Origin of the sequence: Pseudomonas sp. JV414, from assembly GCF_032424305.1 — a bacterium.
Classification (GTDB): domain Bacteria; phylum Pseudomonadota; class Gammaproteobacteria; order Pseudomonadales; family Pseudomonadaceae; genus Aquipseudomonas; species Aquipseudomonas lini.
This window is the reverse complement of record NZ_VYKC01000016.1, coordinates 113,426-228,768: the sequence shown is the minus strand read 5'-3', so window position 1 is coordinate 228,768 and position 115,343 is coordinate 113,426. Positions and strand designations below refer to the sequence as shown.

The window sequence follows — 115,343 nt, the reverse complement described above, 5'->3', positions numbered from 1 at the left end:
ATGGTCGAGCGGGGCTACACCGACAAACAGGTACGACTGCTGTCCGAGTGGTACCTGCGGGTCAGAAAATCCCAGTAACCCGCTGCCGGTCAGACCGGTTGTCGTTAGCCCGAGGCCTGTTTGCGTTTTTTCTGTTACACAGGCCTCTGGAGGTGTCCGAAATTCGGTAGAGAGGTTCAGGCAGCATCCAAAGCGTTTGGAGGAGCGTGCCCCCCCCAAGCTCTGGCTTTATTTGCTGCGTTAACGCTCGCCCTTTCAGGACAGCTTCTAAGGAGCAGTCATGAGCTATGTGATCGACCGACGTCTCAATGGCAAGAACAAGAGCACGGTAAACCGCCAGCGGTTTCTGCGGCGCTACCGTGATCACATCAAAAAGGCCGTCGAAGAGGCGGTCGGCCGGCGCTCCATTACCGATATGGAACACGGCGAGCAGATCAGCATTCCCGGCCGCGATATCGACGAGCCAGTGCTTCACCACGGTCGTGGCGGCAAGCAAACCATCGTGCACCCGGGCAACAAGGAATTCACCAGCGGCGAGCACATTGCCCGTCCACCCGGAGGTGGCGGCGGCAGAGGCCCCGGCAAGGCCGGTAACACGGGTGAAGGGATGGACGAATTCGTCTTCCAGATTACCCAGGAGGAATTCCTCGAATTCATGTTCGAGGACCTTGAACTGCCTAATCTGGTCAAACGCCACCTGACCGGCACCGACACCTTCAAGACCGTACGCGCAGGCATCAGCAACGAGGGCAACCCGTCACGGATCAACATTATCCGCACGCTGCGTTCGGCCCATGCCCGGCGCATTGCCTTGTCCGGCAGCAGCCGGGCGAAATTGCGCGAAGTCAAAGAAGAACTGCTGCGGCTTAAACGGGAAGAACCGGACAACTTCGGCGATATCCAGGAGCTTGAAGCAGAAATCGAGAAGCTCAGCGCGCGCATTCACCGAGTGCCGTTTCTCGACACCTTCGACCTCAAGTACAACCTGCTGATCAAGCAGCCGAACCCCAGTTCCAAAGCAGTGATGTTCTGCCTGATGGACGTATCCGGCTCCATGACCCAGGCGACCAAGGACATCGCCAAACGCTTCTTCATCCTGTTGTACCTGTTCCTCAAGCGGAACTACGACAAAATCGACGTCGTGTTCATCCGCCACCACACCAGCGCCCGTGAAGTGGATGAGGAGGAGTTTTTCTACTCCCGGGAAACCGGCGGCACCATCGTCTCCAGCGCTCTGAAACTGATGCAGGAGATCATGGCCGAGCGTTATCCGAGCAATGAATGGAACATCTATGCCGCCCAGGCGTCCGACGGCGACAACTGGAACGACGATTCGCCGATCTGCCGCGACATCCTGATCAATCAGATCATGCCGTTCGTGCAGTACTACACTTATGTTGAGATTACCCCGCGCGAACATCAGGCCTTGTGGTTCGAGTACGAACGCATCGCCGAAGCCTTCTCTGACACTTTTGCCCAGCAGCAACTGGTCTCGGCCGGGGATATCTATCCGGTCTTTCGTGAACTCTTCCAGCGCAGGTTAGTGACATGACCGCCAAAGAGCAGAAGCGCCAACCCATTTCCACCGGCTCCGAATGGACATTCGAGCTGATCCAGGCCTACGACCGCGAAATCAGTCGTCTCGCGGCCCGCTACGCGCTGGATACGTATCCCAACCAGATCGAAGTGATCACCGCCGAGCAGATGATGGACGCCTATGCCTCTGTCGGCATGCCCTTGGGTTATCACCATTGGTCCTATGGCAAACATTTCCTCAGCACCGAAAAGTCCTACAGTCGCGGCCAGATGGGACTGGCCTACGAGATTGTGATCAACTCAGACCCCTGCATTGCCTATCTGATGGAAGAAAACACCATCTGCATGCAGGCGCTGGTGGTGGCTCATGCGTGCTATGGCCATAACAGTTTCTTCAAAGGCAACTACCTGTTCCGCACCTGGACCGACGCCAGCTCGATCATCGATTACCTGGTGTTCGCCAAGCAGTACATCATGCAGTGCGAAGAACGCCACGGCATCGACGCGGTAGAAGACCTGCTCGATTCCTGCCATGCGCTGATGAATTACGGCGTCGACCGTTACAAACGCCCTTATCCGATTTCCGCCGAAGAAGAACGCCGTCGGCAGAAGGATCGGGAGGAGCATCTGCAGAAGCAGATCAACGATTTGTGGCGGACCATTCCAAAAGGCGCGGACAAGTACAGCGATAAGGACAACGCACGCTTCCCCGCCGAACCTCAGGAAAATATCCTGTACTTCATCGAAAAACACGCGCCGCTGCTGGAGCCCTGGCAGCGCGAAATCGTGCGGATCGTGCGCAAGATCGCCCAGTATTTTTATCCACAGCGCCAGACCCAGGTGATGAACGAAGGCTGGGCCACGTTCTGGCACTACACCTTGATGAACGACTTGTATGACGAAGGCCTGGTCACCGAAGGCTTCATGATGGAGTTCCTGACTTCCCATACCAGCGTGGTCTTTCAACCCGGCTTCGACAGCCCCTACTACAACGGCATCAACCCCTACACCCTGGGTTTTGCCATGTATCGCGATATCCGCCGGATATGTGAAGCGCCCACCGAAGAGGACTATCGCTGGTTTCCGGAAATCGCTGGCACCGACTGGCTGTCCAGCATCAAATTCGCCATGAGCAGCTTCAAGGACGAGAGTTTTATCCTGCAGTACCTGTCACCCAAAGTGATCCGCGATCTCAAGCTGTTCAGCATCCTCGATGACGATCAGAAGGACGATCTGCTGGTTCCGGCGATACACGACGAGGACGGCTATCGAACCATTCGTGAAACCCTGGCAGCGCAATACAACCTGGGCAATCGCGAACCCAACATACAGATCTACAGCATTGACCGGCGTGGCGACCGTTCCCTGACCTTGCGTCACCAGCAACACGACCGCAAACCGCTGGGTGATTCCACCGACGAAGTGCTCAAGCACCTGCACCGCCTCTGGGGCTTCGACATTCACCTGGAAACCCTGCAAGGGGATCAGGTGATGAAAACCCACCATGTTCCGCCCAGAAGCGAACATGGCGAAGGGGATTACGGCCGACTGGACCTGGCAGTCATTCATCTTTGATCCTGTTTTTCTGCCTCCGGAAGTTCGACGCAAAGGTTATTCTGTCGGGCTAACGGAGGTTTTTTATGCAGATTTATAAAGTCGGTGGTGCAGTACGCGATCGCCTGCTGGGCAAGCCTGTCACCGATATCGACTGGGTCGTTGTGGGCGCCACCACCGAAGAAATGCTCGCCAAGGGCTTTCGTCCGGTGGGCGCGGACTTCCCGGTGTTTCTTCACCCCAAAAGCGGTGAGGAATACGCCCTCGCCCGCACCGAACGCAAAAACGGGCGCGGCTACGGCGGCTTCATCTTCCACGCCAGCCCCGACGTCACCCTCGAAGAAGATCTGATTCGTCGCGACCTGACGATCAACGCCATGGCCGAAGACGATCAGCAGAACCTGACTGACCCTTACCATGGTCAACGGGATCTCGAGGCTCGCTTGCTGCGTCACGTTTCCCCCGCGTTCGCCGAAGATCCGCTCCGTGTTCTGCGCGTTGCCCGCTTCGCCGCGCGTTATGCGGAACTGGGTTTTACCGTCGCCCCCGAGACATTGGAGCTGATGCGCCAACTCACCGAATCGGGTGAATTGGAGGCATTGACCCCCGAACGCAGCTGGAAAGAAATCGCTCGCGCGCTGATGGAAGACCAACCTCAAGTATTCATCAAGGTGCTGCGTGAATGCGGCGCCCTCAAGGTACTGATGCCGGAAGTCGACGCGCTGTTTGGTGTACCGCAACCCGAAGCCCATCACCCGGAAATCGACACGGGCGTGCATACCCTGAGCGTGCTGGAGCAAGCGGCGCTGCACAAACAACCGCTGACCGTACGCTGGGCTTGCCTACTGCATGATTTGGGCAAAGGTTTGACGCCCGAGGAAGAATGGCCCCGCCACATCGCCCACGAGCACAAAGGCCTGAAGCTGATCAAAGCGGTCAATGAACGCTTCAAGGCACCGAAGGACTGTCAGGAACTGGCGCTGCTGGTGGGCGAATATCACACCCACGGCCATCGTGCGCTGGAACTGAAACCGTCGACCTTGCTGGAGTTGCTGCAGAGTTTCGACGTCTATCGTCGACCTCAGCGCTTTGAGGAGTTTATCGCGGCGTGCGAGATGGACGCCCGGGGGCGTAAAGGCCTGGAACAGAGAAGTTATCCACAGGCGGATTATTTGCGTGGCGCAGCAACTGCGGCGCGAAGTGTTGCCGTTCAGCCATTGCTGGAGAAGGGATTCAAGGGACCGGAGTTGGGCGAGGCGATCAAAGGCGAGCGGCTCAAGGCGCTGAAGGCTTACAAAGCGGCGGCGCCTACTTGAAAAGCATCGCGGGCAAGCCCGCTCCCACAGGTACGAGTCGTTTGTCGATTATGTAAACAACGCTAACTTGTGGGAGCGGGCTTGCCCGCGATGGCGTCATCCGCCTCACAGCAAATTCAAAGGAGTCAGCTGCTCACCGCGCCACTCAAAAGCCACCGGCGCCAACACCTGATCGATCTGCGCCTCAGCCCACAGGGTCGCAAAGCTCTTGCCTACGCCCGGATGCACACGATCCGGCGCAATCAGCGACAACGGCCACAGCACGAAAGCATTTTTCAGAATCTCTGCCCGGGGCAAAACCAAGCCATCGAAGTTGCCCACCAGATCGCCAAACAGCAGCACGTCGATATCCAGCGGCAAGCCCTTGCGGTCCGGCGCGTAACGGCCGTTATCCGCTTCGATGAATTTCAACCGTCGATCCAGCTCCATCAGTGGCAGATCGGTGAAGGCCGAGACCACAAAGTTGAAAAACGGGCCGCTCTTGATCCCCACCGGCTGGCTTTCGAATACCGCCGAGCAGCGCATATCCACCAGGAAACCCGCCAGGGCGTCCAGGCCTGCCTGCAAATGGGATTCACGCTCGATATTGCTACCGAGCCCGAGGTACACCTGAGTCAGCGACATCCGCGCTCGATCTCCACGCCCACACCACCCGTGGCAGCCGGGATGGCACCTGGCTTGGTCAGTTTGAGGCGCATCCAGGTGATCTTGAATTCGCTCATCAGCACTTCCGCCAGACGCTCGGCAAAGGTCTCGACCAGCTGGAACTGCGCCTGCTCGGCAAACGCCTGAATGCGCGACGAAACGCTCGCGTAGTCGAGCGCCAGGGCCAGGTCATCACCGGCGGCGGCCGGACGATTGTCCCAGGCGAAGCTCAGATCAAGTCGAAGACACTGTCGGATGCCTCGCTCCCAGTCGTAGGCACCGATCACGGTGTCGACTTCCAGGCCCTCGATAAACACTCTGTCCAAGCACTTCTCTCCACTGCACGACAAGGGCGCAATGCGCCGTTAGAATCAGGGCGTCCTCGCCCGGAATAGTTAGCATGTTTTGGTTACTGGCGATCCTCGCCTACCTGCTCGGCTCTCTGTCCTTCGCCATTTTGCTCAGCCGCCTGACCGGCAACCCCGATCCGCGAATGAGTGGCTCGGGCAATGCCGGTGCCACCAACATGTTGCGTCTGGCCGGCAAGAAACTCGCCATCCTGACCTTGCTCGGCGACCTGAACAAAGGCCTGCTACCCGTATTGATCGCAGGTGCAGCGGGCCTTTCACTGCAGCAACAGGCCTGGATCGGCGTCTGTGCCGTTATCGGTCACCTGTTTCCGCTGTACTTCCGCTTTCGCGGTGGCAAGGGCGTCGCCACCGCAGCCGGCATGCTGCTGGGGCTCTACCCGCCCGCCGCGCTGCTGGCGGTGTGCGCCTGGTCGCTGACGTTCTACCTGACCCGCACCAGCTCACTCGCCGCCCTGATTGCCACACCATTGACCTTGCCACTGCTTGCCTGGCAAGAACCGGCGGCATTGCTGCCCATGTGCGCGCTCACGGGTCTGATTGTCTGGCGTCATCGCGGCAATCTACGCGACCTGTTTGCCGGGCGCGAACGGCATTTTTAAATACCGCACGTGAGCGCCGCTCATCACAGCGCCGACAGTTGCTCCATCGGCCAGCGCGCCTGCACGCTGATCGCCAGGCTTTCATGCTGACCCGCCTGCAAACGCTGGCAGCCAGCAAACGCAATCATCGCGCCATTATCGGTGCAGAATTCCGGACGGGCATAAAACACATCGCCCTTCATGTCGCCGAGCATTTTCTCGAGTGAAACCCGCAGCGCTTTGTTGGCGCTGACGCCCCCTGCGATCACCAGACGCTTGAGACCCGCCTGTTTCAGGGCACGCTTGCACTTGATGGTCAAAGTCTCCACCACGGCCTGCTGGAACGCCAGCGAGATGTCGCAACGGGCTTGCTCGCTGTCGTCCCCGGCGCTGACGCTCTGCTGCCAGGTGTTCAGCGCAAAGGTTTTCAGGCCGCTGAAGCTGAAAGCCAAGCCTGGACGATCACACATCGGACGCGGAAAAGTGAAACGCCCTGCAACGCCCTGCTCTGCCAGACGAGCGATCTCCGGGCCGCCCGGATAATTCAGGCCCATCATCTTCGCGGTTTTATCGAACGCTTCGCCGGCAGCATCGTCGAGGGTCTCGCCCAAGAGCGTGTATTGGCCGATCCCGTCGACCTGAACCAACTGCGTATGACCACCCGACACCAACAAAGCGACGAACGGGAACTCCGGTGGTTGCGACTCCAACATCGGCGCCAGCAAGTGACCTTCCATGTGGTGCACCCCCAAGGCCGGAATGCCCCAGGCAAAGGCCAGCGCCTGGGCGCAGGAAGCCCCCACCAGCAAGGCTCCGACCAGGCCAGGACCCGCGGTATACGCGATGGCGTCGATCTCGGTTGGCACACAGCCGGCCTCGGCCAGGACCTGACGAATCAAGGGCAGCATGCGTTTGACGTGATCACGCGAAGCCAGCTCCGGCACCACGCCGCCATAGGCACGATGCAGATCGATCTGACTGAACAGCGCGTCGGCCAACAGCCCGCGCTCACTGTCGTAAAGTGCGACACCGGTTTCGTCGCAAGAGGTTTCTAATCCCAGTACTAGCATGGGTTTGCGCCTTGTAGAGGCTGAATTCGAAGGCGCGCATAATAGTCGTCGCGTGATGCCCCGACCAGCGGTTTTCGATCAGAGGCTTTGCATTCCGAGCGATGAGGGGTTAACATCCGCAACCCTTAAAAACCGACGTCTTCAAGTGCTCTTTTGCCGCGAGGATGTTGACCCCGGTAATGAATGAAGGTAGCTCTGGATGCCAGCCGTCAAAGTAAAAGAGAACGAACCCTTCGACGTAGCTCTGCGTCGTTTCAAGCGCTCCTGCGAAAAAGCCGGTGTACTGGCTGAAGTTCGTAGCCGCGAATTTTACGAGAAGCCAACTTCTGAGCGTAAGCGTAAAGCAGCAGCCGCTGTTAAGCGTCACGCCAAGAAAGTTCAGCGCGAACAGCGCCGCGCCGTTCGTCTGTACTAATACACAGACGATCGTAGCAAGCTTCTGCCAAGCCCGGCTCTCAGCCGGGCTAATGGCATTTGCGGACAACGCTTGATGCTTCACCGTCAAAGCCGCAGACGCGACCGAGACAAATCTGCTTCACAGCGTCAGACCTGGCTCTTTTGCCAGCGGTGCACGTCTTTTCTGACGAGCCTTCCAAGGCTACTGACGAGCACACCCACTGATTCCTCTCACGACGATCAGCCCAAGGCACCTTCTTGCGTGCCCGCTTATGAGCTATCCGAGGCCAATGACTGGCCGTCGCCGGATTCAGCGAAACACTTTCAAATAGTCGAATACTGATTGGTACTAACGTCAGTGGATTTTCGGCAGATACACTTCCCGACAGCGATTACGCAGACGACACCGGTCGAGCCGCACACCCTGCGCGCCTCAAACAACGACCCGCGTTTGGCCGCCCTTCGTTTTGGGTCCATTTCAGCGCAGATGACGAGAACGCCATGGCCGGGCTAATTCCCCAGAGCTTCATTGACGACCTTCTGAACCGCACCGACATCGTCGACGTGGTCAGCTCGCGCCTGCAAATGAAAAAAGCCGGCAAGAACTACACTGCCTGCTGCCCGTTTCACAAAGAGAAAACCCCCTCCTTCAGCGTCAGCCCCGACAAACAGTTCTATTACTGCTTCGGCTGTGGCGCTGGCGGTAACGCCCTCGGCTTCATGATGGACCATGACAACCTGGATTTCGTCCAGGCTGTCGAAGAGCTGGCCAAAGCCGCCGGCATGGAAATTCCCCGCGAAGAAAGCGGCCGGCCGCACAAACCGCGCCAGCCTACTGATTCGCCGCTGTATCCGCTGCTCACCGCTGCCGCCGACTTTTATCGTCAGGCCCTGAAAAACCATCCGTCGCGCAAAGCCGCCGTGGATTATTTGAAGGGTCGTGGACTAACGGGTGAAATCGCCCGGGATTTCGGCCTCGGCTTTGCCCCACCCGGCTGGGACAATCTGTACAAGCACTTGAGCAGCGATACCCTGCAGCAAAAGGCCATGATCGATGCCGGCCTGCTGATCGAGAACGCCGAAACCGGCAAGCGCTATGACCGCTTCCGCGATCGCGTGATGTTCCCGATTCGCGACAGTCGCGGGCGCATCATCGCCTTCGGCGGCCGAGTGCTGGGCGACGACAAGCCGAAATACCTGAACTCACCGGAAACCCCGGTATTCCATAAGGGCCAGGAACTCTACGGCCTTTATGAAGCACGCAAGAACAACCGCAACCTCGACGAAATCATCGTCGTCGAAGGCTATATGGACGTCATCGCCCTCGCCCAGCAAGGCCTGCGCAATGCCGTCGCAACCTTGGGCACCGCCACCAGCGAAGAGCACTTGAAGCGCCTGTTTCGCGTCGTGCCCAACGTACTGTTCTGCTTCGACGGCGACCAGGCGGGACGAAATGCCGCCTGGCGGGCGCTGGAGGCAACCCTGCCTTGCCTGCAGGACGGACGCCGGGCGCGCTTTCTGTTCCTGCCCGAAGGCGAGGACCCGGACACCTTGGTCCGCTCCGAGGGCACTGACGCCTTCCGCGCGCGAATCAATCAGCACGCCCAGCCGTTGGCCGATTACTTTTTTCAACAGTTGACCGAGGAATCGGACCCGCGCTCCCTCGAAGGCAAGGCCCACATGGCCACCCTCGCTGCGCCGCTGATCGACAAAGTCCCGGGCGCCAACCTGCGCATCTTGATGCGCCAGCGCCTGAGCGAAATTACCGGGCTTAGCGGTGAAGCCGTGAGCCAACTCGTGCAAAGCACGCCTCAGCCTCAGGAAGCGCCACCCGCTTACGATCCGGGCATCGATTACGACGCCATGCCGGATTACAGCGACTACCATCAGCCGCAGGCGCAAGAGATGTACGCGCCGCAGCAGGAATGGACGCCGAAAAAGCCTGGCGCAGGCGGCAAGAAGTGGGACAAGAAGCCGTGGGACAAGAACGGCAAACGTGGCGGCGATCGCGATCAACCGCGCGCGCCAAGGGTGCCGGCCGCTGTAGAGCCGCCCACCCTGGCCGCCTTGCGCACGCTACTGCATCACCCGCAACTGGCTGAGAAAGTCGAGGATGCCGGGCACTTCGCTGCCGAGGACCATACCAACACGCAACTGTTGGTCGCCCTGCTCGAAGCCGTACAGAAGAATCCCAAGCTAAACTCATTTCAACTGATTGCGCGTTGGCACGGCACCGAACAAGGCCGACTGCTCAAAGCGCTGGCAGAAAAGGAATGGCTGATTGATGGAGATAACCTTGAACAACAGTTTTTCGACACCATTACTAGCTTGTCAGCCCGCCAACGCGAGCGAAACCTGGAACAACTTCTTCGAAAAGCACGTCAAAGTGAATTGAGCACCGAAGAGAAAAATCAACTGCGCGACCTTTTAAGTCGCAATGTTTCCGCATCAAGCCCGACCTCAACTGGCGCGTGAGGTCATAGCTCAGGTATAATCCTCGGCTTGTTTTTTGCCCGCCAAGACCTTCAGTGGATAGGGTGTTATGTCCGGAAAAGCGCAACAGCAGTCTCGTATCAAAGAGTTGATCACACTTGGTCGTGAGCAGGGCTACCTGACTTACGCTGAGGTCAACGACCACCTGCCGGAGGATATTTCAGATCCGGAACAGGTGGAAGACATCATCCGCATGATTAATGACATGGGGATCAACGTATTCGAGGTTGCGCCAGATAAGGATTCCCTTATGCTGGCCGACGCCGATACCGACGAAGCCGCGGCCGAAGAGGCAGCAGCAGCGTTGGCAGCGGTCGAGACCGACATTGGTCGCACCACCGACCCAGTGCGCATGTACATGCGTGAAATGGGTACGGTAGAGCTCCTCACACGTGAAGGCGAAATCGAAATCGCCAAACGTATTGAAGAGGGCATCCGCGAAGTGATGGGCGCAATCGCGCACTTCCCTGGCACGGTTGACCATATTCTCTCCGAGTACACTCGCGTCACCACCGAAGGTGGCCGCCTGTCCGACGTCCTGAGCGGTTATATCGACCCGGACGACGGCATTGCGCCGCCTGCAGCCGAAGTGCCACCGCCTGTCGACCCGAAAGCAGCTCCAGCTGCCGACGACACCGACGACGATGACGCCGAAGCAAGCGATGACGAAGAAGAAGCCGAAAGCGGCCCGGATCCGGTCATCGCCGCACAGCGTTTTGGCGCTGTCTCCGATCAGATGGAAATCACCCGCAAGGCGCTGAAAAAGCACGGTCGTGGCAACAAGCTGGCAATCGCCGAGCTGATCGCCCTGGCTGAGCTGTTCATGCCGATCAAACTGGTGCCGAAGCAATTCGAAGGCCTGGTCGAGCGTGTTCGCAGTGCCCTGGATCGTCTGCGTCAGCAAGAGCGCGCGATCATGCAGCTGTGCGTTCGTGATGCCCGTATGCCGCGTGCCGACTTCCTGCGCCAGTTCCCGGGCAATGAAGTCGACGAAAGCTGGACCGATGCACTGGCCAAAGGCAAAAGCAAATACGCTGAAGCCATTGGTCGCCTGCAACCGGACATCATTCGTTGCCAGCAGAAGCTGACCGCGCTGGAAACCGAAACCGGTTTGACGATCGCCGAGATCAAGGACATCAACCGTCGCATGTCGATCGGTGAGGCCAAGGCCCGCCGCGCGAAGAAAGAGATGGTCGAAGCGAACTTGCGTCTGGTGATCTCCATCGCCAAGAAGTACACCAACCGTGGTCTGCAGTTCCTCGATCTGATCCAGGAAGGCAACATCGGTTTGATGAAAGCGGTAGACAAGTTCGAATACCGCCGCGGCTACAAATTCTCGACTTATGCCACCTGGTGGATCCGTCAGGCGATCACTCGCTCGATCGCCGACCAGGCCCGCACCATCCGTATTCCGGTGCACATGATCGAGACGATCAACAAGCTCAACCGTATTTCCCGGCAGATGCTGCAGGAAATGGGTCGCGAACCGACCCCGGAAGAGCTGGGCGAACGCATGGAAATGCCTGAGGACAAGATCCGCAAGGTATTGAAGATCGCTAAAGAGCCGATCTCCATGGAAACCCCGATCGGTGATGACGAAGATTCTCATCTGGGTGACTTCATCGAAGACTCGACCATGCAGTCGCCAATCGATGTCGCCACTGTTGAGAGCCTTAAAGAAGCGACTCGCGAAGTCCTGTCCGGCCTCACGGCCCGTGAAGCCAAGGTTCTGCGCATGCGCTTCGGTATCGACATGAATACCGACCACACCCTCGAGGAGGTTGGTAAGCAGTTCGACGTGACCCGTGAACGGATTCGTCAGATTGAAGCCAAGGCGCTGCGCAAGCTGCGCCACCCGACGAGAAGCGAGCATTTGCGCTCCTTCCTCGACGAGTGATCACAGAACCCCCGGCCCAGGCCGGGGGTTCTGCTTTATACAGATTAAATGCCCTGTACACCCCCCCCGCCGAATAGCCCGTCTACACTCGAAACATTCCCCCCAAGCCATAACGAGACCGTTATGCCCAGATGGCCGACCGTGCTTTTTTTGCTGTCGCTGATGACCTGGACCGCAACGGCTGGTGCGTTGACTCTTACCGACGAAGAACGTACCTGGCTGACGGCTCATCCGGAATTGCGCCTGGGCGTGGACGCGTCCTGGCCGCCGTTTGAATTTCGCGACGAACATGGGCGTTATCAGGGCCTGGCAGCGGACTACATCAACGTCATCCGTCAACGGCTGGCCATCAAACTCACGCCCATCGAGCCGGTCAGCTGGACCGAGGTCCTGAAACAGGCCAAACAAGGCAAGCTAGACATCTTGCCGGGCATCATGTCGACTCCCGAGCGTCAGACGTATCTATCGTTCACCCGCCCCTATCTCGACTTTCCGATTGTCATTCTGGCTCACGTCGGAGGTCCCCAACCGCGCAAACTCGAAGACCTGTACGGGCTGAAGATCGCCGTGGTGGAAAACTATGCCCCCCATGAACTATTGCGCACCCACCATCCCGACCTGAATCTGGTGGCGATGCCCAATGTCAGCTCGGCGCTGCAGGCGCTCGCCACCGACGCTGTGGACGCCGTAGTGGGCGATCTCGCCTCCAGTGTGTGGAGTCTGCGCCAGCTCAAGCTGGACGGGCTCTACGTCAGCGGTGAAACACCCTATCGCTACCAATTGGCGATGGCCGTGCCCCCGAACAACAAACTGCTGGTCAGCATCCTGGACAAAGTCCTGGCAGACATGACCCCGAGTGAAATCAGTTCCATCCAGGAACATTGGGTCGGCAACGTCCTGGACCATCGAACCTTCTGGCTGGACGCACTGAGTTACGGCCTGCCAGGATTACTGTTTCTGATGATCGTGCTGGCAGTGGTTATCCGGATCAACCGTCGACTCAGTTCGGAAATTGCCCGTCGGGTCGCTCTGGAACAGGAGCTGCGCAGCAGCGAATACCATTACCGCGGGCTGGTGGAGAGTCTTTCCGCCATTGCCTGGGAAGCCCGGATCAGCGACTACACCTACAGTTATGTGTCACCTCACGCTCAGGACCTCCTCGGTTATCCCCTGCCCCATTGGCTGATTCCGGGCTTCTGGCGCAACATCATCCACCCCGCGGATCTGACCCGGGCCCAGACCTTCTGCGACCGTGAAGTGGCGGCCGGGCGCGATCACAGCGTCGATTACCGGGTCATCACCGCTGACGGCCGCTGCCTGTGGGTCCGCGATATCGTCAGCCTGATCGAGCACGCCCATGAACCGGTACTGCGCGGACTGATGATCGACATCAGCGAAGCCAAGCGCACCGAAGAGGCGCTGCGCCTGTCGGAACAGAAGTTCGCGTCGGTATTCCAGCAATGCCCGGATATTCTGGTAATTGCGCGGCTTTCTGACGGCTGCCTGCTGGAAGTCAACGAAGCGTTCGAAGAACAAATCGGCCTCAAGGCCGAAGACGTCATAGGCCAGACCGCCACCGACCTGAACATCTGGGGCGTACCCGGCGTGGGGCCGGGTTTGTTGCAGCGCTTGCAGGCAGGCAGCATCCGCAATCTGGAGATGCCCTTTCGCCGCAGCAATGGCCAGGTGTTTACCGGCCTGATATCCGCCGAGCCTTTCGATCTCGATACCACCCCGGCCCTGGTGGTCGTCGTGCGGGACATCAGTCAACTCAAGGAAACCCAGCAGCAGCTGCAAACCTCCGAAGAGAAGTTCGCCAAGGCCTTTCATGCCTCCCCCGACGGCTTGCTCCTGTCCCGGCAGAGCGACGGCTTGCTGTTGGAAGTCAACGAAGGCTTCAGCCGTATTACCGGTTTCAATAGCGCGATGTCCGTGGATCGGTCGGCCCTGGACCTGGGGATCTGGGTCAATCTCAACGAGCGCAAACAGATGCTCGAGCTGTTGCACCGGGATGGTTTCGTCCGCGACTTCAGTTGCCACATCCGCCGCAAAGACGGGCAAATCCGGCTCTGTGAGGTTTCAAGCAGGCCGTTGCCCATCGGCGATGAGGACTGCATGCTGACCATCGCCCGGGATATTACCGAGCGACACTTGATGCAGGAGAAACTGCAGCAGGCCGCCACGGTGTTCGAGAGCACTGCCGAGGGTGTATTGATCACTGACACCCAGCAGCACATCAGCGCAGTCAATCGTGCATTCACCGAAATTACTGGCTACAGCGAGAGCGAAGCGCTGGGCCATACCCCTCGCTTGCTCGCCTCGGGCCTGCATGACAGCGCATTTTATGCGGCGATGTGGCATCAATTGACCGCCGACGGTCATTGGCAAGGCGAGATTTCCAACCGGCGCAAGAATGGCGAGCTCTACCCGAGCTGGCTGACCATCAGCGCAGTACGCAACCGGGATAAATTCATCACCCACTTTGTTGCGGTGTTCGCGGATATTTCCAGCCTCAAGCACGCGCAGGCCAAACTCGACTACCAGGCGCACCACGACCCGCTGACCGGCCTGCCAAACCGCACGCTGTTCGAAAGCCGACTGCTGAGCGCACTGAACAATCAGCAGGAAAACGGGGGCCAGGGCGCGGTGCTGTTCCTCGACCTGGACCGCTTCAAACACATCAACGACAGCCTCGGTCACCCGGTCGGCGACCTGCTGCTCAAAGGCATCGCCGTGCGCCTCAAAGAACAGTTGCGCGATATCGACACCGTAGCGCGGCTGGGTGGCGACGAATTCATCATCCTGCTCCCCGGCCTGCAACAGTCCAGCGATGCCGACAACATCGCCACCAAGCTCCTCAATTGCTTCTCCGCCCCTTTCCAGGCCGGCGAGCACGAGTTTTTCATCAGCGCCAGCATCGGCACCAGCCTCTACCCCAAGGACGGCTGCGACGTCGCCACACTGGTCAAGAACGCCGATGCTGCGATGTATCGCTCCAAGGCCAAGGGCCGTAACCGGGTTGAAAGCTACACCCGCGACCTCACCGCCCAAGCCAGCGAGCGCGTGGCGCTGGAACATGAACTGCGGCGCGCCATCGAGCGTAATGAGCTGTTTTTGTACTACCAACCCAAAATCAGTCTGGACGATCATCGAGTGGTGGGCGCAGAAGCGCTGATTCGCTGGCGTCACCCCAACTTCGGCGATGTACCCCCCGAGCACTTCATTCCCTTGGCCGAAGAAAACGGCATGATCCTGCAAATCGGCGATTGGGTACTTGAGACCGCCTGCCGACAGATGTACGAGTGGAATCAGGTCTATGAGTGCCTGGGCCCACTCTCAGTCAACCTTGCGGGCGCTCAACTGCGTCAGCCGAACCTGCTTGGCCGGATCGAGCAATTGCTCAAGGACAACCACCTCAAACCCGGCTTCCTGCAACTGGAAATCACTGAAAACTTCATCATGAGTCAGGCCGAAGAAGCGCTAGCGGTGCTGCATCAACTCAAACGCCTGGGTGTGCAACTGGCAATCGACGATTTCGGCACCGGTTATTCGTCCCTGAGCTACCTCAAACGCCTGCCGCTGGACATCCTCAAGATCGACCAATCGTTCGTCCGCGGCCTGCCGGACGACCCACACGACGCGGCCATTGTTCGCGCAATCATCGCCCTGGGCCGCAGCATGCAATTCACCGTCATCGCCGAGGGCGTCGAAACCCAGGCCCAGCAGCAATTCCTGGCTGCGGAGGGCTGTGAACAGATCCAGGGTTACATCGTCAGCCTGCCCTTGCCACCGGACGAATTCGCCGCGACGTTTCTTCGTACAGCCATATTGGATTTTTCGGATAGCACAGCCGAGAAACCATCGCTATAATCCGCGGCCTACTGAGGGCCTATAGCTCAGTTGGTTAGAGCAGGGGACTCATAATCCCTTGGTCGTAGGTTCGAGTCCTACTGGGCCCACCAAACAAATCAAAGGCTTACGCTTAACGGCGTAGGCCTTTTTTGTTGGGTACAGGTTTTCGTACCTATATAAAGTCTGTAAGGCGGGCCTACCACCTGTCGGGACGCAGATTCCGCCTTGCTGGGCTACGAGCCGACAAGCTAATGGCGAATAGGTGGTGTCCTGCTACCCTGAATCTTTACCGCAGTCGGGCTTGCCGTCACCCCTGTCGCGTCTCCTAAAGATGGGTTGAGAGTAACTTTTCACAAAGAGTCAAAAGCGCTTAAAAAGATCGCAGAGCAGTTAAGTGCTTACCTTAAGTAAAGCGTATCAAAATACGTTCGCCTCGCTCACTCGGGACCGCGTGCCTCGCGCCCCCTTAGCTTAATCGCCAGACTGAACGTGCGAACCACAGTCAACGGTGAGAAGGAGTCCACACATCAAAGACCGTTTGCATCTTAGTCACCGCTTGTAGAAAATCATCGTCTTTTTGCACGAATGGATACGCGCATGAAGTTCGAGAAGACCATGCAGTACAGGTCCGAGGAAGGGATCGTCTTCAATCTGTCTCAAATCACCCTCATGGAAAGCGACCGAGGTCGCCTGCGCGAGCTGCACTTTAGCGAAGCGAAACGCGCCCATTACCAAGTCAACAGCATGGTCGTCGATATGTACGACCGAATGCAGGCTCGAAACCTGCCATGCCTGCTGACAGTCTGCATTTCCAATCCCCTGACCCGGCAGCAGGCCGATGCTATCAGCACTATGCGCGGCAACGTCGCCAAGGGAATTGCTGCGGCCTCAGGTGGCGTTGCCGGGAGGGTAGGTGCGTTGGGCGGACCGCTCATTGGTTGGGCTTCAGGTGCAGTCGTGACGACAGGTGTCAACTGGTACCTCAAAGGGGCCCTGCCGAACCTGCATGCAGGTGACGTGCTGGTCAGCATCGAGGGAGAGGTCCATGGCGGGATTGGCCCACAGCGCTCTGTCGTGACGCTGGTCATCAAGGTCTGAGGAACTGCACATGCCCTACATCATGCAAACTGTCGTCCTTCTGGTGCTGGGCGCGATCCTCGTTCAGTTTCTGAAACCATACCCGCTGCGCAAGTGGCTGGGTTTGGCGCTGCTGGCAACGGGCTTGGTCAGCATCTTCAAGGTTGGTGAGCAGCAGGTGCTGGGCTTTGACCTGGAGCTGTTAGCACTGCTGGCCGTGCCGCTGGGCGTGGTGCTTTTCCTGACGCGGCGGCGGTTCACGGAGGGGGACTGAAGCCCTGGCACGATTTCTCGGTGCCGTCTCTGACCCAAAATCATATGGGACAACAGTCGATCAACAGCGCGTTGATCGATGATCTTAGCGTTGGACCTTGCCGGCGGATGGGGGTCACTTTGAACATACTGGTAACTCCTAACGTAGGTTAGATGCCGCCAAAATCACTGTTAAATGATGGGTGGCGGCTGTAACGCAGGCCAGGTGCAGTCGGAAATGTGTAATGCCACATTGACCAGCCTCGCCAACTCTGCGGGCGCGGCGTAATTCTGATCCTAGACAGCACGGATCTAACGCACATGAAAGGTCACCGCAATCGCCAACCTTTTAAGTCAGACTATACGCATGCCTTAGGCCAAGCCGCGTTTTGCTTCTCGATCTGTGAATGGAACGTGGTTTGGAGCTGCGAGAGAATTAGCCCGGGGGCACTACAGAAGATCGTGGGCGAAGACTGGTGACTCCTTCGCTGTAAAGGCTTGCGTGATCCGCCTTAGCTCGATTCGTGAACTCCCTGGTCAGCCGGTGCAAGTTCGGGGAACTCAACAAGCAGTGCCTTGTTACCCCTGGCGATGTGCTCCATCACCGCCAAGGCGATGTTTTCACGCACCATCCCGACCGAGACGTAGTACATGGCCCAGGCTTGTTCGGGCGCGCAGTGGCCAATCTGCTCCTCAATTTCCTTGTAGGCTTTGTATTCATCCGACTCCAAGTAGCACTGGCAATCACCCTGGTACATGATTTTTCTCCTTCCCTAGAACCTCTGTGACAACCCCTAAGTCAGTCGGTTGATAAGGGCTGCTCTTGCTCCCTACGTGATTACCAGTGCTCCAAATTGGCAAGCCGAAAAATCCAGAAAAGCCACGTGCAGGCCAAACCGAAATAGATCAACCTCCTTTTAAATTATAAACTCACATCATACTTACGGAGCAATTCTTCAATACGGCTCAACCGCTGATCATTAAAGACAATTGACTGGTTATCCAGCGACATAAAGCCATTTGCAATGAGCGCTTCATATCGCTCAGTCATTTTTATCAGCACTACCAACTCTTTAATTTCGCTTTTAATTTCTCTGTAAATCCCCATAGCACCCTCATATAAAATAAAGACCCCCATAGAACAACAAAGACGACAATCCAGTCAGATCACGTACCACTCTTCACTTTGGTCCAAATCCGAGTGCGGATTCGTTCCAACTTCAATGGCAGCGGCTCAAGTGGAACAAGTGTAGCAACGGTCTTTTGGTCTGGATAAATCCAAGCATTGTCACGCAGCTTCCGCTCAACAAACTCATAGGCATCTTTATTAGCGTTAGGATACAGAGTGTGGTTTGAAGTCTTGGCAATAACTTCTGGTCGCAACATATAATTAATAAACGCCATCCCCTCCTTTGGATGGGGAGCATCTTTTAACAGAACCAGATTTTCCGACCAAACCAGCGCTCCCTCGCGAGGAAGGCTGTAGGCAATCTTGCGTCCAGTGTTGGCCTTCTCGTTGATGGCCTGCGCAGCAAGGGCACCATTAGCCCATCCCACAACTGCACAAATATTGCCATCAGCCAGGTCAGAGTCGATTTTGGATGAGTCGAAATAGAGGACGTAGGGACGGATTTTTAACAGTAGGGCTTGAGCCTTCTGGTAATCATCCGGATTCTTACTGTTGCTAGGGAGCCCAAGGTAATGCAAAGCAATCGAAATGATCTCACTTGGAGAGTCGAGCATTGCCACACCACACGACTTGAGTTTACTGATGTTTTCTTCTTTGAAGATCAAATCCCAGCTATTCACCGGAGCATCATCACCCAATGCCGCTTTGACTTTAGCAACGTCATAACCAATGCCGGTGGTACCCCATAAATAGGGCACAGCGTAGCGGTTACCAGGATCATTGACTGCTAGCTGGGACAAAATATCAGGATCGATATGTGACAAATTACTCAGTTGATTACGATCCAACGGCTGAAGTACTCCCGCCTGGATCAGGCTTGGCAGCACATTGGAGGTAGCCACAACCACGTCATACCCCGTGCGCCCAGCCATCACTTTACTCTGCATGATTTCGGCACTGTCGAACGCATCCATATGAATTCGGCTGCCGGTTTCCTGCTCAAACTCCTCTGGAGTTTCCGGTGCGATAAGCCCGAACCAGTTGTACAGATACACCCCAGGCTCTACAGCCCCCACTGATGTGCTGATCCCTGCACAGAGAAGCGAGGCTGCAAAAAGGGTTCGCAAAGGTGATTTGCTCATACAACTATCCTTGTCAAGACGACATGCCCTCATGGCCATCGTGAATCCTGATCGTGAATATACCCGGCATTGACGAATAGTAAATACCTACGAATACTTACCCGCGACCTACGAATCCCTAACCCTAAAGGGGTAGAAAATGCCACTCGACCTTCATAGCCTGGCTTGGCATCGATCAATTGGAAAGCTGATCATGCAGTTGAATCGCCCAGAATTCTGGAGTTCACTTATTCGTACCTTAAATGAATATGTGCAAATCGATAACTGGGTGGTGTTAATATTCAGCAATCAACAAGTGCAAGTTGTTAGTCTTCCTGAAGTAGCAGACACAGAAGAGGTAGATGCGTTCATTCATCGCTACGTGAAGGGGCTTTATATGCTCGATCCATTTTATATAGCCAATCGAGAAAACCCACAGAGCGGTTTCTTTCATATGCTGGATATTGCACCCGAGCACTTCCTTGAAACTGAGTACTATCATCAATATTTCGCACAGTACATTTCTGTAGATGAAGCACAGTACAATGTCCAGCTCGACTCCGATAGAACGCTATGCATTTCCTTTGGCAGTAACGCCCGCTTTAACCAAGAGCAAATAACAATACTTGATATTATCAAACCATGGGTAACTGCATTAATGCATCAACGCATGTGCTTTGAGGTTGACGTAGAAAAAGATCTCCCAGAACCGACTCTATGGCCAGAAACGATTCTCCAGCTTGGCACACAAATAACAACGCGCGAAAAGGACGTTCTCCAATTATTACTCAGCGGATTCTCTAACAAAGAGATAGCAGGAAAACTTTCCTTGTCGGCAGAAACAATAAAAGTTCATCGCCGAAATATTTACGCTAAATTGAACATCAAATCACAACCCGAATTATTTGCTCGATTCTTTATGCCAAAACAGGATATCTGCCCTACAAATTGAAGTCAGCGCCAGGCACTTTTCAGGCCCAAACACTCAACGATGGAATGGCTTGCACAGGCCGCAACCGCTCAAGCATTTCCCCCGTCAACACGACGTCATAAGTATCCGCCGGCCGCCCCCACTGCTCCACAATGACCATGCCGTCTACCAGCGCCGCGCCCAAGCCGGTAATCGTGTCGGCCAATGCCTCTACGATTTGTTGGGTCCGCAACCACACACGATCAGTAATCTCTTTAAGCTCGGCAGTTATGCGCTCGGACGACGCTGGATCCGTATCGGGGTAGGAGATATTTCGCAACAAGTGCCGTAACTCCCTTACTTTTGCGTAATCCTGTTCCGCCCCAAGTTCTCCATTCAGGATGGCTGTCGCTTTCGTTTTATCGACGAGTTTCCTGGCTGAATGCTTTGCAGGTAAGGTCTGACTCATAGCGCCAGCAAAAAGGACTATCAACCGACCTTCCAAATGTTCCTTCATTTCTTCTATCGAGGAAATTGACCGCGTCAAGATAATGGAAGCCCCGGCCTGATGCCTCAAGTCCATGGTGACTTTCAGCGTCACATCACCCGTTTCAAAGCCCAAGGCTCGGGCAACCACGTAGTGCCCCATTTCGTGATTCGCAATCTGCAATGCATGATCCCGTATAGCGGGAGGCATTTTCTTCATCATTCCCATCATCTCCCGTCACAGCCCTGCGTTGCGTATTCGACTATGAGAGTAACGGCTCGTGTCCATGCTATCGATGTAGAGCCCGCTCCGCATCATTACTCCAGCCATTTCGCCAGCTTAAATCAGCCATTAACCATTTCGTTACATCAGTGTCCTGGTAACCCGACCGAGGCGTATCTGATGATCCGAAAAAGGAATTTTTATGGTTGATGTCACGCGTCGTTCAATCATGGGGTTTGCTGCCGCCCTGCCCTTTCTGGCGCACACACCGTGGGTTCGCGCGCAGAACCCGACGGTCGCCGAGCCCGTTCCGTCCGATGAAGTGCTGATCAACTTCAATGAAAGCCCGTGGGGGCCTGTGCCTGCTGCCCGGCAAGCGATGGAACGAGGGATCGCCTTATGCGGGCGCTACCCCTATAAAACCCAATATAAACTCAATGCCCTGTTCGCCCGCCAACAAGGCGTGCCGGAAGAGTACGTTCAGACTTATAGCGGCTCCAAAGCAGCCCTGCAGCACGCGGTGCACGCTTTTACACAAAACGGGAGTCTGGTGGTCGCTACGCCCTCCTACGAAGATCCCGTTGAAGCGGCGCGCGGCAGAAAAGTCTCGGTGCATGAAGTGCCGCTCAATATTCAACACGCCCACGACGTTCAAGGGATGCTGGCGGCTGACTCGAATGCCGGATTGATCTACCTGTGCAATCCGAATAATCCGACAGGCACAATCACCCCGCGCGCGGACATCGAACGGGCGCTCGCCGAGAAGCCCAAAGGCTCGATCCTGTTGGTTGATGAGGCCTACCTCGACTTTTCGGATGAGCCTACCTGCATTCCGCTGGTCAAGGATCACCCTGAGCTGCTGGTGCTGCGCACGTTCTCCAAGATCTATGGCATGGCCGGTGCCCGCCTCGGCGTGGCGGTGGGTCATCCGGCATTGCTTGAGCAACTGGAAGTGTTCGGCAATTACAACGTGCCAGCCGTCTCGACATTGCTGGGCGGGATTGCCAGCCTTGAGGACGCCGAACTGTTGCCCCAGCGAAAACAGAACAATGCCCGACTGCGTGATGAGACCAGCGCCTGGCTAAAAACACGCGGTTTTCGCTGCACGGCATCGCAGGCGAACTGCTTCATGATTGATGTCCGGCGCCCGGCAGACGAAGTTGTGAAAGCACTTGCCGATCGCGGTGTGCGGATTGGTCGGGTGTGGCAGAGCTGGCCGACCTGGGTTCGAGTCAGTGTGGGTACAGATGAGCAGATGCGGCGGTTTCGTGAGGCGTTTGCGCAGGTCACCCAAGACTAAAAGGACGAAGGTGGGACTGGTTCAGACAACCGCCACGAGCACCGCGCAGGATGTGCCTGTAACATGCCTGCCCATTGATCTGTGCCGCTGGAGATGCCCCTTTGCCTGACACCCGCCCGCCCGTTCTCGACGAAATCGACCGCCAATTGATCGCGGCCTTGCAGATCAATGCCCGCGAAAGCGTGGCCATGCTCGCCCGGCAACTGGGTATCGCCCGCACCACCGTCACTTCACGCCTGGCGCGGCTGGAAAAGGCCAAAGTGATCACCGGTTATGGTGTGCGTCTGGGGCAGCGCGTGGTGGATGGCGGATTGCAGGCGTACGTCGGGATTACGGTGCAACCGCGGTCCGGCAAGGAAGTGCTGCGGCGTCTCAGCGCCATGGCGCAGGTTCAGCAGTTGTGTGCGGTGAGTGGCGAATTTGATTATGTGGCATGGTTGCGCACCGACTCGCCGGAGCAACTGGATCAGTTGCTGGATCAGATTGGCAGTGTGGATGGCGTGGAGAAGACGACGACTTCGATCATCTTGAGTAGCAAGATTGATCGGGGGCAGCCGGTTTGAGTTTCCGCCGTTAGGTCTTGGGTATCTGGTCGGGCCTCTTCGCGGGCAAGCCTCGCTCCTACAGACTAATTTCGTCGTAACGCCGCGCTGTGTCGTCACAATGTGTAGACGCAAAGCAAAATGACGACACATTGCGTCTTATTAACGTGTTCTACGCTCTCTAGAATGGCTGCCATCTTTTCCTATACTCAGACGCGCACTCTGCGTCAGGTCGCCAGCAAGGTCAGCCATGAACAAGAACAATCGCCATCCTGCAGACGGTAAAAAACCGGTCACCGTTTTCGGCCCGGACTTTCCTTTCGCCTTCGACGACTGGATCGAGCATCCGGCCGGGCTGGGCAGCATTCCTGCGCAGAACCATGGCGCCGAAGTGGCGATAGTCGGGGCTGGCATTGCAGGCCTGGTGGCCGCCTACGAATTGATGAAGCTGGGTCTTAAACCCGTCGTCTACGAAGCCTCGAAGATGGGTGGCCGTCTGCGCTCACAGGCCTTCAACGGCGCTGAAGGCATCATCGCCGAACTCGGCGGCATGCGTTTCCCGGTGTCTTCGACCGCGTTTTATCACTACGTCGACAAGCTCGGCCTCCAGACCAAACCCTTCCCGAACCCGCTGACACCTGCGTCGGGCAGCACGGTGATCGATCTGGAAGGCAAAACTCATTACGCACAGAAATTGGCGGATCTTCCTGCACTGTTCCAGGAAGTTGCTGACGCCTGGGCGGATGCTCTGGAAGCCGGCTCGCAGTTCTCCGATATCCAGCAAGCGATCCGTGACCGCGACGTGCCGCGCCTCAAGGAACTGTGGAACACCTTGGTGCCGCTGTGGGACGACCGCACGTTCTATGATTTCGTCGCCACCTCCGAAGCCTTCGCCAAGCTCTCGTTCCATCACCGCGAAGTGTTCGGCCAGGTCGGTTTCGGTACTGGCGGCTGGGACTCGGACTTCCCCAACTCGATGCTGGAAATCTTCCGTGTGGTGATGACCAACTGCGACGATCACCAGCACTTGGTGGTCGGCGGAGTGGAACAAGTGCCGCTGGGCATCTGGCGCCATGTGCCGGAGCGTTGCGTGCATTGGCCTGAAGGCACCAGTCTCAGTTCGTTGCACAGTGGCGCGCCGCGCTCCGGCGTGAAAAAAATTGCCCATGCACCGAACGGGCGTTTTACCGTTACCGATAACTACGGCGACACCCGTGAATATGCAGCAGTACTGACCACCTGCCAGAGCTGGCTGCTGACCACCCAGATCGAATGCGACGAAAGCCTGTTCTCGCAAAAGATGTGGATGGCCCTGGACCGCACCCGCTACATGCAATCATCGAAGACTTTCGTGATGGTCGATCGCCCATTCTGGAAGGACAAAGACCCTGAAACCGGTCGCGACCTGATGAGCATGACCCTCACCGATCGCCTGACACGCGGCACTTACCTTTTCGACAACGGCGACGACAAGCCAGGGGTGATTTGCCTGTCGTACTCGTGGATGAGCGACGCGCTGAAAATGCTCCCGCACCCGGTGGAAAAACGCGTAAAACTGGCACTGGACGCATTGAAGAAGATCTACCCGAAAGTCGACATCGCCGCGCGGATCATCGGCGATCCGATCACCGTGTCGTGGGAAGCCGACCCGCATTTCCTCGGGGCCTTTAAAGGCGCCCTGCCCGGCCACTACCGCTACAACCAGCGCATGTACGCGCACTTCATGCAGGACGACATGCCGGCCGAGCAACGCGGAATTTTCATCGCCGGCGACGACGTTTCGTGGACGCCGGCCTGGGTCGAAGGCGCGGTGCAGACCTCGCTCAACGCGGTGTGGGGGATCATGAAACACTTCGGCGGTGAAACTCACGCCGAAAACCCGGGTCCAGGAGATGTGTTCAACGAAATCGGTCCGATCGCCCTGCCCGAGTAAGAGGAATCCGAAATGCGCGTAGCCCTTTACCAATGCCCACCGCTGCCCCTGGATGTCGCAGGTAATCTGCAACGCCTGCATCAACTGGCGCTGGAGGCCAAGGGCGCAGACTTGCTGGTGCTGCCGGAGATGTTCCTGACCGGCTACAACATCGGCATCGATGCCGTCAGCGTACTGGCGGAGGTGCACAACGGTGAATCGGCGCAGCAAATCGCGCGCATTGCCAAAGCGACGGGGATCGCCATTTTGTATGGCTACCCGGAGCGCACCGAAGACGGGCAGATCTACAACGCCGTGCAGTTGATCGACGCCAATGGCGAGCGGTTGTGCAACTACCGCAAGACTCACTTGTTCGGCGACCTCGATCACTCGATGTTCAGCGCCGGGCCGGATGAGTTTCCGCTGATTGAACTCAACGGCTGGAAGCTAGGCTTTTTGATCTGCTACGACCTGGAGTTCCCGGAGAACGCCCGGCGTCTGGCATTGGCCGGCGCCGAACTGATTCTGGTGCCGACGGCGAACATGATTCCCTACGATTTCATCGCCGACGTCACCGTCCGCGCACGGGCCTTCGAAAACCAGTGTTATGTGGCCTACGCCAACTACTGCGGGCACGAAGGCGAGATCCAGTATTGCGGCCAAAGCAGCATCGCCGCACCGGATGGCAGCCGCATCGCCCAGGCCGGACTTGATGAAGCGCTGATTGTCGGTGAACTGGATCGTCAGCTGATGATCGATTCCCGCGCCGCCAATCGCTACTTCCTCGACCGCCGTCCTGAGCTATACGGCGAGCTGAACAAGCCCTAATCCGCTAGCATTAGCGCTTCTCTGTTCTGGAAGTGCTCATGCCTGCGCTGAATCACCCTCGCCTCCACACTGAAACCCTCGCCAATGGCCTGCGGGTGACGCTGCGTCATGCTCCCGATTTGAAGCGCTGCGCCGCCGCGTTGCGGGTCGATGCCGGCAGTCACGACGTGCCACTGGCCTGGCCGGGGCTGGCGCACTTTCTTGAGCATTTGCTGTTCCTGGGTACAGAGCGCTTTCCCGCAGAGCAAGGGCTGATGGCCTACGTACAAAGTCATGGCGGGCAGGTGAATGCGCGAACCAGCGAACGTACGACGGACTTCTTTTTCGAGCTGCCACCTCAGGCGTTTAGGGATGGACTGGAGCGTCTGTCAGACATGCTCGCTCATCCGCGTATGAATCCGGACGATCAGCGGCGGGAACGGGAAGTGCTCCACGCCGAATTTGTCGCCTGGTCGCGGGATGCGACAGCTCAGCAGCAATTTGCTTTGTTCGACGGGCTCGCGGCGGCTCATCCGTTGCGGGCGTTTCATGCGGGAAACCGTTACAGCCTGCCGGTGCCGCAGCCCGAATTCCAGCAAGCGTTGAAGGGTTTCTATCAGCAGTTTTATCAGACCGGGCAGATGACACTGAGCCTGGCCGGGCCACAGAATCTCGATGAATTGAAGGGGATGGCTCAGGCGTTTGCCGCTGCTATTACCCCCGGCGAAAAAGTCTCTCAGGCAAAATCCACCCCGTTGATGGATTCTTCAGATAATAGTTATCAACAGGCTGGAGAACGTCGGCTTGATCTGCTGTTCGCCTTCGAAGCACTGCCCGACTCATCGCCCGAAGCGCTGGCCTTCCTGTGCCACTGGCTGAATGCCGAAAAACCCGGCGGCCTGTTGGCGCAGCTGCGAGAGCATGGGCTGGCGGACAATCTGAAAGCCGCGTCGCTCTATCACTACGCTGACCAAGCCTTGCTGCACATCGAATTCACACGGCCCGCCCATGCCACCCAACCGGCCAACGTGATCCGCGATCGGCTCCTGGATTGGCTGGGCTTTTTTGCCTCTCATCAGGATTGGGCCGAATTGCGCGAAGAATACGCAGCCCTGCTGCAGCGCCAACAGCAAGTCAGCAGCGCCTTGCAACGGGCCCAACGAGACAGCGAACAGCTTGAACCCGAGTTATTCGAACAGGGCGTTGTCGCCCTCAAGGCAATCCTCAAACAAATTGGCGCTGTGGATAACTTCACCGGCCAGTGGCAACTGCCGACCCCCAACCCGTTTTTGCGCGCCGAGACTCCACCCTCGAATGCCGGATTGATTCGCGGCCAGACCAGCGCCCATCGCGGCCTGCGGACTTTTGCCCAGGATCGCTCACGCAGTCGCCGCGAACGATCGCCGATGCAATTCAGCCAGGCGCTGCCGGATAACACGGATGAAGGTGCGGTTTATCTGCGCTGGCGTCTGGAGTTCGCACCTCACAGCCGCCTTCAGTCGAATCTGGAAAACAGCCTGCGGATGCTGCGCGAAGATGCGCGTCAGGCCAGTGTCGACTTTTCCTTCAGCGCTTCGGGCAATGAATGGCTGCTGAAGATGACGGGCCTGCAGGAACCGATGCCGACAGTCCTCGAACATGCGCTGAAAGAACTGACAAAACCTGATGCCGATTTCTCACAGGAAGAGTCGGCGGCCATTGCGTTGATGCCGATTCGACAGCTTCTCAAGGCATTGCCTGATCTATGCCTTGAGCACACCGAAGCCTCAGATGAGTTGCAGCAACTCTGGTCGGGCGCACGCTGGGATGGCCTGGCGATAGGCCTGTCTGCCCAGACTCAAGCGGCGATGGGGCTTGCCTTGAGTCGTATTCCCGGCACTGCGGACAGTCAACTGACGCCGTCTCCGTCGATTCGCTCGCAGCATCTGTGGAACTCCGTCGATACCGGCTCCAGCGAACACGCGCTGTTACTCTTTTGTCCGACGGCAACCCATGACATCGTCGATGAAGCTGCCTGGCGTTTGCTCGCACACATGTGCCAGACGCCGTTCTACCAGCGCCTCAGGGTAGAGCTGCAACTCGGATACGCCGTGTTCAGCGGACTACGCCAGATAAACGGTCACGCCGGGCTGCTGTTCGGCGTGCAATCGCCGAGCGTCGCGCCTCTGGATTTGCTGGAGCACATCAAACAGTTCCTCAGCGAATTGGAAGGGATGATCGAAAGCATCGATGACGCGACCTACATCGATCAGCGCCAAGCTCTGGCCGATCAATTCGACAACACCGCCCTGCCCAACGCCCAGGCCGCCGAACTGCTCTGGCAAGGCAAACTGGCCGGCCATTCGTCTGACTACCTGAATCGTCTGCCTCAGGCAATTCTGATGATCGACCGTGAAGCCTTGCTGGCGGCGGCACAACGACTGAATCGGGCCGACGGCGGATGGCGCTGCCTGGCCAACGGAACGTGCCCCACTGAGCTTTGGCAAGTGGCAAAATGATCATTACCGGTGCTGCAATTAGCTTTCTCAAAGATTCGTGGCCAATCGCTCTGTAATTTTGAGTAACATAGCCACCTAACTATCTGAACATCTCCGGCTGGAGGTGGACTATATGTATAGGTCTCAACTGTCCCATCCACCTGAAGGAGCGCTTCTATGTCCTGGTCCAAACCTGCTTACACCGACCTGCGTATCGGCTTCGAAGTCACCATGTACTTCGCAAGCCGCTAAGCTCTGCCGTCTGGTAGAGAATGCAGTGCTACGCCTCGGCTCGCCGGGGCGTTTTTATTTTCAGCTTTCAATGATGGAGCGGCCATGTTTGTCCAGATTCTAGGTTCAGCCGCCGGCGGCGGTTTCCCCCAGTGGAACTGCAACTGCGTGAACTGCGCAGGTTTTCGCGACGGCAGCCTGCGGGCCGAGGCACGTACCCAGTCGTCCATCGCGATTTCCGATGACGGCGTGAACTGGGTGCTGTGCAATGCTTCGCCGGACATCCGCGCCCAGCTCCAGAACTTCGCGCCGATGCAGCCAGGTCGCGCGCTGCGTGACACCGGCATCAGCGCAATCATCCTGATGGACAGCCAGATCGATCACACCACCGGCCTGCTCAGCCTTCGCGAAGGTTGCCCGCACCAAGTGTGGTGCACCGACATGGTCCACGAAGACCTGAGCACCGGTTTTCCGCTGTTCACCATGCTGACTCACTGGAATGGCGGGTTGAACTGGAACCGTATCGAACTCGACCAGAGCTTCACCGTCCCGGCCTGCCCGAACCTGCGCTTCACCCCGCTGCCCCTGCGTAGCGCCGCACCACCGTACTCGCCGCATCGGTTCGACCCGCATCCGGGCGACAACATCGGCCTGATCGTCGAAGACCTGGGCACCGGCGGCAAACTGTTCTATGCACCGGGCCTGGGCAAGGTCGACGCATCGCTGATGAAGATCATGGCCAGCAGCGATTGCCTGTTGGTGGATGGCACGATGTGGGACGACGACGAAATGCAGCGCCGTGGCGTCGGCACGCGCACTGGCCGGGAAATGGGCCACCTGGCGCAGAACGGCCCCGGCGGCATGCTCGAAGTGCTGGAGCAGCTACCCAAACAGCGCAAAGTGCTTATCCACATCAACAACACCAACCCGATTCTCGATGAAGATTCGCCGGAGCGCGCGGAGCTGGTTCGGCGCGAGGTTGAAGTGGCGTATGACGGCATGAGTATTGTGTTGTAGCGGATGACCCCATCGCGGGCAAGCCACGCCCCTACAGAGATAGCGCTATCTCTGTAGGAGCGAGGCTTGCCCGCGAAGGCGTCAGACCAGACACCAAAGAATCCACCGGTTGTACCCCGGAGAATCGCAATGACTGACACCGCAATGTCCCCCACCGAATTCGAAGCGGCCCTGCGCGCCAAGGGCGCCTACTACCATATCTATCACCCGTATCACGTGGCGATGTATGAAGGCCGGGCGACGCGCGAGCAGATCCAGGGCTGGGTCGCCAACCGTTTCTATTATCAGGTGAACATCCCGCTCAAGGACGCCGCTATCCTGGCCAACTGCCCGGACCGTGAGATTCGTCGCGAGTGGATTCAGCGCTTGCTGGACCATGACGGCGCCCCCGGCGAAGACGGCGGCATCGAAGCCTGGCTACGCCTCGGCCAAGCGGTCGGCCTCGATCCGGATCAGTTGCGCTCTCAGGAACTGGTGTTGCCCGGTGTGCGGTTCGCTGTGGATGCCTACGTCAACTTCGCCCGCAGGGCCCGTTGGCAGGAAGCCGCAAGCAGTTCGCTGACCGAGCTGTTCGCGCCGCAGATCCACCAATCGCGTCTCGACAGCTGGCCGCAGCATTACCCGTGGATCGACCCGGCCGGCTACGAATATTTCCGCACGCGTCTGGGCCAGGCGCGCCGGGATGTGGAGCATGGTCTGGCGATCACTTTGCAGCACTACACTACGCGGGAAGGCCAGGAGCGCATGCTGGAAATTCTCCAGTTCAAACTGGACATTCTTTGGAGCATGCTCGATGCCATGAGCATGGCCTACGAACTGAACCGCCCGCCCTACCACAGCGTGACCGAACAGCGGGTCTGGCATAAAGGAATCACCTTATGAGTTTCGATCGCAGCAAAACCCCGACATGGCGCACCGGCTACCGCTTCCAGTACGAACCGGCGCAAAAAGGCCATGTGCTGCTCTACCCGGAAGGCATGATCAAACTCAACGACAGCGCCGCGCTGATTGGCGGTTTGATTGATGGTCAGCGGGATGTCGCGGCGATCATCGCCGAACTGGGCGCGCGGTTCCCCGACGTGCCTGAGCTCGGTGACGACATCGAGCAATTCATGGAGGTCGCCCGTGCTCAGCACTGGATCGAACTTGCCTGACTCCGTGTCAGACAAGTTACCGCCCAAGCCCGAAATCGGCCTGCCACTGTGGTTGCTGGCCGAGCTGACGTATCGCTGTCCGCTGCAATGTCCATACTGCTCCAATCCGCTGGATTTCGCCGAGCAAGGCAAAGAGCTGACCACCGAGCAGTGGATCAAAGTCTTTCGCGAAGCCCGGGAGATGGGCGCGGCGCAGTTGGGTTTTTCCGGCGGTGAGCCGCTGGTGCGTCAAGACCTAGCCGAACTGATCGCCGAGGCGCGCAAGCTGGGTTTCTACACCAACCTGATCACTTCCGGCATCGGTCTCACCGAGCAGAAAATCAGCGACTTCAAGAAGGCCGGTCTGGACCACATCCAGATCAGTTTTCAGGCCAGCGACGAGCAAGTGAATAACCTGCTGGCCGGTTCAAAAAAGGCCTTCGCGCAAAAGCTCGAAATGGCTCGCGCGGTGAAGGCTCACGGCTACCCGATGGTGCTGAACTTCGTCACCCATCGGCACAACATCGACAAGATCGACCGGATCATTGAGCTGTGCATCGCCCTTGAAGCGGACTTCGTCGAACTCGCAACATGCCAGTTCTACGGCTGGGCCCAGCTCAATCGGGTTGGCCTGCTGCCGACCAAAGAACAATTGGTTCGCGCCGAACGCATCACCAACGAATACCGCGCAAAACTTGAAGCTGAAGGGCATCCATGCAAGCTGATTTTCGTTACACCTGACTATTACGAAGAACGCCCGAAAGCCTGCATGAACGGTTGGGGCAGCATTTTTCTGACAGTCACGCCGGACGGAACCGCCCTGCCCTGTCATGGTGCCCGACAGATGCCGGTGCAGTTTCCCAACGTGCGCGACCACAGCATGCAGCACATCTGGTACGACTCATTCGGTTTCAACCGCTTTCGCGGTTACGACTGGATGCCCGAGCCGTGCCGCTCCTGCGACGAGAAAGAAAAAGACTTCGGCGGCTGCCGCTGCCAGGCGTTCATGCTCACGGGTGACGCGAGCAACGCCGACCCGGTGTGCAGCAAGTCGGAACATCACGGCGTGATTCTCAAGGCCCGCGAAGAAGCCGAACACGCGACCCAGACCATTGAACAACTGGCCTTTCGCAATGAACGAAATTCACGCCTCATCGCCAAAAGCTGAACCCTTAAGCGCCGCCAGGGCTGTCGCGGCTGGCATCGACTTCGCCGAGTTACAAGTCGGCAAGCATGGCCTGTTCTGGAACGAATACCGGCCCGAGGATGCTGCCTGCCGGATCTGGCAGTGGCGCGACGGCCAGGCTCATTGCCTGACGCTGTCCACCTTCAGTGTGCGCAGCCGGGTGTACGAATATGGCGGCGGCGCGTTTTGTCTGACCGATGACGGGTTTGTTTTCGTCAACGAGGCCGATCAGCAGTTGTACCGGCAATCACTGACGGGTGAGGCGCCTGAGGTGCTGACTTCGAGTGAATGCCGCTACGGCGATTTGCACTTCGCCAGCGGGCAAGTGCTGGCGGTGGAAGAGAACCGTGATCGACATCGCCTGGTGGCTATCGGTCTGGCTGACGGACAACGCCATCTGCTAGCCGAAGGCGCCGACTTCTACGCGGCACCGACCGTGAGTCCTGACGGTCGACGTCTGGCCTGGGTCGAGTGGAATCGCCCGGATCAGCCCTGGACCGCTACTCGCCTGATGGTTGCCGAGCGCCAGAGCGATCACACCTTTGCGCAACCGCGCTGTGTGGCCGGCGACAGTGCTCAGGAGTCACTGCAACAACCACGATTCGATGACAGCGGCCGTCTGTTTTGTCTGACGGATCGCGGCGGGTTCTGGCAGCCGTGGGTGGAGTCAGGCAACGGTCTGAGCCCACTCCCGAGTGCTGCCGCCGACCATGGACCGGCGCCTTGGCAACTGGGTGGTTGCACTTGGTTGCCGTTGAGCGAAGACACTTATCTGGCGAGTTGGACCGAAGGTGGTTTTGGTCGACTGGGGCTTTGTCATGGCGATGGTTCCCGTGACGATTTCACTGGCGACTACAGCCGTTTCCGCCATCTCGCACAGGATGAACAGTTCATCTACTGCATCGCCGCTTCGCCGATCAGTTCGGCGGCGGTGATTGCCATTGACCGCCAGACCCGGCAGATGAAGACACTCGCTGGCGGTATCGCACCGCTGCCCGCCGAACAGATCAGCCGCCCGCAAACCCTGCGCTATCCAAGCGGTTCGGGCGAGGCCCACGGTTTCTTTTACCCGGCGATGACCGGCGACACAAAACCGCCGTTGGTGGTGTTCATTCACGGCGGCCCGACTTCGGCCTGTTACCCGATGCTCGACCCGCGGATCCAGTATTGGGCGCAGCGCGGCTTCGCCGTGGCCGATCTCAACTACCGAGGTAGCAGCGGTTATGGCCGCGCTTATCGCCAGGCGCTGCATTTGAGCTGGGGCGATGTGGATGTTGAAGATGCCTGTGCGGTGGTGGTCTACCTCGCCGATCGGGGGCTGATCGATGGCGACAAGGCGTTTATCCGTGGAGGCAGCGCCGGTGGCTACACCACGTTGTGCGCACTGGCCTTTCACAAAGTCTTCCGTGCGGGCGCCAGCCTGTATGGCGTCAGCGACCCCGTTGCGCTAGGCCGCGCTACGCACAAGTTCGAAGGTGATTATCTGGATTGGTTGATCGGCGACCCGGTGCAGGACGCCGAACGCTACGCCGCGCGCACGCCATTGCTGCACGCGAACAACATCAGCGTTCCGGTGATTTTCTTTCAGGGTGAACTGGACGCCGTGGTAGTGCCGCAACAGACCCGTGACATGGTCACTGCGCTACAGGACAACGGCATTCTGGTCGAAGCGCATTACTACGCCGACGAACGCCACGGCTTTCGCAAGGCCGGCAATCAGGCCCATGCGCTGGAGCAGGAGTGGTTGTTTTATCGAAGGGTGATGGCGCTCGCGGGCTGAAACCGCGTCGCGCCCTTCGCGGGCAAGCCTCGCTCCTACGGGTATTGTGTTATCCCTGTAGGAGCGAGGCTTGCCCGCGAATGCTACTTACCTGACGCAGCTAATGTCAGCGCTTGGCGATGATGTACACCGCATGCACGATCCCCGGAATGTAACCGCACAACGTCAGCAGAATGTTCAGCCAGAATGCTCCAGCGAAACCGACTTGCAGAAACACACCCAGTGGCGGCAACAGAATGGCGATGATGATTCGAATAAAGTCCATGGGGTAGCTCCTGATTGAAGTTGGCTCTTGTGAAACCATACAGGTAATCGACCTGTACCGTTCATCAGGGTTCAGTACGAATTCATCTCATACCCGACACGGAAAACCTGCTGCATACCTTCAGCCTCAATGAGCTGAGTGCTTTTCTGCGGACAAAAGAAAACCCCGCCGAAGCGGGGCTTTGCAGACTGTTTCCCTGACATCCATTTCACTCCGCCATCCTGGCAGAATCCTACGTGTCCGTGTTGTTGCTTTGCGCTTCCTGCGCGACGTCCATGTGAAGTAGATTAGCTCTGGATCCAATCTTCGCCTATGGGAAAACAGCAGCACGTTATGTAAGAGAAAGCTTACATAACGTTAAAGGGTCAGAATTGTCCTGCGTCCAGCAGGAACAGCGATTCGCTGCCCGCCTTAACCGACGCACTCAACGAGTGAATACGCGGCAGCAGACGGGCGAAATAGAACCGCGCCGTACCGAGTTTGCTCGCGTAGAAATCGTCCTGCGCTTCTTTACCGAAGGCTGCCTTGGCCATCAGTGCCCACATGTAGGCATAGGCCATGTAGCCGAATGCTTGCAGATACTCGACCGACGCCGCGCCGATCTCGTTCGGGTTGTTTTTTGCCCGATCCAGCAACCACGCGGTCAGTTCGTCGAGGGTGTCCACCGCATCATTCAGCGGCTGGGTGAACTCCGCCAGGTCAGCATTGGCTGTCGCGGTGAAATGACGAATCTCGTCAGCGAACAGTTTGTAGAACGCCCCGCCGCTACCAACGATTTTGCGTCCGACCAGGTCCAGCGCCTGAATACCGTTGGTGCCTTCGTAGATCTGAGTAATCCGTACATCACGAACCAGTTGCTCCTGGCCCCACTCACGGATGTAGCCGTGACCGCCAAAAACCTGCTGACCGTGAACCGTGGTTTCCAGACCCAGATCGGTCAGGAAGGCCTTGGCCACCGGGGTCAGCAAAGCCACCAAATCTTCCGCGCGTTTGCGGGTGGTGGCGTCTTCGCTGAACTTGGCGGTGTCTAGCTGCATCGCCACGTAAGTGGAGAAGGCACGGCCGCCTTCGTTCGAGGCTTTCATGGTCAGCAGCATGCGACGCACGTCCGGGTGAACGATGATCGGGTCAGCCACTTTGTCCTTGTTCTGCGCGCCGGTCGGCGATCGGCTTTGCAGACGGTCGCGAGCGTATTCGATAGCGTTCTGGTACGAGCGCTCGCCAGTGGCCAGGCCCTGGATACCGACGCCCAGACGCTCGTAGTTCATCATGGTGAACATCGCCGCCAGGCCTTTGTTCGGCTCGCCGACCAGGTAACCTACGGCTTCGTCGAAGTTCATCACGCAGGTTGCGGATGCCTGGATTCCCATCTTGTGTTCGATCGAACCACAATTTGCCGGGTTGCGCGCGCCCAGGCTGCCATCGGCATTGACCATGAACTTGGGCACCAGGAACAGCGAAATACCTTTCGGCCCCGCCGGTGCGTCCGGCAGTTTGGCCAGTACCAGGTGGATGATGTTCTCGGTCAGGTCGTGTTCACCGCCGGTGATGAAGATTTTGGTGCCGCTGACTTTGTAGGAACCGTCGGCCTGAGGCTCGGCCTTGGTGCGGATAATCCCCAGGTCAGTACCGGCGTGCGGCTCGGTCAGGCACATGGAGCCGGCCCAGACACCGGCGTACATGTTCGGCAGGTACGCGGCTTTCAGCTCTTCGCTGGCGTGGGCGTTGATCGACAGGCAAGCGCCGGCGGTCAGCATCGGGTACAGACCGAACGACAGGCTCGCGGAGTTGACCATTTCTTCGACCTGCGCCGAAACCGCTTTGGGCATGCCCATGCCGCCGTAGGTCGGATCACCACCGACACCGACCCAACCGCCTTCAGCGTAAGTCTGATAAGCCTGTGGGAAACCTGCCGGGGTGGTGACGGCACCGTCAGCCCAGTGGCAACCTTCTTCGTCGGCTGCACGGCTCAGCGGCGCAATGCTTTTGCTGGTGACCTTGCCGGCTTCTTCGAGAATGGCTTCAACCGTTTCCGCATCGACGGTCTCGGCCAGCGCAGGCAGTTCGGCCCAGAGTTTGGCGACCTCGAAAACTTCATTGAGGACGAAGCGCATATCGCGCAGGGGCGCTTTGTAGTCAGCCATGGCAAACCTCGCAAGATCTAAACAGGTGGTTCGTAGAATAGTGATTTCGTTGTGTCCGAGTGTACCTCAACAACTTTTACGACACATAGGGTCAACTCATGACTGTTCTGTTATTTTTAGTCACCAGCTTTTCAGCTGAGATGTTCTCGCCTGCCAGAACGCATTCGCGGGCAAGCCTCGCTCCTACAGGTCGTGTTGCACGCATTTCACGTGAACGACATAGAACCGTAGGAGCGAGGCTTGCCCGCGAAGCTTTTCAAATATTCGTCAGAGCGCAAACAACTCCGCCGGCAGCTTCATCAGGCAATCGCTGCCCGCCTCGATGGCCGCCCGATGAGCGGCGGTGCGCGGCAGTAAACGCTTGAAATAGAACTCACTGGTCGCCAATTTACCCTGGCAGTAATCGCCATCACCGCTGCCCGCCTCCAACTGCGCCTGAGCCACCAACGCCATGCGTAGCCACAGGTAGCCGAGGATGATGTAGCCGCTGTACATCAGGTAATCCACCGATGCGGCGCCGACTTCATCCGGATTTTTCATCGCGGCCATGCCGACCTTGGTGGTCAACTCGCCCCACTGCTGATTCAGACCATTGAGCTGCGCCACATAGCTGCCGAGTTGCGGATGCTCAGCGTTTGCCGCACAGAACTTGTGGACGATTTTGGTGAAGCCGCGCAGCAGTTTCCCCTGACTGCCAAGGACTTTGCGCCCAAGCAGATCCAGCGCCTGAATGCCGTTGGTGCCTTCGTAGATCGGCGCGATCCGGCAGTCGCGAACCAACTGCTCCATGCCCCACTCACGAATGAAACCGTGACCGCCAAACACCTGCATGCCGAGGTTGGTCACCTCCAGCCCGGTGTCGGTCATGAAGGCTTTGCAGATCGGCGTCAGGAATGCCAACAGGTCTTCGGCATCCTGACGCGCCGTTCCATCCGGGCTCAGATGAGCGACGTCCAGCAACTGCGCGGTGAAGTAAGTCAGCGCCCGGTTGCCTTCGTTGAAGGCCTTCATGGTCAGCAACATCCTGCGCACATCGGGATGAACGATGATCGGGTCAGCGACTTTTTCCGGTGCTTTCGGGCCGGTCAGCGAGCGCATTTGCAGGCGGTCGTTGGCGTATTTGATCGCGCCCTGGAAGCTCGCCTCCCCCAGACACAAACCTTGCATACCGGTGCCGAGCCGCGCGTGGTTCATCATGGTGAACATGCAGTTCAGGCCCTTGTTCGGCTCACCAATCAGGAAGCCCTTGGCATCGTCGAAATTCAGCACACAGGTGGCCGAGGCCTTGATGCCCATTTTGTGTTCGATCGAACCGCAGGAAACGCCATTGCGTTCGCCCGCCTCACCCTCGGCATTGGGTAGGAATTTGGGAACGATAAACAGCGAAATGCCCTTGGTACCGGCAGGAGCGTCCGGCAATTTAGCCAGCACCAAGTGAATGATGTTGTCACTCATGTCGTGCTCGCCGGCGGAGATAAAGATCTTGCTGCCGGAGATCGCGTAACTGCCATCGGCCTGAGGCACGGCGCGGGTCTTGATGATGCCCAGATCGGTGCCGCAATGGGCTTCGGTCAGGCACATGGTGCCGGTCCATTGGCCGGCAGTGAGCTTGCTCAGGTAGGTTTGTTTTTGCTCTTCGGTGCCATGGGCGTGGATCGCTGACATCGCACCGTGAGTCAGGCCGGGGTACATGCCCCAGGAGGTGTTGCTGGAACCGACCATTTCACTGATGACCAAACCCAAAGAACTTGGCAAACCTTGGCCACCGTAAACCGGATCCGCCGCCAGACCATGCCAGCCGCCTTCCACGTACTGCGCGAAAGCCTGCTTGAAGCCTGTAGGCGTTGTGACCACGCCATTGTCGAAATGGCAGCCTTCTTCGTCGCCGCTGCGGTTGAGCGGTGCGAGAACGTTCTCACAGAATTTCGCGCCTTCTTCAAGGATCGCATTGATCATGTCCGGGCTGGCATTGGTGGCGCCCAGCGCGGCGTAGTTGCTGTGAAAATCGAAGACGTGGTCGATCAGAAAGCGCATATCGCGCAGGGGAGCTTTGTACTCGGGCATGGTCATTTCTCCGGCAGCAGATTGCTCAAACCTACTGCCGCGCACCACGCCTCACAATCACAGTCCAGACGCTGAATGCGCCGTCATCACTCAACCCGCAGCAGCGTCCATGCGCACCGCGCCACGACGGTTCTGACCGAAAGCCATGACACAATTTCGCCCCGCGCCTTTGGCGCTGTAGAGCGCCTCGTCAGCGGATTTGAGCACTTGTTCAGGCGTGCGCTGCTCCACGCGTTCGGCCACGCCGATGCTGACCGTGACCGACACACTTGAGGCGCCTGAACCCGCGCGGCGTTGGCGTCCCTGCTGGTCATCCTGGGGACGGTTATCCTGATTGCGCAGCTGGATGTTGTAGGTCGCGATGGATTCGCGAATGACTTCCAGGTGCGGCATGCACTCTTCGAGGGTTTTGCCTGCGAACACCAGCGCAAATTCTTCACCGCCGTAGCGATAGGCCCTACCGCCCCCGCTGATTTTCGACAGCTTGCTGGCGACCAGCCGCAACACTTGGTCGCCGACATCGTGACCATGTGTGTCGTTGAATTTCTTGAAGTGATCGACGTCGCCCATGGCCAGCACGTAATTGCGCCCCAACCGTTGCATGCGTTCGTTCAGGGCGCGGCGACCCGGCAGACCGGTGAGCTCATCGCGGAAGGCCATCTGATAGGCCTCATGGGCAACCGCGGCGGCAATCATCAACATTACCTGGCTGCACATGATGTTCAGGGTGAATGGCAGGATGAAGGTTTTCGGCAACATCCAGAACAATCCCAACAGCCCCACCAATTGCGCAGCATGCAAGGGTCTCGGGTTGCGCCAATATTGCCAGGCCAGTAACAGGAACGAGGCGATGAATACCGGGTAGGACAACTGGATCAGGCTCATCCAGGCACCATGCAGGGCTGGCCAGCGGATCTCCGACAGCCACATCAACAGCGCGTGCGGATAACTTTGTTCCAGCCCCAGCGCCACGCTGCCGAACGCCAGCAACACAGCAAAGCGCGCCACCATGTCCTGGAACAGGTGAGTACGCTCTTGCCAAGCGGCGAACAAGCCAAAGAGCAACGGCAGCAACAGACAGCACAGATGGAAGACCACGGCGGCGTCTTCGCGAACTTTGCCGTTATCGCGGTAGTAATCGGTCTGGGTGTCGAGCAGGAAATAGGCGATGTACACCGTGACCATCAGAAACAGTTCACGCTGACGTCGGTAAACCGCGCAATACGCCCCGCCGAGCAACAGCACCAGAGTAGGCAGCACGTTGAACAGCGAAGTGAAGAAGACGTTGAGATCCTTGACGTAGGCAGCCGCAAGCCCCGCAAGCAACAACAGCAGCGATGGCAAAAAGTGACTGAAACGTACAGCGGAAGAACGCGGCAAGGGTAAAGCTCCGACCCGGCAAACAAAGATGGCATTGTGCCTGCATTTGGAGCAGCTAAGCACGTGCAATGTGACGTGTGTCACATCGCCATCCTCTTTAACGGCAGCAACGGCGTTCTTCTTAGCGTTTTAGTCAGGAATATTTACCGGCAAGGCGGTTTTCATCAGGCACAAAAAAGCCGCTGCTCCCGAGGAAGCAGCGGCTTTGTGAAGGACTGCGTAGGGCTTAGTAACCCAGTGCGAAGTCTTCTTCTTTCATGTCCATCAAGTTGTTGGCACCCGACAGCATGGTTACAACGTGAGTGCGGGTACGCGGCAGGATACGCTGGAAGTAGAAGCGCGCAGTCTGCAGCTTGGCGGTGTAGAACGCCTCTTCGGTGGTGCCGGCAGCCAGTTTCTCGGCAGCCAGACGCGCCATGTCAGCCCAGAAGTAGGCGAGGCAGGCATAACCGGAGTACATCAGGTAGTCCACCGACGCGGCGCCAACTTCTTCGCGGTCTTTCATGGCGGCCATACCGACCTTCATGGTCAGCTCGCCCCACTCTTTGTTCAGCGCAGCCAATGGCTCGACGAACTCTTTGACCGCGTCATTGCCTTCGTTGGTCTGGCAGAACTTGTGGACGATCTTGGTGAAGCCTTTGAGCGCTTCGCCTTGAGTCATCAGCACTTTACGGCCCAGCAGATCGAGTGCCTGGATACCGGTGGTGCCTTCGTACAGCATCGAAATGCGGCTGTCGCGAACGTTCTGCTCCATGCCCCACTCGGCGATGAAGCCGTGGCCGCCATAGATCTGCACGCCGTGGTTAGCAGATTCGAAACCGACTTCAGTCATGAAGGCTTTAGCGATCGGAGTCATGAAGGCCAGCAGTGCGTCGGCTTTCTTCTTCTCTTCTTCGTCCACGCCGTATTTAACGATGTCGACTTGCTTGGCGGTGAAGTAAACCATCGCACGGTTGCCTTCGGCGAATGCCTTCATGGTCAACAGCATGCGGCGTACATCAGGGTGAACGATGATCGGGTCAGCGGCTTTGTCCGGTGCTTTCGGGCCAGTCAGGGAGCGCATTTGCAGACGATCGCGAGCGTATTTCAGGCCGCCCTGGAAGCCGATCTCGGCGTGTGCCAGACCTTGCAGCGCGGTACCCAGACGTGCGGTGTTCATGAAGGTGAACATGCAATTCAGGCCTTTGTTCGCCGGGCCGATCAGGTAACCGGTGGCCGCGTCGAAGTTCATCACGCAGGTGGCGTTACCGTGGATGCCCATCTTGTGTTCCAGGGAACCGCAGGTCACAGCGTTGCGTTCGCCGATCGAGCCGTCTGCGTTTGGCAGGAATTTCGGAACGATGAACAGGGAGATGCCTTTGGTGCCGGCTGGTGCATCCGGCAGACGTGCCAGAACGATGTGGACGATGTTGTCGGCCATGTCGTGTTCGCCGGCCGAGATGAAGATCTTGGTGCCGGACACTTTGTAGGAACCGTCAGCCTGAGGCTCGGCTTTGGTGCGCAGCATGCCCAAGTCGGTGCCGCAGTGCGGTTCGGTCAGGCACATGGTGCCGGTCCATTCGCCGGAAACCAGTTTGGTCAGGTATGCATCTTGCTGCTCAGGCGTACCGTGTTCGGAAATGGTGTTCATCGCGCCATGGGACAGGCCTGGGTACATGCCCCACGACCAGTTGGCTTCGCCAACCATTTCGCTGACAGCCAGACCCAGAGACTCAGGCAGGCCTTGGCCGCCGTGCTCTACGTCGTGAGCCAGGCTAGGCCAGCCACCTTCGACAAATTGCTTGTAGGCTTCTTTGAAACCGGTCGGGGTTTTAACGCCGGACTCGCTCCAGGTGCAGCCTTCGGTGTCACCCACGCGGTTCAGCGGAGCCAGCACCTGCTCACAAAACTTGGCGCCTTCTTCGAGAATGGCGTCAACCATATCCGGAGTTGCGTCTGCACAAGCCGGAAGGCTCTGATAGTGCGCTTCGTAGCCGAGCAGTTCGTCACGAACGAAGCGAATATCACGCAAGGGGGCCTTGTAGTCAGGCATAGCGATAAACCTCTGCTGATGTAACCGGGAATGAACGACCGCGTTGATTTGTTGTGACGGTCAAACAGTTGTTTGAAACATACGTTTACGCCCAATTCTTGTCAAGCGCCGATCTTTTGCCGTTCGTCATCACACCATGAAAACCTCGGCCACACAGTTGCGCAACGCCGTTGACTGAGCAACACGCCATGTAGGAGAGATTAGTTGAGGCAGAAGGACTTACGCAGAAAAACGCCGCGAACAGGCGCGGCGTTGGAGTAGCGGATACAGCGAGGGATCAGGCGTAGGTATCGATCAGCGTACCGAGCATTTCATCGGATGCCTTGGCGACTTTGACGCCCAGCTCCACCTGGAACTTGCCCTGAGACATCTCGACCATATTGCTGGCCAGATCCGATTGCTGGCTGCGGTCTACCGAACGCAGACGATCAACCTGAATCTCCGAGGATTGACTGGTGACCGAACGCTCGATGGTGTTGTTGGCGATCTGACCCGAAGCCTGATCGACACGGTTCTGCCCTGTCTGAATAGTGCTCAGACCGGCATAAAAAGCGGTGTTTCCTGAGATTTCCATGGGGGAACTCGTCCGACAAAGGATCAACAGCGGCCATTGAACCAGACACGCCGACAAAAGGCCCGACAAAAACACTAATGGCACAGTGCCTTGTCATAGGTAAAACCCACGTTGAAATTTCAGTCCAGCAGATCCAGCTGCAGGTGCTCGGCTACCGCGTCGGCTGTCACCGATTTGAGTTTCGGCACCCTCCCCAGACACGGCGCGGGAATGCGCTCGGCCAGCGTCGCGAGGTTCTCTTCCAGACGCGAAGTCTTCGGATCGATGATGTTGGCCACCCACCCTGCCAACTGCAAACCATCCCGTGCGATCGCCTCGGCTGTCAGCAGTGCATGATTGATGCAACCCAGCCGCACGCCGACCACCAGGATCACCGGCAGACCCAGCGCCATGGCCAGGTCCGACAGATTGTCCTGATCCGCCAATGGCACTCGCCAGCCGCCAGCGCCTTCGATCAAGGTGAAGTCCGCCTGCATATCGAGAATCTGCCGCATCGGGGTCAACAGGGATTGCACGGTCAACGCCACGCCAGCCTCCCGGGCCGCCAGATGCGGTGCAATCGCCGGTTCGAACGCGACCGGATTGACCTGATCGTAGGTCAACGGTATCGAGCACTCGGCCAACAGCGCCAGCGCATCTGCGTTGCGCAAACCCTTGGGCGTCAGGTCGCAACCGGAGGCCACCGGCTTGCCTGCCGCCGTGCTCAAACCCGCTAATCGCGCGGCATGCAGCAAACCTGCGGCGACGGTGGTCTTGCCGACATCGGTGTCAGTACCGGTGATGAAATAGGCTGCGCTCATAAGGGTTTCTCCAACACGGCGTAAACCACTTGATAAGTCGCCGGCAGTCCCTGTGCCTGACGATACTGCTCGTAAGCCTCGATCAGGCCGAGGATCCGCGCCCTGCCGGTCAAACCGCCCGGCCGGCCGGGGTTCAGGTTGTGCGCCCCAAGTGCCTTGAGCTCATGGGTCAGGCTGCGGACATCGGGGTAATGCAACACATGCGGCTGCGTTTCGAGGCTGACGACCTTCAAGCCGCTGCCCGCGCAAAGCTGTTGGTAAACACCGAACTCGCGGAAGCGGTTGACGTGCACCATGCCATCCACCTGACGCCAGCTGTCGCGCAATTCGTACAGAGTGCCTACACACAGACTAGCAAACGCGAAAATTCCGCCCGGTTTCAGTACCCGATACGCTTCATTGAGCACCGAGGCGAAATCCGCGCACCATTGCACCGCCAGGCTGGAGAAGACCAGGTCGCAGGTAGAGTCCTGCAACGGCAAGCGCTCCGCATCGCCCGCGATGAAATGAGTCGCGCCGCCCAAGGGACGGGCGTGATTGAGCATGCCTTCTGCGATGTCCAACGCCACGCCAGCGCTCGCAGCAAATTTCTCCGCCAAGGCTCGGCTGAAATACCCGGTGCCGCAGCCCATATCCAGCCAACGAGCAGGGACAAAATCTTCCGGCAACCGACGTAACAATTCGCTGCCCACGTCGCGCTGTAATTCGGCCACGCTGTCGTAGCTCGCCGCCGCACGGGAAAAGGACGCCGCCACCTGGCGTTTGTCGGGCAAGCCGCCGGGCAGGTTGGGAAGGGATAAATCAGTCATCACCGAACTCATGCAAAAAGGCCTGAATCGCCCCCGCCACACCGTGAGGGTCTTCCAGAAGAAACGCGTGACTGGCCTGTTCAATCAGACCGATTTCGACATCCGGCAGCAGTGCCAGCAAGTCCCCCGCCGCTTCGGCCGGGACCAAGCCGTCGAGGCCGCCAAACAAATGCAATTGCGGCCCACGAAACGCTTGCAACGCTTGCCGGGTATCCAGTTGGGCAAGCAACTCCAGGCCGCTCATCAGCGCCGGCGAAGAGGTATGCGGTGCGCCAGCGAGCAACAGTCGCGACATCCCGCGCGGGTCTTCGGCACCTTGGGCGCACAGCAGCGAAAAACGTTTCAACGTCATGCGCGAGTCAGCCTTGCAGCCGGCCAGAAACGCATCGAAGGTTTCGCCGGGCATCGCGCTCGGCCACTGCTCATGGGCGACAAAAGAAGGGTTACTCGCCAGGGTCACCAGCCCGCAGCAGCGGTCACCGCGTCGCCCCGCCAACTCGGACGCCAGCATGCCGCCCAACGACCAGCCACCGAGCCAGGCATCCTGTGGCAACGTTGAGTCCAACTCATCGAGCCATTCTTCAAGGTCGCTCGATTCCAGTTCCGGCAATGGCTCGATCTCGACACGCAGACGCTCATCCAAACCCTGCAAGGCGGCTGCCAAGGGTTCCAGCGGCGAAATCCCGAGACCCCAACCCGGCAGCAGAATCAGACGATCACGCATGGCTTGGCTCCGGTCCCAGTTGTTGAAAACAATCGGCCAGTCCATTTAACAATAGCTGTACCTGCGCCTCGCTGTGAGCGGCGGTCAGGGTTACGCGCAAACGTGCGCTGCCCGCGGGCACAGTCGGTGGACGAATCGCAGTCACCATCAGTCCGCGTTCGCGCAGCATCTGCGACAGTCGAACCGCACGCCCGGCGTCGCCGATCATGATCGGCTGGATCGGCGTGAAGCTGTCCATCAACTCCAGGCCAATCTGTTCGGCACCTTGGCGGAACTGGCGAATCAGCGTCTGCAGATGCTCACGTCGCCAGTGTTCGCTACGCAACAGCTCCAGGCTTTTCAGTGTCGCGCAGGCCAGCGCTGGCGGTTGGCTGGTGGTGTAGATGTAAGGACGAGCGAACTGGATCAGACTTTCGATCAGCTCTTCACTGCCGGCGACAAACGCACCGGCCGTACCGAAAGCCTTGCCGAGGGTACCGACCAACACGGGTACGTCTTCCTGACTCAGACCGAAATGCTCGACGATCCCGCCGCCATTGGCACCCAGCGGACCAAAACCGTGAGCGTCATCGACCATCAGCCACGCGCCTTTGGCCTTGGCTTCCCGCGCCAGCGCCGGCAGGTCGGCGATGTCGCCGTCCATGCTGAACACGCCATCGGTGACCACCAGCGTATTGCCGGTGGCCTTCTCAAGACGCTTGGCCAGACTGGCCGCGTCGTTATGCAGATAACGATTGAAACGCGCACCGGACAACAACCCTGCATCCAGCAACGACGCATGATTGAGACGGTCTTCCAACACCGTATCGCCCTGCCCGACCAGCGCGGTGACTGCGCCGAGGTTGGCCATGTAACCGGTGGTGAACAGCAACGCTCGCGGACGGCCGGTGAACTCGGCGAGGGCTTCTTCCAGTGCGTGATGCGGGCCGCTGTGGCCGATCACCAGATGCGAAGCGCCACCGCCCACGCCCCAACGCGACGCGCCGGCGCGCCAGGCTTCGATCACTTGCGGGTGATTGGCCAGGCCCAGGTAATCGTTGTTACAGAACGCCAGCAACGGCTGACCATCGACCACCACTTCCGGGCCTTGCGGGCTTTCGAGCAATGGGCGCTGGCGATAAAGGTTTTCGGCACGACGGGCAGCAAGGCGCGCGCTGAGATCGAAAGACATGCATGCCTCGAAGGTCAGATGTGGGGAGCTGTCCTGACTTGTCTGGAGACCGAGTCACGGCCATCGCGGGCAAGCCACGCTCCCACAGGTTGAGCGCGGTTAATGTGGGAGCGGGCTTGCTCGCGAAAGCAGTGTGACATTCAACATTGATGTCGGCTGTACTGACGCCTTCGCGAGCAAGCCCGCTCCCACATTCGATTTGTGCTGGATCAGACGGCAGCGTTATAGAACTGCTCGCTGCTCTTCTGCTCCACCAATGCCTGTTCGATGGCGGCCTGATGCACTTCGTCGGCGTGCTCTTCGCGGGCTTCCGGCAGGATGCCCAGACGCGAGAACAGCTGCATGTCCTTGTCCGCCTGCGGGTTGGCGGTGGTCAGCAGTTTTTCGCCGTAGAAAATCGAGTTGGCGCCAGCAAAGAATGCCAGGGCCTGCATCTGCTCGTTCATCGCTTCACGGCCGGCGGACAGGCGCACGTGTGACTTCGGCATCAGGATGCGTGCGACCGCGAGCATGCGGATGAAGTCGAACGGATCGATGTCGTCAGCATTTTCCAGTGGCGTACCGGCGACTTTCACCAGCATGTTGATCGGCACCGACTCTGGATGCTCGGGAAGGTTAGCCAGCTGGATCAGCAGGTTGGCGCGGTCGTCGAGGGACTCGCCCATGCCGAGAATGCCGCCGGAGCAGATCTTCATCCCCGAATCACGCACGTAAGCCAGGGTTTGCAGGCGCTCGCTGTACGTACGGGTGGTGATGATGCTGCCGTAGAACTCAGGCGAGGTGTCGAGGTTGTGGTTGTAGTAGTCCAGGCCGGCTTCAGCCAGGGCGACGGTCTGGTCCTGATCGAGACGACCGAGGGTCATGCAGGTTTCCAGGCCCATGGCTTTCACGCCTTTGACCATTTCCAACACGTACGGCATGTCTTTGGCCGACGGGTGTTTCCACGCCGCGCCCATGCAAAAACGGGTCGAACCGATGGCCTTGGCGCGAGCGGCCTCTTCGAGGACCTTCTGCACTTCCATCAGTTTTTCTTTTTCCAGGCCGGTGTTGTAGTGACCGGACTGCGGGCAATATTTGCAATCTTCCGGGCACGCACCGGTTTTGATCGAGAGCAGCGTCGAGACCTGGACGCGGTTGGCGTCGAAATGCGCGCGGTGCACCGTCTGCGCCTGGAACAACAGGTCGTTGAATGGCTGAACGAAGAGTGCTTTGACTTCGGCCAAAGACCAGTCATGACGCAGGGTTGCAGTGGTGCTGGCGCTCATGGGCGTTTCCTTGTTTATGCTTGGCAAGCGGCTGGGGAATGGAATACCCACAGACGCGACACGGATGTTCGGCATATTTAAGGAAGAGCGATGCGCTGTCAACCACGATACGAAGGGGCGGTTTACATCTGGTTAAAAAACAAACAAAGCTGTTTGCTCTGCGCAGAAGCCGCAGACGACACCACGCCAATTTGCATGGCCTGCGAAACCGAGTTGCCCTGGCTGGGCGAGCACTGCCAAACCTGCGCCCTGCCATTGCCCGCCACGGGCCTGACGTGCGGCCAATGCTTGAAACATCCGCCAGCGTTTGAGCGAGTCGCAGCGCCTTGGACTTACAGCTTTCCGGTCGACAGTTTGATCACCCGTTTCAAGCACAGCGCAAAGTGGCCGTTTGGCCGCCTGCTCGCCGAACTTCTCGCTCAATTCCTGCAACATCGCTTCGATGAGGATCTGGATCGGCCCGATGTCCTGATACCGGTACCGCTGGCCACCAAACGTCTGCGCCAGCGAGGTTTCAACCAGGCGGCGATGCTCGCCCGCTGGCTCAGCGTCAGCCTCGACATTCCTTGTGATGAAACGCTGTTGCTGAGGATTCAGGACACCAGCGCGCAACAAGAGCTGAATGCCGACGCCCGTAAAAAGAACCTGCGCCACGCCTTTGCCCTGGCGCCCGAGGCCTCGATCAAGGGTCGCCACTTCGCGTTGGTCGACGACGTGCTGACCACCGGCGCCACCGTCCAGGCATTGGCCCGTTTGTTGATGGATGCAGGCGCCGCGCGAGTCGATGTCTACTGCCTGGCCCGTACTCCCAAACCTGGCGATGAGGGCTGACTTGACTCCCGCACCTCAAGCCGCCAACGTCCTATCCATCGTCACAGCCCAAAGCGTCTCGCCATGTCCTTGCCTACGTTGTTGTCCCAGCACATTGTCCGTCGCCCGCAGCGCATCGCGTTGCTGCAACACATCGCCGAACAAGGCTCAATCACCCGCGCCGCGAAAAGCGCGGGCCTGAGTTACAAAGCAGCGTGGGATGCAATCGACGAATTGAACAACCTCGCGCAGAAACCGCTGGTGGAGCGTAGCGTCGGCGGCAAGGGCGGTGGCGGCGCCAAACTGTCCAGCGAAGGCGAACGCGTGTTGCGCCTGTATCAAAAGCTCCAAGCCTTGCAGACTCAGGTGCTGGAAGCCGCTGAGGAGGCCAGTGACTTGGACCTGCTCGGTCGCCTGATGCTCAGAACCAGCGCACGCAACCAACTACACGGCAAGGTCGTGGCGATCGATGCACAAGGGCGCAACGACCGCATCCGTCTTGAACTGGCCGAAGGCTTGCGTATCGATGCGCAGATCACTCACGACAGTACTCTGCGCCTGGAACTGCAAACCGGCACCGAGGTTGTCGCTCTGATCAAGGCCGGCTGGCTGGAGCTGCTTGGCGTCAATCAAACCGCGGCGCCCGGCAACAATTGTCTGAAGGGCACGGTTGAAGAAATCCTCGACGCCGAAGACGGTCCCAGCGAAGTGCGCATCGGCTTGCCCAATGGCCAGACACTTTGCGCCCTGGCCGAGCCGCTGCACCTGAAAACCCTCGAACTCACCGCTGGCAAACCCGTTCTTGTGCAATTCGCACCGTCCAACATCCTGCTGGGCACACCGCTCTAGATCAAACGACAAAAATCAATACATCGGCTGCAACAAAACCTTCATCGACCACCATTAAGGTGACTGCAAAAACCCGCAGGGAGCCTGATGTGAGCCTATTAGAAGACAACCAACCCACCGACCTCGAAAAGATGGTTGGCCTCAGCCGTCGAGGCTTCATCAGCGCTGGTGCCCTCTGCGGTGCAGCGATGTTTCTCGGTGGCAATTTGCTGAGTCGCAGTGTACTGGCCGCCAGCGTCAGCGCCGGCTCCAGCAAACTGTTGGGCTTCGACAGCATCGCCGCCGCCACGACCGACGCCATCACCCTGCCGCCGGGCTACAAATCTTCGGTACTGATCAGCTGGGGTCAACCACTGCAAAAAAATGGCCCGGCGTTCGACCCGAGCGGCAACGGCACGGCCGAGGCGCAGGAAGTCCAGTTCGGCGACAACAACGACGGCATGAGCCTGTTTGAGTTCCCCGATGACAAAGACCGGGCGCTGATGGCGATCAACAACGAATACACCAACTACCGCTACCTCTACCCTCACGCCGGCACACCGCAATCGGCGGAAGACGTGCGCAAGGCCCTGGCTTGCGAAGGCGTGTCGGTGATCGAAGTGCAGCGCAAGAACGGCCAGTGGCAGTTCGTCCAGGGCTCGCGCTACAACCGCCGTATTCACGGTAACGCGCCGATCAGTTTGAGCGGCCCGGCGGCCGGTCACGAGCTGATGAAAACCAGTGCAGACAAACACGGCAAGAAAGTCCTCGGCACCTTCCAGAACTGCGCCAACGGCAAGACGCCGTGGGGTACTTATCTGACCTGCGAAGAGAATTTCACCGACTGCTTCGGCAGCAGCAATGCCGAGCAGAAGTTCGACGCCGCGCAGAAACGCTACGGTGCGGTGGTGGCCAGTAAAGACATCAACTGGCATCAACACGATCCGCGCTTCGACCTGGCGAAAAATCCCAACGAACTCAATCGTCATGGCTGGGTGGTGGAAATCGACCCGTTCGATCCGCAGTCGACGCCGGTCAAACGCACCGCGCTGGGCCGTTTCAAACATGAAAACGCCGCACTGGCCGAAACCAATGACGGTCGCGCCGTGGTGTACATGGGCGACGACGAACGTGGCGAGTTCATCTATAAGTTCGTCAGCCGCGACAAGATCAACCACAAAAACCCTAAAGCCAACCGCGACCTGCTGGACCATGGCACCTTGTACGTGGCGCGTTTCGACGCGGGCGATGGCAACGCCGATCACCCGAAAGGCCAAGGCCAGTGGATCGAACTGACCCACGGCAAGAACGGCATCGATGCCAGCAGCGGTTTTGCCGATCAGGCCGAAGTGCTGATTCATGCACGCCTCGCAGCCAGCGTCGTGAGCGCCACGCGCATGGACCGTCCGGAATGGATCGTCGTCAGTCCCAAGGATGGCCAGGTTTATTGCACCCTGACCAACAACGCCAAACGCGGCGAAGAAGGCCAACCGGTGGGCGGCCCGAACCCGCGCGAGAAGAACGTCTACGGTCAGATCCTGCGCTGGCGCACCGACCGCGACGATCACGGCTCGAAAAGCTTTGCCTGGGACCTGTTTGTGGTTGCCGGCAACCCGGGCGTCCACGCCGGTACGCCGAAGGGCGGTTCGTCGAACATCACCCCGCAGAACATGTTCAACAGTCCGGACGGGCTGGGCTTCGACAAGGCCGGGCGTTTGTGGATCCTCACGGATGGTGATTCGAGCAACGCAGGCGACTTCGCAGGCATGGGCAATAACCAGATGCTCTGTGCCGACCCGGTGACGGGCGAGATCCGCCGCTTCATGGTCGGGCCGGTGGGTTGCGAGGTGACGGGGATCAGCTTCTCGCCGGATCAGAAAACCTTGTTTGTCGGGATTCAGCATCCGGGGGAAAACGGTGGGTCGACGTTCCCTGAGCACCTGCCCAACGGCAAGCCGCGGTCTTCGGTGATGGCGATTACCCGCGAGGATGGCGGGATCGTCGGCGCCTGACAGGGCCTCTTCGCGAGCAAGCCCGCTCCCACAGGTGATCTTCTTTGTGTCACAGATAGTGTGTACACCAACGATCCCCTGTGGGAGCGGGCTTGCTCGCGAAGGCGTCATCCCAAACAACACTCATCTCAACCCACCCCCTAAAGAAGCCCCGTCTGCGCTACCATGTTTGGCCCGACGCGGCAGCCTGCTGCGCGCAGGAGTCAGCATGGCCCACCCGTTTGCAACGCTCACCCCAGACCTCGTGCTCGATGCCGTCGAAAGCATCGGCTTTCTCAGCGACGCACGCATTCTGGCGCTCAACAGCTACGAGAACCGCGTCTATCAGGTCGGCATCGAAGACTCCGAGCCGCTGATCGCCAAGTTCTACCGTCCGCAGCGCTGGACCAACGAAGCGATTCTCGAAGAACACCAATTCACCTTCGAACTCGCCGAATGCGACGTACCGGTGGTCGCGCCGATGATTCACAACGGTGCCAGCTTGCACGAACACAACGGCTTCCGTTTCACCCTGTTCCCCCGCCGTGGCGGCCGTGCGCCGGAGCCGGGCAATCTCGATCAGCTGTATCGCCTGGGCCAACTGCTCGGTCGTCTTCATGCGGTCGGCACTACAAAACCGTTCGAACACCGTGAAGCGCTGGGGGTAAAGAACTTTGGTCAGGACTCGCTGACGACATTGCTCGAAGGCAATTTCGTACCCAAAAGTTTGCTGCCGGCCTACGAGTCCGTTGCCCGCGATTTGCTGAAGCGGGTGGAAGAGGTCTACAAGACTACGCCGCATCAGAACATCCGCATGCACGGCGATTGCCACCCCGGCAACATGATGTGCCGCGACGAGATGTTCCACATCGTCGACCTCGACGACTGCCGCATGGGCCCGGCGGTGCAGGATATCTGGATGATGTTGGCGGGTGATCGTCAGGAATGTCTGGGGCAGTTGTCGGAACTGATGGACGGCTACAACGAATTCCACGACTTCGACCCGCGGGAACTGGCGCTGATCGAACCGCTGCGCGCCTTGCGCCTGATGCACTACAGCGCCTGGCTCGCCCGTCGCTGGGACGACCCGGCCTTCCCTCGCAGCTTTCCGTGGTTCGGTACCGAGCGCTATTGGGGCGATCAGGTATTGGCGCTGCGTGAGCAACTCGCCGCTCTCAATGAAGAACCACTGAAGTTGTTCTGACGAACACAATCCAATGTGGGAGCGGGCTTGCTCGCGAATACGGTTTCACATTCAACAGAGATGCTGACTGAATGACCGCTTTCGCGAGCAAGCCCGCTCCCACAAGGTCCGCGACATATCCCGACAAATCTCCTTACAATCCCCTCTTTGTTAGCTGCCTAAGCAAGGATTCTCATGCAAGCCGCCAACCCGCGTCGCGGGTACATCCTGGGCCTGAGTGCCTACATCATCTGGGGCCTGTTCCCGCTCTACTTCAAAGCCATTGCCAACGTGCCCGCCGTGGAGATCATCATCCATCGAGTGCTGTGGTCCGCGCTGTTCGGCGCTTTGCTGCTGCTCGTCTGGAAGCATCCCGGCTGGTGGCGCGAGCTGCGTGAGAACCCGCGACGGCTGGCAATCCTGGCCCTGAGCGGCACGTTGATCGCCGCCAACTGGCTGACCTACGTCTGGTCGGTGAACAACGGACGCATGCTTGAAGCCAGCCTCGGTTACTACATCAACCCGCTGGTAAACGTGCTGTTGGGAATGCTGATCCTCGGCGAACGACTGCGACGCATGCAATGGCTGGCGGTTGGCTTGGCGGCGGTCGGTGTTGCGCAGCAAGTATGGCAAGTCGGCAGCCTGCCGTGGGTGTCGCTGGTACTGGCATTGACCTTCGGCTTCTACGGACTGATCCGCAAGCAGGCCCCGGTCAAGGCGCTGCCGGGGCTGGTGGTGGAAACCTGGATGCTGGTGCCGATTGCTGTCGCATGGCTGCTGTTCAATCCGACGGCGAGCAGTGCGCAAGCCGAATTCTGGACCACCTCTGAAGCCTGGTGGCTGGTGGCTGCCGGTCCGGTGACGCTGGTGCCGCTGGTGTGTTTCAACGCCGCCGCACGGCACTTGCCCTACACCACCCTCGGATTTCTCCAGTACCTGGCGCCGACGCTGGTGTTGTTGCAAGCCGTGCTGCTGTTTGGCGAGCACTTGTCGTCCAGCACGCTGGTAGCGTTCATCTTTATCTGGGCGGGTCTGGCGGTTTACAGCGTCGATGCGTGGATAAGTCTGCGTCGCCGCAGCTGATCAGAAAACGTACAAACCTCTACAGGCCACGTCTCCCGTGGCCTGCATCCATCCTTCCCAAGGTTATCCACAGTGTGATCCCCGGCGTTTGTGCGCAACTCACTGAAACTGCTGGTTTTTTGATCAGATCCTGAAGAGCACCGGCCGACGTGGCCTGACGCGGTGTCTCTACAGGTTATCCACAGGCAGGTGCACGTATAACTTGGATAACCTTTTCAAGGTTCGCTGCGCAGCACCAACTCAACCATCAGATCGTCCGCCAGGGTTTCCAGACGCGATTGCAGCACCTCCAGCGACAAGGTCAGCGGCACCGCAAGAATCGCCTCGGCATGAAACAGCGGCTCGCTGCTCATCGGTGCCGGTCGAACTTCGGTCACCAACTGCTCCAGGTTCACGCCCTGCTCACTCAGCAGACGCGTAATGTCTCGCACAATGCCCGGACGATCATTGCCCACCAGCTCCATGGCAATCGGCTTCCAGGTGCAGGATTGTTCGATGCCGCTTTCGGCAATCAGCACACGAATCCCCTGGGTCGACAATCCCTGTAGGGCGTCTACCAGTTCGTCGTAGGCCTCGGCCGGCACACCCACCCGAAGAATCCCCGCGAACTGTCCGGCCATGCGCGACATGCGGCTCTCCAGCCAGTTACCGCCGTGCTCGGCAATGCATTGAGCAATGCGCTCGACCTGCCCGGGCTTGTCTGGAGCAATTACAGTGAGTACGAGATGGTCCATGGCGCAGCCCTCTGGTCATGACTTTTGTTATAGAAAAACAAGTATAGGCAAGGGTTGATCTTGCGCTGAATCAGCTGATGTCTTCGCGGGCAAGCCTCGCTCCTACAGGGTCGGCGTGTGCAGCGTTGGCATAACGACGCGGACCTGTAGGAGCGAGGCTTGCCCGCGAATGGGGGCACCACCAACAATCCTGCCAAGCCATAAATCGTGTACAAGTTTTTATATTTAACTGGAACAATCCAATAGTTTTTTGAGAACATCCCGTTCCCCGACATGACCGCAATGCGTCATGGGGTCGCAGAACGACGTAATTAGTCTAATTTTCACAACCGCAATTCATCATGTAGTATGCCGCAGCGCGCACTACATAACGCTGGATCGATGTCTGCCGCAGGTGCCGTCACAACCCCTGAAAGCCCTGTCAGCAAGGCCGCAAAGCCGTTGATCGGATCGAACCCAGCCGCCAGCAATGGCATGTACTGGTAGATGGGTTTGTGGTTTAAATGGCCAGAGGCTTCATTGTTAAATTGAAGAGCTGAAAAGCGAAATAGCTGAGCAGAGTGAGGCAAGCAATGACTGAACACGTTCAAGTCGGTGGCCTGCAGGTCGCCAAAGTCCTGTTCGACTTCGTGAACAACGAAGCCATTCCCGGTACCGGCCTCACCGCCGACACGTTCTGGGCCGGTGCCGACAAGGTCATCCATGACCTGGCGCCGAAGAACAAAGCCCTACTCGCCAAACGCGATGATTTCCAGGCACGTATCGATGCCTGGCACCAGGCTCGTGCAGGTGTTGCGCACGATGCGGTGGCCTACAAAGCCTTCCTGCAAGACATCGGTTATCTGCTGCCAGAAGCGGCCGATTTCCAGGCAACGACACAAAACGTCGATGACGAAATCGCCCGCATGGCCGGTCCACAGCTGGTGGTGCCGGTGATGAACGCGCGCTTTGCGCTCAATGCCTCGAATGCCCGCTGGGGTTCGCTGTATGACGCGCTCTACGGCACCGACGCCATCAGCGAGGCGGATGGCGCGGAAAAAGGCAAAGGCTACAACAAGGTTCGCGGCGACAAGGTCATCGCCTTCGCCCGCGCCTTCCTCGACGAAGCCGCTCCACTGGCTGCTGGCACCCACGTCGACTCCACAGGCTACAAGATCGCTGACGGCAAACTGGTCGTCGCCCTCAAAGGCGGCAGCAACACCGGCCTGCGCGACGATGCCCAACTGATCGGCTTCCACGGCGATGCAGCCGCACCGACCGCGATCCTGCTGAAGAACAACGGCCTGCACTTCGAAATCCAGGTCGACGCCAGCACCCCGGTCGGCCAGACCGACGCTGCCGGTGTCAAAGACATCCTGATGGAAGCTGCGCTGACCACCATCATGGACTGCGAAGATTCGGTCGCCGCCGTCGATGCCGATGACAAAGTGGTGATCTACCGCAATTGGCTCGGCCTGATGAAAGGCGATCTGTCGGAAGAAGTCTCCAAGGGCGGTCAGACCTTTACCCGCACCATGAACGCCGATCGCACCTATACCGCCCTCGATGGCAGCGAATTGAGCCTGCACGGTCGCTCCCTGCTGTTCGTGCGCAACGTCGGTCACCTGATGACCATCGACGCGATCCTCGATAAAGACGGCAACGAAGTACCGGAAGGTATTCTCGATGGCCTGGTGACTTGCCTCGCGGCGATCCACAGCCTCAACGGCAACAGCTCGCGCAAGAACAGCCGCACCGGCTCGGTGTATATCGTGAAGCCGAAGATGCACGGCCCGGAAGAAGCTGCGTTCACCAACGAGCTGTTCGGTCGCATCGAAGACGTCCTCGACTTGCCTCGCAACACCCTCAAAGTCGGGATCATGGACGAGGAGCGCCGTACCACGGTCAACCTCAAGGCCTGCATCAAGGCTGCCGCCGAGCGCGTGGTGTTCATCAACACTGGCTTCCTCGACCGCACGGGCGATGAGATCCACACATCCATGGAAGCCGGCCCGATGGTGCGCAAGGCCGACATGAAGGCTGAGAAGTGGATTGGCGCTTACGAAAACTGGAATGTCGATATTGGCCTGAGCACCGGCCTGCAAGGTCGCGCCCAGATCGGTAAAGGCATGTGGGCCATGCCGGACCTGATGGCAGCGATGCTCGAACAGAAAATCGCTCACCCGATGGCCGGTGCCAACACCGCCTGGGTTCCATCGCCGACCGCCGCCGCGTTGCACGCGCTGCATTATCACAAGGTCGATGTGTTCGCCCGTCAGGCCGAACTGGCCAAACGTGCTCGCGCTTCGGTGGACGACATCCTGACCATCCCGTTGGCCGTCAATCCAGACTGGACCACGGAGCAGATCAAGAACGAACTGGACAACAACGCCCAAGGTATTCTCGGTTACGTGGTGCGCTGGATCGACCAGGGCGTGGGCTGCTCGAAAGTGCCAGACATCAATGACGTCGGCCTGATGGAAGACCGTGCGACGCTGCGTATTTCCAGTCAGCACATCGCCAACTGGCTGCGCCACGGCATCGTCACTGAAGATCAGGTGATGGAAAGCCTCAAGCGCATGGCGCCGGTGGTTGACCGTCAGAACGCCAACGATCCGCTGTATCGTCCGCTGGCACCGAACTTCGACAGCAACATCGCCTTCCAGGCGGCGGTCGAACTGGTGGTAGAAGGCACCAAACAGCCGAACGGCTACACCGAGCCGGTTCTGCACCGTCGTCGTCGCGAGTTCAAGGCTGCCAATGGCCTTTGAGTAAACGCTGACGCCGGACATGAAAAAGCCCTGATCGAAAGATCGGGGCTTTTTTGCTTCAGATTGATCGTTCCCACGCGGAGCATGGGAACGATCACGGCAAAGACTCCATCCCCAGCTCATGCTTGACCAATTCAAGCAGTTTGCCGCTATCGATGGGCTTGAGTAGAAAGTCCACCACGTGCAGGTGCATCGCTTCGATCGCATCCTTCACATCAGCGTCACCGGAGACGATGATGATCGGCAACGCCGCACGCGCCGATTCCCGCACCTGACGGATCAGTTCCAGGCCATCGACATGCCCCATCCGCAGGTCGGTAATCACCAGCCCGATTGATGACTTCGTCTCCAGCAATTTGAGCGCCGCTTCGCCGCTGGCCGCCGTCATGCAGTGAATGCCGTCCAGTCCCAGAATTTCCGACAGCAATTCCCTGGAGTCCTTATCGTCATCGACGATCAGCACCCGCTGCGGCGGCAAGTCTGGTTCCAACATGACGGCACTGAGCGCTTCGCGCTCGGCATCACTCAAAATATCGTGGTCGGACATGGCTTTCTCAACGTTTTCGATTCGATCCCTGACACAGTGGTCAGACATCGCTCAGCAAAGCTTCAATGTGCACTTCGTCGGAAAGTATTCCAATAGACACTGTAGGAGGTTTTTCCCGCAATTGTGTCAGACATTTCCCATATTCCGGCGGCGGCACTGCCTACCTAGACTTACGTCCAATGGGCACCCTGCCCGCAGGGGCCGACCATGCCTGTAACGATCTGACACAACGATCCGACACAACAATCAGAAAAAGACTGCGGTAATGGTTATGAGTAAAGCGGACGCCTTCACCCAGGCAGGGAAAACCGCGGTGTTGCAGAACATCCAGGGCACTTTGCAATTCCTCCAGCGCTTCCCGCCGTTCAATCAGATGGAAAACGCCCACCTGGCCTATCTGGTCGAGCAATGTCAGCTGCGTTTTTATGCCCCCGGCGAGAGCATCATCAAACCTGCCGATGGCCCGGTTGAGCATTTCTACATCGTCAAACAGGGCCGGGTCGTGGGTGAACGTCCGCACACGGCCAAGGGCGGGACCGAAACCACCTTCGAAATCACCACCGGCGAGTGTTTCCCCCTCGCCGCGCTACTGGGGGAACGGGCGACCCGCACCGAACATCTGGCGGCCGAAGATACCTTTTGCCTACAGCTGAATAAGCTGGCGTTCATCAAACTGTTCGCACTTTCCAGCCCGTTTCGCGACTTTGCCCTACGCGGCGTCAGCAGTTTGCTGGATCAGGTCAATCAACAAGTCCAGCAAAAAGCCGTGGAAACCCTCGGCACCCAGTACTCGCTCAATACCCGGTTGGGCGAACTGGCCATGCGTCACCCAGTGACCTGCAGCCCGATCACCCCGCTGCGTGAAGCCGTAACGCTGATGCACGATCAGCAAGTCGGCAGCATTGTGGTGGTCGATGAGCAAAAGGCACCGCTGGGCATTTTCACCCTGCGCGACTTGCGGCATGTGGTGGCCAACGGCACCAGCGATTTCAATGAAGCCATCGAAGGGCACATGACCCGGGCGCCGTTTTATCTGACACCGGACCACAGCGCCTTCGACGCCGCGATCGCCATGACCGAGCGCCACATCGCCCACGTCTGCCTGGTCAAGGATCATCGTCTGTGCGGCGTGGTCTCGGAACGTGACCTGTTTTCCCTGCAACGGGTCGATCTGGTGCATCTGGCGCGGACCATTCGCAGTGCCCAGAAGCTGGAAAACCTGGTGGCGATGCGCGGCGAGATCGGCCAATTGGTGGAGCGGATGCTGGCGCACGGCGCATCCTCGACCCAGATCACCCACATCATCACCCTGCTCAACGACCACACCGTGTGCCGGGTGATCGAACTGGTGCTCGCCGAGAAAGGTGACCCTGGCGTGCCGTTCAGTTGGTTGTGTTTCGGCAGCGAAGGTCGCCGCGAGCAGACGCTGCATACCGATCAGGACAACGGCATTCTGTTCGAAGCCCGCGACGCGGCTCACGCCGCCGAGATTCGCGGCAAGTTGCTGCCCATCGCCCAGCAGATCAATCAAAACCTGGCGCTGTGCGGCTTCACCCTGTGCAAGGGCAACATCATGGCCGGCAATCCCGAGCTGTGTTTGTCCCGGGCCGAATGGGCGCGACGTTTTGCGGCGTTTATCCGCGAGGCGACACCGGAAAACCTGCTGGGGTCGAGCATCTATTTCGACCTGCGTGTGGTCTGGGGCGACGAGCGTGGCTGCGAGCAACTGCGCCAAGGCATTCTCGATCAGGTCGGCGACAACCGCTTGTTCCAGCGGATGATGGCCGAAAACGCCCTGCGCAACCGCCCGCCCGTAGGGCGTTTTCGCGAATTCGTGCTGGCTCGCAAGAATGGCGAGAAGGCCACGCTCGACCTGAAACTCCAGGGCTTGACCCCTTTTGTCGATGGCGCACGAGTGCTGGCCCTGGCCCACGGCATCGACACCAACAATACCTTGGAGCGCTTTCGCCAATTGGTGGACAAAGAGGTTATTGAACGGCTGGACGGCGCGGCGTACGAAGAGGCGTATCACTTCATCCAGCAAACCCGCATGCAGCAACATCAGCTACAGACCCGGGAGAATTTGCCCTACTCCAACCGTGTCGATCCTGACAGCCTCAATCATCTGGACCGACGCATCCTGCGTGAATCCCTGCGCCAGGCCCAACGCCTGCAAAGCAGCCTGACCCTGCGGTATCAGTTATGAGCCTGTTTTCATGGCTGCGGCCGGTCAGCCCCATTTTGCCCGGCGAACTGCAACAACGTCTGGAACGCTTGCCGGCCATGGCCGAGCTGGGCGATTGCAGCCTGCGCGAGCAACGCTGGGTGGTACTCGACCTGGAAACTACCGGGCTGAACCTGAACAAGGATCGGCTGCTATCCATCGGCGCGGTGGTGATCGAGGATGGGGCGATCGATTTCAGCCAGCAATTCGAACGCACGTTGCAATGCAGCGAACTCAAACTCGGCCCCAGCGTGTTGATTCACGGCCTGAGCCCGAGCACCATTGCCGCCGGCAGCGACCCAGCACAGGCCCTGGTCGAATTCATGGAGTTCGTCGGCGACAGTCCGGTGTTGGCGTTTCATGCGCCGTTCGACCAGCACATGCTGGGGCGCGCGCTGAAAGAACATCTGGGTTACAAGTTGCAGCATCCGTTTCTGGACGTCGCAGACATCGCCCCGCTGCTGTGCCCACAGGCGCATTTTCGCGAGGCCGGGCTGGACGAGTGGATCGACTGGTTCAAGCTGGAGGTCTTCGAGCGTCATAACGCCAGTGCCGATGCCTTGGCGACGGCGGAGCTGATGCTGATTTTGATCAGCCGGGCGCGGCAGCAGCAGATTCATAGCCCGTTGAATTTGCAGCAGCGGCTGAGTCAGTGGAAGCGGCGGCGGCAAGCGCCTTCGTTCTAGATCTTCGGTGACTGTTCGGGCTCCATCGCGGGCAAGCCACGCTCCCACAGGTTTTTCGTCGTCCGCCGATTTCGCAAACGGCACAAAACCTGTGGGAGCGTGGCTTGCCCGCGATGAACGATAACTCGGTCTGACTGGATATTCCCCCCGTAAAAAACCACTCGACCAGCGCTAATTGCTTACCTCCCCTGCCTCTGCCACAATCGCGAACAATTCTCGTTACTTAACACTTCCCATTCGGTGATGTTGCGTGTCGTCAGTCCAAAGCCCCCAGAGTGAGCTCGTTGGTGCGTTGTATCGCGACCATCGCGGTTGGTTATTGGCTTGGCTGCGGCGTAACGTGGCCTGCCCGCAACGGGCCGAAGACCTGAGCCAGGACACCTTCGTGCGCTTGCTGGGCCGCGATGAATTCAAGGAACCTCGCGAACCCCGGGCGTTTCTGGTGGCGATCGCCAAGGGCCTGCTGTTCGACTATTTCCGCCGTGCAGCACTGGAACAGGCCTACCTCACCGAGTTGATGCTGATCCCCGAAGGCGAACAACCATCGGTGGAAGAACAGCAACTGATCCTTGAAGACCTCAAAGCCATCGACCGCCTGCTGGGCAAGCTCTCGAGCAAGGCCCGGGCGGCGTTTCTCTATAACCGTCTTGATGGCCTCGGCCACGCCGAAATCGCTCAGCGTCTGGGCGTGTCAGTGCCGCGGGTTCGTCAGTACCTGGCCCAAGGCATTCGTCAGTGCTACATCGCCTTGTACGGTGAGCCGGTATGAGCCCGGTCAGTTCCAAACCCGTGTCGGCGCAGGTGCTGGATGCCGCGATTGCCTGGCAACTGTCGCTGGATTCCGGCAACGCGGTGGAGCGCGAAGAGTTCGCCAAATGGCACGCTGCCCACGAAGAACACGCCCGCGCCTGGCGTCAGTTGGGCATGCTCGACCAGCGTTTCAGCGTCGCCAACGGCCCGGCCCGCACAGCCTTGCTGCAATCGCGTGAAAGCATCCGGCGCCGGGTGCGCAAGCTTGGCAGCGGCCTGGCCAGCGTCGTGGCGGTGATCGGCTTGGCGCTGTTCGCCGGTGATCGTTATCTGCCCATCGACTATTGGCTGGCCGACCAGCGCACCGCTACCGGCGAGCAACGCACCCTGCGCCTGACCGACGGCACACTGATCAACCTCAACACCCACAGCGCAGTGGATGTGCGCTTCGACGAGAAGCAGCGTCTGATCGTCCTTCAGGAAGGGGAAATCCTCGTCGAAACCGGCCATGGCGATGCCCGGCCGTTTATTGTCGAGACCCGCGAAGGCAGCATGCGCGCACTCGGGACGCGATTCCTGGTCAAGCGTGAAGAAGAAGGCACGCGCCTGAGCGTATTGAAATCCGCGGTCGCCGCCCATCCCGAATCGAGCCCCGAGGAACAGATCCTGCGCGAAGGCCAGCAAGTGCTGATGCGCAGCAATGGCCTGGGCCCGATCATCGCCCTCAATCTCGGAGCCGATGCCTGGACTCGCGGCATGCTAGTGGTGGACAACGCGCGGCTGGAGGATCTGGTCCAGGAGCTCGGCCGCTATTGTCGTGGGCATCTTGGCGTCACACCGGCAGTCGCCGATCTGCGCATCACCGGCAGCTTCCCCCTGAACGATACCGACAAGGCGCTGAGCGCACTTTTACCGACCCTGCCGGTGCAGATTGAGCAGCACACGCCATGGTGGATAACGGTCGCGGCGAAGTCTGAGACCAAGCCCTAAAAGGTGCTGCGCCTGATCCGCCGCCTTCGCGGGCAAGCCCGCTCCCACAGGTTTTGTGTCGTTCAAAGAACTCCCGCTCGACCCAAAACCTGTGGGAGCGTGGCTTGCCCGCGCCTCACCGCAATTGATAAATCGAAATTATTTTCATCTAGCCCTATCACTTTTTGATTCTCGTCCGGCACCTAGGCAATTGAGAAATATTTCCATTCAGGAGCCGCTGTATGTCCCGTTCGCTAGACACCGTGTTGCGCCCCCGTTTGCTGGCGGTCGCCATTGCCCTTTGCGCCCCTTTGGCCAGCGGTCCACTGATGGCCGCCGAACAGGCGTCCAGCGTTCGCGCCTACGACCTGCCGGCTGCGCCATTGGCCAGCACCCTGAACCAGATCGCCAGCCAGGCCGGCCTGGCGCTGTCGTTGAATCCGTCGCTGGCAGCGGGCAAGACCTCGGCCCCGGTGAAGGGCCAGTTCGACGCCGCCGGCGCCCTGCGTGAAGCCTTGCGCGGCACCGGTCTGCAACTGGAACAGAGCAGCGCCGGCACTTACAGCCTGGTGGCAGTGCCCGAGGGCGTAATGGCCTTGCCGGAAACTGCAATCATCGGCGCGGGAAATATTGAAAGCGCCTGGGGCCCGGTAGAAGGTTACGTTGCCACGCGCACCGCCGCTGGCACCAAGACCGACACCGCGCTGGTCGAAGCGCCGCGTTCGATTTCCGTCGCCACCCGCCAGCAAATGGAAGATCGCGGTGTGCAAAACCTCGATGACGCCGTGCGCTATATGCCTGGCATCGTCGCCAGCAGCTACGGCAGTGATACTCGAGACGACTGGCTGCGGGTACGCGGTTTCGAGCCGACCCAGTTTCTGGATGGTCTGCCCCTGCCGAGAGGCGTTTACGCCAACCCGAAACAGGAAACCTGGAACCTCGATCGCCTCGCCCTGCTGCGCGGCCCGGCCTCATCGGTTTACGGCCAGACCCCGCCAGGCGGCTTGCTGGACATGGTCAGCCGTCGCCCCAGCGCCGAATCGAGCAACGAAATCCAGGTGCAATATGGCAGCGACAATCATCGCCAGATCAACTTCGCCAGCACCGGCAAGATCGACGACGAAGGCCAGTTCCTCTACGGTTTGAGCGGTGTGGTACGCGACAGCGGCACGCAAATCGACCACGTCGACAACAAGCGCTACAACATCGCGCCGAGCCTGACCTGGAACATCGACGAAGACACCAAATTCACCCTGCTGACGCAATTCACCCGCGACGATACCGGCATCACCAGCCAGTTCCTGCCTGTGCAAGGCACCAGGATCCATTCGCCACTCGGCAAGATTTCCCATCACAAGAACCTCGGCGACCCGGACTGGGAATTCTACGACCGTACCTACTACGCACTGGGTTACGCCTTTGAACATCGTTTGAATGATGTCTGGCAGTTCAAGCAGAACCTGCGGTACACCAAAACGGACCTGTCCTTCCAGGCTCTTACCCCCGGCGCCTACCCGTTCACCCAGGTCGATGCCGAGGGCAACGTTGGCCGCTCGAGCACCAGTGTCGACGAGGACATCAGCCAGTTTGCCGTGGACAACAACTTCCAGGGCGACTTCGCGACCGGCGACATCCGTCACACCCTGTTGATCGGCCTCGATCACCAGCGCACCAACACCAACTACACCTCGATCTTCGGGGACGGCCTGACCACCAACGTCAACAACCCGATCTATGGCCAGCCAATCGTTCGCCCGTCACGCTCGACGGCGTTCTATGACTATGACCAGAAGACCTACCAGACCGGCTTGTACGTCCAGGACCAAATGGCCCTCGACCAATGGCGTCTGACCCTCGGTGGTCGTGAGGACTGGATCCACACGGGCACCCAATTCTTCAACAAGGGTGATGCCACCAACACCGAACGGGACAAGAAATTCAGCGGCAACGCAGCGATCAGCTATGTGTTCGACTCGGGCTTCGTGCCCTACCTGTCCTACGCCGAGTCGTTCCAGCCGACCAGCAAAGCCACGGCATCGCCGACCGAGTCGTTCAAGCCGACTGAAGGCAAGCAGTGGGAACTGGGTATCAAGTACCAACCGCCGGGCAGCAACACCCTGCTGACGGCTGCGGTCTATGACCTGACTCAGAAAAACGTCTCCGTCACCACGACCAACTCGGACAACGTCTCGATTACCAGCCAGACCGGCGAAGTGAAGGTCAAAGGCCTGGAGTTGGAAGCCGTTTCCGACGTCACCGACAACCTGAAAGTCATCGCCGCCTACACCCTGGCCAAGTCCGAAGTGCAAAAGGGTGACTTCAAGGGCAATCGCCTGCAACTGATGCCTAACCAGCAAGCGTCGCTGTGGGCCGATTACACCTGGCACAACGGTGTGCTGGATGGTTTCGGCATCGGTGCCGGCGCACGCTACACCGGCAATACTTATGGCGACCAGGGCAACACCTGGCTGGGCAAGGCTGATGCCTACACGGTGTTCGACGCGGCGGTCCATTACGACTTGGGGCGTCTGGATAACAGTCTGAAAGGTGCATCACTGGCACTGAATGCCACCAACCTGTTCGACAAGGACTACATCTCCACTTGCGACGGCTTCTACTGCTACTACGGCGACCAACGCAGCGTCGTCGCCAGCGCTACGTACAAGTGGTAATCGCCTGAACTGACACGCGCCACGACCAGGCCGTCCTTCGAGGACGGCTTTGGTCTTTCTGAAGGCCATGAAATGAAAAGCAAAACCATCCGCCGCTGGTCCTGCATCCATACCTGGACCAGCCTGATCTGCACGGCATTCCTGCTGATGCTGGCGCTGACCGGCCTGCCGTTGATCTTCCACCACGAGATCGACCATCTGCTGGGCGATGCCGCCGAGTTGAAATCGATGCCGGCCGATACCCCGCAGCTGAATTTGCAGCAGTTGGTGCAAGCGGCTGAAAAGCATCGTCCTGGCGAGGTCATGCAGTATTTCGGCTACGACGAAGAAGACCCCAACGGCGTGATCACAATCATGGCGCCCACCGCCGGCACCGAGCCGAACTCGTCCCACACTTTCATGCTCGACGCCCGCACCGGCGAAGCATTGGAGATGCCATCGGCCAATGGCGGGCTGATGATGGTCATGTTGCGTTTGCACGTGGACATGTTCGCCGGCCTGCCGGGCAAGTTGTTGCTGGCGTTCATGGGGATTCTGTTTGTGCTGGCGATTGTTTCCGGAACGGTGCTGTACCTGCCGTTCATGCGGCGTTTGAAGTTCGCCACCGTGCGCCACGACAAATCCACCCGCCTGCGCTGGCTTGACCTGCATAACCTGATCGGCGTGGTGACGCTGACCTGGGCGCTGGTGGTCGGCGTCACAGGTGTGATCAGCGCCTGCGCCGACTTGCTGATCGCCGCGTGGCGCAACGACAGCCTGAGCGCGATGATCGCGCCTTACCGCGATGCGCCACCGCTGAGTCAATTGGCGCCTGCGACCCGCTTACTCGACATCGCCAAAGAAGTCGCGCCGGGCATGCAGCCCGATTTCATCGCCTTCCCCGGCACGCGGTTTTCCAGCGAACACCATTACGCAGTGTTCATGAAAGGCAGCACCCACCTGACCTCGCACCTGCTGACGCCGGTGCTGATCGACGCGAGCACTCTGCAAGTCACGGCGATGGCCGAACGGCCGTGGTACATGGACGCCATGGGCATGTCGCAGCCGCTGCACTTCGGTGATTACGGCGGCATGCCGATGAAAATCCTCTGGGCGACCCTCGATGTGCTGACCATCATCGTGCTCGGCAGTGGGGTTTATTTGTGGGTAGTGCGGCGCAAGGTCGCGAAACCTATACTCGAAAACGCGGAGAGTCCGGCATGAGACCGAGACAGTCGAGTTTCTGGAAGGTCTTCGCCACGCCCACCGTCATCGCCCTGCTCAGCGCCGCGGGGCTGTTTGCCGCGTTGCTGGGCGATGGCGTTTGGGACGCATTGAGCTGGCTTGGCTTGGGGATCCCCGCGGTCCTCGCCTTGCGCGGATTTCTGCAACGCCACTAAAAACCTACAAGGGTTAAAGCCATCTTGAGCTATCGGGTCAACGCGCTATGCTGCCGACACTGCCCATGATCGAGATCGTCGCCATGTCCGTCCCCAGCATGACCTTGTTCCACAACCCCGCATCACCCTTCGTTCGCAAAGTCATGGTGCTGCTGCACGAAACCGGTCAAACGAACCGCGTGGCGCTGCAAGCCAGCCAGCTCACGCCGGTCAGCCCGGATCTGGCCCTCAACGAAGACAACCCGCTGGGCAAGATTCCAGCCCTGCGCCTGGCCGATGGCAATGTGTTGTACGATAGCCGGGTGATCCTCGACTATCTCGATCATCAGCACGTTGGCAATCCGCTGATCCCTCGCGACGGCTCGGCACGCTGGCGGCGCCTGACCCTGGCCTCTCTGGCCGACGGGATCATGGATGCCGCGGTGATGGTTCGCTATGAAGTGGCCCTGCGCACCCCGGAAAAGCACTGGGACGAATGGCTCGACAGTCAGCGCGACAAGATTCGTCGCGCCCTGGCGTTGCTGGAGGCCGACGCGATTGCCGAGCTGACCAGCCATTTCGATGTGGCGGCGATCAGTGTGGCCTGTGCCTTGGGTTATCTGGATCTGCGCCATCCGGATCTGGAATGGCGCAAAGAGAATCCGAAGCTGGCAGAGTGGTATTTTGAGGTGAGTCAGCGGCCTTCGATGATTGCGACGATGCCCAAGGTTTGATCTTTGGTCGGCCATACCGGCCTCAGAAGATCGCAGCCTTCGGCAGCTCCTACGCCGAACGCGTGCTCCTGTAGGAGCTGCCGCAGGCTGCGATCTTTTGATCTCAGTGCAAACAACCCGGCAATCCGTGTCGCCAACACCTCGCCCACCCGCTGATCCTCGCGCAACCCCAACGACCGGCTCATTCCACGGCTCCAATATCAAAGGCCAGCGGCTTCGCGGTTTTCTGCCCGATCCCGTACCAGTCCAGCTTGCGGGTCAGCACCATGAACACGCCCAGCAAACCGAACAGCAGCAGCGAACCCATCAGCAGCGCGTAATCCTCGGCGCTCAGCAAGCCATAGAGCAAGCCATACAACGCCGCCAGTCCTGCCGAAAAACTCAAGCCGTGATGCACGCTGCGCAGCACATGGCAGACATAGAAGCCGATCAACAGCACACAACCACTCGCCGACAGCAGATATGCCAAGGCAAAGCCAATGTGCTCGGACAGCGACAACAGCAACAGGTAGAAAAACGCCAGCGCCACGCCTACCAGCGCATATTGCACCGGGTGTACCGCCAGGCTTTTCAGCACTTCGAAGAGGAAGAAACCGGCGAAGGTCAGGACGATGAACAGCAGCGCGTATTTAATTGCCCGGTCGCTTTTCAGGTACTGGTCCACCGGGTCGATGAAACTCACGCCGAAGCTGCGACCGCTGAACGCCTCGCACTGGCCGCCAGACACGCAACTGTTCAACGCCTCTTGCAGGTTGGTGGAGAAAAACGAGGTTTGCCAATTGGCGGTGAAACCCTGATCGGTGATTTCACGCTGGGCCGGCAGGTAGTTGCCGATGAAGCTGGGATGAGGCCAATTGGCGGCCAGTGAAACCTTGCTGGTCTTGCCCACCGGGAGAATCTGCAACTGGCCGGTGCCTTGCAGGCGCAAGTCGAAACCGAAGGCCAGTTCCGTAGCCTGTTGGGTGTTCAGGGCCGGCAGCGTCACGTGCACACCCTCGCCCAACCAGCCCACCTGGCTACCAGGTACAAAGTCCAGGCTCTGGCCATTGAGTTCGAGTTTCAATGCATTCTCAATGCCGCGAATGTCGCTGATGCCAACGGCCAGGAACGGTTGATCGAAGCGGTAATCGGCGAAGTCCTCCTTGATGCCCAGTTGCGCCGGGACCGAGAAATGCCCGCTGATGCGGTTGTCGGCATGAAACAGCCGTGCCTCGTAGATACCCCGGGCGCGCAGTTCGGTCTGGACCTGGCCGTCCAGTTCGAAGCGCTCCGGCAGGAAATACAAACGCCCGCGTTCCTCTCCGACGTCCTGATAACGCTGGTTGGTTTTTTCGTTGGTTTTCCAGGTGCGTACCGTTTTGCGATAGGGCACCACCATCAGCGGACCGCTCAGTTGCTGGCTGTAGCTGGAACTGCGGGCGATGTCTTCGAGCACACCGTCGCGCAGTTGTTGCCGATCCTGGATCACGCCGTTGATCATCAGCAACGGGATCAGCAGCAATAGAATCAAAAGGGCAATCGCCCCGAGTTTTAGGGTCAGGCTACGGTTCATGGGGACTCTCCCTGTTTGGATGGGGAAAGTCTGGAGTCGGTGTGTGGGAGTTTTATGGGGGGAATGTGGAGAGTGTGTGGAGTTTAAAAAAGATCGCAGCCTACGGCAGCTCCTACGCCGAGCGCGGACTCCTGTAGGAGCTGCCGAAGGCTGCGATCTTTAGCGGTCTGCAGGCAAACGCAGACTTACTTCAACACCGCCCTCGACATTACCGATACTCATCGCCCCGCCATGCAACTTAACCACTTCTTCAACGAAGTTAAGCCCCAACCCCGTACTTTTACGCCCACTGTCCGGACGCGGTAGTGAGTAGAAACGCTCGCTCAAGCGCGGCAATGCATAGTCGGGAATCGCCTCGGCCTGGTTGAACAGCCTGAACTCAATCTGCTCACCGACTCGTTCGGCGCGCAAGCGCAGCACGCCTCGAGCCGGGGTGAAGTCCAAGGCATTCTCCAGCAGATTGCCCAGCGCCTGACGCAACAGAAACGGTTCGCCGAGCAGATTCAGATCCGCTGCAATGTGCAGTTCCACATGCAACTGCTTGCCTTCGATTCGCGCAGCCTGCGCGCTCAACAGCTCATCTACCAGATCCGCCAACGGCACGGCCACCCGCTCTTCCAGCCCTTGGCGCTGTTCCACCTGCGCGAGGTTCAACAGCCGTTCGATCAACTGCTGCATGCGCGCACTTTCGCTGTCGATGTTGCTGACGAATCGCTGCTGCTGAGCCAGCGGCATCTCGCCTTGCAGTAGTTCCGCCGCACCACGAATCGCCGCCAGCGGGCTTTTCAATTCATGGGTCAGGGTGTGCACATAACGCTCGACGTAGGCTTTGCCTTCAAGCTGGGTGCGCATCTGCTCCACCGCCGTGGCCAGTTGCTCCAGTTCGCCGCCACGATAATGCGGCACCTCGACCCGCCGGCCTTCGCTGACTGCCTGGGCATACGCCGTCAACCGCCGCAGTGCCGCGCTCAACCACCACGACAACAGCGCACCGAACAGCAAACCGAGGCCAATCAGCCCGGCACCATAAATCAGCAATCGCCGCTCGGTGCGATCAACGTAAGGCTGCAGCGAGCTGTTGGGTTTGGCCACTGTCACCACACCGATAATCTGACCGTTGTCACGAATCGGCGCACCGACGTGCATCACCGACGAGTTCGAATCATCCGGGTTGCTGCGCGTCGAACGAGCGCCGTACTCGCCGCGCAAGGTCAGGTAAACGTCGTTCCAGCGTGAGTAGTCCTGGCCCACCGCGATGCCGCTGGAATCCAGCACCACAATGCCCTTGGCATCGGTGACGTAAATCCGGTGGTTGACCTGATTCTTCGGCATTCCCCAGATTTTCGCCTTCGGTTGCCGTTCACCGTAAGCCTTGAGCAACTCGGGCCAGCGGTTCTGGCTGAGGGTGCCGGCCTTGAAGTCGTCGCGCAGGATCTCGGCCATCAGGTTGGCGGTGTCCACCAGGGTTTCTTCGGTGGACTGGCGCACGCCAGGGCGGATTTCTTCCATCACGGTGTTGAGCACGAAGTAGCCGGTCAGGCCGATGAACAGCACGTAGACCAGAAAAATCCGGATCCCCAGTGGCATCAGCTATGTCCCGGGCTATAGCTGTAACCGAGGCCACGATGGGTCTGGATCGGCTCGGCGTCGGCCTTCACCTGGCGCAATTTGGCGCGCACGCTCTTGATGTGGCTGTCGATGCTGCGCTCGTAGCCGGCATCGGCGGCCACGCCCAGCGCATCGAGCAATTGCTCGCGGCTGAAGACTCGCTCAGGCTGTTCCAGCAGGCATTGCAGCAAACGAAACTCATGGCGAGTCAGGCTCAGGGGCTGGCTGCGATAGCTGATCTGCACCCGTTCACTGTCGATGCGAAACAGCGCTGACGCCGCCTCCGCCACCGGTCGTGGCGCCATGCGCTTGAGAATCGCCCGGACCCGCGCCGCCACTTCCCGGGGGCTGAACGGTTTGACGACGTAGTCGTCGGCGCCGATCTCCAGACCGACCACGCGGTCGATCTCTGCGTCACGGGCGCTGAGAAAGATCACCGGCACTTCGCTGAAACGCCGCAATTGCTTGCAGGTCTCGAAGCCGCTGATGTCTGGCAGGCCGATATCGAGAATGATCAGGTCGGCCGGCGTGGCGCGCTGATGTGCGAGCGTCGCCGCGCCAAGGCTCAACCAAGTGGTGGTAAAGCCCTCGCCCTGCAAGGCGAAAATCAGGGTATCGGCAATCGCCGCTTCGTCTTCGACAATCAGGATATGAGGCATGGCGTCCGAGCCCGCTAGTTAAGTGGGCGAACGGTGCCCCAAGGCTGATTCGCCGTCAATCAGCAGTCGGGTTTGTCTGCCGTAAAACGCCGTGCCGGGTTCACCGCTGCACCGAATTCACGCAGGGCTTTGGCGCCGATCAGCAGCGGGTAATTGAAGCTGCTGCGGTCGGTGAGGTTGACTTCAACGGTGCGCTTGACGTTGCCCAGGCACAGTTCCAGATCGACCACTGGCCGCTTGGTGGGTTCGATTGCTTCCTTGTCATCGTCGTCTTCTTCGGAACGGGTCTTGATCTTGCTGATCCGCGCGACCTTGTGCTCGTAGACCTCGTTGCTGGCGCCTTTGGTGGCGAGGCGGAAGCGCACCCACTCGTCGCCATCGCGGGTGAAGGTTTCGATGTCTTTGGCCGACAGCGACGCGGTCAGGGCGCCGGTGTCCATTTTGGCCTTGAGGACTTCGCCGCCGATTTCCGGCAGCGCGATGTATTCATAACGCCCGTACAGGGTCGGCTCGGCGGCCAGGACTGGAAGGGCCACGAGGGAAAGCAGTGCAAGGAGAGATTTCACGTAGGGGGCTTCCTTAGGGAATGTGGAGGCATGGCCGAATTCTAGACCGTAAAAAACAACGATAGTTGGTCCGCCTCACACCTTTGTGGCGAGGGGGCTTGCCCCCGTTCGGCTGCGCAGCAGTCGTAAAACGGTCTATATGGTGTACCTGAAAAATCGCAGGGCCTGGTTTTGGGAGTCCTTCGGCCTCCAACGGGGGCAAGCCCCCTCGCCACAGAGAACTCATAACGCTGGAAGCATAACCAGACAAACGTGAAACATTCGTCACCACCGATTTGGCCTGCCATGCGAAGCTGCTTATCATGGCGCGCCCAAACGCTTTCAAGAGTTACTTATGCGCCGCCTGCTCACCGGCTGTTTCGTTACCCTGCTGCTGTTGCTTAACACCCTGGTGCTGTTCGGGCCTTTGATGGTGTTCGCCCTGCTGAAACTGCTCCTGACCGGGCGCTTTCGCGATTACGCCTCCTGGACGGTGATGTGGATTGCCGAAACCTGGGCCGAAATCGACAAACTGATCTTCCGGCTGTGCATTCCCACTCAATGGGACATTCGCGGCGGCGATGATTTGCGCCGCGACACCTCGTATCTGGTGATCGGCAACCATCAATCCTGGGTCGATATTCCGGCACTGATCCAGACGCTTAACCGGCGCACGCCGTTCTTCAAATTCTTCCTCAAGAAAGAACTGATCTGGGTGCCATTCCTGGGTCTGGCCTGGTGGGCGTTGGACTATCCGTTCATGAAGCGATACACCAAGGCATTCCTCGCCAAAAACCCGGAGCTGGCCGGCAAGGATCTGGAGATCACTAAAGAAGCCTGCGAGTTGTACAAGCGTCAGCCAGTGACGGTGGTCAATTATCTGGAAGGCACTCGATACACCTCGGCGAAAAGCGCCCAGCAGCAGTCACCGTTCACCCACCTGCTCAAGCCCAAGGCTGGCGGCGTGGCTTTTGTGCTGGCGGCGATGGGTGAGCAGCTGGATGCCGTTCTCGATGTGACAGTGGTGTATCCACAGCAGAAGATTCCAGGGTTCTGGGATTTGATCAGCGGCAACGTGCCGAGGGTGATCATCGATATCCAGACCCGCGAACTGGACCCGGCGCTGTGGCAAGGCGATTACGAAAACGATGCGGCGTTTCGCGAAACAATCCAGAACTGGGTGAACCAGCTCTGGATCGAGAAGGATCGGCGCATCAAGGAGCTACGCGCCGAGGGCTGACTCAGCTACCGGTGCCTGCGCCCCAGATCCCGCCGAGATTTTGCAGCAACGAACCGGCAACACCTTGCTGGCCGAGGTACTGCAGAATCACCGGGGCAAACAGGCCGATCATCCCGGTGTCCATGCCCAGGGCACTGAAGGCGTTGTTCAGGTCATTGGTGTCCTTGACGTTACCCAGCAAGCCATCGAGCAACGCATTCTTGTCCGACCCCGCGCCGAGCAACCCGCCCAGACCGTTCAGGCCACCGATGGCACTGTTGCCAGCGATTTGACTGAGGCCCGGCACGTTTTTACTCAGCTCGGAGAAGTCTTCGCCGCTGAGTTGATTCCTGGCCAGCCCCAGCATCGCACCGGCGCCGCCGATGGCCTGTTCCGGGGTGATGTCGAGCTGCGAGCCCAAGGTATTGAGCAAACCGGCCGCCTTGGGCGCCGCCGCCACGATGCCATCGGCATCATCATCATCATCATCATCATCATCATCATCATCATCATCGCCCTCGACGCCTTCGTCGCCCTGCATCGCCGAAACCGCTTTGGCCGCATCAACGAGACTGAACTGTGCAAAGGCCGGGCTGGCAGCCAGCGTCGTAAACGAAGCGACAGCCATGAGTGATGCCAGTGCAAAACCGCGTGAAACGTTCATCCAGACATCCTCTAGTGGCATGAAAACCGCCCGGTAACGAGGCGGAAAAACTGCCGATTTGACCGGACATCCGTCGGCATGTTCCCCCGTCACCTCTATGAAACGTGAAACTCCGGACTCACGCGATGAATGGCATACAGGCACCCGGATCTGGAGGAAGAAGTGAGGCGACTTTTGTGGCGAGGGGGCTTGTCGGAACGCCGCACCGCCCCGTTGTGTCAGACAAAATGTGGTGTCTGGATTAACGACGGCTGCGCCGCCGAACGGGGGCAAGCCCCCTCGCCACAGGTTTAGTGTGACGCATAAAAAAACGGCGACCCGAGGGTCGCCGTTTTGCTTTGCGTGAAGCCTTACGCCGCGCTGAACAACTTGTGCGGATCGATCACAAACTTCTTCGGCACGCCCGCATCGAACTCGCCATAACCACGTGGAGCGTCATCCAGGCTGATGACTTCAACACCCACGATGTCGGCAATCTTGATGCGATCCCACATGATCGCCTGCATCAGCTGGCGGTTGTACTTCATCACTGGCGTCTGGCCGGTGTGGAAGCTGTGGGATTTGGCCCAGCCCAGACCGAAGCGAATGCTCAGGCTGCCCATTTTCGCGGCTGCATCCACAGCACCCGGGTCTTCAGTCACGTACAAGCCAGGGATACCGATTTTGCCAGCCACCCGAACCACGCCCATCAGGGAGTTGAGCACGGTCGCCGGAGCTTCGTGTTTCACGCCGTCATGGCCGTGACCGCGGGCTTCGAAGCCCACCGCATCGATAGCGCAATCCACTTCAGGCTCGCCCAACAGCGCGGCGATCTGTTCGTGCAGTGGGGTGTCTGTCGACAGGTCGGCAATTTCGAAACCCTGAGCCTTGGCGTGAGCCAGACGGATCGGGTTGACGTCACCGATGATCACCACTGCAGCGCCCAGCAGGCGAGCGGAAGCGGCAGCCGCCAGACCAACCGGACCGGCGCCCGCGATGTACACCGTGCTGCCAGGGCCAACACCGGCCGTTACAGCGCCGTGGTAACCGGTCGGCAGGATGTCGGAGAGGCAGGTCAGGTCGCGGATTTTTTCCATCGCGCGATCGCGATCAGGCAGTTTCAACAGGTTGAAGTCGGCGTACGGCACCATCGCGTACTCAGCCTGACCACCGGTCCAGTCGCCCATGTCGACATAACCATAGGCACCGCCCGGACGCGCCGGGTTAACGCTGAGGCAGACACCAGTGTGCATCTCTTTACAGGAGCGGCAGCGCCCGCAAGCTACGTTGAACGGTACGGACACCAGGTCGCCGATTTGCAGGTTCTCGACGTCGCTGCCCTTCTCGATCACTTCACCGGTGATCTCGTGGCCGAGCACCAGACCGGTCTGAGCAGTGGTACGGCCGCGCACCATGTGCTGGTCGGAACCACAGATGTTGGTGGAAACCACACGCAGGATGACGGCGTGGTTAATCTTCCTGCCGCGCGGGTCCTGCATTTTCGGATAGTCGATTTTCTGTATTTCGACTTTGCCATTGCCGAGATACACCACACCACGATTGCCAGACATGCTTTCACCTCGCTGTTGTTTTTATGTAGCGGTCGCGTCGCCATGGAACGGCGGCGCGTTGATTGCTCGGGTTGTTGCCTGTGTATCTTGTGTTGTTTGGGAGGGCCCTTTCGCGGGCAAGCCTCGCTCCTACAGGATTGAAGTCGTTCCCATTTTTTCGCGGGCCACCTCAACCCTGTAGGAGCGAGGCTTGCCCGCGAAAGCGATCTAAAGAACGACAGTGCGATTGGCGTTCAGAAAAACCCTTCGTTCAATGTGATAACCAACAGCCCGTGCCAACGTCAGCCCTTCGATATCCCGCCCTTTGGCGATCAAGTCTTCGGGGTAATGGCTATGATCCACAGCCTCCACGCCCTGGGCGATGATCGGGCCTTCGTCCAGGTCGTTGTTGATGTAGTGCGCCGTGGCGCCAACCAGTTTCACGCCCTTGTTGTAGGCCTGGTGATAAGGCTTGGCGCCTTTGAAACCCGGCAGCAGGGAGTGATGGATGTTGATCGCCTTGCCGTCGAGTTTGCGGCACAGCTCTGGCGACAGGACTTGCATGTAGCGCGCAAGAATCACCAGTTCAGCCCCGGACTCTTCGACCACCTGCCAGACCTGACGCTCCTGCGCCGGCTTGTCGTTCGGGTCCAGCGGAAAATGGTAGTACGGAATCTGATGCCAGTCGGCCAACGGCTTGAGGTCCGGGTGGTTGGAGACCACGGCGGCCACGTCCATCGACAATTGACCGATGCGCTGGCGGTAGAGCAAATCGTTGAGGCAGTGATCGGCCTTGGAGACCATGATCACCACTTTCGGGCGGTAGTTCGGCGCCGTGAGTTCGAAGATCATGCCGAAGGCTTGGCCGCGTTCTTCGAGACCGGCGCGGAAGGCTTGTTCGTCGAAGCCGTCGGGCTGACGGAATTCCACACGAATGAAGAAACGACCCGAAAGCCGATCATCAAAGGAATGGTGCTCGGTGACGTAGCAGCCCTGCTCGAACAGAAAGCGGGTCACCGCATCCACGGTGCCGAGGACGCTAGGGCAGTCGGCGGTCAGAATCCATGTGTCTGGGGCGCGGCTCATAGTGCGGTGACTCCTGTTCGAAAATACCTACGCGACTGCGAAGACTGGCACGGACCTTGTGGCGAGGGGGCTTGCCCCCGTTCGGCTGCGAAGCAGTCGTAAAACCATTCAATACGGTTGAACTGATGGACTCTGGGGCCGCTTCGCAGCCCAACGGGGGCAAGCCCCCTCGCCACAAAAGCTCCCTCGCCACAATTACGCCTGGACGCTAAGCCCGTACTCAGCGGCAGCATCTTGCAACCACAACCACCAGTAATCCGAGAAGCTGCGGCGGATCAGCAGTTCCCAGGTGTCTTCGGCGGTATGGCGGATCATCAATTGCGACTTGGCGAACACCGTGCCCACAGCCTTGCCCACCGGGAAGTTGTTGGGGTGCACGTCATAGCTGGTGGACTTCATCAGCACCTGACGCACGTTCGGGCCGCTGAGTTCGAGGATCTGCTGGCCACCGCTGACGTTGACGATCTGGATGTGCAGGTCGCCCAGTGCTTCACGCAGCTTTTTCTCGGCGGCAAATTCTTCACCAGTCGGCACGATCAGCAGCCATTCATCCGGCCCCATCCATTGCAGGCTGGTTTCGCCTTTGATGACCACGGTCAGCGCGGCTGGCAGTTCCAGGCCAAGAGCCTTGTGCACGCCGGCGGCAAACGCTGCATCGTGGCCATCGCCACGAATGGTCAGGTGGCCGAGGAGTTTTTTCTCACGCACGATCACGCCGGCGTTCTTGCGGCCCTTGCCCACCAGGCTGGCGAGGTCGGCATGATGCAGCGACGACTCGGCCTTGGCCCCGGTGGTTGGGCGTTGTTGGTAAACATTGGCTGCGGTCATAAAGCACCTGTTCCTGAATTCAATTTCCTGTGGGAGCGTGGCTTGCCCGCGATGGGAGCAACTCGGTCTGCCTGTGGCACCGCGTTATCGTTCATCGCGGGCAAGCCCGCTCCCACAGGGGACTGTGGTGTTACACGTTCTGGCGATCGCCTTTCGGATCGAAGAACACCGAAGAAACGATTTCCGCCTCGATCACGCTGCCGTCGGCCAGCGGTGCGAACACACGCTCACCCATGCGCTTCAAGCCGCCCTTGACCACACCCATGGCAAACGAATAGCCGAGGGAGTTGTGCAGGTAGCTGGAAGTCACGTGACCAACCATGGTCATCGGGATGGTTTGCTTGGTGTTGAACACCAGTTGCGCACCTTCCGGCAGCCATTTGGTTGGATCGATCGGCTTCAGACCGACCAGCTGTTTGCGCTGATCACGCACGCAGTCTTCGCGGTTCATGCCACGCCAGCCGATCCACGAGAACGGTTTGGTGCGACCGACACACCAGCCCATGTTCAGATCGTCCGGGGTCATCGAGCTGTCAGTGTCCTGACCGACGATGATGAAGCCCTTCTCGGCCCGCAGTACGTGCATGGTTTCGGTGCCGTACGGAGTCAGGTTGTACTTCTTCCCGGCCTCGACGATTTTCTCGAGCACGCCCATCGCGTAGTCGGCCTGCACGTTGACTTCGTACGACAGCTCACCGGTAAACGAAATCCGGAACACCCGCGCCGGTACACCGCCGACCAGAGCTTCTTTCCAGGTCATAAACGGGAAAGCTTCGTTGCTCAAGTCGACGTCGGTGACTTCGCTGAGCAGCTTGCGGCTGTTCGGCCCAGACAGGGTCATGGTTGCCCAGTGATCCGTCACGGAAGTGAAGTACACCTTCAGGTCTGGCCATTCGGTCTGATGGTAGATTTCCAGCCATTGCAGCACGCGTGCAGCGCCGCCGGTGGTGGTGGTCATCACGAAATGGTTGTCGGCCAGGCATGCAGTCACGCCGTCGTCGAACACCATGCCGTCTTCTTTACACATCAGGCCGTAACGCGCCTTGCCCACGTCAAGCTTGGTCCAGGCGTTGGTGTAGATGCGGTTGAGGAACTCGCGGGTGTCCGGGCCCTGGATGTCGATCTTGCCCAGGGTCGAAGCATCCAGCAGGCCGACGCTGTCGCGCACGGCTTTGCATTCGCGCTTCACGGCGGCATGCAGGTCTTCACCGTTTTTCGGGAAGTACCAAGGACGTTTCCACTGACCGACGTCTTCGAACTCGGCGCCGTTCTTCACGTGCCAATGATGCAGCGCGGTGAAACGAACCGGCTCGAAGATGTGCCCACAGTGACGGCCGGCCACGGCGCCGAAGGTCACCGGCGTATAGTTCGGACGGAACATGGTGGTGCCCATCTGCGGGATGGTCACGTTCAGCGAACGGGCGGCAATGGCCAGACCGTTGACGTTGCCGAGCTTGCCCTGATCGGTGCCGAAGCCCAATGCGGTGTAGCGTTTGACGTGCTCGACCGACTCGAAGCCTTCGCGGGTCGCCAGTTCGATGGCGGCAGCAGTGACGTCGTTTTGCAGGTCGACGAATTGCTTCGGCGCCCGTGCGGTAGCTTTTTCGTGCGGCACCTGGAACAACGCCAGCGTCGGCTCTTCCAGACGGCTCAGGGCTTTGGGCAATACGCCTTCGACCTTGCTGAAACCGGCTTCGCTGGCGGCGCGAGCGCCCCCTTCAAAACCGTCGGCCAGCGAATCGCCGAGGCCGTAGACGCCGTTGATGCCGCCGACGCACACGCGTTTCTGCGGTGCTTCGCCCGGTACGAAACCGAGGATGTCTTCACGCCAGATCGGCTTGCCACCCAAGTGCGACGCCAGGTGAACCACCGGGCTGTAACCGCCGGAGCTGGCGACCAGGTCGCAATCGAGCCACTCGCCCGGGCTGGTCACGGTGTGTGCTTTTACGTCAATCGCGGCAACGCGAGCGGCGGTGACGTGCTTGCTGCCACGGGCCTCGATCACGGCGCTGCCGGTCAGGATGCGAATGCCTTTGGCGCGAGCCTCTTCCACCAGCGCACCGCGAGGGTTGCTGCGGGCATCGGCGATCGCCACCACTTGCAGACTGGCGTCGAGCCAGTCCAGCGCTACGCGGTAAGCGTGGTCGTTGTTGGTCGACAGCACCAGTTTCTTGCCCGGTGCCACGCCGTAACGACGAACGTAAGTCGACACAGCGCCGGCAAGCATGTTGCCCGGCACGTCGTTGTTGCCGTAAACCAGTGGACGCTCGTGAGTACCGGTCGCCAGCACTACACGCTTGGCGCGAACCCGGTGGATGCGCTGACGTACCTGGCCAATCGGAGCACGGTCGCCGAGGTGATCGGTGAGGCGCTCGTGAATGGTCAGGAAGTTATGGTCGTGGTAACCGTTGACCGTGGCGCGCGGCAACAGCAGCACGTCCGGGGTGTTTTTCAGCTCGGCGATGACGCTGGCGACCCATTCGGTAGCTGGTTTGCCGTCGAGGCTTTCGCGGGAATCGAGCAGGCTGCCGCCGAACTCTTCCTGCTCATCGGCCAGGATCACGCGCGCACCGCTACGGGCAGCCGCCAGCGCAGCCGCCAGACCCGCAGGGCCAGCGCCGACGATCAGCACGTCGCAGTGCTGGTTCATGTAGTCGTAGGTGTCCGGATCGTTCTCGGTCGGCGAGCGGCCAAGGCCGGCAGCCTTACGAATGTACTTCTCGTAGGTCATCCAGAACGATTGCGGGTACATGAAGGTTTTGTAGTAGAAGCCCGGCGGCATCAGCTTGCCGCCGACCTTGCCGAGAATCCCCATCATGTCGTTGTTCACGCTCGGCCAGCCGTTGGTGCTGGTGGCGACCAGGCCTTGATACAGCGCTTGTTGCGTGGCGCGTACGTTCGGGATTTGCGTGGCTTCGGTCGCACCGATCTGCAGCACAGCGTTCGGCTCTTCGGCACCGGCGGCGAAGATGCCGCGCGGGCGCGAGTACTTGAAGCTGCGGCCGATGATGTCGACACCGTTGGCCAGCAAGGCTGCGGCCAGGGAATCACCTTCAAAGCCTTTGTAGACCTGGCCGTTGAAGGTGAAGCTCAGCACTTTGTTACGGTCGATCCGTCCGCCATTGGACAGGCGATTGATCTGGCTCATACCTTCTCTCCCAGAGCCGTGGCGGCCGCTTTCGGGCTGTCGGTCTTGTCGGTGAACTGCGGCTTGGCGCCGATCTTGTAGGTTTCGAGAATCTCGTAGGTCACGGTGTCACGGGTGACGTTGAAGTACTGACGGCAACCGGCGACGTGATCCCACAGTTCGTGGTGCAGACCGCGAGGGTTGTCGCGGAAGAACATGTAGTCGCCCCACTCCTCGTCGGTGCAGCTATTCGGATCCAGTGGGCGCGGGATGTGCGCCTGGCCGGATGCGTGGAATTCCTCTTCGGAGCGCAGTTCGCCGCAGTGAGGACAGAAGATATGCAACATGGGGATTTCTCCTGTTAGTGGGCAACCGCAGCAGCGCCGTGTTCGTCGATCAACGCACCGTTGTGGAAACGGTCGATGGAGAAAGGTGCGGCCAATGGGTGCATTTCACCCTTGGCCAGGCTTGCGGCAAATACGTTGCCCGAGCCAGGTGTTGCCTTGAAGCCACCGGTGCCCCAACCGCAGTTGAAGAACATGTTCGGTACCGGGGTTTTCGAAATGATCGGGCACGCATCCGGCGTGGTGTCGACGATGCCGCCCCACTGACGGTTCATGCGCACGCGGGACAACACCGGGAACATCTCGACGATGGCCTGAACGGTGTGTTCGATCACCGGATACGAACCGCGCTGGCCGTAGCCGTTGTAGCCGTCGATACCGGCGCCGATCACCAGGTCGCCCTTGTCGGACTGGCTGATGTAACCGTGTACGGCGTTGGACATGATCACGCTGTCGATAATCGGCTTGATCGGCTCGGACACCAGCGCTTGCAGCGGGTGCGATTCGATCGGCAGGCGGAAACCGGCGAGTTTGGCCATGTGCCCGGAGTTACCGGCGGTGACCACACCGACGCGCTTGGCGCCGATGAAGCCCTTGTTGGTTTCAACACCGATGCACACGCCGTTTTCCTTGCGGAAGCCAATTACTTCGGTCTGCTGGATCAGGTCCACGCCCAAGGCGTCGGCGGCACGGGCAAAGCCCCACGCCACGGCATCGTGACGGGCCACGCCGCCGCGACGCTGGACGGTTGCGCCCATCACCGGGTAGCGAGTGTTCTTGGAGCAGTCGAGGTACGGAATCTCGTCGGCTACCTGTTTGGCATCGAGCAGTTCGCCGTCCACGCCGTTGAGGCGGTTGGCACTGACACGACGCTCGGAATCACGAATGTCTTGAAGCGTGTGGCACAAGTTGTAAACGCCGCGCTGGGAGAACATCACGTTGTAGTTCAGGTCCTGGGACAGGCCTTCCCACAATTTCATCGCGTGTTCGTACAGGTGCGCCGACTCGTCCCACAGGTAGTTGGAGCGAACGATGGTGGTGTTGCGCGCGGTGTTACCGCCGCCCAGCCAGCCTTTCTCGACCACGGCCACGTTGGTGATGCCGTGTTCCTTGGCCAGGTAGTAGGCGGTCGCCAGACCATGCCCGCCACCGCCGACGATGACCACGTCATAGACCTTTTTCGGGGTCGGCGTGCGCCACATCTTCTGCCAGTTTTCGTGATGGCTGAGGGAGTGTTTGAAGAGGCCGAAGCCCGAATAGCGTTGCATAGTCATTTACTCCAAAACCGCGCTCAGCGATAAACCGGGAAGTCCGCGCACAGGGCTGCCACTTGCTGCGCGACATTCGCTTCGACATCGGCATCGCCGAGGTTGTCGAGGATGTCGCAGATCCAGCCGGCCAGCGTGATGCACTGGGTAACCTTGAAGCCGCGAGTGGTCACCGCCGGGGTGCCGATACGCAGGCCGGAGGTCACGAACGGCGACTGTGGATCATTCGGGACAGCGTTCTTGTTCACGGTGATGTGGGCGCGACCGAGTGCTGCATCCGCCTCTTTGCCGGTGAGGCCCTGACGGATCAGGCTGACCAGGAACAGGTGGTTATCAGTGCCGCCGGACACTACATCGTAGCCGCGTTTGATAAATACGCCGGCCATGGCCTGGGCGTTGTCGATCACTTGTTGCTGGTAAGCCTTGAAACCAGGCTCCAGCGCTTCCTTGAAGCACACCGCTTTACCAGCGATGACGTGCATCAACGGGCCGCCCTGGGCGCCCGGGAAGACTGCGGCGTTGAGCTTCTTCTCGATTTCTTCGTTGGACTTGCACAGGATCAGGCCGCCACGTGGACCGCGCAGGGTCTTGTGGGTGGTGGTGGTGACCACATCGGCGTACGGCAGCGGGTTCGGGTACAGGCCGGCAGCGACCAGACCCGCAACGTGAGCCATGTCGACGAACAGCAGCGCACCGACCTTGTCGGCGATCTGACGGAAACGTGGGAAGTCCAGAGTCTTGGAGTATGCAGAGAAGCCAGCGACGATCATCTTCGGCTTGCATTCGACGGCCAGGCGCTCGACTTCGTCGTAGTCGATCAGCCCGGTCTTGGTGTCGATGCCGTACTGCACGGCGTTGTACAGCTTGCCCGAGGACGACACTTTGGCGCCGTGGGTCAGGTGACCGCCGTGGGCCAGGCTCATGCCCAGAATGGTGTCGCCGGCCTGCAGCAGAGCCAGGTACACGGCGCTGTTGGCGGAGGAGCCGGAGTGCGGCTGCACGTTGGCATAATCGGCGCCGAACAGTTGCTTGGCGCGCTCGATGGCCAGCGCTTCAACCTTGTCGACGTGCTCGCAGCCACCGTAGTAGCGCTTGCCCGGATAGCCTTCGGCGTATTTGTTGGTCAGGCCGCTGCCTTGCGCTTCCATCACGCGCTTGCTGGTGTAGTTCTCTGACGCGATCAGCTCGATGTGATCTTCCTGGCGTTGCTCCTCGGCATTCATCGCCGCCAGCAGTGCATCGTCGTAACCCTTGATCTGGTCTTGCTTGCTGAACATCGCGTCTCTCCCAGCGGCATCTATGCGCCATTCGTCTCGGTAAGGCACTGGCGTTACGGCAGTGCCCTTTGGATGCGATGGTATGACCGGCGCAGACAGGTCAAATGCCTATGGACGCCACGCAAAGGTGCGTTTACGACATGGGCCGAAAAGCCTGACCGAACACAATCTTCAAATCAGAAAGGAACCCCTGTGGGAGCGGGCTTGCCCGCGATAGCGGTGGGTCAGCTGACATCAATGCTGGAGTGATGCCGCCATCGCGGGCAAGCCCGCTCCCACAGGGTTTTGCGCGTGTCAGGCAATAAGTTGGCGTAAGGCCAGAAGCACAAGGAAATGCGCGGGATAGAGCGCGTAAGCCCAACGGCGCATCGGCGGTGGCCGGATGCCTTGGGCATGTCGCAATAGCAACAGCCCCAGCAATGGCGCAATCAGACAAGCGGCAATGCCGAGGATGGCTGCATTGCTGTGAAGTCGCGCAGCGTAATACAGCACTTGCCATTGATTGGCCGCCAGGCAAACCAGCCCCGGCAGCAGGCTGAAATACCAGGGCCGGTGAATCACCAGCAACATCGCCAGCGGCAACAGCACGCCGAAGAAACCGAACATCAGTCGCTCCGGGAACAGTGCTGCCAGCAACAAGGCACCGGCAGCCAATAGTCGCGACTGAGGCATCCTGTGCTGCCAGCCACCGGCGATCAACAGACCCAGAACCAATGTGGGCAACACGTTCAAGGTGTTGTGATCAGGAATGTACATCCGGTAGGGGATTTCGCTTACAGCGCTAAACAGCAACAACCAACCGAGGTAACGCCACTGGCCGTCGGTCGTGACTGCACGGACTCGCGACAGGTTCGCCGCCATCGCCAGACAGAACCATGGAAACGCCAATCTGCCCGGCACGTACAGCAGATCGACGGAATAACCGACATATCGCAGGTGATCGAGCACCATGCTCAGCAGCGCCAACCACTTGAGCAGATCCAGCGCCCCATCCCTTTGCGTCATGTGCATAATTGCCCGTCAACCGTGTATTTTTCTGACAGCAACATCCCGTGTGCTCCCCGGACGATCTTCGGTAAAGTGTGCACCATCATTGACCAACGAAGCGCCACAAGCGCCTCGATCACGGAAGCCGGCCATGACCGATAAGAGCCAACAATTCGCCAGCGACAACTATTCCGGTATCTGCCCTGAAGCCTGGGCTGCCATGGAACAGGCCAACCACGGCCACCAGCGCGCTTACGGCGACGATGAGTGGACCGCACGCGCATCGGATCAATTTCGCAAACTGTTCGAAACCGACTGCGAAGTATTCTTCGCCTTCAACGGCACCGCGGCCAACTCATTGGCCCTGTCATCACTGTGCCAGAGTTACCACAGCGTGATCTGCTCGGAAACCGCCCACGTCGAAACCGACGAATGTGGCGCACCGGAGTTTTTCTCCAACGGCTCCAAGCTGCTCATCGCCCGCACCGAAAACGGCAAGTTGACGCCGGAATCGATCCGCGAAATCGCCCTCAAGCGCCAGGACATCCACTACCCGAAACCGCGCGTCGTGACCCTGACCCAGGCCACCGAAGTCGGCAGCGTGTACACCCCGGAAGAAATCCGCGCCATCAGCGCCACCTGCAAAGAACTGGGCCTGAACCTGCACATGGACGGCGCGCGGTTCTCCAATGCGTGCGCGTATCTGGGCTGCTCGCCAGCCGACCTGACCTGGAAGGCCGGCGTTGACGTGCTGTGCTTCGGCGGCACGAAAAACGGCATGGCGGTGGGCGAAGCGATTCTGTTCTTCAACCACAAACTGGCTGAAGACTTCGACTATCGCTGCAAACAGGCCGGGCAATTGGCGTCGAAGATGCGCTTCCTCTCGGCGCCGTGGGTCGGGATTCTGGAAAACGACGCCTGGCTCAAATACGCCCGCCACGCCAACCACTGCGCGCAGCTGCTGGCCGAACTGGTAAGCGACATTCCTGGCGTGGAACTGATGTTCCCGGTGCAGGCCAACGGCGTGTTCCTGCAACTGTCAGAACCGGCCATTGCCGCACTGACCGCCAAGGGCTGGCGCTTCTACACCTTCATCGGCAACGGCGGCGCACGGTTCATGTGCTCGTGGGACACCGAAGAAGAACGCGTGCTTGAACTGGCGGCAGATATTCGGGAAGTCATGGCAGCCTGAAGCCCACAAGCTGATCGTTCCCACGCTCTGCGTGGGAATGCCTCTGGGGACGCTCCGCGTTCCTGCCTCACCGCTGACGCAATGTCCAACACCGTTGTGACGCAGAGCGTCACGGGCTGCGTTCCCACGCAGAGCGTGGGAACGATCATGATCCCGCAAGAGTTGGTCTACATTGACTGGCGAGCCGTTTCGATCCGCATCGATAACAACAATCAGGAGCGTACGCATGTCATTACAAGGCAAAACCCTGTTCATCACCGGTGCGAGCCGTGGCATCGGGCGTGAGATTGCGCTGCGGGCAGCAAAGGACGGGGCCAACATCGTGATTGCCGCTAAAAGCGCCACTCCTCACCCCAAACTGCCTGGCACCATCTTCAGCGTGGCGGCGGAGGTTGAAGCCGCGGGTGGCAAGGCGTTGGCTTTGCAGGTGGATGTGCGTGATGAAGTTGCTGTGCGCCAGGCCATGGCCGACGCCTCTGAGCATTTCGGCGGCATCGACGCGCTGATCAACAATGCCGGGGCGATCAAGCTGACCGGGGTGCAACACATTGAGCTCAAGCGCTTCGACCTGATGCATCAGATCAACACCCGCGCCGTGCTGCTGTGCAGTCAGGCTGCCCTGCCCTATCTGAAAAAAACCGCCGGCCACATCCTCAACCTGTCACCGCCGCTGAACCTGGCCACCAAGTGGTTCGCCCAGTACAGCCCCTACACGGTGACCAAATACGGCATGAGCATGCTGACTTTGGGCATGAGCGAGGAATTCGCCTCCTACGGCATCAGCGTCAACTCCCTGTGGCCGCAGACCATGATCGCGACCGCTGCAATCGAGTTTCAGCTAGGGTCACGCGAGTCGTTCAAGCATGCGCGTTCGCCGGCGATTATGGCGGATGCGGCTTACGCGATTCTGAGCAGCAGAGGCCGCAGCATTACCGGGCGCTTGCTGATTGATGAGGAGATTCTGCGGGAGCATGGGGTGACAGATTTTGAAGGGTATCGGTTTGCGCCTGATTCCACCGACAAACTGATGACGGATCTATTTGTCGACTGACTCGGAATGGGTATCCACAACTCTCTGTAGGAGCTGCCGAAGGCTGCGATCTTTTGATCTTGATCCTAAAAATCAACGTCAAAAGATCGCAGCCTTCGGCAGCTCCTACAGGGATATTCGCCAGCCATCAAGGACGCGTAGATACCGATCAGAACTCGATCCGCACATCCCCTTTCGGCACGCTGCAGCACGACAGGATGAACCCTTCGGCTTCGTCTTCCTCGGTAATCCCGCCGTTGTGGTCCATTTCGACTTCACCACCGAGCTTCATCACCTTGCACGTCCCGCAGATCCCCATCCCGCAGGCTTTCGGGATCAGCAAACCAAGCTTGGCCGCCGCCGCATGCACGGTTTCGCCCGGCGCCACACGAATGCTCTTGCCAGACGCGGTGAATTCCACCTGATGCAGATCCGCCGCATCGACTTCCGGAGCGTCCGCCGCTTGTTCGGCTTGTTCCACCGCATCGGCACGGGCTTCCGCTGGCGTCGCGCCGAAGGATTCCTCGTGATAACGCGTCATGTCGAAACCTGCCGTCTCGAGCATGCGCTTGACCGCGTTCATGTATGGGGTCGGGCCGCAGCAGAAGACTTCACGCTCAAGGAAGTCCGGTGCCATCAATTCGAGCATCTTATGATTCAGGTAACCGCGATAACCAGCCCACGGCTCGCCCAGACCATGCTTCTCGCAAATCAGGTGCAGGCTGAAGTTGTCGATCCGCGACGCCATGTGTTCCAGCTCGCGGTGATAAATGATGTCTTTGGGCGAGCGGGCACTGTGGATAAACGTCATGTCGACGTTGCCATTGGTGTCATAGAACCAGCGCGCCATGGACATGCACGGCGTGATGCCGACGCCGCCGCTGAGGTAAAGCACTTTCGGCGCAGGGAAGTCCATGGCGTTGAACAGCCCGACCGGCCCGTGTACCGCCAATTCCTGGCCTTCATGCAGGGTGTCGTGCAGCCAGTTGGAGACCTTGCCTCCCGGTACGCGCTTGATGGTCACCGAAAAGCTGTACGGCACCGACGGCGAACTGGAAATGGTGTAGGAGCGCATGATCGGTACGCCGTCGATTTCCAGCTCCAGGGTCACGAACTGCCCGGGCTTGAAAAAGAACAGGATTGGCTGGTCGGCCATAAAGCAGAAGGTGCGCACATCCCAGGTTTCCTGGATGACTTTGACGCAACGGACAATATGTCGACCATTGGCCCAGGTCTGGGTGGTTACCGGGTTCAGGAAGCTGTTGGACATGCTGATCTCCACGGCCGACTGTCGGCCTTCATGTTGGCGATTCTGCGTATAGCGCGAACCTCCCATTTACCTATCTGCGACATTCACATACTTATCGCGACCAGCCCCCAATTACCGGGGGTTGCGCGTCGGGAACAGATTGGGCCATGTCGCCCATGGATAAGGTTCTGGCGAGCGCCGGCCCCACACTCGCCCCATACCAAGACACAACCCTTACACCTTGCGTAGCAAACCTGATCAGCCACTTTCGCGGCCACGCAGATGGCCTTGAGGAAACACACGATGGACGTCACCACTACCCTGAGCCTGGGCGATCCACTGGAACCCGCACGCAAGGCCACCGCGCAGATGCTGCAAGAACGCGAGCGTACTTTTTCGCTGCCGCAGCCGTTTTACTCTGACGAGCGGCTGTTTGATATCGACATGCAGGAAATCTTTCAGAAAGAGTGGTTGATCGCCGGCATGACCTGCGAAATCCCGACCAAGGGCAACTACCTGACCCTGCAGGTCGGCAAAAACCCGATCATCGTGATTCGTGGCGCCGACGGTGTGGTTCATGCGTTCCACAACGTCTGCCGTCACCGCGGTTCGCGGCTGTGCACCAGTGAAAAAGGCAAAGTCGCCAAACTGGTCTGCCACTACCACCAGTGGACGTATGAACTGGACGGTCGCCTGCTGTTCGCCGGCACCGAAATGGGCGCCGACTTCGACATGAAGCAGTACGGCTTGAAGCCTGTGAACGTGAAAACCGCTGGCGGTTACATCTTCATCAGCCTGTCGGAAAACCCGCCGGCCATTGATGACTTCCTGTCGACGCTGAACCATTACATGGAACCGTACGACATGGAGAACACCAAGGTGGCGATCCAGACCACCTTGTTCGAAAAAGCCAACTGGAAACTGGTGCTGGAAAACAACCGCGAGTGCTATCACTGCAACGCGTCGCACCCGGAACTGTTGAAAACCCTGCTGGAATGGGACGACGTCACCGACCCGCGTGCCGACCAGGCCTTCAAGGACCACGTCGCTGCTTCGGCCGCTGCCTGGGAAGCCGAGAAGATCCCTTACGCTCACGCCAGCTTCGGCCTGCGTAACCGCATCGTGCGCATGCCGTTGCTCAAGGGCACCGTGTCGATGACCCTGGACGGCAAACAAGGCTGCGCCAAACTCATGGGCCGCATCAAAAACCCGGACCTGGGTTCGATGCGCATCCTGCACCTGCCGCACTCGTGGAACCACTGCATGGGCGACCACATCATCGTGTTCACCGTGTGGCCGATCAGCGCTCAGGAAACCATGGTCACCACCAAGTGGATCGTCCACAAGGACGCGGTCGAAGGCGTGGACTACGACGTGGAGCGCATGCGCCAGGTCTGGGATGCGACCAACGACCAGGACCGTCGCCTGGCCGAAGAAAACCAGCGCGGGATCAACTCCACCGCGTACCAGCCAGGGCCATACTCCAAGACCTATGAGTTTGGCGTGGTGAACTTTGTGGACTGGTACAGCGAGCGGTTGCTGAACAACCTTGGTGCCGAGCCTGCGCCGTACCTCAAAGGTGTTCCGGTTCAGGGATAAGATCAAGAGCTTCGCGAGCAAGCCCGCTCCCACAGTTGACCGGGTCGTTCACAGATTTTGTGTACGCCACCGATCCAATGTGGGAGCGGGCTTGCTCGCGAAAGCGGTCGCACATTCACCCAATCAACTCGAAGACCACCGCACCGACCCATCCTCCCCAATAAACGTCTCTTCGATGTTCTCCCCTACCAACCGCACTTTCACATAACCGTTCAACACCCGATCCGGGTACGCCTCATCCCGCGCATTTTGAGTTTCCGACCACAACACCCGCGCATGCCCGTTCAGCTCACTGGCATTGCCGTAGGGAATCGCCCCATGCCCGGCGCAACGCGCATGCAACCCGCCTTGCGCGGCGTAGCAGATGCCGTTGTGCAAATGCCCCCAATACCAGTAATCCGGCTCACGACCCAAGGCATCGCACACCGGTTGATACAGCGCCGTCTTGTTGTGCCCGGAAATGTCGAAGCCCTGGTGATGACTGAGCACCATGATTTTCTTGCGCTGGGGCAGGCTTTTCATCCAGTCGATCTGCGGTTGGTTCAGGGTGCCATCCATGTACAGATTCATGGCGTCCGAGGCATACGCCGTGTCGAGGCCGATCACCAGCCAATCGTCGTTGTATAGCGCGAAGTAACTGGTGCCCTGCTGCGCGGGAAAGCGCTTGGCCAGTTCCTTGAAATAGCCGTGGGCGCCGCTGTACATCTCGTGGTTGGAATTGAGAGTGAACGAGCCCTGCGTGCCCATCGGCCAGCCGGCCATGTCCACGTCTTCCTGGGAATGGGTGCCGGCGTAATACACATCCCCCAGGTGAATGGTGAAATTGGCTCGGGCCAGTTGCATCTGATTAGCCACCGCCACCGCCGGGGCATGGCTGTCGAACGGTCCGGTGCCCCAGTCGCCGGCGATCGCCAGGGTCACGTCGCGATCCATTTTCACCAGTGCCGGGTCAGTGGCGAACGGCGCGTGATGCCGCAGGTTTTCGATCCATTTCAGCAGGGCTTCACTCCATAACAGGTCGAGCAGTTCCCATTTGCGGCAACCGAGCAGACTGCCGTCCTTCAGCACCCGGGTTTGTAGCTCATCCACCGTTTGCGGCAGCGGGCTGGCATTGCCGATACGCAGGATCGACAAGCCATGGGACAACTCCCACGGCACGCCCGGCTGATCGTCCGGCAACTCGCCGTGCTTGAGCACGTACTGCGCCTGATCGTGGCCGCGTTTGAGCAACGCAATGATGGCTTCGAACTCCTGGGGTTCGAGCTCGCTGACGAGCTTCATCCAGGCCATTTCCACGCGCGTGAGCAAACCATGCAGCCGCACTTTGACCTTGTCGTACTCGTGTTCCCAATGACTGACCAATGACATGTCGCTTTCCTCCATCCGTAGTGGAATCACAGGGTTTTCATGAACTCGATGAGCGCCCGCTTATCGAGTTCCGACAGCTGCGTGCCGTACAGATGGCCGCCGTTGTGGTTGCCCTCCAGACGGGTGTCGTATTTGAAGTCCGCCGAGGCTTTCATCTGCTGGCCACTGGTGACGAAGCCGACTTTGTCCTGGTCATACACATCGGAGCCGGTGAAGAACACCAGTGGTCTCTTTTCCGGTGGTTGCAGCAAGTCCCACAGGGTCGGTACCGAACCGTTATGCAGGTACGGCGCGCGCAACCAGACGCCGTCGGTGGGCGTGTTGCTGTAGCTCTGGGTCTTGCGATAGGCGCCAAAGTCGAACGGTGATTTCTTGAAGCCATGGAAAGCCGTCACCAAACCTGTGGTGAACGAGTTCAGCCGATGGGGATCGGTGCCCAGCTCATCAATGCTGGTGGTGACCTGACCGGTGTCGGTGCGGCCGAAATCGTGGCAACCGGCGCAGTTGTTTTCCCAGACCGGTTTGCCCCGGGCGACTTTGGCCTGATCCAGCGTGAACGGCCATGCCGGCGCCTTGTGGCCCAGCAACCAGTTGGTCACTCGGTTGAAGCTGGCCGGCAGCACCGACTCCGGCGTTGCGCCCACAGCCATCGCGGCCGCGTAGTTGCGCTCATGGATGTCGTTGTTGTTGCCGTCCCAGTGCAGGTACAGCGACTCCCGCGGCTTCTGGTTCCAGACTTGCGGCAAGTCGACGGTGCCGATGGTCGAGTCATCCGGAAAGCCGAACACCACCATTTTCGTCGGGTTGAAGGTGTCGGTGCGCCCCGGCCCTTGCGGTGCGCGCAGGCGTTGCCAGGCATAGGCCTGTTTCTGCTTGACCAGCGCGCTCGTGGCCATCGGAATGATCACGTAGCGGTTGTACAAGCGCTCGAAAAACCCGAGCTGGAACTTGCTGTTGATCGCCGTCATCACCGCGTCCGGGGTGAATGTCGGGTCGCTGGCACAATTGTAGGCGAACCACTGGAAGGCCTGCAGTTGCAGGGTATTGGCCGGAGCGGTGGCCACCGGGATGGCGACATCGCTGGTATTGGCCCGGTAGGAGCCGGTGTGACACAGGGCGCAGTTGGGCTCTACGGTCGGGTAGCCGATCTGCCGCTTGGCCATGCCGATCGGCAGGTCCTTGCCGTTCTCGTAGAGGAAACCGAAGACTTCGTAGCCGCCGGGTTTGGGCAGCTTATCCGGGCACATCTGCGGCAATACGGCGAACAGGTAATAGGGAATCCGCGCCTCGATGCCCAGGCCGATGGCGCCGTATTTGTAGTGATCCTCATCGGAGGCGTATTGCTCTTCCGGTACCACCCGCAGCATCTGGTACCAGGTCTCATAGCCGATAAACCCCAACGCCAGCACCACGACCAGTGTGGCAACCTTGAAGCTGTGCCGCTGCCAGCGTCGCGCCCACGCTGCGCGCCACTCATGCCAGCCGTCGCGAAGCAACGCCAAGGGCCGATTGGCCGGCGCGCTGCCCAGGTACAGCAGAACCCCGAGGATCAGGAACATGCTCAGATCACCCAGCAGCATCGGCACAAATACCTGTGCCTGGTTGCTGGTGTTGATCAGGTAGATCCAGAACGCCACGGCGACCAGTCGCGATAGCACGCAGAGCCACGAATGCACGACGTATTTGGGCGCGTTGAAGCCTGACGGCATGTAGAACAGGCTGATCCCCACCAGCAGCATGCCGGCGTTTTCCAGCCACGGATCGGAGAGTTGCGGCGGCATCCCGAGCATCGAGGTCAGCAACGCCGGCGCAAACAGCGCCGGAATCGCGAAGACCATGTTCATCACAATGCCTATCCAGATGAAGCGTTGAAACCAGCGGATGTAACTGTCCATATTTTTCCCCAGATCGTTCCCACGCTCCGCGTGGGAATGCATCCCGTGACGCTCTGCGTCACACAAGCGGACGCAGAGCGTCCATGGCGGCATTCCCACGCGGAGCGTGGGAACGATCACCTAGCCGAGGGCCGTTTTCTCCAGGTGTTGCAGGATGATCGGGTACACATCGACCACCGCATTCTTGCCGAACATGCAGTCGATATGCCCGTAACCCGGCACTACATGCCGGCTGTAGCGCTCCGGCCCATGGGCTTTGCACACGCGCTCATAGGTCTTGAGCGTGCTTTCCGGCAGGTAGCACTGGTTGTCTTCGCCGCTGATGAAGCAGATCGGCATGGTCAGCCGGTCGAAGTGCGGCATGTAGACGTCCTGGCCCTTGAAGTCCACCAGATGGCCTTTGCGCAGGATCAACGCCAAGTGCTCGAAGGTCTGCATGTTCGATTCGCCGAACAGCTCATGCAGGTTGTCATGCAGGGTCTCGTTGAGCGTGTCATGCCGGTACAGCGACGCGTACATGAAGGTGATGCGATGGCACACCGGGTTGGTGCAGTAGCCCTGAGCCTCGATGCGGGCATACCCGTTGAGGGCCTTGTCGTAGAGCTTGTTGAACCAGCTCTCCTTGTTGTCGGCATACGCGGTGAGGGATTTGATGCCGATGGCGTCAAGCATCCCCGGAAGGTGCAGACCTGCCTTGAGCCCGGTTGCCGTGGCGACCACCGTATCCGCCGCGATCTGCGAACACACCACCGAACGCACGCCCTGCAATCCGGCCAGCAACGACATGAAGAAGGTGGTCGCCCCGTAGCAATGCACCACGCATTGCACGTCCGCGGCCTTGGTTGCTTGCTGGATCTGCGCGATGGCGGCCTTGAAGTCGTATTGCGCAATCTGATCGCCGTTCCATTCCTTCTTGCTCGCGGGCAATAGAATGCTCACCCGCAAATCCAGCAGCCAGACGTCGTACTCGTGCTTGCACAGGTACTCCAGCAGGTTGGTCTGGATGGTGTCGGTGGAGAAAATATTCGAGCCTACGCCCAAACCGTGGACCAGCATCACCGGCCCTTTGCTGCCGCCCTGATAGCGGGTCAGGCGTAGCTGTACGTTGTCTTCGGTCTGGAAGAACTGCACGCTCGGGATCGGCGCATCCAATGGGCGTTTCTGCCGCGGCGGTGCGTCAGGGTTGAAGTAGATGTCACCCGCGAACACGCCGCCGTAGCTCTCCCACAAGATGCCGGCGAAGAACTTGCCGAACCGCGCCAGCCCATCGATACGCTCGCGTTCGTTGCGGGCATTGAGCACCTTCATGGTGGTCATCTGCTTGGCGAAATCGACTGGATGGATGTGCATCACACCCGAACCCATCACCTCGCCGGTCTTGTCCGACCCGCGATACAGCGTTACGTAGAGGGTGCTGGTGTCGTGCCAGACGTTCAGCACGCCGTTGTCTTCGGGCACGGTTTTGAACGCGCTGAAGTAATAATCGCTGCCGTCCTCGGCGGTCAGTTTCATGTCGTAATTCATGTGCCGCACGCCGACTTGTTCCTGATACTCCTCGAACAGGTTGAACACGCCATTGCTGGCGGTGAGCGGCTCCGGCGACAGGCCCGGCGCATCGAGCGTGCCGACCAGCGTCGCGGCGTGTTCCGGCTCCTTGATCATGCGGTTGAGGTCGTTGGCGGTGATGGTCAGGGTGAACTCGATCGGCGAGTTATCCGACTCGCCGCGTTTGGCCGCCGCCTCGTAGAGTTTGAGATCGGTGCCTTGAGGCTGGGTGAAGTCCTTGGAGAAATAGCCCTTCATGGTCTCGGTGAACTGCACGCCAAGGGTTGGCGGCGCCACCTGTTTGCGCGGCGCAGAGGGCAACGTGTAATCGATATGCCAACCGCGATCGGCCGCCAGCAGGCCCATGTTGCGCTCGCTCACGGCGGAGATGGTCAGCAGCGGATTGACCGCCAGGGAAGTCGGAATCACCGCGCCGTCGGTCACGTACAACCCGGCATAGACATTGGTGCCACTGGCGCTGCTGAATACCTGTCCCTTGTGGTTGACCACGCCCTGTTCCGCGTCCTCGCCCATCACACAACCGCCCAACGGGTGGACGGAAACGATGCTGTGTTTGAGCAGCTCGGTCCAGATCGGGTTCTCGACCCAGATCCCGCCTAATGCCTTGGTGCTCTGGTGCAGACGCTCGTTACCGAGTTTGACGTTTTCCTGCTCGCCAACACCCGGCCAGTCGATGCGCAGCTGATCCTTGCTGTCGAGCACCATGCGACCCTTGCCGTCATCGTGACTCATGATCAGGTAGGTCTGCATGTTGTGCAGGGCGCCGTGATACGGGCCACGCAGGAAGCTTTCGGTTTCGCGCTCGGCGTACTTGAGCTTGCCGCTGAAGCTGTCATCGGTGGGTTTGCCGATCAACCCGGCGAACGCGGCCATGCTCGGCACCATGGGTCGGCCGAGCGCGCCGGGGATAGAACCTTCTTCGATGACCATGCGGCTGCGCCAGTCGCCTTCGGTGCGCATGTCGATGATCGAGGTGATGCACGGGCCGACCGGTTTCATTTCACTGGCCGGATGCGCGCCGAAACCGATGCCGTTGATCGCTTGGTCGCAGTTATGGCCAAAGCCGAGAATGTCGCCGTTGCCGCTCATGTTCTCGCCGAGCTGATTGGACGTCGACAGACCTTTGTCCCGAGAACGCAGGAGGATTTCGGTGGAACCCAAAGTACCCGCCGAAACCACGACGACGTCAGCCTTGACGAATAGCGTCGGTGCCGAGAACTTCTCGCGGCCGCTGTCCAGGTATTGGAAATGCACAATCCAGCCGTCGCCGTCGGCGTCACGCTCCAGATGCCGCACCTCGGCCTGGCAGAAAATTTCCGCGCCGTGGTTCCAGGCATCCGGCAGGTAATTCATCAGCGTGGTGTTCTTGGCCTTGTTGTTACAGCCCGACACGCAGTCGCCGCAGTGGTTGCACGGTAATTGCTCGACGCCGACGTGGTTGAGGTTGTTCGGCAGTTTGTCGAAGGTCACGTTGATCGGCGGCTTGTAGAAGTGCGCGCCTTGCTTGAGGTAGTCCGCGGATTTTTTGTTGGCTTCCAGTTTCGGCAACACCGGCGACGTGCCTGGGTAAGGATTGGGCTTGAGCATCTCCCGAGCCCGGGCGTATCCATCCTTGAGCAACGTGTCGCGGTGTTCACGCACCGCCAACGGCCAACGTGGATCGTCGAACACGCCGGGCTCCGGTTCCAGCGCAACGTTGGCGTTGATCAGCGACGTGCCGCCCAGGCCGCAACCGACCACCACGTTCTGCTGGGCATTGACGTGCAGGTCGAACAACCCGGTGCGCGAACCGATGTGCCCATCCGGGTCATGGACTTGCAGTTCTTCAGTGGCCGCCAGCATCGTATTGGGGTATTCGCCGGGCTGTATTTCCCGGCCTCGCTCCAGCAGGCACACCCGCTTGCCGGCCCGGGACAGGCGCGACGCCGCGATCCCGCCGCCATAGCCGGAGCCGATGACGATCACGTCGTAGTGTTCCTTGATGTCGCTGATGGGCGTGGCGATCCGTGTCATGGGTCATTTCCTCTCAGGCAGATGGGCAACTCTGTGGTTGCCTGCAATCGAAAGACGAACAAACGCCTGGTCACCGGGCACGGTCGGGCCTCAATGGCAGCGGCGTTATGGGCAGGGAGCTATAGGCGAGCGCGCTGATTGGCGGCGCGACGGTGAATCCGTTTACGCAGCAAGGTGGCGGGTGTCGGAACACAGGTTATGCAGGGGCTGGGGTGCGAATGTGGCTGCGAGCGATGTGGCTGGCTATCCATCACGCGTTCTCCCTGAACCAGATGTGGATAAGTGACGGCTGTCCTTTGTGCCTGTGAGTGAAGACAGGCGACAGATCGAAGTCAAGGAAGTGCCTTAGAACTGTATGAAATCTGATCTATCGCGTTGTAGCCTATATGGGCTGTGGCTCGTAGGGTTTAGCGAACAAGTTATCCACATCTCCACCCACAGCTATTGGGGACAACTGTGGATGACGGGGCAAATTTATTCACAAAAAACCAAGAAAAACCGTGACTTATCCGGAAGCAGGGTTTTACGCAAGCATTGATCGTTTTTTGATCAGAAGCCTGCAGGCCACGGTTTATATGACGTGCAGAGGATGGCGAACACCTTATCCACAGAAGCGCCAACAGACTTTGGGGGCAACTTTGCAGGTTCTGTGGAAAACCGCTGAAAGCCGCGAAAATTCAGGGTTTGCGGAAGAATCAGGGGAAGAAAAGGGTCAATTGAGCATTATTTGATCAACTCACTGAAAGCCCCGGTTTATATAGCCTGTAGCTGACAGCGAACATCTTATCCACAGAAGCGCCAACAGAGATTGGGGGCAAGTATCGGCTCATGAGCGACGTTGTTCTGTGGAAAAAGCTCGAAAAAACCGTGGCTTAGGTTGGGTGTTTTTTGTACTGAGGGCTGGAGGGCTTGATGGGCATGGGGTGTAGCGAGGCGCGAACATGTTATCCACAGAAGCGCTAACAGGGATTGTGGGTAACGTTGATGTGCACATAATCAGTGTTCGACACTGAACCCATGTGAGAGCGGGCTTGCTCGCGAAGGCTGACTGGCATTCAAAATCGATGTCGACTGACCCGCCGCTTTCGCGAGCAAGCCCGCTCCCACACGAACAGGGCTCAGCCTTAAGGCCGATACATCAAATAGGCTTCCCCCGTGACCCGAATCATTGGGTGGGGCGTGATCTGGCAGGTATCGACGATCCGGAAGCCATGGCGCTCATAAAACCGCCGGGCGCCGGTGTTCACCGCATAGTCGATCAGGCTCAAGCCGTTGAGCCCCAACCGGTTGGCACGGTCGTAGGCGTAGGCGAGGAATTGCTTGCCCAACCCCTGATTGCGCCAGCCCTCATGCAGGGCCAGGCTCGAAATATAAAGGGTATCGGGGATTTCCATCGTCGCATACGGCGCCAGGACCGGATCGGTCACGGGAGCGGCCTGCGGATCGTGGCGCATCGCGTAGCTGTGCAGCATGCCGATGACCTTTCCCTCGGCCTGCGCGATCAGGCAGTTCTGATAAGAGAAATCAACGTCTTCACGTGCGTAACGACTGGCACCGACCTCCAGCAAGTCCTGGCCAGGCTGCGCCAGTTGGCTCCAGATGTAATCCGCCGCACCTTCTGAGGAAATCTGAAACAAGCGAGCAATCTCCCGCGCATCCGCGCGCAGGGCCGAACGAAACTCAACTGCCATTTACCGGGCTCCACAGGACCGTTAGCGAACCACGCCTTCTTCAATCAGCAACTTGAGAATGGCTTCGGCGCCCGCCTGCGCGGTGACGCCCTTGAGCACTTGCCCGCCTCCGCCACTGGCCTTGGCCGTCGCGGCCTTCATGCGGTCTGCACCGCTCTTGGCCTTGATCACTTTCAAGCGTTTTGGCCGTGGCTTGGCCGGTTGCAGCGTGGCCACCGCCAGCAGTTCATCGTCGATCACTTCGACTTCATCCGCCTGCAACACCCCGCGCCGCGCTGGACCGTAGGCGCTCTGCCGAGGCTTGGGTGCCGCGTTATCCACAGTCGCCAGAAATGGCAGGCGCACTTTCAAGCGACGACGCTGCCCGCGCGGCAAGGCCTGCAGCACCAGCGCCGAACCACCATCGATGGATTCGACCTGCGCCAACCCCACCACCAGTGGCCAGCCAAGGCTTTCCGCCAGCAGGAACGGCAACATGCCCGAACCTTCACCGGTTTCCGCCTGGCTGCCGGTCAGCACCACTTGTGCCCCGGCATCGCGCAGATACGCGGTCAACGCCGGCAGCGCATCAGCACCTTCCGGTTGCTCCAGCACATGCAGCTGTTCCAGGCCCATGCCCAGATAAGCGCGCAGTGCCGGTTCCGCGACGTCGCCGGCATGCAGCACTTGCAGGTTATCCCCAGCCAGTTGCAAACCCAGTTCAACCGCCCGCGCATCCTGCTCGGCGCGGCGTGGCCGGCCGGAGGTCGGGTGGGCACCGATGGACACCAGACTGATGATTTTCGTGCTCATAACCCTTTCCTTCCCTTAAGCCGCATCGCGCTTGGCTTCATTGCGGTAAGCCTCTACCGCATCGATCAAGGCTTGAAGAATCTCGGCGCTCTCGCCGATCACCGACAGGTCGGCCCGTTTGATCATGTCGCAGCCAGGATCGAGGTTGATCGCCACCACCTTGTCGCAGGCACCGATGCCTTGCAGGTGCTGGATTGCCCCGGAGATACCCACCGCCACGTAAACCCGTGCCGTGACCCAGGTGCCAGACGCACCGACCTGACGGTCGCGTGCCATGAAACCATCGTCCACCGCCACCCGCGATGCACCTTCGGTCGCGCCCAACGCCTCGGCCGTCCTGTGGAAAAGTCCCCAGTCCTTGACCCCGTTACCGCCGGAGAAGATGAACTCGGCTTCGGCCATCGGAATCGCCGCCGGATCCACCGCCACCGCGCCCAGATCTTCGATCCGCGACAGGCTGCGAGCGACCGCTGTGGATAACTCCACCGGCAAGGCCTCATGACGGGTTTCGCTGACCGGTTCAGCGCATTCGGCCGCAGCCAGAATCAAGCGAGCGACCGGACGTGCAAGGTCTTGCAAACCAGCACCGGCGCGGCCGATGCACTCCTGATCCTTGACCTGCCAGACCCGCGTGGCCGGGCGTTCGCCCAATGCGGCGGCAAAGCGTCGACCGAGTTCGCCACCACCGCTGCGACTGTCCGGCAGCAACCAGTGACGAGGGCTGAACTGGTTATCCACAGCCCGCAGGCCCTGGACTCGTTGTTCCGGTGCATAACCGCTGAATTCGTCGCCCTCAAGCACCAGCAAGCGATCCACGCCAGCCGTGGCGAAGGCGTTTTCCTTGTGCTCACCGAAGACCACGGCCAGTACCGCGCCGTCCTTGCCGGCCAACTGATGAGCCAGGCCGAGCAAGTCGCGGTCGTGGCTGCTCAAGCGGCCGCCGACCATGTCCGGCACCACGCTGATGTAGAACGCAGGTGCAGCCACTTGATGCAGCGGCAATTGCACTTCAACCGCGGCCGAGCGTTTAGTCGCCCCGCCCTGCTGAGCGCCGCTGCGGTCGATTCGTTTGATGCCGTTGGGGCCGATAAAACCGATCCCGTGAGGATTCTTGCGGATGAGACCGTTAGGCCCCATCCAGCTGTGTTGCGCCGGTTGCATAGCCGCGTGCAGCGGGTGCAAGCGGTTGCGGGCGATCCATTCGGCGCGTGGGTCGCGGCGGATAATGTCGCTCATTAATGCACCTCCGCAGGTTCACGTTTGGCCGGTGCCGATGGCTTTCCCGGCGTTGCGTCTTCGAGCAACGCATCGGCTACCAGTTCGGCGATGTCCTTGATCATTGGACGCGGTTCGACCACGCCTTCGAGCATCGCAGTGCACTGTGGACAACCCACGGCCACCAGTTCGGCACCGGTTTCGCGGATGTCTTCCATGCGCATGTCGGGAATCCGCTGCTTGCCCGGAATGTCGGTGATCGGTGCACCGCCACCGCCGCCGCAGCAGCGTGAACGGAAACCTGAGCGTTGCATCTCTTTCACTTCAATCCCGAGTGCGCGCAGCACTTCACGCGGCGCCTCGTATTCGCCGTTGTAGCGACCGAGGTAGCACGGGTCGTGATAGGTCACGCTGCTGCCTTTGTGCTGGCCGAGGTTCAGGGCGCCTTCGCCAATAATCTCTGCCATGTAAGTGCTGTGGTGCTGCACGAGGTAGTTGCCGTCGAAGGCGCCGTACTCGTTTTTCAGCACGTGGAAACTGTGCGGGTCGCACGTGACGATGCGGTTGAAGCTGTACTTGGCCAGGGTCTGGATGTTGCGTTTGGCCAACAGCTGGAAGGTCGCTTCGTCGCCCAAGCGTCGGGCCACGTCACCGCTGTCGCGCTCTTCAAGACCCAGCACCGCGAAGTCGACCTTGGCCGCTTTCAGCACTTTGACGAAGGCGCGCAGGGTGCGCTGGTTGCGCATGTCGAAGGCACCGTCGCCGACCCAGAACAGCACGTCGGTGGATTTCTTCTCGCTGAGCAGGTTCAGGTTCAAATCCGCCGCCCAGTTCATCCGCCCGCCCGGCGCGAAGCCGCCAGGGTTATCGGTGGCGATCAGGTTTTCCAGGACTTCGGCGCCCTTGTTCGGGGTCGCGCCTTTTTCCAGAGTCAGATGGCGACGCATGTCGACGATGGCGTCGACGTGCTCGATCATCATCGGGCATTCCTCGACGCAGGCACGGCAAGTGGTGCAGGACCACAGGGTTTCAGCGTCCACCAGACCGTTGACGATCGGTTGATGCGGATTGCCACCGTGTTCGCCAATTGCTTTGCCCGGATACGGACTGCCAGCGAACTTGGCATCGGTACCGCCAGCCAGGCCAACGACCATGTCCTGAATCAGTTTTTTCGGGTTCAGCGGCTGGCCGGCGGCGAACGCCGGGCACGCGGCTTCACATTTACCGCACTGCACGCAGGCGTCAAAGCCGAGCAGTTGGTTCCAGGTGAAATCCTTGGGTTTTTCCACGCCCAGCGGAGCGTTCGGGTCATTCAGGTCCAGCGGTTTCAAACCGGTGGAACGACCGCCACCAAAACGTTCGGCGCGACGGTGCCAGGCCAGGTGCAAGGCACCGGCGAAGGCGTGCTTCATCGGCCCGCCCCAGGTCATGCCGAAGAACAGTTCGCTAACGCCCCACAGCACGCCGACGCCGAGGATCGCAGCCACCACCCAACCACCGAAGTTTTCCGGAAGGATGCCGGCAACCGGCAGGGTCAGCAGGAAGAACGACGCCGAGAACGCCATCAGGCTTTTCGGCAAGCGCATCCACGGGCCTTTGGACAAGCGGGCCGGTGGGTTGCGACGGCGCAGGAACATAAAGATCGCGCCGACAAACATCACCGCCGACATCAGCAGCAGTGCATAACCGAGGATGCGGTTATGCAGGCCAAAGCCATGCACCAGAATCGCCAGCACAATGGACGCCACTGCACCGCCGGCCGTGGCGACGTGGGTGTTGGCGATGTATTTGTCCCGCGCGACGACGTGGTGCAAATCGACCATGTAGCGTTTGGGCATGGCGAACAGACCGCCGATCAGGTCGACTTTCGAAGCCCGGCCCTGACGCCACATAGCCACCCGCCGCAACGCGCCCAGGACAGCCAGGCCCAAGGCAGCGAACAACAGGATTGGAAGAAGGGTGTTCAACATGTGGAGCTCCCAAAGACCGCAGGGTCTTGCAGGCCAAACTACCTGGATGCCTTGCCCGAATCCCTGTAGGAGCGAGGCTTGCCCGCGAAGGCGATGGATCAGACGACATCAATGTTGAATGTCAGTCCGCCTTCGCGGGCAAGCCTTGCTCCTACAGGTTATCCACAAGCTCTTAGAAATCCTTGCACAACCGCAACGCGTCATAGATCGCCGCGTGGGTGTTGCGCTGGGCCACACAGTCGCCGATGCGGAACAGCAAGTAGCCGTCGCCCGCCTGGCTCAGCGAAGGCTGAGGCTTGATCGCGAACAAAGCTTCGATGTCCATCTGGCCTTTGTTGCGCGAGCCTTCCTTCATGGCGTAGTAGATTTCTTCGTCCGGACGCACGCCGTTTTCGACGACGACCTGGTCCACCACCCGCTCCTCTTTGGCACCGGTGTATTCGTTTTCCAGTACCGCCACCAGCTTGTCGCCTTCGCGGTAGACCTTCTCCAGCATCATGTCCCCGGTCATGATCACTTCTTTCGGGTACATGCTGCGGTAGTAAGTCGGGAACGACGTACCGCCGATGGCCACGCCCGGTTTGATGTCGTCGGTGACGATCTCGACCTGGCTGCCCTTGTCGGCGAGGAAGTCGGCCGTCGACATCCCGGTGAACTCGCAAATGGTGTCGTAGACCAGCACGTTCTTGCCCGGCGCAACCTTGCCGTCAAGGATGTCCCAGCTGCTGACCACCAAGCCTTCAGCCGCGCCCCAGTGTTCGTTCTGTTCCAGGAACGGATGACCGCCGACGGCGAGCACCACCACGTCCGGACGCAGGTCGAGAATCGTCGCCGCATCCGCCGCCACGCCCAGACGCAGGTCGACTTTCAAACGCGCCAGTTCCAGTTGGAACCAACGAGTGATACCGGCGATCTGGTCCCGTTGTGGAGCTTTCGACGCGGTAGTGATCTGCCCGCCGATGAATTCTTTCTTCTCGAACAGGGTCACGTCGTGGCCACGTTCGGCCGACACGCGAGCCGCTTCCATCCCGGCAGGGCCGGCACCGACCACCACGACTTTGCGCTTCACACCGGTCGATTTCTCGATGATGTGCGGCACGCCCATGTATTCACGGGAGGTCGCGGCGTTCTGGATGCACAACACGTCCAGGCCCTGGTACTGACGGTCGATGCAGTAGTTGGCGCCGACGCATTGTTTGATCTGGTCAACCTGGCCCATCTTGATCTTGGCGATCAGGTGCGGGTCGGCGATGTGGGCGCGGGTCATGCCGACCATGTCGACGTAGCCGCCTTCCAGAATACGGGTCGCCTGGTTTGGATCCTTGATGTTCTGCGCGTGCAAAACCGGAGCCTTCACCACTTCCTTGATACCGGCGGCCAAATGCAGGAATGGCTCCGGTGGATAACTCATGTTCGGAATAACGTTGGCCAAGGTGTTGTGGGTGTCGCAACCCGAGCCCACAACGCCGATGAAGTCGATCATGCCGGTGTCGTCGTAGTACTTGGCGATCTGTTTCATGTCCTCGTGGGACAAACCATCCGGGTGGAATTCATCACCGCACAGACGGATGCCGACGCAGAAGTCCGGACCGACTTCCTTACGCACTGCCTTGATCACTTCCAGGCCGAAACGCATGCGGTTTTCGAAGCTGCCGCCCCATTCATCGGTACGCTTGTTAACCCGCGGGCTCCAGAACTGGTCGATCATGTGCTGGTGCACGGCAGACAATTCGACGCCGTCCAGGCCACCGGCCTTGGCCCGCGCGGCTGCGCTGGCGTAGTTGCCGATCACCCGCCAGATTTCTTCCGGCTCGATGGTTTTGCAGGTCGCACGGTGCACCGGCTCACGGATGCCCGATGGCGAGAGCAAGGTTGGCCAATGCTCGCCATCCCAGCGCGAACGACGACCCATGTGGGTAATCTGGATCATGATCTTGGCGCCATGCTTGTGCATGGCGTCGGCCAGGTTCTGGAAGTGCGGAATGATCCGGTCATCGGCCAGGTTGACCGACTTCCACCAGCCTTGCGGGCTGTCGATGGCCACGCTGGAGGAACCGCCGCAAATCGCCAGGCCGATCCCGCCCTTGGCTTTCTCTTCGTAATACTTGACGTACCGGTCGGTGGTCATGCCGCCGTCGGTGGCGTAGACCTCGGCGTGCGCGGTGCTGAGCACGCGGTTGCGGATGGTCAGTTTGCCGATCTGGATCGGCTGGAACATTGCTTCGAAAGCCATGGCGGGGTCCTCGACTTACAACGGCTTGACGGTGAACAAACCGTCGTCGTGGCCTTCTTCGGAGCCACCGTAGACTTGTTCGGCGACCGTGCGGATCTTGCTGCCGCGAGCGGCCAGGATCTGGTCCATGGCGCCGGCGAACCAGCCAGTGAACATGTAGTCGACCTTGCGCCCGACCTTGCCGTACACGTAGACAAATGCGGAGTGTTCGAGCTTGACGCTGGCGGTGCCTTTGTCGAGGTCGATGTCCTGAATCTTGAACAGGCCCCAGCCGCGTTGCGACAGACGCTTCATGTAATGCTCGAACACCGCAACGCCTTCCAGGCCGTGGCATTCAGCTTCTTTTTCACACCAGTGCCAGGCGGACTTGTAGCCGGCCTTGTAGAGGATTTCGGCGTAGGCTTCGGCGCCCAGCACTTCCTCGATGCCCATGTGGTTGTTGACGAAGAAATGGCGCGGCACATACAGCATCGGCAGGGCGTCGGAAGTCCAGATACCGGTTTCGCTGTCGACTTCGATTGGCAATTGCGGGGCGATCTTGGCCATGGAAACTTAACTCCAGAAAATTCGTTGTGTTGCCCCCGGCACGGACGGCCGGGGGAAAGGATTCAGAGATGCGGTGGCTTATTCGCCCCAAACGTCTTTGAGGACGTTGACCCAGTTCTCGCCCATGATCTTGCGCACCACCCGCTCGGAATGGCCGCGTTTGAGCAGGGTCTCGGTCAGGTTCGGGAACTCGCCCACGGTGCGGATGCCCAGCGGGTTGATGATCTTGCCGAAGCTGGTCAGACGGCGGGCGTAGCCCTTGTCATGGGTCAGGTATTCGAAGAAGTCCTGGCCATGGCCCTGGGTGAAGTCGGTGCCGATGCCGATGGCGTCTTCGCCGACGATGTTCATGGTGTATTCGATGGCTTCGGCGTAGTCGTCGATGGTCGAATCAATGCCCTTGGCCAGGAATGGCGCGAACATGGTCACACCAACGAAACCGCCGTGATCGGCGATGAACTTCAGCTCTTCGTCGGATTTGTTGCGCGGATGCACTTTCAGACCCGACGGCAGGCAGTGGGAGTAGCAGACCGGCTTCTTGGATTCGAGGATAACTTCTTCGGAGGTTTTCGAGCCGACGTGGGACAGGTCGCACATGACGCCGACACGGTTCATCTCGGCGACGATTTCACGACCGAAACCCGACAGGCCGCCATCGCGCTCGTAGCAACCTGTACCGACCAGGTTTTGGGTGTTGTAGCACATCTGCACGATACCGACGCCGAGCTGCTTGAAGACCTCGACGTAGCCAATCTGGTCTTCAAACGCGTGAGCATTCTGGAAGCCAAAGAGGATGCCGGTCTTGCCCTGCTCCTTGGCCTTGCGGATATCGGCGGTGGTGCGCACCGGAATCACCAGGTCGCTGTTCTCGCGGATCAGCTTCTGGCTGGCGGCGATGTTGTTGACAGTGGCCTGGAAGCCCTCCCACACCGACACGGTGCAGTTGGCCGCGGTCAGACCGCCCTTGCGCATGTCTTCAAACAGCTCGCGGTTCCACTTGGCAATAATCAGCCCGTCGATAACGATGCTGTCGGCGTGCAATTCGGCTGGGCTCATCAGGCTGTCCCCTATTAGCGATTCATGCGCCGAATCGTGTGCCGGCGCTTTGGGGCCAGCATATGCCTGAGGGCCGGGGCAGCCGGGTGCAAAAACGACAGAGGGTTTGCCGAAAGCGTCAATCCGCGACAAAGGGTCGTCAACAGGCGTCATTGCCTACCTATCCAACGCCGCCCGCTTGGGCCAGAATTCGCCGCATCACTGGATGTTTTACTGAATGCATGACTGGATCAAGGGGCGGCGGCGTAATGAAATCTATCTTTCTGGCTTTGGCACTGATAGCGACTGGCGTACAAGCAGCTGAAGAAGCCGACGACAACCCCTGCGACGCCGTCGAAAACGAAATCCAGACCCTGGAATGCTCGGCCTACAGCAGAACCACCGCCGAACAGCTGCTGAGCGACAACTACCAAAGCCTGACCGAGCGCATGCAAACACTTTACGGCAACAACAAGGCGCAACTGACCGACATCACCGCCAAAATCAAAACCGCGCAACAGCAATGGCTGAAAACCCGGGATGCCGATTGCGCAGTGGATGCATTTCCGGCGACCAGCGGTAGCAAAGCGTTCACCATTGCGCAGAACGATTGCGTGGCGCGCATGAGTGACGAGCGGTCGGAGTTTTTGGAGTCGATTGGGCAGGAATAAACACATAAGAATGGAGAATTATTTGATCCCCCACGAAGTAGTGAGCCGCATCGTCGATGGAGCACTCCCTGTTCGCGCCTGGCGCGAACACCTGAACCTTACGCAGCATGAAGTTGCCAAGCGCATGGGCATTTCCCAACCGGCTTTCGCCCAGCAAGAAACGGTCGCCAAGCCCCGCAAGGTGACACGTGAGAAAATTGCCGCGGCATTTGGCATCACTGCCAATCAGCTTGAGCTGTAAGAAACGACCAAGATCGCAGCCTGCAGGCTGCGATCTTTTGTCCTCCCACCGATTTCTGACTTAGCCCCTGTCACTCCAGGAATGGCGATTTATTGAATCGCTGGGGCACCACCATCAAGCTTGGTGCTTGCTCGTATTCATAACCCAACGCTGCAATGTCCATTACCTCGCTGATCTTTCGCGTCCAGGGCTTGAGTGCATCATTGTAATTGTGGCCCTCGGGGCCGTTTGTCAGTGGTGCGTAGTGCGGTGCCCATTGCTCGTTGTCTTGTGCCATCCGGGCCTGCCAGTCAGCCCAGACTTTGTCGACGAAACAATGATGAAGAAAGAACACCGGGTCATCTGGAGAAGTCATCGGTAGCATGTTGCCGCCCACCCAAAGATGAACCCGATTGTGCAACTGGGAACTCGAGGTTTTGACTTGTGGATCGCCTCGCTGCGTGATCCAACCCTCCAGACGGTTTCTGAAACCGCGTACACCATGACCGGAGTCATACGGCGGTGTGTCATACAAACTCTCGCCCATCACTATCTGCAGATCGTCAGGGGTTGGCAGAGAGTTCACCACCAGACCGAACTGCCGCTTTAACCCCGGCTCCGGCAGACCGTCATCAGGGTATGACGGAACGGGCCACTTCCCGTCCTTGAAGGCAAAAGGACCGCTCGCCACCCGCCAGTAGTCGTTCTCCACGCCATTTCCGCCCATGAAGTTGTCCGCCCATACCGGCGAGTTCTGCGGATCGGCAGCGTCCTCTGTCCAGTTCCAGTAAGGGATGGTGATCGAGGGGTCAATGGCCTGAAGATCATCTTCAAATTGAAGCAGGAACGCTCGATGCCAGGGTAGGAATGAAGGCCCTCGATGCGCTCCGTTTCGGTAGTTGGGATCGTTCGGCTCGTGAGGTAGAACTGTGGGCACCATCACCTGATGATGCTGATGCACATACTGATCGTATTTTCCTGATTCCTTGAGCTGGAGGCAGGCTTCGACAAACTGCCGCTTTTCAACATCGGTCAGCGAACGAATATTTTTTCGAAGTTTCATCTGACTCGATCCTTGAGGAATTAAACGGAGCGATCGCCCTGAAGCAGGCATGGTGTCCGGTAAACTTAGTCATGACATGGTTCGGCGTCTACTGTCAGAAATAATAGGTTAACGTCATCTGCCGACTAACGGTCGCAGCTCGGCAGCCGCCACGTTGCGGGATGACTTCACATCTCAAGTACGTCAACATCCGGGGCCAACCGGTTCGCTCATAGGGTCATCAATCCATGAAAATCTGCGGCATCGAAATCAAAGGTAGCGAAGCGATCATCGCCGTGGCCTCGCTCGACGGCCTGGCCCTGAGCCATGTCGAACTGAACACTAAGAAAATCGCCCTCGACGAGGACGAGGAAGCCGCCAACGTCAAAGTCTTCGCCGCTCAGGTGGCGTCGTTTGTTCGCGAGAATTCAATCGACCGGATCGCGATCAAGAAACGCAGCAAGAAAGGCGAGTTCGCCGGTGGGCCGACTACGTTCAAGATTGAGGGGATTTTCCAGCTACTGGAAAATTGCGAGGTGACGCTGCTGTCGCCGCAGACCATCAATGCGCAGAACAAGAAGTTCGATTTTGCACTGCCGGATACGCTGAACAAGTATCAGCATGAGGCTTACAAGGCGGCGTGCTCGGTGTTGATGAAGAAGTAACGACACAAATCCCGTAGGAGCGAGGCTTGCCCGCGAAGAGGCCGGCACATTCAAAATCATTGCTGCCTGACACGACGCCTTCGCGGGCAAGCCTCGCTCCTACAGGGAGGTCGGTTTCAGGCCTTCTGGTTTTGCCGTCGGTCTTCACGCGGGCACCGCTCAAACCGTGCCCGATAACTGCGGGTGAAATACGACGGCGATTCAAACCCGCACGCGATACTCACCTCCAACACACTCATGTTCGTCTGACGCAGCAACTGCCGCGCCTTCTCCAGCCTCAACCGCAGATAAAAATTGCTCGGTGTGTCGTTCAGATGCAGGCGAAACAGGCGTTCGAGCTGACGCCGGGTCACTTTGATCGATTCCGCCAGCGCCAGCGTACTCAGCGGCGGTTCGCTGTGCTGTTCCATCTCCCCGATCACCTGCACCAGCTTCTTGTTGCTGATGCCATAACGCGTGGCGACCTCCATGCGCTGGTGGTCTTTGCGCGGGCGGATGCGCCCGAGTACGAACTGTTCGCTGACCTGGATCGCCAGTTCCGGGCCGTGGGCCTGGCCGATGAGGTCCAGCATCAGGTCAATGGAAGCCGTGCCGCCGGCAGAGGTGATACGCCGACGGTCAATCTCGAATAGCTCCTGAGTGACGCTGAGCTGTGGATAGGACTCCTTGAACGCGTCGATCGCTTCCCAGTGCAGGGTCAGGCGATGGCCGTCGAGCAGGCCGGCTTCGGCGAGGATGAAACTGCCGGTGTCGATGGCGCCGAGGATCACACCTTCGTTATCCAAACGACGCAACCAGTGCTCCAGTGCCGGAGTGGCGAATTTCAGCGGTTCGAAACCGGCGACCACCAGCAACGTCGCGCCTTTCTTCAGGGGTTCCAGCGCCGCATCGGCGTTGACCGACATGCCGTTACTGGCCAGCACCGCCCCGCCATCAGCGCTCAACACATGCCAGCGGTACAGCTCGCCGCGAAAGCGATTGGCGACCCGCAGCGGCTCGATTGCCGAGATGAAACCGATCGCCGAGAAACCCGGCATCAACAAGAAGTAGAAATCCTGGGACATGGAGCGCACTCGATGGCAGGTAGCGAGAGGGCGGGTAGCGTGTGGACGTTGATACGCCACTTGCAACCGGCATTCAAGCGCGCAGGTCGCTGCAGTGCAAGAGCTGGTCGCCGCAGTGCGTTTTTACAGGGGCTCAGCTGCGTAACTTGGCATCACCGGCGCACGAAGACGCCCGGACCCACAATAACGACCTGCCGAGGAACCCGACATGAAACGACTGATCAGCAGCTGTGTTCTTGCACTCAGCGGTACCGCTTTTTTGAGCGCCAGCGTCATGGCGGCCGAACCCGCGTCGTGCCAGAACGTGCGCATGGGCGTAGTGAACTGGACCGATGTGATCGCCACCAGCGCCATGACCCAAGTATTGCTCGACGGCCTCGGCTACAACACCAAACAGACCAGCGCCTCCCAGCAAATCATCTTCGCCGGGATTCGCGACCAGCGCCTGGACTTGTTCCTCGGTTACTGGAACCCGCTGATGACGCAGACCATCACACCGTTTGTCGATGCCAAGCAGGTCAAAGTGCTTGAAGCACCGAGTCTCAAGGATGCTCGCGCCACCCTCGCCGTGCCGACTTACCTCGCCGACAAAGGCCTGAAAACCTTTGCCGACATCGCCAAATTCGAAAAAGAACTGGGCGGCAAAATTTACGGCATCGAGCCTGGCTCGGGCGCCAACACCCAGATCAAGGCGATGATCGCCAAGAACCAGTTTGGCCTGGGCAAGTTCCAGCTGGTCGAGTCCAGCGAAGCCGGCATGCTTGCGGCGGTGGATCGCGCCGTGCGGCGCAAGGAAGCCGTGGTGTTCTTCGGCTGGGCCCCGCACCCGATGAACGTCAACGTGCAAATGACCTACCTCACCGGCAGTGAAGACGCCCTCGGCCCGGACGAAGGCATGGCCACCGTCTGGACCGTCACCGCGCCGAAATACACCGAGCAATGCCCGAACATTGGTCGTTTGCTGAGCAACCTGACCTACACCGCCGAAGACGAGAGCCGGATGATGCAGCCATTGTTGGATCACAAGGACGCTTTCGAATCAGCGAAGCAATGGCTGAAAGATCACCCGCAAGACAAGCAACGCTGGCTCGAAGGCGTGACCACCTTCGATGGCAAACCGGGTGCTGAAAACCTGAAACTGACCAGTAAATAGAACCGAAATGACCCACCGATTCGCAGCCCGATGCGGGCTGCGAGCGGAATTGTCACGCCCTGAGCCACACCCAAAAATCACGCCTGTAAGGAACCGCCTCATGAACCACGACGTCATCATCACCTGCGCACTCACCGGTGCTGGCGACACGACCGCCAGAAGCCCACACGTGCCGGTCACCCCGAAACAAATCGCCGCGGCCGCCGTGGAAGCCGCCAAGGCTGGCGCCACCGTCGTCCACTGCCACGTTCGCGACCCGCAAACCGGCAAGTTCAGCCGTGACGTGGCGCTGTACCGTGAAGTGATGGAGCGCATTCGTGAGGCCGACGTCGACATCATCGTCAACCTCACCGCCGGCATGGGCGGCGACCTGGAAATCGGCGCGGGCGAGAACCCGATGGAGTTCGGCCCGAACACCGACCTGGTCGGCCCGCTGACCCGTCTGGCCCACGTCGAAGAACTGCTGCCGGAAATCTGCACTTTGGATTGCGGCACCCTGAACTTCGGCGATGGCGACACCATTTACGTGTCCACCCCGGCGCAACTGCGCGCTGGCGCCAAACGCATTCAAGAGCTGGGCGTTAAGCCTGAGCTGGAAATCTTCGACACCGGCCACCTGTGGTTTGCCAAGCAGATGATCAAGGAAGGCCTGCTCGATAACCCGCTGTTCCAGTTGTGCCTGGGCATCCCGTGGGGCGCGCCGGCCGACACCACCACCATGAAAGCCATGGTCGACAACCTGCCCGCCGACGCGGTCTGGGCCGGGTTTGGCATCGGTCGCATGCAGATGCCAATGGCGGCGCAAGCGGTGCTGCTCGGCGGCAACGTGCGGGTCGGCCTGGAAGACAACCTGTGGCTGGACAAAGGTGTTTTGGCGACCAACGGCCAACTGGTCGAACGCGCCTCGGAAATTCTCAGCCGCCTCGGCGCCCGCGTTCTGACCCCCGCTGAAGGCCGGGCAAAAATGGGCCTGACCAAGCGCGGTTAAACGAACCTGCACCTAACCCTGTGGGAGCGGGCTTGCCCGCGAAGAGGCCGGTACATCCGCCACATCTCTTGTGACAGGAACGCCGCCATCGCAGGCAAGCCAGCTCCCACAGGTTTCTCGACCAATTTTCAGGACAGCATTCATGAGCTTTATCACTGATATCAAAACCTTCGCCGCGCTGGGCAGCGGTGTTATCGGCAGCGGCTGGGTTTCCCGCGCCCTCGCCCACGGCCTTGATGTGGTGGCCTGGGACCCGGCGCCCGGTGCCGAAGTGGCGTTGCGCAAACGCGTCGCCAATGCCTGGGGCGCACTGGAGAAACAAGGCCTGGCACCCGGCGCGTCGCAGGATCGTCTGCGCTTTGTCGCCACCATCGAAGAATGCGTTCGCGATGCGGATTTCATCCAGGAAAGTGCTCCCGAACGACTGGACCTGAAACTGGAACTGCACAGCAAAATCAGCGCGGCGGCCAAGCCCAATGCCTTGATCGGTTCCAGTACGTCGGGGCTGTTGCCGAGCGAGTTCTACGAGAGTTCGACCCACCCGGAACGCTGCGTGGTCGGGCACCCGTTCAACCCGGTTTACCTGCTGCCATTGGTGGAAGTGGTCGGGGGCAAAAATACTGCGCCAGAAGCGGTGCAAGCGGCGATGAAAGTCTATGAATCCTTAGGCATGCGCCCACTGCATGTGCGCAAGGAAGTACCTGGATTTATCGCCGACCGTTTGCTCGAAGCGTTGTGGCGTGAGGCGTTGCATCTGGTCAACGACGGTGTGGCGACCACCGGTGAAATCGACGATGCGATTCGTTTTGGCGCGGGCCTGCGCTGGTCGTTTATGGGTACTTTTCTGACGTATACCCTGGCGGGCGGCGATGCGGGCATGCGGCACTTCATGGCGCAGTTCGGGCCGGCGTTGCAGTTGCCCTGGACGTATCTGCCGGCACCGTTGCTGACCGACAAATTGATCGATGACGTGGTGGATGGCACCAGCGAGCAGTTGGGCAAGCACAGCATCTCGGCGCTGGAGCGCTATCGTGATGATTGCTTGCTGGCGGTACTGGAAGCGGTGAAGACCACCAAGGCCAAACATGGCATGGCGTTTAGCGAATAAGCCGGCTCACTGATCGTTCCCACGCTCTGCGTGGGAATGCCTCAATGGACGCTCTGCGTCCGCTCTTGGGACGCGGAGCGTCCCGGGCTGCATTCCCACGCGGAGCGTGGGAACGATCATCCCCGATCATGCCTGGAGAGAATCATGCCCACCCTCACCACCTACCAAACCAAAATCATCCCCGACTGGGTCGACTACAACGGCCACCTGCGCGATGCCTTCTACCTGCTGATTTTCAGCTACGCCACCGACGCGCTGATGGATCGGCTGGGCATGGACAGCAACAACCGCGAAGCCAGCGGCAACTCGCTGTTCACCCTCGAACTGCACCTCAACTACCTGCACGAAGTGAAGCTCGGTGCCGACGTCGAGGTGCACACCCAGATCATCGGCCATGACCGTAAACGCCTGCACCTCTACCACAGCCTGCATCTGGTGGGTGGTGACAAGGAGCTGGCAGGCAATGAACAAATGCTGCTGCACGTCGACCTCGCGGGGCCGCGATCCGCACCGTTCAGCGAAGAAACCTTGAGCAAACTGCAAGCCATTGTCGCCGATCAAGCCGACCTGCCCGCACCCGCCTTCATCGGCCGAGTGATCGCTTTACCGCCCGAAAAATAACGAGGAACTCGTCATGAACACCGCCGCCGCTTTTGCCGATTTCCGCACCTACCCGTTGATCAGCGCGTTGACCGCCGTGCACACCCTGGCGGACCGAATTCAAGTGCAATGGGCGGATGGGCGGGTCAGCCCTTTTCATCATCAATGGCTACGGGACAACTGCCCGTGCCCGCAGTGCGTCTACACGGTGACCCGCGAGCAAGTGCTGGAAATCGTCGACGTCGCAGAAAACCTGATCCCCGACAGAGCTCAAATCGATGCCGAAGGTTGCCTGTGTGTCGATTGGCAGGACGGTCACCTCAGCCGCTTCGACCCGGGCTGGCTGCGAGCCCACGCCTATGACGACGAATCCCGCGCCGAACGCCGGGACGCCAAACCGAAAAGCAAGCTGTGGGACAGCCATCTGGAGCTACCGGTGTTCGACTATCAGGCGTTGATGGACGACAACCATGCCTTGCTGCAATGGTTACTGGCGGTGCGCGATATCGGCCTGACCCAGGTTCGCGGTGTACCGACGGAGCCGGGCTCGCTGAAGCTGATCGCCCAGCGGATTTCGTTCATTCGCGAGAGCAATTTCGGCGTGCTGTTCAACGTGCAATCCAAGGCTGACGCCGACAGCAATGCCTACACCGCCTTCAACCTGCCGCTGCACAGCGACCTGCCGACCCGGGAGTTGCAACCGGGGCTGCAATTTCTGCATTGCCTGGTCAATGACGCCGATGGTGGCGAAAGCATTTTCGTCGACGGTTTTGCCATCGCTGAAGCCTTGCGCCATGAAGATCCCGAGGCGTTTCAGGCCTTGTGTGAAATACCCGTGGAGTTTCGCAACAAGGACCGCCATAGCGATTACCGCTGTCTGGCGCCGATCATCGCCCTGGATGCTTTCGGGCAGGTGTCGGAAATCCGCATGGCGAACTTTCTGCGCGGGCCGTTCGATGCTTCAGTCGAACAGATGCCCAAGTTGTATCGCGCTTACCGACGCTTCATTGCGATGACCCGCGAGGCACGGTTCAGGCTGATGCAAAGGCTCAATCCGGGCGACCTGTGGTGCTTCGACAACCGCCGCACCCTCCACGCCCGCAACGCTTTCGACCCCGCCACCGGTGCCCGGCATTTCCAGGGGTGTTATGTCGACCGGGATGAGTTGTTGTCGCGCATTTTGGTGTTGCAAAGATAAACCGCGTCATCGTTCATCGCGGGCAAGCCACGCTCCCACAGATTTGGCGTCGTTCGCCAAATCTGCAGTAACCCCGACCCTGTGGGAGCGCGGCTTGCCCGCGATGGCGTCGGCCCAGACACCCCATTAATCTCTAATTCACAGGCAAAAAAAACCCCGATCAAGCCGTGACAGGATCGGGGCAGAGGTGGGTACTGTTGAGGAGCTGTTGCGCGAGGGTGACCAAACCTTCGTGAAGCCAGCTGAGTCCAGTGTGCCCCCTCTTCTCTCTGGCAAGTTAGCCGAAAACGACATGTTCATAGCCAATGCTGACATTGCGACAAATCGCCCTTGCCGCCACTCCATCCCCCCACCAGAATCGAACCACGACACCGTTCCCTGAAGAAGGATTGCGTCATGATGCACGCCGATTTGATAGACCAGGAAGACCTGTTGGGCCAGCTGAAATCGTTGGGTTTTCAAGTACCGAGTGGCTCTACAGCCGAGCAGGCTTGCGAGTGTGCGGTGCGGGGCTTGAACGATGAGCGAGCGATGACGCTGCGGACCATGGTCAAGCAGATGTACACCAGCAGCGCGACCATCCTGCCGGCCGTGCGCCAGGCGATCGACAAGCAATTGCTGCCCGCGTTGGCGCAGTACCAGCAAAGCCGTAGCGCCTGATGAATCCAATCGCGGGCAAGCCCGCTCCCACAGTGGTTATGCGTCGTTTACACAATTGATGCATCGACACAGAACCTGTGGGAGCGGGCTTGCCCGCGATGAAGGCGCCTCGGTTTAGAGCCTGACGCTAGCAAACGTCGATTCATTGCGCGCCTGGCTCAACGCCGACAGCGGCCCGGACAACGGTGACAGCACCAAGGCCTGCGGCAGCGGCATCATCGCCACTTGTTGCGTGGTGTTGGAACCCACGCGCTCGTCACGCGGCGGAATACCGAAGTATTCGCGGTAGCACTTGGAGAAGTGCGGCGTAGACACGAAACCACATACCGACGCCACTTCGATGATCGACATCGGCGTTTGCTTGAGCAACTGCCGAGCGCGGATCAGGCGCAGTTTCAGGTAGTAACGCGACGGCGAGCAGTGCAGGTATTTCTGGAACAACCGCTCCAGCTGACGACGCGAAACGGCGACGTACACCGCCAGTTCGTCGAGGTCGATCGGCTCTTCGAGGTTGGCTTCCATCAGCGCCACGATTTCCTGCAACTTCGGCTGGTTGGTGCCGAGCATGTGCTTGAGCGGCACGCGCTGGTGATCCTGCTCGTTGCGGATGCGCTCGTAGACGAACATTTCCGAGATCGCGGCCGACAGTTCACGACCGTGATCGCGGCTGATCAGGTGCAGCATCATGTCCAGCGGCGCGGTGCCGCCGGAGCTGGTGAAACGGTTACGGTCGAGGGTGAACAGCCGGGTGCTCATGGCCACCCGCGGGAAAGCTTCCTGCATCGAGGCCAGGCATTCCCAGTGCACGCTGCAATCGAAACCATCCAGCAGACCGGCGCACGCCAGGGCCCAGCTGCCCGTGCAGACCGCGCCAAGACGACGGTGCTGACGCGCCTGGCTTTGCAGCCACGACACGTGTTCACGGGTAACAGTACGCTGAATACCGATGCCGCCGCAGACAATGACAGTGTCCAGGGGGGGCGCTTTGTGCATGGAGGCGTCGGGGGTGATTTGCAGTCCGTCACTGGCCCAGACTTGACCGCCATCGACGGTGAGTGTGGTCCAGCGATACAGCTCGCGGCCGGACAATTGGTTGGCCATGCGCAGGGGTTCTACTGCGGAGGCCAGAGAAATAAGCGTGAAATTGTCCAGCAGCAAAAAGCCGATGGATTGAGGCGCACGGTTCTGGGGTTGAGCCCCGGAGTTGAACGTCGTCATCGCGGTATCTCCTCACACAAAGCGGGTGATGGCCTCAGGCGGAGGCTCTTTTTATTGCCATCGTTCTCGCGTGGGAGACGGGCTTTGTAATGACAGAGCAATTGCCATGCCTAAACTTGAATGCATGTTCAATAACTCCTGAAAACGACGTCGCGATGCGTCTAGATATGGCGCGCAGAGATAAGAGGTCATAAGTGCCATTAGGGGCCGCAAACCCGCTACCCCGTTGCCTGTGAGCAAATCGGTAGCACTTGTGGGAACAGGGCTGCGACGCTCTCCGGGAGAGTGTCACCGCAAGCACGGGTGACGGACGGTCAGGCTTGAATTGGATCCCCTGATGGGGGATGCGGGCTTACCTGTTTGCGACGCGCTAAAAGGTGGCGCGTTTGGGTGCGGGTGTTCACTTAACGCGCAGTTTTGACTGGTCTGGCCCTATCGCGGGCAAGCCCGCTCCCACAAGGATTTGTGGTGCCCCTTAGTTCTCGGTCACACAACGAATCCTGTGGGAGCGGGCTTGCCCGCGATGGGGTCAATCCGATCTCAACACTCAACCGCACTAACCGCCAAACCACCGCGCGATGTCTCTTTATATTTGTCGTGCATGTCAGCACCGGTATCACGCATGGTGCGGATCACCCGGTCCAGCGAGATAAAGTGCTGACCGTCGCCCCGCAGCGCCATCTGCGCCGCGTTGATCGCTTTTACCGCGGCAATCGCATTGCGCTCGATGCACGGCACCTGCACCAACCCACCCACGGGATCGCAGGTGAGGCCGAGGTTATGCTCAAGACCGATTTCCGCCGCGTTGCACAACTGCTCCGGTGTGGCACC

The 115,343-nt window shown here is 59.3% G+C and carries 99 protein-coding genes, 1 tRNA gene and 1 pseudogene (2 of these 101 running past the window's edge); 52 read left to right on the top strand and 49 right to left on the bottom strand.

Annotation, left to right across the window (positions count from 1 at the left end):
- From F6R97_RS17495 to F6R97_RS17480, 4 genes are all read left to right on the top strand, one after another.
- Nucleotides 1-78, top strand: the 3' portion of a protein-coding gene (locus F6R97_RS17495) for a PrkA family serine protein kinase (RefSeq protein WP_038981248.1). 1,845 nt of this gene lie to the left of the window's left edge; only the last 78 of its 1,923 coding nucleotides appear in the window; its start codon lies off the left edge, out of view; it ends in the stop codon at nucleotides 76-78.
- A 202-nt stretch (nucleotides 79-280) separates the two neighbouring features.
- Nucleotides 281-1,552, top strand: a complete 1,272-nt coding sequence (locus F6R97_RS17490; protein WP_038981246.1) for a YeaH/YhbH family protein — start codon at nucleotides 281-283, stop codon at nucleotides 1,550-1,552.
- The gene (locus F6R97_RS17485; RefSeq protein WP_038981244.1) at nucleotides 1,549-3,111 is read left to right on the top strand and encodes a SpoVR family protein; all 1,563 of its coding nucleotides are present in this window, start codon (nucleotides 1,549-1,551) and stop codon (nucleotides 3,109-3,111) included. The genes F6R97_RS17490 and F6R97_RS17485 overlap by 4 nt, the downstream gene beginning before the upstream one ends.
- 65 nt (nucleotides 3,112-3,176) lie before the next feature.
- On the top strand, nucleotides 3,177-4,406 hold the full coding sequence (locus F6R97_RS17480; RefSeq protein WP_315866874.1) for a multifunctional CCA addition/repair protein: 1,230 nt from the start codon (nucleotides 3,177-3,179) through the stop codon (nucleotides 4,404-4,406).
- 105 nt (nucleotides 4,407-4,511) lie between these two features.
- Here F6R97_RS17480 and folK read toward each other — a convergent pair whose 3' ends face one another.
- Complete coding sequence (gene folK / locus F6R97_RS17475) at nucleotides 4,512-5,030, bottom strand: 2-amino-4-hydroxy-6-hydroxymethyldihydropteridine diphosphokinase (RefSeq protein ID WP_038981241.1); 519 nt, start codon at nucleotides 5,028-5,030, stop codon at nucleotides 4,512-4,514.
- On the bottom strand, nucleotides 5,021-5,377 hold the full coding sequence (gene folB / locus F6R97_RS17470) for a dihydroneopterin aldolase (protein ID WP_038981239.1): 357 nt from the start codon (nucleotides 5,375-5,377) through the stop codon (nucleotides 5,021-5,023). Before folB ends, folK begins: the two co-directional genes overlap by 10 nt.
- A 74-nt stretch (nucleotides 5,378-5,451) precedes the next feature.
- On the opposite strand from folB, the gene plsY reads away from it, so the two are divergent.
- On the top strand, nucleotides 5,452-6,021 hold the full coding sequence (gene plsY / locus F6R97_RS17465) for a glycerol-3-phosphate 1-O-acyltransferase PlsY (protein WP_038981236.1): 570 nt from the start codon (nucleotides 5,452-5,454) through the stop codon (nucleotides 6,019-6,021).
- 23 nt (nucleotides 6,022-6,044) lie between these two features.
- Here the strand turns inward: plsY and tsaD are convergent, their stop codons facing one another.
- Nucleotides 6,045-7,070: a tRNA (adenosine(37)-N6)-threonylcarbamoyltransferase complex transferase subunit TsaD gene (tsaD, locus tag F6R97_RS17460; RefSeq protein WP_038981234.1), complete on the bottom strand. Its 1,026-nt coding sequence runs from the start codon at nucleotides 7,068-7,070 to the stop codon at nucleotides 6,045-6,047.
- Between the two features lie 199 nt (nucleotides 7,071-7,269).
- Here tsaD and rpsU point away from each other — a divergent pair, with 199 nt between their 5' ends.
- The 7 genes from rpsU to F6R97_RS17425 all read left to right on the top strand — a co-directional run bounded on the left by rpsU (nucleotide 7,270) and on the right by F6R97_RS17425 (nucleotide 17,059).
- Nucleotides 7,270-7,485: a 30S ribosomal protein S21 gene (gene rpsU, locus F6R97_RS17455; protein WP_002551877.1), complete on the top strand. Its 216-nt coding sequence runs from the start codon at nucleotides 7,270-7,272 to the stop codon at nucleotides 7,483-7,485.
- Between the two features lie 482 nt (nucleotides 7,486-7,967).
- Nucleotides 7,968-9,941, top strand: a complete 1,974-nt coding sequence (dnaG, locus tag F6R97_RS17450) for a DNA primase (protein ID WP_038981227.1) — start codon at nucleotides 7,968-7,970, stop codon at nucleotides 9,939-9,941.
- A gap of 67 nt (nucleotides 9,942-10,008) precedes the next feature.
- Nucleotides 10,009-11,856, top strand: a complete 1,848-nt coding sequence (gene rpoD, locus F6R97_RS17445; protein WP_038981225.1) for an RNA polymerase sigma factor RpoD — start codon at nucleotides 10,009-10,011, stop codon at nucleotides 11,854-11,856.
- 123 nt (nucleotides 11,857-11,979) lie between these two features.
- The gene (locus F6R97_RS17440; RefSeq protein WP_038981223.1) at nucleotides 11,980-15,726 is read left to right on the top strand and encodes a bifunctional diguanylate cyclase/phosphodiesterase; all 3,747 of its coding nucleotides are present in this window, start codon (nucleotides 11,980-11,982) and stop codon (nucleotides 15,724-15,726) included.
- Nucleotides 15,727-15,741: 15 nt separating this feature from the next.
- Nucleotides 15,742-15,818 (top strand) — tRNA-Ile (locus F6R97_RS17435).
- 487 nt (nucleotides 15,819-16,305) lie between these two features.
- Nucleotides 16,306-16,806: a hypothetical protein gene (locus F6R97_RS17430; protein ID WP_050682142.1), complete on the top strand. Its 501-nt coding sequence runs from the start codon at nucleotides 16,306-16,308 to the stop codon at nucleotides 16,804-16,806.
- A gap of 10 nt (nucleotides 16,807-16,816) precedes the next feature.
- Nucleotides 16,817-17,059 (top strand): hypothetical protein, encoded by a 243-nt coding sequence (locus F6R97_RS17425; RefSeq protein WP_054594326.1) that lies wholly within the window; start codon nucleotides 16,817-16,819, stop codon nucleotides 17,057-17,059.
- A gap of 490 nt (nucleotides 17,060-17,549) precedes the next feature.
- Here the strand turns inward: F6R97_RS17425 and F6R97_RS17420 are convergent, their stop codons facing one another.
- The 3 genes from F6R97_RS17420 to F6R97_RS17410 all read right to left on the bottom strand — a co-directional run bounded on the left by F6R97_RS17420 (nucleotide 17,550) and on the right by F6R97_RS17410 (nucleotide 19,308).
- Nucleotides 17,550-17,795 carry a hypothetical protein gene (locus F6R97_RS17420; protein WP_038981217.1) on the bottom strand — a complete coding sequence of 82 codons (246 nt, stop codon included), beginning with the start codon at nucleotides 17,793-17,795 and terminating at the stop codon, nucleotides 17,550-17,552.
- Between the two features lie 164 nt (nucleotides 17,796-17,959).
- Nucleotides 17,960-18,145 (bottom strand): hypothetical protein, encoded by a 186-nt coding sequence (locus F6R97_RS17415; RefSeq protein ID WP_038983593.1) that lies wholly within the window; start codon nucleotides 18,143-18,145, stop codon nucleotides 17,960-17,962.
- Between the two features lie 59 nt (nucleotides 18,146-18,204).
- The gene (locus tag F6R97_RS17410; RefSeq protein ID WP_315866873.1) at nucleotides 18,205-19,308 is read right to left on the bottom strand and encodes a polyamine ABC transporter substrate-binding protein; all 1,104 of its coding nucleotides are present in this window, start codon (nucleotides 19,306-19,308) and stop codon (nucleotides 18,205-18,207) included.
- A 139-nt stretch (nucleotides 19,309-19,447) separates the two neighbouring features.
- Between F6R97_RS17410 and F6R97_RS17405 the strand changes: the two genes are divergently transcribed.
- Nucleotides 19,448-20,239: a helix-turn-helix domain-containing protein gene (locus F6R97_RS17405; protein WP_038981213.1), complete on the top strand. Its 792-nt coding sequence runs from the start codon at nucleotides 19,448-19,450 to the stop codon at nucleotides 20,237-20,239.
- Between the two features lie 19 nt (nucleotides 20,240-20,258).
- Here F6R97_RS17405 and F6R97_RS17400 read toward each other — a convergent pair whose 3' ends face one another.
- A complete protein-coding gene (locus tag F6R97_RS17400; RefSeq protein ID WP_315866872.1) occupies nucleotides 20,259-20,906 on the bottom strand; it encodes a peptidase M41 in 648 nt (215 codons plus the stop codon).
- Between the two features lie 202 nt (nucleotides 20,907-21,108).
- On the opposite strand from F6R97_RS17400, the gene F6R97_RS17395 reads away from it, so the two are divergent.
- From F6R97_RS17395 to F6R97_RS17345, 11 genes are all read left to right on the top strand, one after another.
- Nucleotides 21,109-22,206, top strand: a complete 1,098-nt coding sequence (locus F6R97_RS17395; RefSeq protein WP_315866871.1) for a pyridoxal phosphate-dependent aminotransferase — start codon at nucleotides 21,109-21,111, stop codon at nucleotides 22,204-22,206.
- 101 nt (nucleotides 22,207-22,307) lie between these two features.
- Complete coding sequence (locus F6R97_RS17390; protein ID WP_007980298.1) at nucleotides 22,308-22,769, top strand: Lrp/AsnC family transcriptional regulator; 462 nt, start codon at nucleotides 22,308-22,310, stop codon at nucleotides 22,767-22,769.
- A gap of 229 nt (nucleotides 22,770-22,998) precedes the next feature.
- Nucleotides 22,999-24,681 (top strand): flavin monoamine oxidase family protein, encoded by a 1,683-nt coding sequence (locus F6R97_RS17385; RefSeq protein ID WP_048397802.1) that lies wholly within the window; start codon nucleotides 22,999-23,001, stop codon nucleotides 24,679-24,681.
- 12 nt (nucleotides 24,682-24,693) lie between these two features.
- Complete coding sequence (locus tag F6R97_RS17380; protein ID WP_048397800.1) at nucleotides 24,694-25,488, top strand: carbon-nitrogen hydrolase family protein; 795 nt, start codon at nucleotides 24,694-24,696, stop codon at nucleotides 25,486-25,488.
- 38 nt (nucleotides 25,489-25,526) lie between these two features.
- On the top strand, nucleotides 25,527-27,965 hold the full coding sequence (gene pqqF / locus F6R97_RS17375) for a pyrroloquinoline quinone biosynthesis protein PqqF (protein WP_315866870.1): 2,439 nt from the start codon (nucleotides 25,527-25,529) through the stop codon (nucleotides 27,963-27,965).
- 156 nt (nucleotides 27,966-28,121) lie between these two features.
- Nucleotides 28,122-28,196, top strand: coding sequence for a pyrroloquinoline quinone precursor peptide PqqA (gene pqqA, locus F6R97_RS17370; protein WP_009045898.1), 75 nt, complete (start codon nucleotides 28,122-28,124; stop codon nucleotides 28,194-28,196).
- Between the two features lie 84 nt (nucleotides 28,197-28,280).
- Nucleotides 28,281-29,192, top strand: a complete 912-nt coding sequence (pqqB, locus tag F6R97_RS17365) for a pyrroloquinoline quinone biosynthesis protein PqqB (RefSeq protein ID WP_038981205.1) — start codon at nucleotides 28,281-28,283, stop codon at nucleotides 29,190-29,192.
- A 129-nt stretch (nucleotides 29,193-29,321) separates the two neighbouring features.
- Complete coding sequence (gene pqqC / locus F6R97_RS17360) at nucleotides 29,322-30,074, top strand: pyrroloquinoline-quinone synthase PqqC (protein WP_038981203.1); 753 nt, start codon at nucleotides 29,322-29,324, stop codon at nucleotides 30,072-30,074.
- Nucleotides 30,071-30,346: a pyrroloquinoline quinone biosynthesis peptide chaperone PqqD gene (pqqD, locus tag F6R97_RS17355; protein ID WP_048396407.1), complete on the top strand. Its 276-nt coding sequence runs from the start codon at nucleotides 30,071-30,073 to the stop codon at nucleotides 30,344-30,346. The genes pqqC and pqqD overlap by 4 nt, the downstream gene beginning before the upstream one ends.
- A 4-nt stretch (nucleotides 30,347-30,350) precedes the next feature.
- Nucleotides 30,351-31,493 (top strand): pyrroloquinoline quinone biosynthesis protein PqqE, encoded by a 1,143-nt coding sequence (gene pqqE, locus F6R97_RS17350; protein WP_315866883.1) that lies wholly within the window; start codon nucleotides 30,351-30,353, stop codon nucleotides 31,491-31,493.
- The gene (locus F6R97_RS17345) at nucleotides 31,459-33,291 is read left to right on the top strand and encodes a S9 family peptidase (RefSeq protein ID WP_315866869.1); all 1,833 of its coding nucleotides are present in this window, start codon (nucleotides 31,459-31,461) and stop codon (nucleotides 33,289-33,291) included. The genes pqqE and F6R97_RS17345 overlap by 35 nt, the downstream gene beginning before the upstream one ends.
- 106 nt (nucleotides 33,292-33,397) lie before the next feature.
- Here F6R97_RS17345 and F6R97_RS17340 read toward each other — a convergent pair whose 3' ends face one another.
- The 11 genes from F6R97_RS17340 to bioB all read right to left on the bottom strand — a co-directional run bounded on the left by F6R97_RS17340 (nucleotide 33,398) and on the right by bioB (nucleotide 46,519).
- The gene (locus F6R97_RS17340) at nucleotides 33,398-33,556 is read right to left on the bottom strand and encodes a YqaE/Pmp3 family membrane protein (protein WP_007904205.1); all 159 of its coding nucleotides are present in this window, start codon (nucleotides 33,554-33,556) and stop codon (nucleotides 33,398-33,400) included.
- A gap of 365 nt (nucleotides 33,557-33,921) precedes the next feature.
- Nucleotides 33,922-35,700 (bottom strand): acyl-CoA dehydrogenase C-terminal domain-containing protein, encoded by a 1,779-nt coding sequence (locus F6R97_RS17335; protein ID WP_038981197.1) that lies wholly within the window; start codon nucleotides 35,698-35,700, stop codon nucleotides 33,922-33,924.
- A 267-nt stretch (nucleotides 35,701-35,967) separates the two neighbouring features.
- A complete protein-coding gene (locus F6R97_RS17330) occupies nucleotides 35,968-37,764 on the bottom strand; it encodes an acyl-CoA dehydrogenase C-terminal domain-containing protein (RefSeq protein WP_315866868.1) in 1,797 nt (598 codons plus the stop codon).
- 90 nt (nucleotides 37,765-37,854) lie between these two features.
- A complete protein-coding gene (locus tag F6R97_RS17325; RefSeq protein WP_038981194.1) occupies nucleotides 37,855-39,144 on the bottom strand; it encodes a GGDEF domain-containing protein in 1,290 nt (429 codons plus the stop codon).
- 226 nt (nucleotides 39,145-39,370) lie between these two features.
- The gene (locus F6R97_RS17320) at nucleotides 39,371-41,176 is read right to left on the bottom strand and encodes a phenylacyl-CoA dehydrogenase (RefSeq protein WP_030129976.1); all 1,806 of its coding nucleotides are present in this window, start codon (nucleotides 41,174-41,176) and stop codon (nucleotides 39,371-39,373) included.
- A gap of 277 nt (nucleotides 41,177-41,453) precedes the next feature.
- A complete protein-coding gene (locus tag F6R97_RS17315; RefSeq protein ID WP_007904188.1) occupies nucleotides 41,454-41,750 on the bottom strand; it encodes a hypothetical protein in 297 nt (98 codons plus the stop codon).
- A 119-nt stretch (nucleotides 41,751-41,869) separates the two neighbouring features.
- Nucleotides 41,870-42,550 (bottom strand): dethiobiotin synthase, encoded by a 681-nt coding sequence (gene bioD / locus F6R97_RS17310; protein WP_038981192.1) that lies wholly within the window; start codon nucleotides 42,548-42,550, stop codon nucleotides 41,870-41,872.
- Nucleotides 42,547-43,359, bottom strand: coding sequence for a malonyl-ACP O-methyltransferase BioC (gene bioC, locus F6R97_RS17305; RefSeq protein WP_048396401.1), 813 nt, complete (start codon nucleotides 43,357-43,359; stop codon nucleotides 42,547-42,549). Before bioC ends, bioD begins: the two co-directional genes overlap by 4 nt.
- Complete coding sequence (locus tag F6R97_RS17300; RefSeq protein ID WP_315866867.1) at nucleotides 43,352-44,083, bottom strand: alpha/beta fold hydrolase; 732 nt, start codon at nucleotides 44,081-44,083, stop codon at nucleotides 43,352-43,354. The genes bioC and F6R97_RS17300 overlap by 8 nt, the downstream gene beginning before the upstream one ends.
- Nucleotides 44,076-45,254, bottom strand: a complete 1,179-nt coding sequence (gene bioF, locus F6R97_RS17295) for an 8-amino-7-oxononanoate synthase (protein WP_038981185.1) — start codon at nucleotides 45,252-45,254, stop codon at nucleotides 44,076-44,078. Before bioF ends, F6R97_RS17300 begins: the two co-directional genes overlap by 8 nt.
- A 209-nt stretch (nucleotides 45,255-45,463) precedes the next feature.
- Entirely contained in the window at nucleotides 45,464-46,519 is a 1,056-nt protein-coding gene (gene bioB / locus F6R97_RS17290; RefSeq protein WP_038981183.1) for a biotin synthase BioB, read from the bottom strand.
- Between the two features lie 90 nt (nucleotides 46,520-46,609).
- Here bioB and F6R97_RS17285 point away from each other — a divergent pair, with 90 nt between their 5' ends.
- From F6R97_RS17285 to rarD, 5 genes are all read left to right on the top strand, one after another.
- On the top strand, nucleotides 46,610-47,350 hold the full coding sequence (locus tag F6R97_RS17285; RefSeq protein ID WP_315866866.1) for a ComF family protein: 741 nt from the start codon (nucleotides 46,610-46,612) through the stop codon (nucleotides 47,348-47,350).
- Between the two features lie 63 nt (nucleotides 47,351-47,413).
- Entirely contained in the window at nucleotides 47,414-48,178 is a 765-nt protein-coding gene (locus F6R97_RS17280) for a TOBE domain-containing protein (protein ID WP_038981180.1), read from the top strand.
- An 89-nt stretch (nucleotides 48,179-48,267) separates the two neighbouring features.
- On the top strand, nucleotides 48,268-50,169 hold the full coding sequence (locus F6R97_RS17275) for a PhoX family phosphatase (RefSeq protein ID WP_315866865.1): 1,902 nt from the start codon (nucleotides 48,268-48,270) through the stop codon (nucleotides 50,167-50,169).
- A 208-nt stretch (nucleotides 50,170-50,377) separates the two neighbouring features.
- Nucleotides 50,378-51,352: a serine/threonine protein kinase gene (locus F6R97_RS17270; protein ID WP_038981177.1), complete on the top strand. Its 975-nt coding sequence runs from the start codon at nucleotides 50,378-50,380 to the stop codon at nucleotides 51,350-51,352.
- Between the two features lie 174 nt (nucleotides 51,353-51,526).
- Entirely contained in the window at nucleotides 51,527-52,414 is an 888-nt protein-coding gene (gene rarD / locus F6R97_RS17265) for an EamA family transporter RarD (RefSeq protein WP_030129965.1), read from the top strand.
- Nucleotides 52,415-52,629: 215 nt separating this feature from the next.
- Here the strand turns inward: rarD and F6R97_RS17260 are convergent, their stop codons facing one another.
- Together F6R97_RS17260 and F6R97_RS17255 are read right to left on the bottom strand one after the other, a co-directional pair.
- Nucleotides 52,630-53,148, bottom strand: coding sequence for a glycine cleavage system protein R (locus tag F6R97_RS17260; protein WP_038981174.1), 519 nt, complete (start codon nucleotides 53,146-53,148; stop codon nucleotides 52,630-52,632).
- 323 nt (nucleotides 53,149-53,471) lie between these two features.
- Entirely contained in the window at nucleotides 53,472-53,738 is a 267-nt protein-coding gene (locus F6R97_RS17255; protein ID WP_151152220.1) for a hypothetical protein, read from the bottom strand.
- Here F6R97_RS17255 and F6R97_RS17250 point away from each other — a divergent pair.
- Nucleotides 53,721-55,898 carry a malate synthase G gene (locus tag F6R97_RS17250; RefSeq protein WP_315866864.1) on the top strand — a complete coding sequence of 726 codons (2,178 nt, stop codon included), beginning with the start codon at nucleotides 53,721-53,723 and terminating at the stop codon, nucleotides 55,896-55,898. The two genes, F6R97_RS17255 and F6R97_RS17250, sit on opposite strands and share 18 nt — an antisense overlap.
- A 94-nt stretch (nucleotides 55,899-55,992) precedes the next feature.
- Here F6R97_RS17250 and F6R97_RS17245 read toward each other — a convergent pair whose 3' ends face one another.
- Nucleotides 55,993-56,445, bottom strand: a complete 453-nt coding sequence (locus F6R97_RS17245) for a response regulator (protein ID WP_038981170.1) — start codon at nucleotides 56,443-56,445, stop codon at nucleotides 55,993-55,995.
- A gap of 265 nt (nucleotides 56,446-56,710) precedes the next feature.
- On the opposite strand from F6R97_RS17245, the gene F6R97_RS17240 reads away from it, so the two are divergent.
- The 8 genes from F6R97_RS17240 to F6R97_RS17205 all read left to right on the top strand — a co-directional run bounded on the left by F6R97_RS17240 (nucleotide 56,711) and on the right by F6R97_RS17205 (nucleotide 65,838).
- Nucleotides 56,711-58,651, top strand: a complete 1,941-nt coding sequence (locus tag F6R97_RS17240) for a putative nucleotidyltransferase substrate binding domain-containing protein (RefSeq protein WP_048396392.1) — start codon at nucleotides 56,711-56,713, stop codon at nucleotides 58,649-58,651.
- A complete protein-coding gene (locus F6R97_RS17235) occupies nucleotides 58,648-59,355 on the top strand; it encodes a PolC-type DNA polymerase III (protein WP_048396391.1) in 708 nt (235 codons plus the stop codon). Before F6R97_RS17240 ends, F6R97_RS17235 begins: the two co-directional genes overlap by 4 nt.
- A 250-nt stretch (nucleotides 59,356-59,605) precedes the next feature.
- The gene (locus tag F6R97_RS17230; protein WP_038981164.1) at nucleotides 59,606-60,124 is read left to right on the top strand and encodes an RNA polymerase sigma factor; all 519 of its coding nucleotides are present in this window, start codon (nucleotides 59,606-59,608) and stop codon (nucleotides 60,122-60,124) included.
- Nucleotides 60,121-61,095, top strand: coding sequence for a FecR family protein (locus tag F6R97_RS17225; RefSeq protein WP_315866863.1), 975 nt, complete (start codon nucleotides 60,121-60,123; stop codon nucleotides 61,093-61,095). Before F6R97_RS17230 ends, F6R97_RS17225 begins: the two co-directional genes overlap by 4 nt.
- Before the next feature lie 221 nt (nucleotides 61,096-61,316).
- Nucleotides 61,317-63,746 carry a TonB-dependent siderophore receptor gene (locus tag F6R97_RS17220; RefSeq protein ID WP_315866862.1) on the top strand — a complete coding sequence of 810 codons (2,430 nt, stop codon included), beginning with the start codon at nucleotides 61,317-61,319 and terminating at the stop codon, nucleotides 63,744-63,746.
- Nucleotides 63,747-63,818: 72 nt separating this feature from the next.
- Complete coding sequence (locus tag F6R97_RS17215; RefSeq protein ID WP_315866861.1) at nucleotides 63,819-64,949, top strand: PepSY-associated TM helix domain-containing protein; 1,131 nt, start codon at nucleotides 63,819-63,821, stop codon at nucleotides 64,947-64,949.
- Entirely contained in the window at nucleotides 64,946-65,125 is a 180-nt protein-coding gene (locus F6R97_RS17210; RefSeq protein ID WP_048396388.1) for a hypothetical protein, read from the top strand. The genes F6R97_RS17215 and F6R97_RS17210 overlap by 4 nt, the downstream gene beginning before the upstream one ends.
- Nucleotides 65,126-65,208: 83 nt before the next feature.
- Complete coding sequence (locus F6R97_RS17205; RefSeq protein WP_038983590.1) at nucleotides 65,209-65,838, top strand: glutathione S-transferase; 630 nt, start codon at nucleotides 65,209-65,211, stop codon at nucleotides 65,836-65,838.
- 181 nt (nucleotides 65,839-66,019) lie between these two features.
- On the opposite strand, the gene creD is transcribed toward F6R97_RS17205, so the two are convergent.
- From creD to F6R97_RS17185, 4 genes are all read right to left on the bottom strand, one after another.
- Complete coding sequence (creD, locus tag F6R97_RS17200) at nucleotides 66,020-67,390, bottom strand: cell envelope integrity protein CreD (RefSeq protein WP_038981155.1); 1,371 nt, start codon at nucleotides 67,388-67,390, stop codon at nucleotides 66,020-66,022.
- A 159-nt stretch (nucleotides 67,391-67,549) separates the two neighbouring features.
- The gene (gene creC, locus F6R97_RS17195; protein ID WP_038981152.1) at nucleotides 67,550-68,977 is read right to left on the bottom strand and encodes a two-component system sensor histidine kinase CreC; all 1,428 of its coding nucleotides are present in this window, start codon (nucleotides 68,975-68,977) and stop codon (nucleotides 67,550-67,552) included.
- The gene (gene creB, locus F6R97_RS17190) at nucleotides 68,977-69,657 is read right to left on the bottom strand and encodes a two-component system response regulator CreB (RefSeq protein WP_315866860.1); all 681 of its coding nucleotides are present in this window, start codon (nucleotides 69,655-69,657) and stop codon (nucleotides 68,977-68,979) included. The genes creC and creB overlap by 1 nt, the downstream gene beginning before the upstream one ends.
- A 59-nt stretch (nucleotides 69,658-69,716) precedes the next feature.
- Nucleotides 69,717-70,223, bottom strand: coding sequence for an ATP-dependent zinc protease (locus F6R97_RS17185; RefSeq protein WP_048396384.1), 507 nt, complete (start codon nucleotides 70,221-70,223; stop codon nucleotides 69,717-69,719).
- A 334-nt stretch (nucleotides 70,224-70,557) separates the two neighbouring features.
- Between F6R97_RS17185 and F6R97_RS17180 the strand changes: the two genes are divergently transcribed.
- Nucleotides 70,558-71,442 carry an acyltransferase gene (locus tag F6R97_RS17180; RefSeq protein ID WP_315866859.1) on the top strand — a complete coding sequence of 295 codons (885 nt, stop codon included), beginning with the start codon at nucleotides 70,558-70,560 and terminating at the stop codon, nucleotides 71,440-71,442.
- Between the two features lies 1 nt (nucleotide 71,443).
- On the opposite strand, the gene F6R97_RS17175 is transcribed toward F6R97_RS17180, so the two are convergent.
- From F6R97_RS17175 to F6R97_RS17135, 9 genes are all read right to left on the bottom strand, one after another.
- Complete coding sequence (locus F6R97_RS17175; protein ID WP_315866858.1) at nucleotides 71,444-72,085, bottom strand: DUF2780 domain-containing protein; 642 nt, start codon at nucleotides 72,083-72,085, stop codon at nucleotides 71,444-71,446.
- 350 nt (nucleotides 72,086-72,435) lie between these two features.
- Entirely contained in the window at nucleotides 72,436-73,635 is a 1,200-nt protein-coding gene (fdhA, locus tag F6R97_RS17170) for a formaldehyde dehydrogenase, glutathione-independent (RefSeq protein WP_052967383.1), read from the bottom strand.
- A 207-nt stretch (nucleotides 73,636-73,842) separates the two neighbouring features.
- Nucleotides 73,843-74,700, bottom strand: coding sequence for a formyltetrahydrofolate deformylase (purU, locus tag F6R97_RS17165; RefSeq protein WP_038981145.1), 858 nt, complete (start codon nucleotides 74,698-74,700; stop codon nucleotides 73,843-73,845).
- Between the two features lie 195 nt (nucleotides 74,701-74,895).
- Nucleotides 74,896-75,528: a sarcosine oxidase subunit gamma gene (locus F6R97_RS17160; RefSeq protein ID WP_038981143.1), complete on the bottom strand. Its 633-nt coding sequence runs from the start codon at nucleotides 75,526-75,528 to the stop codon at nucleotides 74,896-74,898.
- A gap of 130 nt (nucleotides 75,529-75,658) precedes the next feature.
- Nucleotides 75,659-78,676 (bottom strand): sarcosine oxidase subunit alpha, encoded by a 3,018-nt coding sequence (locus F6R97_RS17155; RefSeq protein WP_315866857.1) that lies wholly within the window; start codon nucleotides 78,674-78,676, stop codon nucleotides 75,659-75,661.
- Complete coding sequence (locus F6R97_RS17150) at nucleotides 78,673-79,002, bottom strand: sarcosine oxidase subunit delta (RefSeq protein WP_008008142.1); 330 nt, start codon at nucleotides 79,000-79,002, stop codon at nucleotides 78,673-78,675. Before F6R97_RS17150 ends, F6R97_RS17155 begins: the two co-directional genes overlap by 4 nt.
- A 14-nt stretch (nucleotides 79,003-79,016) precedes the next feature.
- Entirely contained in the window at nucleotides 79,017-80,267 is a 1,251-nt protein-coding gene (locus F6R97_RS17145; protein ID WP_038981138.1) for a sarcosine oxidase subunit beta, read from the bottom strand.
- A gap of 23 nt (nucleotides 80,268-80,290) precedes the next feature.
- On the bottom strand, nucleotides 80,291-81,544 hold the full coding sequence (glyA, locus tag F6R97_RS17140; protein WP_038981136.1) for a serine hydroxymethyltransferase: 1,254 nt from the start codon (nucleotides 81,542-81,544) through the stop codon (nucleotides 80,291-80,293).
- Nucleotides 81,545-81,838: 294 nt separating this feature from the next.
- Nucleotides 81,839-82,555, bottom strand: coding sequence for a TraX family protein (locus F6R97_RS17135; protein ID WP_050682174.1), 717 nt, complete (start codon nucleotides 82,553-82,555; stop codon nucleotides 81,839-81,841).
- 127 nt (nucleotides 82,556-82,682) lie between these two features.
- Here F6R97_RS17135 and F6R97_RS17130 point away from each other — a divergent pair, with 127 nt between their 5' ends.
- On the top strand, nucleotides 82,683-83,723 hold the full coding sequence (locus tag F6R97_RS17130; protein WP_038981133.1) for a low specificity L-threonine aldolase: 1,041 nt from the start codon (nucleotides 82,683-82,685) through the stop codon (nucleotides 83,721-83,723).
- Between the two features lie 226 nt (nucleotides 83,724-83,949).
- Nucleotides 83,950-84,774 (top strand): SDR family oxidoreductase, encoded by an 825-nt coding sequence (locus F6R97_RS17125; protein WP_038981131.1) that lies wholly within the window; start codon nucleotides 83,950-83,952, stop codon nucleotides 84,772-84,774.
- 148 nt (nucleotides 84,775-84,922) lie between these two features.
- Here F6R97_RS17125 and gbcB read toward each other — a convergent pair whose 3' ends face one another.
- Entirely contained in the window at nucleotides 84,923-86,023 is a 1,101-nt protein-coding gene (gene gbcB / locus F6R97_RS17120) for a glycine-betaine demethylase subunit GbcB (RefSeq protein WP_050682177.1), read from the bottom strand.
- 282 nt (nucleotides 86,024-86,305) lie between these two features.
- Here gbcB and gbcA point away from each other — a divergent pair, with 282 nt between their 5' ends.
- Nucleotides 86,306-87,601 carry a glycine-betaine demethylase subunit GbcA gene (gene gbcA, locus F6R97_RS17115; protein ID WP_038981128.1) on the top strand — a complete coding sequence of 432 codons (1,296 nt, stop codon included), beginning with the start codon at nucleotides 86,306-86,308 and terminating at the stop codon, nucleotides 87,599-87,601.
- A gap of 123 nt (nucleotides 87,602-87,724) precedes the next feature.
- On the opposite strand, the gene F6R97_RS17110 is transcribed toward gbcA, so the two are convergent.
- The 3 genes from F6R97_RS17110 to F6R97_RS17100 form a co-directional block, all read right to left on the bottom strand.
- Nucleotides 87,725-88,969 (bottom strand): metallophosphoesterase, encoded by a 1,245-nt coding sequence (locus F6R97_RS17110; RefSeq protein ID WP_048396379.1) that lies wholly within the window; start codon nucleotides 88,967-88,969, stop codon nucleotides 87,725-87,727.
- A 26-nt stretch (nucleotides 88,970-88,995) separates the two neighbouring features.
- Complete coding sequence (locus tag F6R97_RS17105; protein ID WP_038981124.1) at nucleotides 88,996-90,864, bottom strand: hypothetical protein; 1,869 nt, start codon at nucleotides 90,862-90,864, stop codon at nucleotides 88,996-88,998.
- 120 nt (nucleotides 90,865-90,984) lie between these two features.
- Entirely contained in the window at nucleotides 90,985-94,443 is a 3,459-nt protein-coding gene (locus tag F6R97_RS17100; RefSeq protein WP_315866856.1) for an alpha/beta fold hydrolase, read from the bottom strand.
- 500 nt (nucleotides 94,444-94,943) lie between these two features.
- On the opposite strand from F6R97_RS17100, the gene F6R97_RS17095 reads away from it, so the two are divergent.
- Nucleotides 94,944-95,174, top strand: coding sequence for a hypothetical protein (locus F6R97_RS17095; RefSeq protein WP_151152222.1), 231 nt, complete (start codon nucleotides 94,944-94,946; stop codon nucleotides 95,172-95,174).
- 393 nt (nucleotides 95,175-95,567) lie between these two features.
- On the opposite strand, the gene F6R97_RS17090 is transcribed toward F6R97_RS17095, so the two are convergent.
- The 7 genes from F6R97_RS17090 to F6R97_RS17060 form a co-directional block, all read right to left on the bottom strand.
- Complete coding sequence (locus tag F6R97_RS17090) at nucleotides 95,568-96,134, bottom strand: GNAT family N-acetyltransferase (protein ID WP_030128551.1); 567 nt, start codon at nucleotides 96,132-96,134, stop codon at nucleotides 95,568-95,570.
- 21 nt (nucleotides 96,135-96,155) lie between these two features.
- A complete protein-coding gene (locus F6R97_RS17085; RefSeq protein ID WP_030128552.1) occupies nucleotides 96,156-96,926 on the bottom strand; it encodes an electron transfer flavoprotein subunit beta in 771 nt (256 codons plus the stop codon).
- A 15-nt stretch (nucleotides 96,927-96,941) separates the two neighbouring features.
- The gene (locus F6R97_RS17080; protein ID WP_038981121.1) at nucleotides 96,942-98,162 is read right to left on the bottom strand and encodes an electron transfer flavoprotein subunit alpha/FixB family protein; all 1,221 of its coding nucleotides are present in this window, start codon (nucleotides 98,160-98,162) and stop codon (nucleotides 96,942-96,944) included.
- The gene (gene dgcB, locus F6R97_RS17075; protein ID WP_038981119.1) at nucleotides 98,162-100,111 is read right to left on the bottom strand and encodes a dimethylglycine demethylation protein DgcB; all 1,950 of its coding nucleotides are present in this window, start codon (nucleotides 100,109-100,111) and stop codon (nucleotides 98,162-98,164) included. Before dgcB ends, F6R97_RS17080 begins: the two co-directional genes overlap by 1 nt.
- Nucleotides 100,112-100,283: 172 nt before the next feature.
- The gene (gene dgcA, locus F6R97_RS17070; protein WP_007907545.1) at nucleotides 100,284-102,344 is read right to left on the bottom strand and encodes a dimethylglycine demethylation protein DgcA; all 2,061 of its coding nucleotides are present in this window, start codon (nucleotides 102,342-102,344) and stop codon (nucleotides 100,284-100,286) included.
- 15 nt (nucleotides 102,345-102,359) lie between these two features.
- Entirely contained in the window at nucleotides 102,360-102,890 is a 531-nt protein-coding gene (locus F6R97_RS17065; RefSeq protein WP_038981116.1) for a DUF5943 domain-containing protein, read from the bottom strand.
- Between the two features lie 78 nt (nucleotides 102,891-102,968).
- A complete protein-coding gene (locus tag F6R97_RS17060) occupies nucleotides 102,969-103,946 on the bottom strand; it encodes a dipeptidase (RefSeq protein WP_007907542.1) in 978 nt (325 codons plus the stop codon).
- Between the two features lie 248 nt (nucleotides 103,947-104,194).
- On the opposite strand from F6R97_RS17060, the gene F6R97_RS17055 reads away from it, so the two are divergent.
- Both F6R97_RS17055 and F6R97_RS17050 read left to right on the top strand, forming a co-directional pair.
- Nucleotides 104,195-104,596: a lysozyme inhibitor LprI family protein gene (locus F6R97_RS17055; RefSeq protein WP_038981114.1), complete on the top strand. Its 402-nt coding sequence runs from the start codon at nucleotides 104,195-104,197 to the stop codon at nucleotides 104,594-104,596.
- Between the two features lie 7 nt (nucleotides 104,597-104,603).
- A pseudogene (locus F6R97_RS17050) lies at nucleotides 104,604-104,837 on the top strand (helix-turn-helix domain-containing protein); the annotation flags it as partial.
- A 70-nt stretch (nucleotides 104,838-104,907) separates the two neighbouring features.
- On the opposite strand, the gene F6R97_RS17045 reads toward F6R97_RS17050, so the two are convergent.
- A complete protein-coding gene (locus F6R97_RS17045; protein WP_048396375.1) occupies nucleotides 104,908-105,879 on the bottom strand; it encodes a tyrosinase family protein in 972 nt (323 codons plus the stop codon).
- 227 nt (nucleotides 105,880-106,106) lie between these two features.
- Between F6R97_RS17045 and F6R97_RS17040 the strand changes: the two genes are divergently transcribed.
- Entirely contained in the window at nucleotides 106,107-106,523 is a 417-nt protein-coding gene (locus F6R97_RS17040; protein ID WP_315866855.1) for a DUF3010 family protein, read from the top strand.
- Between the two features lie 116 nt (nucleotides 106,524-106,639).
- On the opposite strand, the gene F6R97_RS17035 is transcribed toward F6R97_RS17040, so the two are convergent.
- Nucleotides 106,640-107,587: a GlxA family transcriptional regulator gene (locus tag F6R97_RS17035; protein WP_315866854.1), complete on the bottom strand. Its 948-nt coding sequence runs from the start codon at nucleotides 107,585-107,587 to the stop codon at nucleotides 106,640-106,642.
- 208 nt (nucleotides 107,588-107,795) lie between these two features.
- Here F6R97_RS17035 and F6R97_RS17030 point away from each other — a divergent pair, with 208 nt between their 5' ends.
- From F6R97_RS17030 to F6R97_RS17005, 6 genes are all read left to right on the top strand, one after another.
- On the top strand, nucleotides 107,796-108,740 hold the full coding sequence (locus tag F6R97_RS17030) for a choline ABC transporter substrate-binding protein (protein ID WP_315866853.1): 945 nt from the start codon (nucleotides 107,796-107,798) through the stop codon (nucleotides 108,738-108,740).
- A 100-nt stretch (nucleotides 108,741-108,840) separates the two neighbouring features.
- Entirely contained in the window at nucleotides 108,841-109,728 is an 888-nt protein-coding gene (locus tag F6R97_RS17025) for a 3-keto-5-aminohexanoate cleavage protein (RefSeq protein ID WP_007907535.1), read from the top strand.
- Nucleotides 109,729-109,870: 142 nt separating this feature from the next.
- A complete protein-coding gene (locus F6R97_RS17020) occupies nucleotides 109,871-110,836 on the top strand; it encodes an L-carnitine dehydrogenase (protein ID WP_315866852.1) in 966 nt (321 codons plus the stop codon).
- A gap of 144 nt (nucleotides 110,837-110,980) precedes the next feature.
- The gene (locus F6R97_RS17015; RefSeq protein WP_038981104.1) at nucleotides 110,981-111,457 is read left to right on the top strand and encodes a thioesterase family protein; all 477 of its coding nucleotides are present in this window, start codon (nucleotides 110,981-110,983) and stop codon (nucleotides 111,455-111,457) included.
- Nucleotides 111,458-111,470: 13 nt separating this feature from the next.
- Entirely contained in the window at nucleotides 111,471-112,634 is a 1,164-nt protein-coding gene (locus tag F6R97_RS17010; RefSeq protein WP_315866851.1) for a gamma-butyrobetaine dioxygenase, read from the top strand.
- A gap of 396 nt (nucleotides 112,635-113,030) precedes the next feature.
- A complete protein-coding gene (locus tag F6R97_RS17005; RefSeq protein WP_038981102.1) occupies nucleotides 113,031-113,294 on the top strand; it encodes a hypothetical protein in 264 nt (87 codons plus the stop codon).
- 114 nt (nucleotides 113,295-113,408) lie between these two features.
- On the opposite strand, the gene F6R97_RS17000 is transcribed toward F6R97_RS17005, so the two are convergent.
- Together F6R97_RS17000 and F6R97_RS16995 are read right to left on the bottom strand one after the other, a co-directional pair.
- Complete coding sequence (locus F6R97_RS17000; protein ID WP_008072536.1) at nucleotides 113,409-114,512, bottom strand: GlxA family transcriptional regulator; 1,104 nt, start codon at nucleotides 114,510-114,512, stop codon at nucleotides 113,409-113,411.
- A gap of 540 nt (nucleotides 114,513-115,052) precedes the next feature.
- Nucleotides 115,053-115,343, bottom strand: partial view of an L-serine ammonia-lyase gene (locus tag F6R97_RS16995; protein ID WP_050682743.1) — the final stretch only. It continues 1,086 nt past the right edge of the window; only the last 291 of its 1,377 coding nucleotides appear in the window; its start codon lies off the right edge, out of view; it ends in the stop codon at nucleotides 115,053-115,055.

Bases quoted from the DNA above. Each gene is read 5' to 3' on its own strand.
- F6R97_RS17135 (WP_050682174.1), bottom strand. From the start codon at position 82,555: ATGCACATGACGCAAAGGGATGGGGCGCTGGATCTGCTCAAGTGGTTG.
- F6R97_RS17320 (WP_030129976.1), bottom strand. From the start codon at position 41,176: ATGCCTGACTACAAGGCCCCCTTGCGTGATATTCGCTTCGTTCGTGAC.
- F6R97_RS17025 (WP_007907535.1), top strand. From the start codon at position 108,841: ATGAACCACGACGTCATCATCACCTGCGCACTCACCGGTGCTGGCGAC.
- F6R97_RS17015 (WP_038981104.1), top strand. From the start codon at position 110,981: ATGCCCACCCTCACCACCTACCAAACCAAAATCATCCCCGACTGGGTC.
- F6R97_RS17415 (WP_038983593.1), bottom strand. From the start codon at position 18,145: ATGGGGATTTACAGAGAAATTAAAAGCGAAATTAAAGAGTTGGTAGTG.
- F6R97_RS17440 (WP_038981223.1), top strand. From the start codon at position 11,980: ATGCCCAGATGGCCGACCGTGCTTTTTTTGCTGTCGCTGATGACCTGG.
- F6R97_RS17330 (WP_315866868.1), bottom strand. From the start codon at position 37,764: ATGCCCGAGTACAAAGCTCCCCTGCGCGATATGCGCTTTCTGATCGAC.
- F6R97_RS17220 (WP_315866862.1), top strand. From the start codon at position 61,317: ATGTCCCGTTCGCTAGACACCGTGTTGCGCCCCCGTTTGCTGGCGGTC.
- F6R97_RS17480 (WP_315866874.1), top strand. From the start codon at position 3,177: ATGCAGATTTATAAAGTCGGTGGTGCAGTACGCGATCGCCTGCTGGGC.
- F6R97_RS17270 (WP_038981177.1), top strand. From the start codon at position 50,378: ATGGCCCACCCGTTTGCAACGCTCACCCCAGACCTCGTGCTCGATGCC.
- creB (WP_315866860.1), bottom strand. From the start codon at position 69,657: ATGCCTCATATCCTGATTGTCGAAGACGAAGCGGCGATTGCCGATACC.
- F6R97_RS17345 (WP_315866869.1), top strand. From the start codon at position 31,459: ATGAACGAAATTCACGCCTCATCGCCAAAAGCTGAACCCTTAAGCGCC.
- F6R97_RS17300 (WP_315866867.1), bottom strand. From the start codon at position 44,083: ATGCGTGATCGTCTGATTCTGCTGCCGGGTTGGGGTCTCGGGATTTCG.
- tsaD (WP_038981234.1), bottom strand. From the start codon at position 7,070: ATGCTAGTACTGGGATTAGAAACCTCTTGCGACGAAACCGGTGTCGCA.
- pqqC (WP_038981203.1), top strand. From the start codon at position 29,322: ATGACTGACACCGCAATGTCCCCCACCGAATTCGAAGCGGCCCTGCGC.
- F6R97_RS17285 (WP_315866866.1), top strand. From the start codon at position 46,610: ATGCGCTGTCAACCACGATACGAAGGGGCGGTTTACATCTGGTTAAAA.
- F6R97_RS17240 (WP_048396392.1), top strand. From the start codon at position 56,711: ATGGTTATGAGTAAAGCGGACGCCTTCACCCAGGCAGGGAAAACCGCG.
- F6R97_RS17060 (WP_007907542.1), bottom strand. From the start codon at position 103,946: ATGAGCCCAGCCGAATTGCACGCCGACAGCATCGTTATCGACGGGCTG.
- F6R97_RS17155 (WP_315866857.1), bottom strand. From the start codon at position 78,676: ATGAGCCAGATCAATCGCCTGTCCAATGGCGGACGGATCGACCGTAAC.
- F6R97_RS17030 (WP_315866853.1), top strand. From the start codon at position 107,796: ATGAAACGACTGATCAGCAGCTGTGTTCTTGCACTCAGCGGTACCGCT.
- F6R97_RS17080 (WP_038981121.1), bottom strand. From the start codon at position 98,162: ATGAGCGACATTATCCGCCGCGACCCACGCGCCGAATGGATCGCCCGC.
- rpsU (WP_002551877.1), top strand. From the start codon at position 7,270: ATGCCAGCCGTCAAAGTAAAAGAGAACGAACCCTTCGACGTAGCTCTG.
- F6R97_RS17175 (WP_315866858.1), bottom strand. From the start codon at position 72,085: ATGAACGTTTCACGCGGTTTTGCACTGGCATCACTCATGGCTGTCGCT.
- F6R97_RS17235 (WP_048396391.1), top strand. From the start codon at position 58,648: ATGAGCCTGTTTTCATGGCTGCGGCCGGTCAGCCCCATTTTGCCCGGC.
- F6R97_RS17160 (WP_038981143.1), bottom strand. From the start codon at position 75,528: ATGACCGCAGCCAATGTTTACCAACAACGCCCAACCACCGGGGCCAAG.
- F6R97_RS17420 (WP_038981217.1), bottom strand. From the start codon at position 17,795: ATGTACCAGGGTGATTGCCAGTGCTACTTGGAGTCGGATGAATACAAA.
- F6R97_RS17045 (WP_048396375.1), bottom strand. From the start codon at position 105,879: ATGAAACTTCGAAAAAATATTCGTTCGCTGACCGATGTTGAAAAGCGG.
- F6R97_RS17150 (WP_008008142.1), bottom strand. From the start codon at position 79,002: ATGTTGCATATCTTCTGTCCTCACTGCGGCGAACTGCGCTCCGAAGAG.
- pqqB (WP_038981205.1), top strand. From the start codon at position 28,281: ATGTTTGTCCAGATTCTAGGTTCAGCCGCCGGCGGCGGTTTCCCCCAG.
- F6R97_RS17145 (WP_038981138.1), bottom strand. From the start codon at position 80,267: ATGCAACGCTATTCGGGCTTCGGCCTCTTCAAACACTCCCTCAGCCAT.
- F6R97_RS17385 (WP_048397802.1), top strand. From the start codon at position 22,999: ATGAACAAGAACAATCGCCATCCTGCAGACGGTAAAAAACCGGTCACC.
- F6R97_RS17065 (WP_038981116.1), bottom strand. From the start codon at position 102,890: ATGGCCAAGATCGCCCCGCAATTGCCAATCGAAGTCGACAGCGAAACC.
- F6R97_RS17005 (WP_038981102.1), top strand. From the start codon at position 113,031: ATGATGCACGCCGATTTGATAGACCAGGAAGACCTGTTGGGCCAGCTG.
- F6R97_RS17405 (WP_038981213.1), top strand. From the start codon at position 19,448: ATGCCACTCGACCTTCATAGCCTGGCTTGGCATCGATCAATTGGAAAG.
- F6R97_RS17020 (WP_315866852.1), top strand. From the start codon at position 109,871: ATGAGCTTTATCACTGATATCAAAACCTTCGCCGCGCTGGGCAGCGGT.
- F6R97_RS17040 (WP_315866855.1), top strand. From the start codon at position 106,107: ATGAAAATCTGCGGCATCGAAATCAAAGGTAGCGAAGCGATCATCGCC.
- F6R97_RS17090 (WP_030128551.1), bottom strand. From the start codon at position 96,134: ATGGCAGTTGAGTTTCGTTCGGCCCTGCGCGCGGATGCGCGGGAGATT.
- F6R97_RS17100 (WP_315866856.1), bottom strand. From the start codon at position 94,443: ATGACACGGATCGCCACGCCCATCAGCGACATCAAGGAACACTACGAC.
- gbcA (WP_038981128.1), top strand. From the start codon at position 86,306: ATGGACGTCACCACTACCCTGAGCCTGGGCGATCCACTGGAACCCGCA.
- fdhA (WP_052967383.1), bottom strand. From the start codon at position 73,635: ATGTCTGGCAATCGTGGTGTGGTGTATCTCGGCAATGGCAAAGTCGAA.
- F6R97_RS17485 (WP_038981244.1), top strand. From the start codon at position 1,549: ATGACCGCCAAAGAGCAGAAGCGCCAACCCATTTCCACCGGCTCCGAA.
- bioC (WP_048396401.1), bottom strand. From the start codon at position 43,359: ATGACTGATTTATCCCTTCCCAACCTGCCCGGCGGCTTGCCCGACAAA.
- F6R97_RS17380 (WP_048397800.1), top strand. From the start codon at position 24,694: ATGCGCGTAGCCCTTTACCAATGCCCACCGCTGCCCCTGGATGTCGCA.
- bioD (WP_038981192.1), bottom strand. From the start codon at position 42,550: ATGAGCGCAGCCTATTTCATCACCGGTACTGACACCGATGTCGGCAAG.
- F6R97_RS17180 (WP_315866859.1), top strand. From the start codon at position 70,558: ATGCGCCGCCTGCTCACCGGCTGTTTCGTTACCCTGCTGCTGTTGCTT.
- F6R97_RS17410 (WP_315866873.1), bottom strand. From the start codon at position 19,308: ATGAGCAAATCACCTTTGCGAACCCTTTTTGCAGCCTCGCTTCTCTGT.
- F6R97_RS17010 (WP_315866851.1), top strand. From the start codon at position 111,471: ATGAACACCGCCGCCGCTTTTGCCGATTTCCGCACCTACCCGTTGATC.
- rpoD (WP_038981225.1), top strand. From the start codon at position 10,009: ATGTCCGGAAAAGCGCAACAGCAGTCTCGTATCAAAGAGTTGATCACA.
- F6R97_RS17315 (WP_007904188.1), bottom strand. From the start codon at position 41,750: ATGGAAATCTCAGGAAACACCGCTTTTTATGCCGGTCTGAGCACTATT.
- plsY (WP_038981236.1), top strand. From the start codon at position 5,452: ATGTTTTGGTTACTGGCGATCCTCGCCTACCTGCTCGGCTCTCTGTCC.
- F6R97_RS17395 (WP_315866871.1), top strand. From the start codon at position 21,109: ATGGTTGATGTCACGCGTCGTTCAATCATGGGGTTTGCTGCCGCCCTG.
- F6R97_RS17245 (WP_038981170.1), bottom strand. From the start codon at position 56,445: ATGTCCGACCACGATATTTTGAGTGATGCCGAGCGCGAAGCGCTCAGT.
- dnaG (WP_038981227.1), top strand. From the start codon at position 7,968: ATGGCCGGGCTAATTCCCCAGAGCTTCATTGACGACCTTCTGAACCGC.
- rarD (WP_030129965.1), top strand. From the start codon at position 51,527: ATGCAAGCCGCCAACCCGCGTCGCGGGTACATCCTGGGCCTGAGTGCC.
- F6R97_RS17035 (WP_315866854.1), bottom strand. From the start codon at position 107,587: ATGTCCCAGGATTTCTACTTCTTGTTGATGCCGGGTTTCTCGGCGATC.
- F6R97_RS17425 (WP_054594326.1), top strand. From the start codon at position 16,817: ATGCCCTACATCATGCAAACTGTCGTCCTTCTGGTGCTGGGCGCGATC.
- F6R97_RS17215 (WP_315866861.1), top strand. From the start codon at position 63,819: ATGAAAAGCAAAACCATCCGCCGCTGGTCCTGCATCCATACCTGGACC.
- F6R97_RS17085 (WP_030128552.1), bottom strand. From the start codon at position 96,926: ATGAGCACGAAAATCATCAGTCTGGTGTCCATCGGTGCCCACCCGACC.
- creC (WP_038981152.1), bottom strand. From the start codon at position 68,977: ATGCCACTGGGGATCCGGATTTTTCTGGTCTACGTGCTGTTCATCGGC.
- bioF (WP_038981185.1), bottom strand. From the start codon at position 45,254: ATGTCTTTCGATCTCAGCGCGCGCCTTGCTGCCCGTCGTGCCGAAAAC.
- dgcB (WP_038981119.1), bottom strand. From the start codon at position 100,111: ATGTTGAACACCCTTCTTCCAATCCTGTTGTTCGCTGCCTTGGGCCTG.
- F6R97_RS17490 (WP_038981246.1), top strand. From the start codon at position 281: ATGAGCTATGTGATCGACCGACGTCTCAATGGCAAGAACAAGAGCACG.
- F6R97_RS17225 (WP_315866863.1), top strand. From the start codon at position 60,121: ATGAGCCCGGTCAGTTCCAAACCCGTGTCGGCGCAGGTGCTGGATGCC.
- F6R97_RS17205 (WP_038983590.1), top strand. From the start codon at position 65,209: ATGTCCGTCCCCAGCATGACCTTGTTCCACAACCCCGCATCACCCTTC.
- F6R97_RS17125 (WP_038981131.1), top strand. From the start codon at position 83,950: ATGTCATTACAAGGCAAAACCCTGTTCATCACCGGTGCGAGCCGTGGC.
- F6R97_RS17400 (WP_315866872.1), bottom strand. From the start codon at position 20,906: ATGATGAAGAAAATGCCTCCCGCTATACGGGATCATGCATTGCAGATT.
- pqqF (WP_315866870.1), top strand. From the start codon at position 25,527: ATGCCTGCGCTGAATCACCCTCGCCTCCACACTGAAACCCTCGCCAAT.
- bioB (WP_038981183.1), bottom strand. From the start codon at position 46,519: ATGAGCGCCAGCACCACTGCAACCCTGCGTCATGACTGGTCTTTGGCC.
- F6R97_RS17110 (WP_048396379.1), bottom strand. From the start codon at position 88,969: ATGTCATTGGTCAGTCATTGGGAACACGAGTACGACAAGGTCAAAGTG.
- F6R97_RS17000 (WP_008072536.1), bottom strand. From the start codon at position 114,512: ATGACGACGTTCAACTCCGGGGCTCAACCCCAGAACCGTGCGCCTCAA.
- glyA (WP_038981136.1), bottom strand. From the start codon at position 81,544: ATGTTCAGCAAGCAAGACCAGATCAAGGGTTACGACGATGCACTGCTG.
- dgcA (WP_007907545.1), bottom strand. From the start codon at position 102,344: ATGGCTTTCGAAGCAATGTTCCAGCCGATCCAGATCGGCAAACTGACC.
- F6R97_RS17280 (WP_038981180.1), top strand. From the start codon at position 47,414: ATGTCCTTGCCTACGTTGTTGTCCCAGCACATTGTCCGTCGCCCGCAG.
- F6R97_RS17430 (WP_050682142.1), top strand. From the start codon at position 16,306: ATGAAGTTCGAGAAGACCATGCAGTACAGGTCCGAGGAAGGGATCGTC.
- F6R97_RS17340 (WP_007904205.1), bottom strand. From the start codon at position 33,556: ATGGACTTTATTCGAATCATCATCGCCATTCTGTTGCCGCCACTGGGT.
- F6R97_RS17055 (WP_038981114.1), top strand. From the start codon at position 104,195: ATGAAATCTATCTTTCTGGCTTTGGCACTGATAGCGACTGGCGTACAA.
- F6R97_RS17105 (WP_038981124.1), bottom strand. From the start codon at position 90,864: ATGGACAGTTACATCCGCTGGTTTCAACGCTTCATCTGGATAGGCATT.
- creD (WP_038981155.1), bottom strand. From the start codon at position 67,390: ATGAACCGTAGCCTGACCCTAAAACTCGGGGCGATTGCCCTTTTGATT.
- pqqD (WP_048396407.1), top strand. From the start codon at position 30,071: ATGAGTTTCGATCGCAGCAAAACCCCGACATGGCGCACCGGCTACCGC.
- F6R97_RS17130 (WP_038981133.1), top strand. From the start codon at position 82,683: ATGACCGATAAGAGCCAACAATTCGCCAGCGACAACTATTCCGGTATC.
- F6R97_RS17210 (WP_048396388.1), top strand. From the start codon at position 64,946: ATGAGACCGAGACAGTCGAGTTTCTGGAAGGTCTTCGCCACGCCCACC.
- purU (WP_038981145.1), bottom strand. From the start codon at position 74,700: ATGAGCCGCGCCCCAGACACATGGATTCTGACCGCCGACTGCCCTAGC.
- F6R97_RS17250 (WP_315866864.1), top strand. From the start codon at position 53,721: ATGACTGAACACGTTCAAGTCGGTGGCCTGCAGGTCGCCAAAGTCCTG.
- F6R97_RS17335 (WP_038981197.1), bottom strand. From the start codon at position 35,700: ATGGCTGACTACAAAGCGCCCCTGCGCGATATGCGCTTCGTCCTCAAT.
- gbcB (WP_050682177.1), bottom strand. From the start codon at position 86,023: ATGTCCAACAGCTTCCTGAACCCGGTAACCACCCAGACCTGGGCCAAT.
- folK (WP_038981241.1), bottom strand. From the start codon at position 5,030: ATGTCGCTGACTCAGGTGTACCTCGGGCTCGGTAGCAATATCGAGCGT.
- F6R97_RS17260 (WP_038981174.1), bottom strand. From the start codon at position 53,148: ATGGACCATCTCGTACTCACTGTAATTGCTCCAGACAAGCCCGGGCAG.